Origin of the sequence: Vibrio sp. MEBiC08052, from assembly GCF_001506075.1 — a bacterium.
GTDB lineage: Bacteria > Pseudomonadota > Gammaproteobacteria > Enterobacterales > Vibrionaceae > Vibrio.
Genome location: NZ_KQ947475.1, coordinates 2,792,302 through 2,907,644 on the forward strand (window position 1 = coordinate 2,792,302; position 115,343 = coordinate 2,907,644).

The 115,343-nt window shown below is 45.3% G+C and carries 104 protein-coding genes and 1 pseudogene (2 of these 105 only partly in view); 50 read left to right on the forward strand and 55 right to left on the reverse strand.

Translation table 11 applies throughout. From position 1 onward, the window contains the following. Both VRK_RS12180 and VRK_RS12185 read left to right on the forward strand, forming a co-directional pair. On the forward strand, window positions 1-9 hold the final stretch of the coding sequence (locus VRK_RS12180; protein WP_157371905.1) for a hypothetical protein. Its footprint begins 1,341 nt before the window's first position; the window shows 9 of its 1,350 coding nt (coding positions 1,342-1,350); its start codon lies off the left edge, out of view; its stop codon occupies window positions 7-9. 35 nt (window positions 10-44) lie between these two features. Beyond that, complete coding sequence (locus VRK_RS12185) at window positions 45-638, forward strand: hypothetical protein (protein WP_059121615.1); 594 nt, start codon at window positions 45-47, stop codon at window positions 636-638. 235 nt (window positions 639-873) lie between these two features. On the opposite strand, the gene VRK_RS12190 is transcribed toward VRK_RS12185, so the two are convergent. Together VRK_RS12190 and VRK_RS12195 are read right to left on the reverse strand one after the other, a co-directional pair. Then, window positions 874-2,688: an RICIN domain-containing protein gene (locus VRK_RS12190; protein WP_197413098.1), complete on the reverse strand. Its 1,815-nt coding sequence runs from the start codon at window positions 2,686-2,688 to the stop codon at window positions 874-876. A gap of 759 nt (window positions 2,689-3,447) precedes the next feature. Then, complete coding sequence (locus tag VRK_RS12195) at window positions 3,448-3,795, reverse strand: hypothetical protein (protein ID WP_059121616.1); 348 nt, start codon at window positions 3,793-3,795, stop codon at window positions 3,448-3,450. A gap of 321 nt (window positions 3,796-4,116) precedes the next feature. Here VRK_RS12195 and VRK_RS12200 point away from each other — a divergent pair, with 321 nt between their 5' ends. Beyond that, window positions 4,117-4,350 carry a DUF2789 domain-containing protein gene (locus tag VRK_RS12200; RefSeq protein WP_059121617.1) on the forward strand — a complete coding sequence of 78 codons (234 nt, stop codon included), beginning with the start codon at window positions 4,117-4,119 and terminating at the stop codon, window positions 4,348-4,350. 159 nt (window positions 4,351-4,509) lie between these two features. Here VRK_RS12200 and VRK_RS12205 read toward each other — a convergent pair whose 3' ends face one another. Next, the gene (locus VRK_RS12205) at window positions 4,510-4,848 is read right to left on the reverse strand and encodes a hypothetical protein (protein WP_059121618.1); all 339 of its coding nucleotides are present in this window, start codon (window positions 4,846-4,848) and stop codon (window positions 4,510-4,512) included. 412 nt (window positions 4,849-5,260) lie between these two features. On the opposite strand from VRK_RS12205, the gene VRK_RS12210 reads away from it, so the two are divergent. After that, on the forward strand, window positions 5,261-5,905 hold the full coding sequence (locus VRK_RS12210) for a DsbA family protein (protein WP_197413099.1): 645 nt from the start codon (window positions 5,261-5,263) through the stop codon (window positions 5,903-5,905). Window positions 5,906-6,006: 101 nt separating this feature from the next. After that, the gene (locus VRK_RS21435) at window positions 6,007-6,237 is read left to right on the forward strand and encodes a hypothetical protein (RefSeq protein WP_231735766.1); all 231 of its coding nucleotides are present in this window, start codon (window positions 6,007-6,009) and stop codon (window positions 6,235-6,237) included. A gap of 234 nt (window positions 6,238-6,471) precedes the next feature. Here VRK_RS21435 and VRK_RS12220 read toward each other — a convergent pair whose 3' ends face one another. Both VRK_RS12220 and VRK_RS12225 read right to left on the reverse strand, forming a co-directional pair. Further along, window positions 6,472-6,780, reverse strand: a complete 309-nt coding sequence (locus VRK_RS12220) for a hypothetical protein (protein WP_059121620.1) — start codon at window positions 6,778-6,780, stop codon at window positions 6,472-6,474. A 192-nt stretch (window positions 6,781-6,972) separates the two neighbouring features. Beyond that, window positions 6,973-8,940 carry an LTA synthase family protein gene (locus VRK_RS12225; RefSeq protein ID WP_157371906.1) on the reverse strand — a complete coding sequence of 656 codons (1,968 nt, stop codon included), beginning with the start codon at window positions 8,938-8,940 and terminating at the stop codon, window positions 6,973-6,975. Between the two features lie 488 nt (window positions 8,941-9,428). Here VRK_RS12225 and VRK_RS12230 point away from each other — a divergent pair, with 488 nt between their 5' ends. After that, window positions 9,429-11,186, forward strand: a complete 1,758-nt coding sequence (locus VRK_RS12230) for a lysophospholipid acyltransferase family protein (RefSeq protein WP_059121622.1) — start codon at window positions 9,429-9,431, stop codon at window positions 11,184-11,186. Between the two features lie 19 nt (window positions 11,187-11,205). Here the strand turns inward: VRK_RS12230 and VRK_RS12235 are convergent, their stop codons facing one another. The 4 genes from VRK_RS12235 to VRK_RS12250 all read right to left on the reverse strand — a co-directional run bounded on the left by VRK_RS12235 (window position 11,206) and on the right by VRK_RS12250 (window position 13,460). Beyond that, window positions 11,206-11,688, reverse strand: a complete 483-nt coding sequence (locus VRK_RS12235) for a hypothetical protein (protein ID WP_059121623.1) — start codon at window positions 11,686-11,688, stop codon at window positions 11,206-11,208. 20 nt (window positions 11,689-11,708) lie between these two features. Next, complete coding sequence (locus VRK_RS12240; protein ID WP_059121624.1) at window positions 11,709-11,951, reverse strand: hypothetical protein; 243 nt, start codon at window positions 11,949-11,951, stop codon at window positions 11,709-11,711. Window positions 11,952-12,069: 118 nt separating this feature from the next. Beyond that, window positions 12,070-12,774, reverse strand: coding sequence for a DUF2589 domain-containing protein (locus VRK_RS12245; RefSeq protein WP_197413100.1), 705 nt, complete (start codon window positions 12,772-12,774; stop codon window positions 12,070-12,072). A 68-nt stretch (window positions 12,775-12,842) separates the two neighbouring features. Further along, window positions 12,843-13,460, reverse strand: coding sequence for a DUF2589 domain-containing protein (locus VRK_RS12250; RefSeq protein WP_059121625.1), 618 nt, complete (start codon window positions 13,458-13,460; stop codon window positions 12,843-12,845). A gap of 230 nt (window positions 13,461-13,690) precedes the next feature. Between VRK_RS12250 and VRK_RS12255 the strand changes: the two genes are divergently transcribed. The 7 genes from VRK_RS12255 to VRK_RS12285 all read left to right on the forward strand — a co-directional run bounded on the left by VRK_RS12255 (window position 13,691) and on the right by VRK_RS12285 (window position 25,914). Beyond that, the gene (locus tag VRK_RS12255; RefSeq protein ID WP_059121626.1) at window positions 13,691-14,794 is read left to right on the forward strand and encodes a hypothetical protein; all 1,104 of its coding nucleotides are present in this window, start codon (window positions 13,691-13,693) and stop codon (window positions 14,792-14,794) included. A 99-nt stretch (window positions 14,795-14,893) separates the two neighbouring features. Continuing rightward, complete coding sequence (locus VRK_RS12260) at window positions 14,894-15,799, forward strand: N-acetylmuramidase family protein (protein ID WP_059121627.1); 906 nt, start codon at window positions 14,894-14,896, stop codon at window positions 15,797-15,799. 130 nt (window positions 15,800-15,929) lie between these two features. Then, window positions 15,930-16,694 (forward strand): lamin tail domain-containing protein, encoded by a 765-nt coding sequence (locus VRK_RS12265; protein ID WP_059121628.1) that lies wholly within the window; start codon window positions 15,930-15,932, stop codon window positions 16,692-16,694. 58 nt (window positions 16,695-16,752) lie between these two features. Further along, complete coding sequence (locus tag VRK_RS12270) at window positions 16,753-17,799, forward strand: hypothetical protein (RefSeq protein WP_059121629.1); 1,047 nt, start codon at window positions 16,753-16,755, stop codon at window positions 17,797-17,799. 633 nt (window positions 17,800-18,432) lie between these two features. Next, window positions 18,433-21,660 (forward strand): non-ribosomal peptide synthetase, encoded by a 3,228-nt coding sequence (locus VRK_RS12275; RefSeq protein ID WP_059121630.1) that lies wholly within the window; start codon window positions 18,433-18,435, stop codon window positions 21,658-21,660. Between the two features lies 1 nt (window position 21,661). After that, window positions 21,662-24,778 carry a beta-ketoacyl synthase N-terminal-like domain-containing protein gene (locus VRK_RS12280; RefSeq protein ID WP_059121631.1) on the forward strand — a complete coding sequence of 1,039 codons (3,117 nt, stop codon included), beginning with the start codon at window positions 21,662-21,664 and terminating at the stop codon, window positions 24,776-24,778. Between the two features lie 11 nt (window positions 24,779-24,789). Then, window positions 24,790-25,914, forward strand: coding sequence for an alpha/beta hydrolase family protein (locus tag VRK_RS12285; RefSeq protein WP_059121632.1), 1,125 nt, complete (start codon window positions 24,790-24,792; stop codon window positions 25,912-25,914). Between the two features lie 424 nt (window positions 25,915-26,338). Here the strand turns inward: VRK_RS12285 and VRK_RS12290 are convergent, their stop codons facing one another. Beyond that, window positions 26,339-26,719, reverse strand: coding sequence for a hypothetical protein (locus VRK_RS12290; RefSeq protein ID WP_059121633.1), 381 nt, complete (start codon window positions 26,717-26,719; stop codon window positions 26,339-26,341). Between the two features lie 151 nt (window positions 26,720-26,870). Here VRK_RS12290 and VRK_RS12295 point away from each other — a divergent pair, with 151 nt between their 5' ends. The 5 genes from VRK_RS12295 (at window position 26,871) to VRK_RS12315 (ending at window position 30,706) form a co-directional block, all read left to right on the forward strand. Further along, window positions 26,871-27,305, forward strand: a complete 435-nt coding sequence (locus VRK_RS12295) for a hypothetical protein (protein ID WP_059121634.1) — start codon at window positions 26,871-26,873, stop codon at window positions 27,303-27,305. 87 nt (window positions 27,306-27,392) lie between these two features. Then, complete coding sequence (locus VRK_RS12300; protein ID WP_059121635.1) at window positions 27,393-27,692, forward strand: hypothetical protein; 300 nt, start codon at window positions 27,393-27,395, stop codon at window positions 27,690-27,692. Between the two features lie 56 nt (window positions 27,693-27,748). Beyond that, window positions 27,749-29,272: a hypothetical protein gene (locus VRK_RS21440; protein WP_231735767.1), complete on the forward strand. Its 1,524-nt coding sequence runs from the start codon at window positions 27,749-27,751 to the stop codon at window positions 29,270-29,272. 14 nt (window positions 29,273-29,286) lie between these two features. Next, window positions 29,287-30,258, forward strand: coding sequence for a hypothetical protein (locus VRK_RS12310; protein ID WP_059121636.1), 972 nt, complete (start codon window positions 29,287-29,289; stop codon window positions 30,256-30,258). Window positions 30,259-30,322: 64 nt separating this feature from the next. Continuing rightward, a complete protein-coding gene (locus VRK_RS12315; protein WP_157371907.1) occupies window positions 30,323-30,706 on the forward strand; it encodes a hypothetical protein in 384 nt (127 codons plus the stop codon). Between the two features lie 177 nt (window positions 30,707-30,883). Here the strand turns inward: VRK_RS12315 and VRK_RS12320 are convergent, their stop codons facing one another. From VRK_RS12320 to VRK_RS12330, 3 genes are all read right to left on the reverse strand, one after another. Beyond that, window positions 30,884-31,531, reverse strand: coding sequence for a MarC family protein (locus VRK_RS12320; RefSeq protein WP_059122759.1), 648 nt, complete (start codon window positions 31,529-31,531; stop codon window positions 30,884-30,886). Window positions 31,532-31,767: 236 nt separating this feature from the next. Continuing rightward, complete coding sequence (locus VRK_RS12325) at window positions 31,768-32,415, reverse strand: HD domain-containing protein (RefSeq protein ID WP_082671375.1); 648 nt, start codon at window positions 32,413-32,415, stop codon at window positions 31,768-31,770. Then, window positions 32,412-33,560 carry an NAD(P)-dependent oxidoreductase gene (locus VRK_RS12330; RefSeq protein WP_059121639.1) on the reverse strand — a complete coding sequence of 383 codons (1,149 nt, stop codon included), beginning with the start codon at window positions 33,558-33,560 and terminating at the stop codon, window positions 32,412-32,414. Before VRK_RS12330 ends, VRK_RS12325 begins: the two co-directional genes overlap by 4 nt. Before the next feature lie 352 nt (window positions 33,561-33,912). On the opposite strand from VRK_RS12330, the gene VRK_RS12335 reads away from it, so the two are divergent. Continuing rightward, a complete protein-coding gene (locus tag VRK_RS12335) occupies window positions 33,913-34,518 on the forward strand; it encodes a hypothetical protein (RefSeq protein ID WP_059121640.1) in 606 nt (201 codons plus the stop codon). A gap of 40 nt (window positions 34,519-34,558) precedes the next feature. On the opposite strand, the gene VRK_RS12340 is transcribed toward VRK_RS12335, so the two are convergent. The 11 genes from VRK_RS12340 to VRK_RS12390 all read right to left on the reverse strand — a co-directional run bounded on the left by VRK_RS12340 (window position 34,559) and on the right by VRK_RS12390 (window position 39,106). Continuing rightward, a complete protein-coding gene (locus VRK_RS12340; protein ID WP_059121641.1) occupies window positions 34,559-34,825 on the reverse strand; it encodes a hypothetical protein in 267 nt (88 codons plus the stop codon). Window positions 34,826-34,892: 67 nt separating this feature from the next. After that, the gene (locus VRK_RS12345) at window positions 34,893-35,132 is read right to left on the reverse strand and encodes a RebB family R body protein (RefSeq protein ID WP_231735768.1); all 240 of its coding nucleotides are present in this window, start codon (window positions 35,130-35,132) and stop codon (window positions 34,893-34,895) included. Window positions 35,133-35,187: 55 nt separating this feature from the next. Continuing rightward, entirely contained in the window at window positions 35,188-35,454 is a 267-nt protein-coding gene (locus tag VRK_RS12350; RefSeq protein ID WP_059121642.1) for a RebB family R body protein, read from the reverse strand. Between the two features lie 11 nt (window positions 35,455-35,465). Beyond that, complete coding sequence (locus tag VRK_RS12355) at window positions 35,466-35,726, reverse strand: hypothetical protein (protein WP_059121643.1); 261 nt, start codon at window positions 35,724-35,726, stop codon at window positions 35,466-35,468. Then, complete coding sequence (locus VRK_RS12360) at window positions 35,723-36,157, reverse strand: RebB family R body protein (protein ID WP_231735769.1); 435 nt, start codon at window positions 36,155-36,157, stop codon at window positions 35,723-35,725. Before VRK_RS12360 ends, VRK_RS12355 begins: the two co-directional genes overlap by 4 nt. Window positions 36,158-36,298: 141 nt before the next feature. After that, a complete protein-coding gene (locus VRK_RS12365) occupies window positions 36,299-36,592 on the reverse strand; it encodes a RebB family R body protein (RefSeq protein ID WP_059121644.1) in 294 nt (97 codons plus the stop codon). 59 nt (window positions 36,593-36,651) lie between these two features. Beyond that, window positions 36,652-36,912: a RebB family R body protein gene (locus VRK_RS12370; RefSeq protein ID WP_021019359.1), complete on the reverse strand. Its 261-nt coding sequence runs from the start codon at window positions 36,910-36,912 to the stop codon at window positions 36,652-36,654. 90 nt (window positions 36,913-37,002) lie between these two features. Further along, window positions 37,003-37,263 (reverse strand): RebB family R body protein, encoded by a 261-nt coding sequence (locus VRK_RS12375; RefSeq protein WP_021019358.1) that lies wholly within the window; start codon window positions 37,261-37,263, stop codon window positions 37,003-37,005. A 23-nt stretch (window positions 37,264-37,286) separates the two neighbouring features. Beyond that, window positions 37,287-37,556, reverse strand: a complete 270-nt coding sequence (locus tag VRK_RS12380; protein WP_059121645.1) for a RebB family R body protein — start codon at window positions 37,554-37,556, stop codon at window positions 37,287-37,289. A gap of 51 nt (window positions 37,557-37,607) precedes the next feature. Then, window positions 37,608-37,814 (reverse strand): RebB family R body protein, encoded by a 207-nt coding sequence (locus VRK_RS12385; protein WP_021019356.1) that lies wholly within the window; start codon window positions 37,812-37,814, stop codon window positions 37,608-37,610. 113 nt (window positions 37,815-37,927) lie between these two features. Then, window positions 37,928-39,106: an AraC family transcriptional regulator gene (locus tag VRK_RS12390; RefSeq protein ID WP_059121646.1), complete on the reverse strand. Its 1,179-nt coding sequence runs from the start codon at window positions 39,104-39,106 to the stop codon at window positions 37,928-37,930. Between the two features lie 482 nt (window positions 39,107-39,588). Between VRK_RS12390 and VRK_RS12400 the strand changes: the two genes are divergently transcribed. The 8 genes from VRK_RS12400 (at window position 39,589) to VRK_RS12435 (ending at window position 49,430) form a co-directional block, all read left to right on the forward strand. Further along, window positions 39,589-41,103, forward strand: a complete 1,515-nt coding sequence (locus tag VRK_RS12400; RefSeq protein ID WP_059121648.1) for a catalase KatE1 — start codon at window positions 39,589-39,591, stop codon at window positions 41,101-41,103. Window positions 41,104-41,264: 161 nt separating this feature from the next. Further along, window positions 41,265-41,747, forward strand: a complete 483-nt coding sequence (locus VRK_RS12405) for an ankyrin repeat domain-containing protein (protein ID WP_059121649.1) — start codon at window positions 41,265-41,267, stop codon at window positions 41,745-41,747. A gap of 332 nt (window positions 41,748-42,079) precedes the next feature. Continuing rightward, on the forward strand, window positions 42,080-43,288 hold the full coding sequence (manD, locus tag VRK_RS12410) for a D-mannonate dehydratase ManD (protein ID WP_059121650.1): 1,209 nt from the start codon (window positions 42,080-42,082) through the stop codon (window positions 43,286-43,288). 23 nt (window positions 43,289-43,311) lie between these two features. Then, window positions 43,312-44,004 carry a FadR/GntR family transcriptional regulator gene (locus VRK_RS12415; RefSeq protein WP_077336499.1) on the forward strand — a complete coding sequence of 231 codons (693 nt, stop codon included), beginning with the start codon at window positions 43,312-43,314 and terminating at the stop codon, window positions 44,002-44,004. An 84-nt stretch (window positions 44,005-44,088) separates the two neighbouring features. After that, window positions 44,089-45,063, forward strand: coding sequence for a TRAP transporter substrate-binding protein (locus VRK_RS12420; protein ID WP_059121652.1), 975 nt, complete (start codon window positions 44,089-44,091; stop codon window positions 45,061-45,063). A gap of 65 nt (window positions 45,064-45,128) precedes the next feature. Next, window positions 45,129-45,641: a TRAP transporter small permease gene (locus VRK_RS12425; RefSeq protein ID WP_059121653.1), complete on the forward strand. Its 513-nt coding sequence runs from the start codon at window positions 45,129-45,131 to the stop codon at window positions 45,639-45,641. Next, entirely contained in the window at window positions 45,614-46,927 is a 1,314-nt protein-coding gene (locus VRK_RS12430; protein WP_059121654.1) for a TRAP transporter large permease, read from the forward strand. Before VRK_RS12425 ends, VRK_RS12430 begins: the two co-directional genes overlap by 28 nt. 10 nt (window positions 46,928-46,937) lie before the next feature. Beyond that, complete coding sequence (locus VRK_RS12435) at window positions 46,938-49,430, forward strand: glycoside hydrolase family 31 protein (RefSeq protein WP_059121655.1); 2,493 nt, start codon at window positions 46,938-46,940, stop codon at window positions 49,428-49,430. A 275-nt stretch (window positions 49,431-49,705) separates the two neighbouring features. Here VRK_RS12435 and VRK_RS12440 read toward each other — a convergent pair whose 3' ends face one another. Together VRK_RS12440 and VRK_RS12445 are read right to left on the reverse strand one after the other, a co-directional pair. After that, a complete protein-coding gene (locus tag VRK_RS12440; protein ID WP_059121656.1) occupies window positions 49,706-51,133 on the reverse strand; it encodes a PTS transporter subunit EIIC in 1,428 nt (475 codons plus the stop codon). Window positions 51,134-51,620: 487 nt separating this feature from the next. Next, on the reverse strand, window positions 51,621-52,562 hold the full coding sequence (locus tag VRK_RS12445; protein WP_197413101.1) for a bifunctional helix-turn-helix transcriptional regulator/GNAT family N-acetyltransferase: 942 nt from the start codon (window positions 52,560-52,562) through the stop codon (window positions 51,621-51,623). Between the two features lie 277 nt (window positions 52,563-52,839). Here VRK_RS12445 and VRK_RS12450 point away from each other — a divergent pair, with 277 nt between their 5' ends. Continuing rightward, window positions 52,840-53,700 carry an SMP-30/gluconolactonase/LRE family protein gene (locus VRK_RS12450; protein ID WP_059121657.1) on the forward strand — a complete coding sequence of 287 codons (861 nt, stop codon included), beginning with the start codon at window positions 52,840-52,842 and terminating at the stop codon, window positions 53,698-53,700. Window positions 53,701-53,986: 286 nt separating this feature from the next. On the opposite strand, the gene VRK_RS12455 is transcribed toward VRK_RS12450, so the two are convergent. Then, a complete protein-coding gene (locus VRK_RS12455; RefSeq protein WP_059121658.1) occupies window positions 53,987-54,751 on the reverse strand; it encodes a DeoR/GlpR family DNA-binding transcription regulator in 765 nt (254 codons plus the stop codon). Between the two features lie 98 nt (window positions 54,752-54,849). Between VRK_RS12455 and VRK_RS12460 the strand changes: the two genes are divergently transcribed. The 5 genes from VRK_RS12460 (at window position 54,850) to VRK_RS12480 (ending at window position 59,324) form a co-directional block, all read left to right on the forward strand. Beyond that, the gene (locus VRK_RS12460; protein WP_059121659.1) at window positions 54,850-55,506 is read left to right on the forward strand and encodes an SLOG cluster 4 domain-containing protein; all 657 of its coding nucleotides are present in this window, start codon (window positions 54,850-54,852) and stop codon (window positions 55,504-55,506) included. Window positions 55,507-55,586: 80 nt separating this feature from the next. Then, on the forward strand, window positions 55,587-56,363 hold the full coding sequence (locus VRK_RS12465) for an ABC transporter permease (protein ID WP_059121660.1): 777 nt from the start codon (window positions 55,587-55,589) through the stop codon (window positions 56,361-56,363). Then, a complete protein-coding gene (locus tag VRK_RS12470) occupies window positions 56,363-57,394 on the forward strand; it encodes an ABC transporter ATP-binding protein (RefSeq protein WP_059121661.1) in 1,032 nt (343 codons plus the stop codon). The genes VRK_RS12465 and VRK_RS12470 overlap by 1 nt, the downstream gene beginning before the upstream one ends. Next, a complete protein-coding gene (locus tag VRK_RS12475) occupies window positions 57,394-58,473 on the forward strand; it encodes an extracellular solute-binding protein (protein ID WP_059121662.1) in 1,080 nt (359 codons plus the stop codon). The genes VRK_RS12470 and VRK_RS12475 overlap by 1 nt, the downstream gene beginning before the upstream one ends. A gap of 20 nt (window positions 58,474-58,493) precedes the next feature. Then, window positions 58,494-59,324, forward strand: coding sequence for an ABC transporter permease (locus tag VRK_RS12480; protein ID WP_059121663.1), 831 nt, complete (start codon window positions 58,494-58,496; stop codon window positions 59,322-59,324). A 90-nt stretch (window positions 59,325-59,414) separates the two neighbouring features. Here the strand turns inward: VRK_RS12480 and VRK_RS12485 are convergent, their stop codons facing one another. The 6 genes from VRK_RS12485 to VRK_RS12510 all read right to left on the reverse strand — a co-directional run bounded on the left by VRK_RS12485 (window position 59,415) and on the right by VRK_RS12510 (window position 67,880). Further along, on the reverse strand, window positions 59,415-60,434 hold the full coding sequence (locus tag VRK_RS12485) for an alpha/beta hydrolase family protein (RefSeq protein ID WP_059121664.1): 1,020 nt from the start codon (window positions 60,432-60,434) through the stop codon (window positions 59,415-59,417). A 223-nt stretch (window positions 60,435-60,657) separates the two neighbouring features. Next, the gene (locus VRK_RS12490) at window positions 60,658-61,077 is read right to left on the reverse strand and encodes a very short patch repair endonuclease (RefSeq protein ID WP_059121665.1); all 420 of its coding nucleotides are present in this window, start codon (window positions 61,075-61,077) and stop codon (window positions 60,658-60,660) included. Next, complete coding sequence (locus tag VRK_RS12495) at window positions 61,074-62,798, reverse strand: response regulator receiver domain (RefSeq protein WP_157371908.1); 1,725 nt, start codon at window positions 62,796-62,798, stop codon at window positions 61,074-61,076. The genes VRK_RS12490 and VRK_RS12495 overlap by 4 nt, the downstream gene beginning before the upstream one ends. Window positions 62,799-62,802: 4 nt before the next feature. Beyond that, window positions 62,803-65,691 carry an ATP-binding protein gene (locus tag VRK_RS12500; protein WP_059121667.1) on the reverse strand — a complete coding sequence of 963 codons (2,889 nt, stop codon included), beginning with the start codon at window positions 65,689-65,691 and terminating at the stop codon, window positions 62,803-62,805. After that, entirely contained in the window at window positions 65,666-66,739 is a 1,074-nt protein-coding gene (locus VRK_RS12505) for a DNA cytosine methyltransferase (RefSeq protein WP_059121668.1), read from the reverse strand. The genes VRK_RS12500 and VRK_RS12505 overlap by 26 nt, the downstream gene beginning before the upstream one ends. Before the next feature lie 97 nt (window positions 66,740-66,836). Beyond that, window positions 66,837-67,880, reverse strand: coding sequence for a HEPN domain-containing protein (locus VRK_RS12510; protein WP_157371909.1), 1,044 nt, complete (start codon window positions 67,878-67,880; stop codon window positions 66,837-66,839). Window positions 67,881-68,020: 140 nt separating this feature from the next. On the opposite strand from VRK_RS12510, the gene tssD reads away from it, so the two are divergent. Further along, window positions 68,021-68,428, forward strand: coding sequence for a type VI secretion system tube protein TssD (gene tssD / locus VRK_RS12515; protein ID WP_059121670.1), 408 nt, complete (start codon window positions 68,021-68,023; stop codon window positions 68,426-68,428). Further along, window positions 68,429-68,686 (forward strand): hypothetical protein, encoded by a 258-nt coding sequence (locus VRK_RS12520; RefSeq protein ID WP_059121671.1) that lies wholly within the window; start codon window positions 68,429-68,431, stop codon window positions 68,684-68,686. 122 nt (window positions 68,687-68,808) lie between these two features. Here VRK_RS12520 and glmS read toward each other — a convergent pair whose 3' ends face one another. Beyond that, window positions 68,809-70,641, reverse strand: coding sequence for a glutamine--fructose-6-phosphate transaminase (isomerizing) (glmS, locus tag VRK_RS12525; RefSeq protein ID WP_059121672.1), 1,833 nt, complete (start codon window positions 70,639-70,641; stop codon window positions 68,809-68,811). A gap of 82 nt (window positions 70,642-70,723) precedes the next feature. Next, a complete protein-coding gene (locus VRK_RS12530; protein ID WP_059121673.1) occupies window positions 70,724-71,494 on the reverse strand; it encodes a DeoR/GlpR family DNA-binding transcription regulator in 771 nt (256 codons plus the stop codon). Between the two features lie 439 nt (window positions 71,495-71,933). Here VRK_RS12530 and pykF point away from each other — a divergent pair, with 439 nt between their 5' ends. After that, window positions 71,934-73,346, forward strand: coding sequence for a pyruvate kinase PykF (gene pykF, locus VRK_RS12535; protein ID WP_059121674.1), 1,413 nt, complete (start codon window positions 71,934-71,936; stop codon window positions 73,344-73,346). 415 nt (window positions 73,347-73,761) lie between these two features. On the opposite strand, the gene VRK_RS12540 is transcribed toward pykF, so the two are convergent. The 7 genes from VRK_RS12540 to tal all read right to left on the reverse strand — a co-directional run bounded on the left by VRK_RS12540 (window position 73,762) and on the right by tal (window position 82,659). After that, entirely contained in the window at window positions 73,762-74,442 is a 681-nt protein-coding gene (locus VRK_RS12540; RefSeq protein ID WP_059121675.1) for an oxidative stress defense protein, read from the reverse strand. Window positions 74,443-74,791: 349 nt separating this feature from the next. Further along, window positions 74,792-75,667, reverse strand: coding sequence for a small-conductance mechanosensitive channel MscS (mscS, locus tag VRK_RS12545; RefSeq protein WP_059121676.1), 876 nt, complete (start codon window positions 75,665-75,667; stop codon window positions 74,792-74,794). Between the two features lie 149 nt (window positions 75,668-75,816). Further along, window positions 75,817-76,893, reverse strand: coding sequence for a class II fructose-bisphosphate aldolase (fbaA, locus tag VRK_RS12550; protein WP_059121677.1), 1,077 nt, complete (start codon window positions 76,891-76,893; stop codon window positions 75,817-75,819). 179 nt (window positions 76,894-77,072) lie between these two features. Then, window positions 77,073-78,236 carry a phosphoglycerate kinase gene (locus tag VRK_RS12555; RefSeq protein ID WP_059121678.1) on the reverse strand — a complete coding sequence of 388 codons (1,164 nt, stop codon included), beginning with the start codon at window positions 78,234-78,236 and terminating at the stop codon, window positions 77,073-77,075. A gap of 153 nt (window positions 78,237-78,389) precedes the next feature. After that, window positions 78,390-79,415 (reverse strand): erythrose-4-phosphate dehydrogenase, encoded by a 1,026-nt coding sequence (epd, locus tag VRK_RS12560; protein WP_059121679.1) that lies wholly within the window; start codon window positions 79,413-79,415, stop codon window positions 78,390-78,392. A 220-nt stretch (window positions 79,416-79,635) separates the two neighbouring features. Continuing rightward, window positions 79,636-81,627 carry a transketolase gene (gene tkt / locus VRK_RS12570; RefSeq protein WP_059121681.1) on the reverse strand — a complete coding sequence of 664 codons (1,992 nt, stop codon included), beginning with the start codon at window positions 81,625-81,627 and terminating at the stop codon, window positions 79,636-79,638. Between the two features lie 81 nt (window positions 81,628-81,708). Further along, window positions 81,709-82,659: a transaldolase gene (gene tal / locus VRK_RS12575; RefSeq protein ID WP_059121682.1), complete on the reverse strand. Its 951-nt coding sequence runs from the start codon at window positions 82,657-82,659 to the stop codon at window positions 81,709-81,711. Between the two features lie 434 nt (window positions 82,660-83,093). On the opposite strand from tal, the gene VRK_RS12585 reads away from it, so the two are divergent. Next, entirely contained in the window at window positions 83,094-84,083 is a 990-nt protein-coding gene (locus VRK_RS12585) for a sugar-binding transcriptional regulator (RefSeq protein WP_059121684.1), read from the forward strand. A gap of 201 nt (window positions 84,084-84,284) precedes the next feature. Here VRK_RS12585 and VRK_RS12590 read toward each other — a convergent pair whose 3' ends face one another. From VRK_RS12590 to moeA, 3 genes are all read right to left on the reverse strand, one after another. Continuing rightward, window positions 84,285-85,121 (reverse strand): sulfurtransferase, encoded by an 837-nt coding sequence (locus VRK_RS12590; RefSeq protein WP_059121685.1) that lies wholly within the window; start codon window positions 85,119-85,121, stop codon window positions 84,285-84,287. Between the two features lie 84 nt (window positions 85,122-85,205). Next, window positions 85,206-85,976 (reverse strand): molybdopterin-synthase adenylyltransferase MoeB, encoded by a 771-nt coding sequence (gene moeB, locus VRK_RS12595; protein WP_059121686.1) that lies wholly within the window; start codon window positions 85,974-85,976, stop codon window positions 85,206-85,208. An 11-nt stretch (window positions 85,977-85,987) separates the two neighbouring features. Then, window positions 85,988-87,223, reverse strand: coding sequence for a molybdopterin molybdotransferase MoeA (moeA, locus tag VRK_RS12600; protein WP_059121687.1), 1,236 nt, complete (start codon window positions 87,221-87,223; stop codon window positions 85,988-85,990). Between the two features lie 259 nt (window positions 87,224-87,482). Here moeA and folE point away from each other — a divergent pair, with 259 nt between their 5' ends. After that, window positions 87,483-88,139 (forward strand): GTP cyclohydrolase I FolE, encoded by a 657-nt coding sequence (folE, locus tag VRK_RS12605; RefSeq protein ID WP_059121688.1) that lies wholly within the window; start codon window positions 87,483-87,485, stop codon window positions 88,137-88,139. A 147-nt stretch (window positions 88,140-88,286) separates the two neighbouring features. Here the strand turns inward: folE and VRK_RS12610 are convergent, their stop codons facing one another. The 5 genes from VRK_RS12610 to VRK_RS12630 all read right to left on the reverse strand — a co-directional run bounded on the left by VRK_RS12610 (window position 88,287) and on the right by VRK_RS12630 (window position 95,494). Further along, entirely contained in the window at window positions 88,287-90,905 is a 2,619-nt protein-coding gene (locus VRK_RS12610) for a pectinesterase family protein (RefSeq protein WP_059121689.1), read from the reverse strand. Between the two features lie 239 nt (window positions 90,906-91,144). Continuing rightward, the gene (eutC, locus tag VRK_RS12615; protein WP_059121690.1) at window positions 91,145-92,014 is read right to left on the reverse strand and encodes an ethanolamine ammonia-lyase subunit EutC; all 870 of its coding nucleotides are present in this window, start codon (window positions 92,012-92,014) and stop codon (window positions 91,145-91,147) included. After that, window positions 92,011-93,414 (reverse strand): ethanolamine ammonia-lyase subunit EutB, encoded by a 1,404-nt coding sequence (locus tag VRK_RS12620; RefSeq protein WP_059121691.1) that lies wholly within the window; start codon window positions 93,412-93,414, stop codon window positions 92,011-92,013. Before VRK_RS12620 ends, eutC begins: the two co-directional genes overlap by 4 nt. A 405-nt stretch (window positions 93,415-93,819) precedes the next feature. Next, complete coding sequence (gene elbB, locus VRK_RS12625) at window positions 93,820-94,470, reverse strand: isoprenoid biosynthesis glyoxalase ElbB (RefSeq protein WP_059121692.1); 651 nt, start codon at window positions 94,468-94,470, stop codon at window positions 93,820-93,822. Between the two features lie 82 nt (window positions 94,471-94,552). After that, window positions 94,553-95,494, reverse strand: a complete 942-nt coding sequence (locus tag VRK_RS12630; RefSeq protein WP_059121693.1) for a LysR family transcriptional regulator — start codon at window positions 95,492-95,494, stop codon at window positions 94,553-94,555. Window positions 95,495-95,631: 137 nt separating this feature from the next. Between VRK_RS12630 and yjjG the strand changes: the two genes are divergently transcribed. Then, window positions 95,632-96,306, forward strand: a complete 675-nt coding sequence (gene yjjG / locus VRK_RS12635; RefSeq protein ID WP_059121694.1) for a pyrimidine 5'-nucleotidase — start codon at window positions 95,632-95,634, stop codon at window positions 96,304-96,306. A gap of 133 nt (window positions 96,307-96,439) precedes the next feature. Then, window positions 96,440-97,141 carry a GntR family transcriptional regulator gene (locus tag VRK_RS12640; protein WP_059121695.1) on the forward strand — a complete coding sequence of 234 codons (702 nt, stop codon included), beginning with the start codon at window positions 96,440-96,442 and terminating at the stop codon, window positions 97,139-97,141. A gap of 117 nt (window positions 97,142-97,258) precedes the next feature. On the opposite strand, the gene VRK_RS12645 is transcribed toward VRK_RS12640, so the two are convergent. After that, the gene (locus VRK_RS12645) at window positions 97,259-97,969 is read right to left on the reverse strand and encodes a hypothetical protein (protein WP_059121696.1); all 711 of its coding nucleotides are present in this window, start codon (window positions 97,967-97,969) and stop codon (window positions 97,259-97,261) included. A gap of 284 nt (window positions 97,970-98,253) precedes the next feature. On the opposite strand from VRK_RS12645, the gene VRK_RS12650 reads away from it, so the two are divergent. From VRK_RS12650 to VRK_RS12670, 5 genes are read left to right on the forward strand one after another with little or no spacing between them, the layout of a single operon-like run. Next, window positions 98,254-98,778: an NUDIX hydrolase gene (locus VRK_RS12650; protein WP_059121697.1), complete on the forward strand. Its 525-nt coding sequence runs from the start codon at window positions 98,254-98,256 to the stop codon at window positions 98,776-98,778. 13 nt (window positions 98,779-98,791) lie between these two features. After that, complete coding sequence (locus VRK_RS12655; RefSeq protein WP_059121698.1) at window positions 98,792-100,612, forward strand: extracellular solute-binding protein; 1,821 nt, start codon at window positions 98,792-98,794, stop codon at window positions 100,610-100,612. Window positions 100,613-100,620: 8 nt separating this feature from the next. Beyond that, complete coding sequence (locus VRK_RS12660) at window positions 100,621-101,706, forward strand: microcin C ABC transporter permease YejB (RefSeq protein WP_059121699.1); 1,086 nt, start codon at window positions 100,621-100,623, stop codon at window positions 101,704-101,706. Then, complete coding sequence (locus VRK_RS12665) at window positions 101,707-102,750, forward strand: ABC transporter permease (RefSeq protein WP_059121700.1); 1,044 nt, start codon at window positions 101,707-101,709, stop codon at window positions 102,748-102,750. After that, on the forward strand, window positions 102,747-104,357 hold the full coding sequence (locus VRK_RS12670; protein ID WP_059121701.1) for an ABC transporter ATP-binding protein: 1,611 nt from the start codon (window positions 102,747-102,749) through the stop codon (window positions 104,355-104,357). The genes VRK_RS12665 and VRK_RS12670 overlap by 4 nt, the downstream gene beginning before the upstream one ends. A 168-nt stretch (window positions 104,358-104,525) precedes the next feature. Here VRK_RS12670 and VRK_RS12675 read toward each other — a convergent pair whose 3' ends face one another. Together VRK_RS12675 and VRK_RS12680 are read right to left on the reverse strand one after the other, a co-directional pair. Next, window positions 104,526-105,962, reverse strand: a complete 1,437-nt coding sequence (locus tag VRK_RS12675) for a glyceraldehyde-3-phosphate dehydrogenase (protein ID WP_059121702.1) — start codon at window positions 105,960-105,962, stop codon at window positions 104,526-104,528. A 301-nt stretch (window positions 105,963-106,263) separates the two neighbouring features. After that, window positions 106,264-106,899: a hypothetical protein gene (locus VRK_RS12680; RefSeq protein WP_059121703.1), complete on the reverse strand. Its 636-nt coding sequence runs from the start codon at window positions 106,897-106,899 to the stop codon at window positions 106,264-106,266. A gap of 396 nt (window positions 106,900-107,295) precedes the next feature. On the opposite strand from VRK_RS12680, the gene VRK_RS12685 reads away from it, so the two are divergent. Both VRK_RS12685 and VRK_RS12690 read left to right on the forward strand, forming a co-directional pair. Next, window positions 107,296-107,838, forward strand: coding sequence for a cytochrome b (locus tag VRK_RS12685; protein ID WP_059121704.1), 543 nt, complete (start codon window positions 107,296-107,298; stop codon window positions 107,836-107,838). After that, complete coding sequence (locus VRK_RS12690) at window positions 107,835-108,404, forward strand: YceI family protein (RefSeq protein WP_059121705.1); 570 nt, start codon at window positions 107,835-107,837, stop codon at window positions 108,402-108,404. Before VRK_RS12685 ends, VRK_RS12690 begins: the two co-directional genes overlap by 4 nt. A 124-nt stretch (window positions 108,405-108,528) precedes the next feature. Here the strand turns inward: VRK_RS12690 and focA are convergent. Next, window positions 108,529-109,422: pseudogene (focA, locus tag VRK_RS12695) on the reverse strand (formate transporter FocA); the annotation flags it as partial. Between the two features lie 165 nt (window positions 109,423-109,587). On the opposite strand from focA, the gene VRK_RS12700 reads away from it, so the two are divergent. Beyond that, entirely contained in the window at window positions 109,588-110,493 is a 906-nt protein-coding gene (locus VRK_RS12700; protein ID WP_059121706.1) for a LysR substrate-binding domain-containing protein, read from the forward strand. Between the two features lie 34 nt (window positions 110,494-110,527). On the opposite strand, the gene VRK_RS12705 is transcribed toward VRK_RS12700, so the two are convergent. Continuing rightward, entirely contained in the window at window positions 110,528-112,162 is a 1,635-nt protein-coding gene (locus tag VRK_RS12705; protein WP_059121707.1) for an ATP-dependent endonuclease, read from the reverse strand. A 190-nt stretch (window positions 112,163-112,352) separates the two neighbouring features. On the opposite strand from VRK_RS12705, the gene VRK_RS12710 reads away from it, so the two are divergent. Together VRK_RS12710 and VRK_RS12715 are read left to right on the forward strand one after the other, a co-directional pair. Further along, window positions 112,353-114,086, forward strand: a complete 1,734-nt coding sequence (locus VRK_RS12710) for a bifunctional metallophosphatase/5'-nucleotidase (RefSeq protein ID WP_059121708.1) — start codon at window positions 112,353-112,355, stop codon at window positions 114,084-114,086. A gap of 583 nt (window positions 114,087-114,669) precedes the next feature. Beyond that, window positions 114,670-115,343, forward strand: the 5' portion of a protein-coding gene (locus tag VRK_RS12715; RefSeq protein ID WP_059121709.1) for an OmpA family protein. The gene runs 589 nt beyond the window's last position; only the first 674 of its 1,263 coding nucleotides appear in the window; its start codon is at window positions 114,670-114,672; the stop codon falls past the right edge of the window.

The window sequence follows — 115,343 nt, forward strand, 5'->3', positions numbered from 1 at the left end:
TTTGGCTAATTTGAGCGATATTATTGAACTAGGAGTTATCCATTATGAAAAGAACAGAAAATGGTCAAGTAGTCGATTATACCAGCTTTAGTTATACAGAAATGGAAGCTTTGGCTCATGAACTGCGCAGTGATAAAATCAAGCTTATCGAGCAAAATGCTTCGCCTAAAACTTATGAGTTTACTGAACTGGAACTAACGGATGTACATCAGCGCCTTAAAACCTTGGAAGTGGTTGAAAATATAGTACTAGTAAAAGAAGGTTATACTACAAGAGTAAAGAGCACTCAAATCATTCGTTACCCGGGTATTGACTCTTGCTTAGCTGTAACTATCACGTTAAGTAGTGGTGATAAGGTCGGCGGGCATTTTGTTATGACCGAACCTGGAACTTCTCCTTATACCGGGCCAGAAATGATCAACAGAATGAAGGATCTAGTAGGACAAGACACTGTTTCTGCCATCACTTTTAATTACAAGCCTCCATTGGGGTGGGATAAAGACTACAAAAATATGTTAGATGTGAAATTCGACTGGGATGACCAGAATCTGAATGAGTCTGTTATCGATGCACTCAAAACCAGTTTCAATTGCCATAATGTTCAATCGACAGCAGTTGGTGGTGACGTAAACAAATAATGAATAGCAGAGACAGGCGGCACCACATAAATTGTGTTATTTATATACATCCTTTCAACTATACTTGATGCCTGTGTATAGAGAAATTAAGCAGATCTTGATATTTAATTTCTATTTATAGCAAAATCATTGATATCTTCCTGCTATAAACACACGTCCCAAACTATCTTTCGGATATGAAAAAAGGCCGGAAATCCGGCCCTTACACATACCCGAGTACAATATTGAGTGCGGCTTATTTGGATTCAAACGAACCTAAATCAGGTGCCTTGCCATTGTAATTGAGGCCGACATCTGTACCGGCATCAATCAGTTCACTTCCCGATTTCAAATGGAAGAACTGAACAACGGGTAAACTACCATCACTTTGGCGCTCAGCCAGTAAATCATCGATGTTAATGCTTGCGAAGTCAGACGATGAAAACGAAAGACCATCCTGCCAGCTATTATTGGTGATGTTGGTTGAACCAGCGCCAAACTTATCCCGGTTATCACCATCTAAAGAAATGCTGTTTTTGATGGTCAGATTCTTCAGTTGACGTGAGCTGCCATCGCCTAAACCAAAGTTACGGTTATTGTCATAAGCAATTGCATTGTAAATCGTGACAGTGCCTCGGTTACTATTTTGGTCGTAACCATCCGCAGTATTCCCCGCAGAGATCGTATTAATATAAACACCGTTGTGTGCTAAATCTTTACCATCACTTCCGCCGGTTTTAAAACCGTTACCATCCCCGGCACCTTTCACACCATTTTTCTGATAACCATTTCGAATCATCCAGGTGTATTCCAGCGTTGTGGTCACTGAGCTGCCGTTATCACGCAGGTAACCATCAAAACCGTCATCCAAATTGTTCCATGCCCGGCAACCGTAGAAGTAGTTTCCGCTTCCCACGGTTAGCTTGGCAGCAAACCCATCGGCATTTTCAAGCGTTGAATCGGCATTGTAGTAAGAATCAGAGTTCTTGATGAAGTTGTAAGCAGCCCCACTACTGATTTGCAGCCCCGTATCTGAGTTCTCATAAAACTTCATGAACTCGATCGTATTATGCGAACCTGTCAGGTACATCCCATTGTCACCTGCCTTTTTGATATCGAAGCCATATAAGTGCCAATAGTCTCCACTCAGTTGGAAGCCACGGTTGGTACTTTTCTCTGACATAGCAGAGAAATCAAACACCGGGCGTTTATCGCCGGGATAAGCACTCAATACAATCGCTTTCGATGCCGTACCACTACGTTTAATCTTGATGGTCTCTGAGGCATAGTATGTACCGCTCCGCATATAGATGACATCTCCGGCTTTTGCGTCGTCGATCGCAGCAAGCAGTCCCGCCAGTGTAGAAACGACCGAGGCATCAGAATCAACATGTTTGATAAAAGAGGGATAGCCATTCGTTAACGGCTCACGATTCGCTCCCGCAAGTTGAGCAGCAACCGCTGTCGGTGCAGCTGAAGAACTTGAAATATCCGCAGATGAAGTACGACCAGAACCGGAAGATCCACACGTTCTTGTTACAGGCTCAAGCCACCAGCGTTGAGAGCTAATACCGGCATCTTGGTTTTGATAAATATCAGAACCTTCCGTTGACCCGGCAACGGTCAGCAACAATGCCGAATTCGCATTGATGATCTTATAAGTTCCCTGATAAGTACCTGATGTCACCTGAACCAGTTGCCACTCCTGACTTGACGAATTGCTGTAGGGATTCTGTCGAACAGTCGCACCATTACTTTTTGAACCGCCTTCTACAGTGACCGCATACGAGGTATTGGAAGCCTGAATCGCCCAATAACCATTACTTTGCTGATTCAGTATAAATCGTTGAGAATCACTCCCCGTATTTTTTTGGGCTGCGATATTCGCTTTTTTGGCAGTGGATTCCGCGGCGACTAACATGTCAGCACCAGAATTGACAATTTTATACACAATGCCATCTACGGGTTGATCCGTGCAGTAATCTGCCGCATAAATCGGCCCACTGAGCATGACAGAGCCCATCACACCGGCAAGCAAAATATGCCTATTTTTAACATTATAAACCTTCACAGTTATGGTTCCTTCTATGTTCACACATGATGTAAAGCTTTCGGTATATCCATCGATAACGACGACAGAAACCGTCTGTCACTGATGCCGACTGATATATAAAAATTATTGTTTATCAAAATAAGAAGTGTATAAGAAATGGACAGAAAAACAACAAAATGAAACATCGTTTTATTTTTAATTCAAATAAACACAGTAAGCATCACATATTTTTATATCTATATACTATTGAAATAACTGTAATGTTTATTTTTGCGCAGAACCTCTCATTTTTATGAAATAATTCAAGATGAGCTAGTCAATTTAATATCCGCTAGATGATTAATTAAAGCACCAATCGATCCATTATAGAATTCTCTATATTCATCACCTTTGCCGCTTCTGTGACCGAGTTGTTTTCTTAAGAACAAATTGAGTTGCTTCTAGCCAAAACTTGGTAGTGAATATGCTTTGTCATCATGCCATCTGTAATATTATGAGATATATCTCAACTGCTCTATTCAAATGACCAAATAACTATGCTATTACAATAGATAATCATTTCGTAAAATAAAAAATGGGAATTTTATTGTAGAAATAGAATAACCTTATAAACACCAACATTAATTCCACTCAATTAATCAAGAATAGAGTCATATATTTAGGGTACAAAAATAAAGATTGAAACTGGGAAATATATTATAGAAAATGTGGCTAATATTTATTAGCCACTACATAGAATGTAATTTTCAGAAAAAACTGTCCAATTCGATACTAAAGTTAATTGTTAATAAATGCTGCTGTTATTTTACATACATTATCTACTTTAGGTAGTGAATCATCAACTTCTATGCTTACTTTTTTACCAGCCATAAAGGCAGCAAGCATTGCTGATAATAAGTGAGTATCTTCAGCTTTAATATCTGCGGCATCATTTCTACATGCAGTCCCACCCCAAGCTCCTTTAGTAAAAAAGTAGACTCTGGTCAATCCATTATACTCTGGGTTGGAAATCCTTGAAGTGGATGAAGGATGCCACTGCAATATTGTAAGTTCATTTCTCTGTCCAACTTTAGCGGCTGCAGAAAATGAAAGTAATAAAATTGAAATAAACACTATTTTTTTCATAAAACCCCTCAATCATTCAATATAATAATACGATTCAGTAGAGATTACCTCTATAAATTTAGAAAGACAATAATTAATACCAACCTAATTAATTCATGTATAAGAACAATTACAAATAACATAGTTAAAAGTAATTATACATTAAATGAAATGCATCTGATTTTTATCAAAAATAAACTTCTTTATAAATATATCCGCCCCCTTCACTTTAGTTAGCTCACTCAGGGCTCATACACAACCACGTCAAATTAAGACCAACACTTTCCTGAACAGCGTATATACTTCAAGTAAGTGAACACAGCGAAGGAGGCAAGGCAGACCATGGAAATATCTCAACATGACGTAACGGATCTATTCGAACAGCTTGGTCTAGGGAGTTCACCGGAAGAAATTAAATATTTTGTGAATAACCATCGACATACACAAGATTCGACACCAATCCATGAAGCGAGCTTTTGGACAGCTTCCCAATCGGCTTTTTTGAAACAGGCTATAGAGGAAGATGCCAATTGGGTAGAATTAGTCGATCAGCTCGATGTGATGCTGCGAGACTAACTGATTCAATCATGTATTCTTTTATACTTAAATGTACAGTCAGTGCTATTTACTTGAATGTTCCTACCAATACCCCGACAACTTTAAGGTAATAGTGACGCTCATTTATGCCGGCGCCCAAAGAACCAAGAAAGTGGTCGGGGTGATAAACTGATATGACTACATTCCACCTCGGCAGTAGGTCACCCAAACCTCATTACTGCCACAACCGCTATCAACGACACAATCGAGACCTTTCTTTTGTACTTGCATTGAAAGCAACCATGAATAGAATTCTTTAAAATGCTGTTTACTCATATCTAATCTAAAATATTGTGGTCTAACACCTGCGCATCGTCCTTGATTGGTACCATTTAGATAGAATCGACCATCAGTCCCCATATGAATATAATTTGGCACACCTAAACTAATCCATCCACTACCATTTCCTTGTGCGTCTAAAGCGAATGCATTCACATGTACCATAAGACAGAGAAAGGAAATCAAAATCTTTTTCATAAATACTCCATATATAGTTTTAACGTTGGCGTCTGGATTTCAATAAGCCTTTTAAAAGATAAAAATATTTTTCGACCAAACTTTACCTAGACACTCCCAAATAAAATGACCACATTTTATATGCGCAATGTTTATATCACACAAGTGCACATTGAACATCATAAGTTGTACTCAAACATATTTTTACGACTGCTCGCATTCATCTGTTTTCGGGAAGAAGTTAACATCACTATATAATCACAGCGGCGGTTGCACTTTTCATCACGACAGCCCAAGCTGAAACAGTTCTCTTGAACTTCGAGGCTGATTATGCAGATACAATGTGTTTCAATATCAACAGTGCCGGATTCTTATATCAAAATAAAAGTCGCCACAGACAAAACGAAGTGTAGTAAAGCATTATTGGAGATGAATGATGAATGAAATAACGTTAGGTGAACGCTCAGTCGTTTACGTCACGGATATCTACTGTGGCTGGTGTTGGGGCTTCTCTGAACGCATGAAAGAATTTGAAGCCGCGAACCGCCATCGCGTCAATTTTACAGTTATCAGTGGCGGTTTATTTACCGGAGAAAGAGCAACGGCTATTTCCAACTATCCACATATCTCTCAGGCCAATGAACAAATTACGATGCTTACCGGTGCAAATTTTGGTGCCCCGTATCAGCAACTTTTAAAAGAAGGCAGTCATATGCTGAATTCGCTTGATGCAGCAGTTGCTCTGGCCACCTTACGCGATCAAGCCCCGGAGCGTTCAATATTGTGGACCCACGCGCTACAATCTGCATTTTATGAGCAAGGTCTTGACCTCTCCGACCACAACACGATCGCTGCAATAGCCTTAGCGCACGGACTTGATGCGGATGCTGTACGCACAAACCTAATCAATGGAAAAGCAATCAAGATAGCCAAGCAAGATTTCGCAATAGCCCATCAACTTGGGGTTGCATCATATCCGACCCTGCTTTTTATTGATGGCAGCAATATATATCAACTTCCTGCAACGGGGACACCATTCGATATTCTGAACCAAAAATTAGATGCACTGTTAACATAAAATATTGAGGAAAGCGACCATCATTCAGTGGACCCCATGGTCGCTTTATTATTCTAGAACTTGTTCTTGGTCCCGCGATTTGCAAAAACCATGAGCGAAACATGAAAAAACTTTTAATCAGCTTTATCTTACTTGTCACACTTTCTGGTTGTGCAGCGATGTTTAACGGCACAAGTCAACAAGTATCGATCCGTAGTAAAAACCCAGCAGCTAAGATCTATGTGAATGACGCATATCTTGGCGATGGTAATGTCATTACAGTATTCAAAAAAATCAAAACTATACAATTCGCGTTGAAGAAGATAATTGCAACTCAGTCACGATTCCTGTAACGAAGTCATTTGATCCAACCACGTTACGTTGTTGCGCGTATTTATCGACTTTGGCCTTGTTTCCATACTTGTCGTAGATGACACTGGCGCATGGCAAAAATTTGATCAAACAAGCGGCATCGTAGATGCAAATTGTTCAAAATAAAAAATTTCAGGCAGCACTATGCTGCTTTTTTACACCTTTATATCACACTCTTTTTCACGATCCGACAGGCCGATTGATCATCCTCTCGATTACGGCCAAGCCCGTTTTTTACCACCATTGGCTTTAATCAGCTCAATCGCTTTCTTCGACTTATCTTCAATCGAACGCAGACTACGGGTAACGTTCTCCTGAAACTCAGCTTTGTTTTGGCCCGGTAGTTCAGGCGGTGTGGATGCTGCAGATTGTAATTGGTGGATCATTTGAACCAATTGCTTATTCTGAGCTTCCAGCGATTTCACTTTCGCGGTCAGCTCTCGGAGCATGGAATTCTGCTCTTGAATTCGAGATTCTATATTATTGAAAGACTGGAGTATTTGTCCGATATTTTGCTCTGTCATCAATCTGTCCGATTCAACCTACATGCCTAAAGTGTAGGTCAAACTGAATGACTTATTGAAACAATCTGCATGATTGCCACGATGATCATCGAAATCCCCGCTCAACGCTATTCGCCAATCATGGCGACCAATCTATCCACGCTGAACCGTTTGTTGAAACGGGGGCATCGTTTGAGCCCCCGCGACAATCAGCTAGTGCTGAGATTCATGATAATCATCTTGCGCCTGATAATAATTATCCTGAAAGGCCAGACTTCCCCACATGGCGTAAGCGTGCGCTCTCTCGACGATCGACTCGGCCACCGGATGATCGGATAACGTATCGTGTTGCGGATCATACTGATACGTGGTAATCCCCTGCTCGGGACGAATCACCACGACTTGATTATCAGCGGTCATCCAACCAAAGTTCTTATCCCGTTGCATCAACGCCCGCTGCTTATCGACTGGTACCGTTTTGGTCATATCATTGCCGACCATCGGATTGATACTACTGATCCCGGCCAGAGATAATAGCGTCGGTGGCAGGTCGATCTGGCTGACCAAACGATCATCGAGTCGGTGTTCAATGCCACCACCAAAGATGATCGCAGGGATTTTAAAGTGACCAATCGGTACCGGTAAATTACCGCTGGTACGGGCATCATGGTCAGCAACAGCGACAAAGATCGTGTCATTCCAGTACGAAGACTGCTTCGCCTGCTTCACAAATTGGCCCAAAGCATAATCAGCATATTTGACTGCATTTTCCTGGGTATTTTTCGGCTGGTTATACAGTTCGAACGGTCGATCCGGAAACTCATACGGTGTGTGATTGGATGAGGAGAAAACTAAACTAAAGAAAGGCTTATCCTGCGCATCCAGTTGAGTAAACTGTTCATCCGCTTTTTTGTACAAGTCGCTATCGGAAGCGCCCCATGATCCAACAAATTCTGGAGACTTAAAGGTTGGAAAATCCTGCATATCAACAAAGCCATTACCAAGGAAAAAGCTTTTCATATTGTCAAAATGGCTCTCTCCACCGTAAATGAACTGTGTATGATAACCCCGTTTTTTCAGAAGGTCGGCAAGCGTGAAAAAGTTGGTCTGACTTTTACCCAGTTTCACGACCGCACGTGCCGGTGTCGGTGTAAACCCAGTCGTCACGGCTTCGATCCCACGGACAGAACGGGTTCCCGTGGCGTACATGCGGGTAAAAGCCCAGCCTTCATCGATTAAGTGATCGATATTAGGAGAAGCATTAATTCCCCCGAGACGGCTGACAAATTGCGCACCATGACTCTCTAATAGCAAAATCACAATATTCTTTGGCTTACCCTGATACTGGGCCTGATGACTGGCTAATGTCGGTCTGTCACCCGGCACAAAATCTTGCGGTGCAACATTCATTGAAGCTTTCACTTCTTCGATAATTTTGTCTTTGGCCATTTTCGGATAAAACTGAAATGCACTCGCTTCAGAGCCCATCTGTTTGGCAGCAAAGATCACCGAATAAGAAGAGTTTAGGGCAAAATCATTCATCAATGGATCACTGGAAAAAGCCACCATAGCCGGATTCATCGGACGATGCTCAAAGCTCGACCGGGCTCCCATCAAGCCCAACGCAACCACGCCGACAGCAATCACCGGACGCCAGTACCAGCGAGGGAAAGAAAGACCCGTTACCAATTTTTTCGACCAGCGCCAGCCGATAAAAATCGTCAACACCGACGTAATCAGACCAATCAGCAGCTCCAGTTTATAGCCGCTCCAAAGCATCCCAAAAACTTCTTTCGGATAGATCAGATACTCAACAAATAATCGATTCGGACGAAGATCATACTCTTGAATAAACGGAACGGTTGCCACCTCCATATACACAACCAACCATAATCCGGCAGTCAGCCAGATGCGGAGAATCACATGCCAGCAGCGTCCAATCAGATGATCCCCTGAAAACAGAGCAGAAAGAAGTGCAGGTAAGATCAACAAATAACAGATCGATGACACATCAACCCGTAAACCTCCCAAGAAAATATTTCCCCATCCTTGGGCATCATTCACGCGTTCAATCTGCCATAACGACAAACCCAAACGGGAAATCGTAAAAAGAAGAATAAAAACAATCGCGGCGCTAACAATCGGATATAACGGCCCCAACAAGACTTTTACTTTATACAATGTCAATTCCCTCAAAGATATACTGATGCTCCCCTCTGACAAAAATGACCATCAAGAATCATTTCAAGCTCAGAATCCAACACCTTGTTGTCGTTCGACCAACAAATCTGAAATAAATTCAGATAACTCACATATATAAAACCAAATTTACATCTATTTCAGAGACAAAACCGGTCAAACGCTGCTTATCACAACATTCATTGAACTTGCAGATAATCCCTAAATATAGAAAAGCTTGGACAAAATACAAAGGCATAGTCTACATGTGTGATCGATTTTCGCAGTAGCATCACACTGACATTCACCCATGATTTTGATCTCATCATGGGTGATACACAGCAACAGTTCAAATTAACAGGCATTCATCATGTTGCAACAATAGAGTCATCAGAGCGTCACCCGCATGACACGAAAGCCTCATAAAACTGAAGCGCATCTGCAACAAAACCACCCTAGCATGGGGATCATAATCATGATTCGAGGTTGATATGCTAGCGAACAGTCCTTTTAAGCTACCCAAAAAGACGCCATTCGGTGTCGGAGAACATATTGCGGAATGGGCAACAGGCTTAACGAAATTAGATAAGTTTTATGCGCAACGTCCGGCAAACTGTGATACCCAGACCTTTTTAAGATTCACTTTGGAAATTTTAGGTATCGATTATCGGGTGATTAAAGGGGACTTCAATCATATTCCAGCTTCCGGCCCTACCGTTGTGGTCGCCAACCATCCGCTCGGATGTGTTGAAGGCGTCATTTTGGCTGAAATGCTGTTACAAATTCGTTCCGATGTACAGATTCTCGCCAATCACTATCTGAAAACGGTTCCCGAGTTAGATTCGCTGTTTATCGGGGTTGATGTCTTCAACACCAACCAGGCACAACAGGCAAATCTGAAGGCAATGCGCGCAGCACATCGTCATCTGGAACAGGGCGGCTTAATGCTGATTTTCCCTGCCGGAGAAGTGTCTCACCTGGTCGATATCAAACAACAACGGCTACAGGATAAAGCGTGGAGCACGTCTGTCAGCCGCTTAATTAAAAAACACCACGCAACGTCAGTACCTATCTTTATTAACGGGCAAAACTCCAAGCGTTTCTATATGGCAGGCAAAATTCACCCGCTATTGAGAACGCTGATGCTCGGACGGGAACTCCTCAATAAAAAATCCCGCGCTATCGAGATCGCTATCGGTCAGCCGATTCAGTATAAAGAAATCACACCACTGAATGATGAGCAGTTAGTCCATTATCTGCGCTTTAATACCTATCTGCTCAATCCGGCGACCCAAAAACAACGCAATAAGCAAGATGGAGATCTCACCCTCCCCCCTGTCGCACCTCGTTTACCGCTTGATGATCTGAAAAGTGATCTGGCTCGGTTATCCGCTGAAGAACATATATTGCAATACAATGAATTTGATGTGTATTGCGCCAAAGCAGCATCCATTCCATGCATCATGCACGAAATTGGTCGCGTTCGGGAGATCAATTTCCGTCAGGTTGGTGAAGGAACGGGGCTGGCGCTGGATATTGATAAATTCGATCGTCATTACTTCCACTTGTTTATCTGGGATCGGGAAGCCGATGAACTAGTCGGTGCCTATCGCTTAGGTCTGGTTGATCAACTGATGGCGGAACATGGTCTGGCCGGGCTCTATTCCAGTACCCTGTTCAACTACGATCCTCAGTTTATCCATCAAATGGGTAAATCAATAGAGATGGGCCGCTCCGTTGTCGCGCAATCTTATCAGAAGAGCATGGCATCACTGCTACTCCTCTGGAAAGGGATTGCCACATTCGTGACCCGTCATCCACAGTATACTCACCTGTTTGGTCCGGTCAGTATCAGTAATGAATATAGTGATGATGCCCGTCAATTACTGGCACAAACCATGACTTTAAATTACTACGATCCTGAGCAGGCGCAATTAGTCAAACCCACCAATCCACTGCCGACCCACAAATACCACGACTGGAATATTCATCTGCTCAGTGCACTGGCGGACTTACAACTTCTGTCCAAAGTCATTGCCCGAATTGATGAAGGGAAAGGTGTACCGGTGCTATTGCGTCAATATTTAGGACTGAACGGCAAATTTGCCTGCTTCAATGTTGATCCGGATTTTAATGATTCGCTGGACGGCCTGATTGTGGTTGATCTCCGCCAGGTTTCAGAAAAAACCTTAACCCGCTATATGGGCAGCGCTCCGACCAAAGCTTATCTGGCATATCATGCGGTATAAAATGCAATGCTCCCCAGAGTCAATCTGTCTCTGGGGATGGCACTGTGGGCAGGATGTCATCACTCTCGATAGAGATACTGTGCCCCGATGACTCCGAAAACTGTAGTGATATTTTGACCGGTGTATTATTCGACCACCAGCGTGATTTTTTGGATAACGTCACCTGCGGCATAACCTCTGTGGTGTTGTGTCGGTCGCTTTGTTCAAGGTAGGCATTCAACTCAAGCGACAAGCTCTCAACTTTGAAAAAACGACACGGACACAACATGTATAACGGTATCCATTGAACCTGATAACGAATCCCTTCATCAGTGATACAGGGCATTTTTATCCCGACAGGCTTGGCTGTCATCATCGCCTCATCATCAACGGAAAAATAATCCTGAAGCGGTGAAAACTTTTCATCTTCCGTACGTGCTTTGGCCCGGAGAATATCTCGCATCAACCATTCAGCCAGTGCACCGGAAGAATGGGACTTCACCTTCACAGACTTTATCTTCATCGCTCACACCTTGATCCCGGTTAGCCACGATTGAGTTTCGGCCGCTCACCTTCAGCTTTCAGCCCATTGGTCACTATTTGATACTGACGATACTTATCCAACCCCTGACGATAAACAGGATAACTACTGACTGACAGCGCCACCGAGCTATGACAAACCGGACACGAAAAATGCGCACCGGATAACAGCAGTTCAGGCTCAATGTAAATGATACTTTTCTTACCGTTTTCAAGGCAAGTCGGACAAGGCAATTGCGTATTCATGGAAGCACCTCTGTTCAGATAAATAGAGAAATAGAGAAATAGAGAAATAATCAACGTAGAAAAAGGGCCAGCCCCAGGGCATAGACTAGAAGGCTGGCCAAGTGAGGTTGCGTCATCACTACTGTGATGATTCTCCGTTTTGGGTGATCATAATCGGTGCAATATTGTCGGTATAAGCCTTAATGATCACGCCCACGCCTTCAGGCAACGGCAATTGACCGGCATGAACCTTGACGTCATAACTCGCTTTATTACTCTTTTCATACTTTTCCGTATTGCTGTTGCTCTTTTCAGAAGATTTCGACACGCTGCCACTCACGCTGGCTGAGAAAGGGCCATAGCCAATCTTGGCTTCAAAACTGCCCTGAGCACTCATATTCTCTTTTTCTTGCTGACTTTGTTCATTTGCGAAGCTGGATTTCACCTCCATATTGAATTCAATGCTGACGTCATCGACTGCCAGTGCATTGAGAGGTAACAGTGTCAGTAGCGGAATCGAAATCGATGATTCGGCGGTATCCGTACTGACGGTCGATTTCCCTTCATCCTTGCCTTTGGTCGTGGTAATGATCGGGCGTTTAAGTTTGAGCTCCACCATCACCGGCTGATATTCAGAACGTGAATTGTCGTCCTTATCACCACCGTCCCCCTTAACGGCCTGCTTACTGAAACAGCTATCGAGCATGAACTTTACCTGCGTCATTGCCATTTTATTGTTCGCCTCAGCCGCGGCCATCAATGGCCCGCCGATCAGATCTCCCATCGGGAGACCACTAAATTGTTGTGCCATTGAGACCAGACCCGGCCCTGAAGTGACTGCCATAAAGACTCCTTATCTGTATATAAAGTAAACGTCTGCGCTTTAGTCATCACAGACATGGTTCCCGCAGATTAACCCGGAACTTGTGCCCGCAACGCCCTTTCATAACCATCAACGATATATTTCAGCCCGTCCGGGGTCTCCATCGCCGCGATTTTTACTTCCAGCTTCGCTTTACCGCCATGGCCCTGATTGGCCCCTTCTTCTGCCATCTCTTTTGCTTTGAGGGTTCGTTTAGGAAATGAAACTTGCAGCGCATCACCATTAACACTGAGCTCCAATTCGGTAGAGAAACTCATTTCCTGCAGTTCAACCTGAGATAATGGGATCAGGGTGATCAACGGGACGTTAACTGTCTGTACACTCGGCCCGTTGCGAGTCACCGTCGGATACTGCATCGCCACCATTTTCGGTTTAAGAATCGGAATGTCGCTCCCATATTCACCATGCATAAACCGCTTCGGTACGTCATCTGACGGAGGTGGATTTTTGCCGGTACGTTTCGGTGTTTTGCCCTCAACTTTAGCATCGGAACGACCGACATCTGCCATATGTGTGATGTCTTCATCATCTTCATCCGCCGGTTCAAAAAAACGCTCCAGCAAATCGAGATTTTTTTGGATCAGCGCCTCTCCGGCTGAAGCCGTCGCCACATGAATCGAATGGACAAACTCTTCTAAGTTGATCATGCATCTCAGTTCCGTTAGTTCACATGGACTCAGTATTGTTGACCGCTCCCAAAAGTTATCGGCTTAATGCAGGGACTTTCAGGTCAAATCAATGCATGGTTGCCCTCTCAAATTCAGTGGTGAGCGATTCAGTGATCGTGAGTTATTTCACCGTCAAAAAAACGATTTTCGCCAAGCCTTTACATCGCTAATACGATGTGATCAATCAAGCGATTGAGGGGAAAGTGCCAATGAAACCATTACTGGAAAAATTAAAAGCAAAGAGTCGGCCGATCCTGTTAGGACTGGCAGGTATCGCATCAGCATCGGTGATCCCGGTCTGGCAAATTTATTTTGTCGAAACCTCAGATGTCACACTCGAAATCACCGGTATTCAACGGATCGAATCGGATCATCTCAAAACTACACTCGACACCGATGAACTCAAGTTGCTTGAACCTTATATTCCTGAACACCTGCGCTATGAATACAATCCTCAAGGACAAAAGGGCGATAAAATCGACTACCCCGAATTCACCGTATCCACCTTGATCAATGCGTATGATGCAGCCCGTCAGGATCTGAAAAATATTGCAGAAACCCGCGCCAAGCTGGAACAATACATTGCGACCATCAATGCCTACCTAGACCCGAAAGATCACGAACACCAGCTCAGTGAATTTAGGGTCGGCGAGATGAAACAGTGGACACTCAGCAATTATATGGACGACTCAGAAGCCCACTACTACGAAAAACAAGTGCTCACCATCACCCGCAACTATGCCGAATTGAAATTTACCGGTAAACAGACGCCCCAGTTTAACCTGCCGGCGCTGAAGTTTTTGCTGTCCGATGTGAGAGATGATCTCAGCGAAGTCATCGAACAAAATAATCACCGGCTGGAACAGCTACGGGATAATATCCGGGGTATCGAGGCCCAACTCAACAAATTAAAAGCCGAAAAATATCACCAATATAGTTATTTCACCCTCGACGTTGTAGCCGGTAATGTTGGCCGGGTCAGTACGTCACTCCGTCCTGTGGCCTTAATGCGGGTACAAATCAGTGACAATAATTATGTCGATGTGCGTTTATTGATGGAGGATTATCAGAATAACGCGGAGCTGCCGCCGGCATCGACCAAAGTCCTCCATTATCGCTCCGCTGAATTAAATCATCTGCCCAATGATGATCGCACGCTGGTGAATACGTTTTGGGGCAGTACCGGTCTTGCCAGAATACTGACGCTCGATACCAGCGAACATATTTACGCCTCAAACACCATCGCTTTTGCCGATAATCAAAACCAGAAAGTGATGGTCGATAAGCTGAAAAAAGCCGCTGGATATTTTTAAACGGATTCCCCCGAATCCTTCCCCGCTTTCCCCAATATTTCAGCAGTGTTGTCCATTACTGTGACCTTGTATTCATCCATATTATACAAGGAGCGAACCATGCAAGAGCTGGAACTGACGGCATCAGTCGGCAACGGTGCAGACAATACCCCGGAAGATGTGTTGAATATCCAGAAAGCGCTGAATCGAATTGCCGGTAAAATCGGTCTTTCAACGCCGTTAGCCGAAGACGGACAAATTATTGATGCCCACGATCAATCCCCGACCTGTCAGGCCATCGGGCTGTTACAGACCACCCTGTTAGGCTATCGCCACCCCGATAACCGTATCGACTGTGGCGGTAAAAGTGAACAAGCACTCAAACAGGCACTCCTGCCGACTCCGGCTTATATCCCCGATCTGGCGCTACCGGAATCAGCCCCCCAAAGAGGACTCAGCGAACAGGATTATCAGGATGCCGGCGCAACCCTCTCATGTGAGGTAGCCGCGATCAAAGCCGTCTCGGATGTCGAATCCGCCGGCAGTGGATTCTTTGCATCCGGTGCACCTTGCCTATTGTTTGAAGCACATCAGTTCTCCAAATACAGTGACCATCGCTTTGATGACTCCCATCCGAATATTTCTTCTCAAAAATGGAATCGCTCACTGTATACAGGTGGCGAAAAAGAGTATGAGCGATTGCAACAAGCCCTGACGCTGGACCGGGAAGCCGCTTTGAAATCCGCGTCTTACGGTCGCTATCAGATCATGGGGTTCAACCATCAAAGTGCCGGTTATGATGATGTCGAAAGTTTTGTCCGGGATATGTTTTTGGCAGAACGCCATCATCTGATGGCCTTTGTCCATTTTATTCAGTCTAATTCGAAACTGCTCAGTGCTATTCAATCTCTCGACTGGGCAACCTTTGCCCGTTACTACAACGGTCCGGGTTATGCTGAAAACCACTACGATGAAAAGTTACAACAGGCTTATGAACATCATCAAAGAAATAATGCAGCACAGTGATATTCTCTCTGAATATCTGGATATCACCGCATATCAGTCGATATGAATAAACCATCGGTGATAGATTCGCCATATTCCGGCAAAAGCGACCCGCTTGCCATCACGGACCGAACAACAAAGGAGAACACCCGTGTCATCAGATATCATTTTGAAAACACAGCAGCTCAGTCAAGAGATTGCGTCAACCTACCCTTTGGACGCAATGAAGATGGACGCCTTCTGGGCAGCACTGAACGATTTACAAGTGAAGTTTTATCTCCAGATCACCGGGCTGGATTTTCTCGGGGAGCCCGATGGAGATGAGTCCATCACCATCACCAACCGGGGCCATGTCATTTGCGATATCAGTCAGTGGCAGATCAATGCCGGAAGCCCTCATCAAGACTATATTTTCCCCGAGGACACCCTGCTCCGGGGCGGTGAGTCTGTCACGGTTTATACCCGGCCCGGTGCCCGACATAGTTTTAATTCAAACCGCTCGATCTGGAACAATAATGGTGATACAGCCACGCTGTTCAATCAGAGCGGTGAAGTCATCTCAACCTGGCTTTACGGGAAAGCGGCTCATATGCATGTGCCGATATCTAACGTGCACTATAAAGGCGATGAATTCAGAACTGAGGGTGACGAATATGTTGAATTAACTAACATCTCCGAGCATCGTATTGATATCACCGGGTGGCAGCTTACCTCAGAGAGCAATACGCACAGCTTTACCTTCCCGTCGGGTGCGATTATTGAACCCTCGGGGACGGTCCGGGTTTATACCAATCGTCCCCCCAGTGCTGCCAATGAATATAGTGCCAATAGCCCGAAAGCGATCTGGAACAATCGCGGAGGGATGTGCGTGCTGTCCGATTATCTTGGATATGAGATAGCTTTTTTTGCGTATTAATCATGCAAAAACCATCATTCAGCAGCATCGTTACAGACACAGATGAGTGATCATCAATATGGTTATTCGCGCATTCAGTCGTCGCTCCCCCGGGAGCGCGGCTGCAGAACCGCCATCGAGTTCTGATAAAACAGTACCAACGTCTGCCCTGCTCGAGACACAAACGCTGATCAACGACGGCATTCGACTGTTACATTATGTTGCCCGTTCGGGGAACTTGAATGTTGATCCGGAAATCGCAGCTGGCATTATCAACGCGCAAAGCAACCTGCACAGCCGCAATTGGGGGGAAGAAGATGAAGGCCGCTTATTAAGTTGCTATGACAAACTCGCCAGTCAGGTCTGGCCGGTGACCGTCGAAAGTATTAAAGCCGTTGTCCCCAATGCCGTCAACGGACAAATCGAGTCCCCTCGCGCCAATCGCACCATTATCTGGTATCGCCGTTATACCGTCTTTACTCTGATCATTCTACTCAGCGTCCAGATCTATTACCTGTTCGGTTACGGACTAACCCAAACCCTGTTGCAGTATACCCATTTGCCCCTGTCATCAACTCCGGTCACGCAAGAGCAACCAGCGACTTCTTCGCCTCAAAAAGCTGAGCTCTACGAAAATCATCTCCGCGCCAGTTATCAGTTGTTACAATATTGGAACCAAGTCTGGATGCTCGGCAATGATTTTCAACTGGCACCGGCCGATCAGCAGATCCCGCCCGGTCAGGAAGAACGGACCATCCACTTTGCCACCCATTTGATTGCAGCCCAGTCCGTACTCCAAATGTTACAAAACTATATCCTGCCCTTAATGTACGGTTTGTTGGGTGCCTTTATTTTTGTCCTGCGTAGCCTGTTACAACAAATCAGAACCCTGACCTATACCGCGAGTCGTGAAATCGGCTATCGTCTGCGACTGACTCTCGGCTGTCTGGCCGGGATGATCACCGGTTGGCTGCTCAAACCAGAAATGGGCACCATGACGCTTTCGCCAATGGCTCTGGCCTTTATTGCCGGCTACAGCATTGAAGTGCTCTTCAGTGCTCTCGATATGATCATCGACAATATTCGTAAGAAAACACCGGAAACCAAAGATTCAACCCCGCCTTAGTCTGCATCATCTGCCTATTTTTCTGATGCGATAAAACAATGATGTTCCCCTTTAATCATGTAACAGAATAAAACACCTCATAAAAACATCATATGGACTAAATTCCACATTAAAAACCAATTTAAATGACAGAATCAGATTATCTATCGAGATATAGCGATAAATTTGCAAATGATAAAGGCCCGTCTAGACTTAGACTCGCCTAAATGTAACAAAATATTTCTTGACTTCTAAATAGAAATGTATAGTTTATCAAACTGATTGAAATGAAACTAGGTGCATTAACATATTACTCATTTAACAACTACCTTCATCCTTATTTTGGTGTTCATCCAATGATGAAGATATGTACACCTTTATGAATCGAATACGACATATTTATATTATTTTTTTATATTATTAATACCCATATGTAGGTACGTATTATTAATATATATACGTATTAATATGTCTTCGTATAGTTAATTTTAATTAAATAAATTAAATTCACGAGAGTTAGTGTAAAAATAAGCCATACCCAATTGTAATAGTCGTTCATATCAAATTGATAAATACATTTGTATATAAAAATATCATTGATAAATTATTGCAATTGAATATATAAAACAATTAGATTTACAGGAATTCGTCAGTATGAATAGTACCGAAGGCTACGTCGTTTCGTGCGCCCAAGAAGCCATGTGGTTTGTGGATGGGTTTAATTCAACCAGTCGGGAGAATGAACTCAGGGTCGCATTTAAACTTGAAAAACAAACAAATATAAAAGACTTGTGTCAAAAATTGATTGATATCATCAATCAGAATGATGAATTAAGAAGTCATTTTAGACCCAGTGATACTGAATTATTAAAATATATTTCCCCATATTTTAATATTGATGACATCATCAAATATCATCAAGAAATGAATGAAGACGAATTCATTCATAATGTATTATTAGAAAAATTTGACTTAAAATCAGATCACTGTTTAATCAAAATTCACCTCAACCAAAATACAGAAAAACATCTCATTGTCATTAGAGTACATCATATTATTTCTGACTTTCATCTTATTGAAACTATCATTAAGCAGCTATTTGAAAGCAACTCTCAGCCTTCATTCCCGACACGGGCTCTCAGCGAATTACAATCCGAATATATTGATAGTCAGGAATATCGGGATGATATTCATTTTTGGTCGGAACAATTAAAACAGAAAAAGACCACACTTGAATTATTACCGAATACACCACCTCAAAATGAATTTAATGGCAGTATTTGTAAGACCCGAATCAAAGGCAAGCTATATTCGAATATTAGGCAATACTGCGACCACGCCAGTATCAGCCCTGCACGGTTGCTCAGTCAGATATTTGCCATGACGTTATATCGTTTGAGCGGGCAAGCCGAGTTTTGCATGGGTTTATCCGTCAGTATGCGGAAAAATTATCCGGACGTCGGTTTGGGTTACGCAGTGAATGTACTGCCAATCCCATACGATTTTTCTCCGGAACAGACTGTCAACGACACGCTCTTAACTGGTAATGAGATCATTTTGAACGCACTGCGTCATAGCCGGCTTCCCTTGAAGCGGATCGTTGAAGCCTGCGCACCGGAGCGATCAATCAGCGCCAACCCGCTGTTTAATGTGTGCTTCAATTTCCAAACGCTCTCGCAACCTTATCAGGGCAGTCTGTCCTCTTTACTTTACGGTTCTCAAGGGCAATCCATCACCGTCGATCAGACGACACTTGAGCCCTTCAACATCGATCAAATTGATTGCCAGTTTGATTTACTGATGGTGGCGGAAGAAACCACTGACGGATTTGACGTTTTTCTCCTCCATAAAGATAACGTAATCAGTCATGCAACCGCTGAAGGTATTTTGGCGAACTTTGTCCATTTTTCCGACGTCTGTCTGCAACAACCGGAACGCGCACTCTCCGAATTTAGTTTCACCACGAACAAAGCACAACGCCCGTTGACAACCCAACCCGGCACCACCAATCGCACACTGGTTGACTGGCTGAATGAAACCGCGGCAAAGTATCCAAATCATCTGGCGATTCGCTACAACGACACCCAACTCACCTATCAATCATTATTCCGTCTGGCCGACAATTTGGCCCACCAGTTGATCGGATATGGCGTGAAGCGTGGTGACAAAATCCCGCTGTGCTTCAATCCCGGACCCGACATGATTGTCGCGCTCCTTGCCGTACTGAAATGCGGTGCCTGTTATGTGCCGATTAACCCCGCGTATCCCGATAGTCGCGTTGGTGATATTTTATCCGATATTCAGGCCGTCAACGGCTTGGTGGAAGAGAGCCTTACCGCAAGATTTGAGCCATTGCTGGAACGGGTCATCGTACCCGATCTCGATGCTCTGGCACAGCAAACACCGACCGGCTCACTGATGTCATACTTACCGGACGGTGAAGATCTGGCCTATATCATTTATACCTCCGGTTCGACAGGTAAACCCAAAGGTGTCCAGATTTGCCACCGCAATGTCGTCCGCCTGTTTACCACCAGCGACGATAGCTTCCATTTTTCTGACGCGGATGTCTGGACGCTTTACCACTCATTTGCTTTTGATTTCTCGGTTTGGGAGATCTTTGGTGCTCTGCTCTACGGTGGTCGTCTCGTGATTGTGCCTTATCTGATCTCGCGCAGCCCTGAAGAGTTCTCGCAGCTGGTCGAACAAGAACAAGTGACCGTCCTCAATCAGACACCGACCGCCTTTTCCCGCTTCAGTGAAAGTTGTATTCGCAATCAACTCTCACTGCATCAGCTACGGGTGGTCGTGTTCGGTGGCGAAGCCCTCAATCTGGCGAGCTTATTACCGTGGTATAACACCTACGGAGAACGCGTCAGACTGATCAACATGTACGGTATTACGGAAACAACAGTTCATGTCACCTATCGTCAGTTAACCCAACAAGACTGCCTTGAAGACCGGGGGAGCCTGATCGGAATGCCCCTGAATGATTTGGGTGTCGTCGTGATGGATACATTCGGCCACCCGTTACCGATTGGCTGGCCGGGAGAAATGTATGTCGCAGGTGAAGGATTAGCCAAAGGGTATTTCAACCGTCCCGAACTCACGGCAGAAAAATTCATCGAAAAAACACTGGGTGGGGGAACGCTGCGTTTGTATCGCTCCGGAGATCTGGCCCGCTTTATCAGTGATCAAGAAATTGACTATCTCGGTCGCATCGACCATCAGGTCAAAATACGTGGATTCCGGATTGAGCTTGGTGACATTCAGGCCAAACTATCGCGAATTGAGGCGGTTTCTCACGCATTTGTGACCACCCAAAAAACCGACAATGACACCATTCTCATCGCTTACTTATTGGTGAACGCACCGGTTAGCTACGAACAGATTATTCAGGAGATCGCAGCTGATCTACCGGAATATATGATTCCGCAACAATTTTATCTCACCGATGAAATTCCACTGACCGTCAATAACAAAGTCGATATGAAGCGGTTGCATGACATATCAACCCAATTATTACCGACCGTCCGAAATAAGATCGCTGAGTCAGAAACCGAAGTCACCATTTTGTCGATTTGGCAGAAAATTCTCGGCCTCGATGAAATCGATCTGGAAAGCGACTTCTTCACCATGGGAGGGAACTCCAGCTCTATCTTGAAAGTTTATCAGCAACTGAACCAACACTACCCCAGTCAGCTATTGGTCACTGACTTATTTAAATACAGGAATATCCGCAGCTTATCTCGATTTTTATCAGATAAAACCACAACTGCGCCCGACAAAAAGACCGATTCGCAAAAAACGGCAAGAGCGCAGAAAAGAATCAATCAATTAAAAACCAGAAGACAACGTCAACCCCAATTAAATGGTGCATAAGATGGAAAAGAATGGCATAGAGGTAGCAATCATCGGGATTGCGGGCAAATACCCACAGGCTGATAATATTCAAGACTTTTTTGATAATCTCAAACACGGCAAAGAGTGTTTAACCACATTCACCGATGAAGAGTTGCAAGAAAGTGACCCTTGGTACAGTCAGGACGCAAACTACGTCAAACGGGCTGGTATCATCAATAACGCAACCGCATTTGATAATAAGTTTTTTAATATCTCGAACCGGGACGCGCTATTAACTGACCCACAACAGCGGATCTTTTTACAAACCGCGTGGCACGCATTGGAAGATGCAGGGTGTGACCCATTCACCTATCAGGGTGACATTGCACTGTATGGCGGCAGCAGTTCAAATACGTATCTGTCTCACCATATTTTTAATTCAGATTATCGCCATGAAATCAATCAATACCCAGTCGTCCTCGGCAATGAAAAAGATTTTCTCTGCACGCGGGTCTCACACGCACTGAACCTTCGTGGTCCGGCCATGACCGTTCAAACCGGATGCTCAACCTCACTGGTGGCTGTCCATATGGCCTGCCAGAGTCTGCTCAACGGTGAGTGTGATATCGCCATGGCGGGAGGCATTACCATTCGATTCCCCGTCAAAGCCGGTTATAAATATCTCGATGGCGGCATCTTGTCGCCTGACGGTCACTGCCGTCCGTTTGATCAAGACGCCTGCGGTACCGTCGTCAGTGATGGCTGTGGGATTGTTGTTCTGAAATTACTTGAAGACGCATTACGCGACCGCGACCAGATCTACTGTGTGATCAAAGGATCAGCAATCAATAACGATGGTCAGGATAAAATGGGCTTCACCTCCCCCAGCATTTCCGGACAGTCCCGAGTGATTGAAGATGCGCTGAGTCTATCCGGCCTCGATGCCAGTCAGATCAGTTATGTGGAGACCCATGGCACCGGCACCAAACTGGGTGACCCGATTGAAATCAATGCTCTCAGAGACGTTTATACCGGCCATCAAGGCCAGAAAGTCAAACTGGGCTCCGTCAAAGCCAATATCGGTCATACCGATACGGCTTCAGGGATTACCGGATTGATCAAAGTCGCCCTGATGATGAAACATCATATCTTGCTGCCTCAGATTCACTTTAATCAACCGAATCCACTGCTTGAACTCGACAACAGTCCGTTGGAAATCAACACGCAACTGGCCGACTGGCATGATGACGCAGCCATACGCTATGCGGCAGTCAGCTCTTTCGGACTAGGTGGCACCAATGCACATATGATTGTGGAGTCGGGTGATATCTATCAGCAACCTTCGCAACATGTATCAACCAAACCACAACACATCTTACTGTCCGGCCGGACAGGACAAGATTTGATTCGTAACAGTCAGCAAATCGTAGCGGCGGCTCAGTATTACACCGATCAAGATTTGGCAGATGTTGCCTATACGCTGGCAGCCGGAAGACATCACTTCCCTCATCGCTATTGGATTGAAGCCGCAAACATTGCAGAGGTACGCCATAACCTCGCCGCACTCACCGAAAGTACCGTTCATCAACCTACCGGAATTTGTCGGATTAAAATTTACCAAACTCAGGAGTTGACCTTATCGGAAACTTTCATTAACAGTGCCGATTATTTTAGCTTCGCTGAACTGTCGGAAAAACACCGTTTTCTGGCGGAATTATGCGAACAAATGGTTGTTGAGCCATTAGAAGTTGAAATGATCTACACCAATGAACTGATCGATAAAGTAATGATTCATGCCTACAACGCAGAAAGCAAAAAAGTGGCGGAGACCGACTGCGAAATTTCCTACCTGAGCAACAACGGTGTGTTCAATATGCTCTGCTGGTTGTGGCAACAGGGGCTGACCATCCGTTGGGAAAAACTTTATGCAACTCAGTCAGTCCGGAAAGTATCACTGCCGGGTTATGCGTTTGATCAGACCGTGTTTGAAATTGAACCGACTTATGGTCGCAACGCGCTCACCGACCAACCGGATACGGAGCAGCCAGCCTCTGACGACTCAGCCATCACAGTGGAAAGTATCCAAGATAAAATCCGGCAACTCTGGTTCGATGACTTGGGCGAAGCGATCCCTTGCGCAGCAACCACCGACATTTATGAGTTATGCGGTGACTCATTTACCGCGTTACAGATGAATGTTGAGCTGGAAGACTTCTATGAAATCTCGTTGTCGAACAAGACATTCATTGAAAACAATACCGTGAATAAACTCTCTGAGGTGATTTATAACCTCAAACATACCGGTGAACACTCTACCTTTGATGAGCACATTGTCTGCTTCAATGACCAAGGAGATCTCGCCCCGGTCTTCCTGATTCACCCGGCAGGCGGCACCGTGATGGGCTGTAAAGAATTGGCACGTCGGCTGCCGGAAGGTCACCCAGTTTATGGGATTCAGTACCCCTTCCGCGATGAAGGCAATGACATCGTGTCCATGTGTGATTTAGCTCGCCACTATAACGAAAAAATCACCGCACTTTACCCCGGCGGCAATCTGATCCTTGCCGGTCACTCATTCGGAGGCAATGCCGCGCTGGAAATGGCACTTCAGTTTGAACAAACGGGCAGAACCATCGAGCAAGTGATCATGTTTGACAGCCACCCGCCGCAAGCATACTTCTCAAATACGGTATTCAGCGAACAGCAGTTTTTGGATTCGTTCCCTGTCATCTGTGGCATGTTCTTTAACACCAAAGAACCGCTCAATGATATGAAAAGTGACACGCTTGAAGACGTGGTCGATTACCTCAAACAGAAAGGCTGGGTACCTTGGGGATTCAGTACCGAAGAATTCAAACTGTACTACGAACTATGGCGCAGCAATCACAATACCTTAAGAACGCATATGCCATCCGAAAAACTGAAAGCAGATTTAATCTTCTTCAAAGCGGAAGTGTTCCAACCCCAAGAGATACTCGATGTGCTGAACATCTCGCTGGTTGAAGGTACCGAAATCGCCCAGTGGCAATGTTTTGCTCAATCCATGATCAAAGAGTTCGTGGTTCCCGGAACCCATTACACCATGCTGGACAAAGAAAACGTCGATGTCATTGCCGACATCCTGCATGAATTGCTCACCGTAACCGTCGCAGCCTAGGAGAAATTATAATGACTCAACCACGCCCATTACCAAAAGGACAAACACCGGCCAGATTAAACGCCCGGGGGATTGATTTTTCTGACTACCAAAAAATTGACTACCGCGTCAATCGCAAAGGCGAAGACTGCGTCGAAGTCTGCCGCTCACTGGCAAATCATCTCGATGAAGTCGCCCGCGAAAAATTGGCCGCCGGACATCAGCTCAGCGCCTGTCAACTCTCGTATAAAGCAGCGGCTTTATACCGGATCTCCCATTACGGGATTCTGGAGTTTGATGACGAAAAGGCGGAGTTATATCAAAAAGAGTTGGAAATTTTTTCCCGCGCCCTGTCACTCGATACTCGCTTTAGCGCAGAAAGAACCGAAATCCCCTACCAACAAGGGAAACTGGTCGGCTGGCTGATGAAACCTTTAAATTGCAGTGATGATGTCCCGGTCGTGATTGCGACCGGTGGTATTACCGGCTTTAAAGAAGAAGTTCATTATGTGATTACCCATTTTCTTGAACGGGGAATCGCGGTCTTGAATATCGACGGTCCGGGGCAGGGAGAAACATTCTATCATTATGGCATCGGTGTTGAACCGGAATCAGAACTGGCACATGAGGTGATGATTGACTACCTGATTGACCGGGCTGATGTGGGCAACGATATTGCTTTATATGGTTTATGTATGGGCGGATTACTGGTGGCCAGAACCGCAGCGGCATATCGGGATAAGATCAAAGCGATTGTCTGTATGGGCGGCGGCTACGAGCTGACGAGCAGTGTCAAAGAACACCCTCAGTTTGAAGCTGTATTTGCCTATCGCGGTAAAGTGGCAATCGACGATATCTATCCATTTGTCGAACGTTTCTCGATGGATACGCTATCGACCAAGGTTGACTGCCCGCTCTTGATTATTCACAACCGTCCGGACTTTTTAATTCCGTCGTCGAACGTCAAGCGCATTTATGAAGAGGCAACCACCAGCGATAAGCAGCAAGTATACTTTAAAGGTGCGGAACACAACGCGCATAATGCCAATGCAGAGGCTTGCGCCTTGGCTGCCGACTGGCTGGCCGAGCGATTACTCAATCGCCAAGAAGCCAACGCACCAACACAGACCAAACAGGCCGATTTGGTAACTGGATAACCGCCGGAAAACAGCATGAGCCTTGCATTCGCAAGGCTCATTTTCAGACATCGCTGATATGCAATTGCACAGTGCCACATAGGCTGACAAATCTTATCATCACTACGATCAAATTGTGCTATATTTTAAGCATTCAATTGCATAAAACTCTAATTTAAATCCTGAGTAAAATTCATCTATTTTCCTTTAGGGCGTGTTGATCATGATATGGGTATTTTTACCGCTGATGATTGTACTTTTCCGCTGGAAGTCATTTGAGATATCACACTGGGGCTTTACGGCTTACTATGTGTTGTATGCCTTCATCCTCACTTATTTTTATCACCACCCCTTCTCACCTTATCTCGGCAGTTTCTATCTGGGTATTCCGGCTATTTGTTATGTCTCTTTTCTGTTCCCCAATTTGCAGAACTATTATCCGGAGTCAGCCGTCAGAATGCTCAGTATCATGGGGCTCTCGATCACTTTTGTAACTTTGCTCTACAGCCTGCTCACCAACGGGATCTGGCGATAAATCATGCTGCGCTGAAGCATGGACATCGACATTCTGTGCGAGTCCGGATGTCGCCTGTTCAATTTGTTTCGGGATCTGTTGAATAAAGGTTTTGATCAACTCCTGAATCAATTTATCCGACTCATCTTTCACCCGATCAAGAGTCGCCAGTTTCAGTCGGAACAAATGAATGGACGACTTAACCTTCGCCATCTGCGCCAACTGCTCCGGATTTAATTTCTGCTGCTGTTTCGGTGGCTTCGGTTTGAACGCTTTTTCTACCTGCTGCAAAAGCTTACTCGTATCGGTCATAGAAGACTCTCTTCAACACAGCCTACGATTCATTTTAGCTTTTCCTCCCCGCAAACTATCGGTGAAACAACGGATATATTCACTCATTTCACCGGGTATTTCGGCGCAGAAATAACATAATCAAACCACATTGTTTATCAGGAAAGATCCTATGTTCAAAATACCTTCACGTTGGCTTTTCACGCTGCTCCTCTTGCTATCGGGATGCTCAGTTCAACTCGTTGCTGAATTTGATCCGCAAACCCTGAATCAACTTCAACAAATTAATAACCAAATCGACCGGCTGTATCTGCAGATGTCGGCTCTGCCGGCAACGCAGCGTCAGTATCAGCAATTTCAGCCTCAATATTTAGATATTGATGTCACGATTCGGGGATTCGTCCGGCTTCAGGAGTGGCGGCAAATGAATGAAGAAACCTACAAACAAGCGCAAATTCTGGCCAAACTCTGGCAACAGGACATGCGGCAACACCAGAAAAGCGGTCATCTCTCTGATTTTCTGCTCAAACGTCACCGCGCGCAGTATCAGCAGTTGATCAACACCATCGCACAGGGTGAGTTAGCGAAAAAAGCTGCACATCCCTGAGACTCACGCATACTCATCACTAACTGTCATTGACCACTAACGTTCATTGATTGCTAACCATCATGTACCACAAACAAAGGAGTCGCTATGCCCTTTTCTATAGATACCGTCATCGATCAGATTACAGCGCAATTCAGGCAGTCCCCCTTACAATCGACTATCGAAAACGCACTCAAGACGAGCCTGGCCCAAAAGCAGGAAGAGTTTGAGGCACTAGAGACCGCACTGCACAATGGTGACCTGACGCAAGAAGAGTTTCAAATCGAAATCGAACGTGAAAAAGCACTCCTGACCGCAGAGATGGAAACCCTGCAAATCATGGCCAAAGCCGAGGTCCAAAAAGTGGTGAATCAGGTATTTCAGGCTATTACCAGCCAGTTGAAATAACCCCGAAACAGTAATCTTCACAAGTACGAACAGGCAGCACAGGTACGGGAGGAAAGATGATGAAACGCGTTCGAATCACACGCATTATTTGGGTTCCGTCCGGTTATCACATCGTCCGCCGTACCGCGAGTCGTGCGTCGAAACAGCGCTCACTCGCAAAGACCCCGGCCACTCAAAACATGGTGTCACAGCCGCCGCTGGCGACGGAAGCCATGGCGCGACCAGCGAACGCTACGGTACAACAGCCAGAGCCGGATGCAACGCTTGTTACGTCCCCCGAAGCGCAAGCCACACCGGATGATCTTGCAAAAGCGGAGGTATCTCACTCAGCATCATCCAATCCGGAGTCGAGTGCGATTGCCTCATTTCCCGAACAATGTAATCCCTATCAGAACTTTTTACAGAATTTACCCCACTATTTGAATGATATGCCGACAGAAGTATTCGTGACGCATTCATCCACGGAGCCGACTCATTCATCACCCAAAATATCGCGTTTACCTGCGAATACCGTCCCCATCGCCCCGCCGCTCGTTCCTCACTTGATCGAGCGCCCGAGAGCCCCTCGTATCTCTCCGTCATCCGAGGCAGAGAATCATTCAAACGATGATCATGAGGATGACGATGAAGCGCATCATCCTTTTATCGAACATGCTTGGCTCATCCCGCATCTACGCCAACTGACCGGCATCCGTCATGTGTTGCAGGCATCAGCGGTTTTCAATCCGGCATCATTACCAACGACAGCCCGAACGTCATCAACACCCACAACTTCATCAGAAAACAGTCATTACTCATTCATTCAGCCAAGTTTATCCCCGCCTGAATCTTTAGGATCACCTTGTCATGACTCAACTTGGAGAAAGAGAATGAGACAATTGCTATTTCGCTTATGTGAAGCCTCTGATGGCCGTCACTTTGCTTTCCTCACTGATCAGCCGGACGTTGAGGACTTATTCGACAACGGCTACAAAGTTGCCTATAAAAACCGCGACAGAGCAACCGGTGACGGTATGCTGGCGCGCTGGAGAAAAGCCTACTCCGTCAAATCGGCAAGTTATCAGCAGCTGCCAGAGCAAGACGGTTTGCCGGACGGGGTTCAAAACGCCTTCGACACGATGATCCGCAACTTAATTCCCGGTGTCGATATTTTCTTCTGTGACTATAACTTAGCCATTGAAGCCGATTTGCCCATCTGTAATCACATGATGGAACAATACCGCTCGACCGACTTTGTGCTTTTTTCCTGCGAAGAATTGATCGGCAATGATCCCACCACACAACCTTACATGGTTTCTTATGCCGCACCGCGTTATCAGAATGGCGGTAATACCAGCAGCCAGCATCGAATTTATTGCAAAACCGACGCTTTTGCTTTTTGTCAGTCAATTCATGCCATTGTGGTTCAACAAGAAAAAGATGCCCTGAGCGGTGGACATATTCGCACTGAAGTCGATACATACATCGGTGAGCCGCCCGTCGAAGCCGCTGTTGCCGAGCAAGTCATCAATCGATTTGTCGAAGCACTGCCGCAATACAACAGTTCAGTCAAAGCGCTGAAGGCGCCGCAGACAGAATAAGTTCTGGAGGTGGTATGAAAGCAGAACGACTGTATTATGCGGCCTTGAGTGCCGCATTAATGGCAAAGGCTGAACCGGCACTCGCCCAACAACTGGCCTACCAACTCGCTTATCTCACAGCCAATCCGAAGCTGCTGGGATATCCGACGACCACGCCATCAAATGATTCAGCACCTGAGAAACGGCCAGTCAACGATACAACCCTGACGCAGCAAGCAAGCGATTCGGTCTCGTCCTCGCTACAGTCTCATCAGTTACAGACTCACCAAGGACAGGCACATCAAGCATTTACTCCGCAGGATCAGCACTTACGGCAATCTCCGCAGCGCTGGCCGATTAATCCGCTCAACCACGTCGATTGGCTCGGTGGCGGTCGTCTGAATGAACGTTGGCTCAAACAGCAGAAGTTTGCTACAGGCAGACAACCGCGCACAACCACGCACTCAACCGCACCCTCGTTTCAACGTGTCCCAGTCCCAGCGTCTCCCGCGGATGAGGAACGAATTTTCAATCGCATCAATGATGCCATCATGCGGGCATTGGTCCACTCGGATCCCGATGCGCAGCGTAAATTTGCCGTCGCGCTATTTGCCTGCCTTCGTCATTACCGCTGGCCTGCGCCTGAGGCTGAACGAGAAATCTATTGGCTGATCATGCATTCAGTCCGCTGCTACCGATACGGCACCCGGCTGCAATGGGGCAAGGCGTTTGCCACCGGTATCGAGGCCAGACAGCAGCGCAATCCAATGTATCGGATCGTGTCAGAGTTCCTCAATCACCCGCAGCCAGAACGCGCGCAAATCGCGCTCAAACAAGTGATGATGCAACTGAAACAACTGCCCCCGATTCTTCAGGCACAATGTTTAGAGCTCGGCATTGTTTATCGGGATCCCCATACTCTGGCAACCGACAAGTGTTCTGTTTTGTATGATGTCCTCAATCCGCCGGCACTGGATAAGGCGGTGACGTGGTTTTGGAATGAATGAGTCATTGGCGGTTTTTATATTTCACGTCAAACTTGGGAACCGGTGGCTGGGAAGGACAAAACTTGTGATGCAGGTGTTTGGTGCGCAATCACTTTCCTCGGTTTCATCAACATCACCGACTGCGCCCCAGGTACTTTTTCATGGCCGAAAAAGTACCCCAAAATGCCTGAGGTTTGGGTTCAGCGCACCGAATCAGGGGCGGATTGATTCGCATCCTGCTCAGGCAATCCTGAAAAATCCATCCGGGATTTTTCACCCTGAGAGCATCGATCAATTTGGCTTCGCTTTAAAAATGTTTCACTGCTCGCAAATCAACTCCCCAACTAAGAAAACCATTCCGGGAGAATGGTTAGGCTTTTCCGGGCAGGACGCCCGTAAAAGCCGGTTCTGGACAACGTGCGACGCCGTCAAACACAAAAAGATTTTCTGGTTCGTCTTTCATCTCTGAAAGATGAACTGGCGCACTGAACGCCAATGCCTCTGAAATCGAAAAAACCAATTGTGCGTCAAATCGAGAAGCCGGTGGCTGGATTGCTCCGAGAAAGACAGACGGTTTCTAAGCTGCCTACGCGGCAGCGAATTATGCGACATCCCTCTAAACGAAAAGCAAAAATAATACCAAGCATTAGCTCCCTATATTCGAAGTCTGGAAAAGTATATACGCATCATGAACACCTTGTATGAACATTTGAGCAGCGATAATTGTGAGAATCAGGCCCATCAATCTTGTTGTAATACTAATTCCCGCTTCTCCTATTTTTTCAACTAATTTGGCACCATACAAAAAGCACACGAAAGTAATCAGGCACAGTAAAGCAAATGAAATTATCGTGATAATAATATGCAGTATTTGTCCGGATGCTGAGTAGTTCATCGCGGTAGCAATGGTACCCGGACCAGCCAGAATCGGCAGAGCCAAAGGCGAAATTGCAATATCTCTGTCGTCGTCATCTGCTGTGGTATCTGAGTGAGAGTGAAGCTTGGACGCGCTACCATGTAACATATTATAACCGACGATAAAGACTAAAATGCCACCAGAAAGTCTTAATGCAGGCAAGGTAATCCCAAAGACTTCGAAAATACCTTTTCCCAGCAGACAGAATGCGGTGATGATAATAAAGGCGGTGATCAGGGCTTTAATGGTCGTATTTTTTCGCTGTTGCTGATTTTGGTTAGCAGTCAGGCCGATAAATACGGCGGTATTCGCAATAGGATTCATCATGGCAAAAAATCCCATAAAAACCGTAATCGCCATGGTCGTGATATCGTGCATCATAAGGAGGAGCCAGCTTTATCTGATTGAGTAAGAATTAGTTATCATGTTTTATGGCGACGTGTCTATCAATCCATCAACTTTGTAGCGAGATATATCGCTAACACATCACCATATTTTGGAGCCGAAGGCTGGGGAAAACAAACTGTGTATCTGCTGTTTGGGACGCTCAGGCTTCATCAATTCCAGCAATATGATACCTACATCCAAGTTGCTTTTGCTCGTCGTCACATCTCCTAAATAGCCATCTCCTCATACAGGTGAGTCAAAAAATCTTGCATAAACAACACTCGTGCTCTCGCAATTTCTTTTGCCGCCTCGGTATTCAGTTTTTGCTCCAACTTCAAAAGCTTCTTGTAAAAATGATCGACGATGTAATTTTTATCATCAAGAGGTCGTTGATGGACGGTCGGATTTGGCTCTGATGGGTGACTAATTGAAGAGGCAAATTTCCCACCGACAATAAAACATCTGGCAATGCCAATCGCACCTAAAGCGTCTAGCCTATCAGCATCTTGTAAAATTTGAGCTTCTATAGACATTGCTTCAATCTGGCTAGAATAACTGTGAGCTTGTATGACATGTTTCAACTGATTGACTTTTTCTTCCTGAAAGTCTGGAATCTCACGTATCAATTGACTTGCATATTCTGCTGCATGACGCGAAGCATCTTTATTTTCGTCACTGTTTTTAGGATAACTGATGACATCATGTAAATAGGCTGCCGTTATCAAAACGTCCATATCAACATTCTGATAGAAGCGGCTCAGATATTTACAATTTTTAACCACCCGATTTACATGCATCATATCATGAGAAGGATCTGATTTTTTCATTGACTGAGCAGCTATCGACTCTAACTTAATTTCTAGTTCATTATTCACAAAAACGTCTCCAAATATATATCTGATAATAAAATCTCATCTTTACCTTCAAGCTCATTAATTACATTTAGGTTATAATCCTTATCTACTATTCTTTGAGCCGCACATAAAATAGCCCCTTGAACCATATGCGCAAAATAACCTATTTCTCCACCATCAATAAAGTTCACAGCATTACCTTTATTACAAAAATAAATATTTCTATTTTCATTACTAGAAAAGAAGGCCCCATTGACTAATCTGAATTTATCAAAATCTATATCAAACTCATCATCAGATGATGTAACTGAGAAAAAATAGCACCGATTTAAAAACAATGAAAAATCAGACTCAGATATTGATTTATTACCTGTTGCAGAAAAAATAACATTAAACCGACCAAATTCATCTCTATCTTTTATGATATTTAAATTCAAACATGATGCATGAACCAACCTTCGTGAATCCTTATCATATACAGTCACAGAATATCCATACTTTTGTAAACTTTGTGCAATACTCCGCCCTATTTTACCAAACCCTATGACAAGTATTTTCTTTCCATTAAATGTTTTTCCTAAAGTCCTCAATTGCTTTTCTGCTGAAAATAAAATGGCTAAACCCACCCACCAATCTTCAGTCTCTTTAGGAAAACTCCTCGCAATAGAGAACAATGGGATATTTACATTTAACAAGTCCTTACTTTCATATTTTTGCTGACCATTTTCTGTATCTTCTATAATACCAATTACATTATCAACTTCTAAATCGTCATCAAATATAGAAGAAAAATACCCACCAATATCAAGTAGTATACATTTTTCACCGTCAGTAAAATTATCTATTTTAGATAGAGTCTTACTCTTAGTAGAAAAATCATTCCGTTCTAATATTTCAAAATTATATTCATTTTCTTCTAAATAACTAATGATAGATTCATCTACAGAATTTGGTTTTACCAATACCTTCTGTAATAAATTATATTTAGATAATATAGAAACATATGGGATTAGACTTTTAATAGCATGACATACAATAATTAAGTTATTATTTTTAAAATTTAACTCATGAATAAGTTTCAAAAAGAAGTTTTCTTCTAAAGATAGAGGGTATAAATATCTATTATTAATGGGGCTGCTAGTCAATAGACTATGAGTTTCCTTCATATTTATATTTTTCCTTTATGATCAAATTTTTCTAGCCATAAAACTTACCAAGAAAACATAATTTGCAACTTGATTCATATCATTTTTCTTTTACATTCCCAAAATACCTTTGAGTATACAAATATTCTCATTTATCACTTACTCGCGTTTAATCACAATAAATAATCTAACAAAACTTCTTACAACGCATCCTACAGACTAAGCGTTAAAGATACCCATGCTCCTACATAGTCAAACAGTTGAGAGGATCTGAAGAACTCAGAAAAAACACCGAGATCCGCCCTCCTCAATCACTTACAGTTCCCCTGTACACCACAACATCACTGATCAATCCATCATGTAAGGAGCACCGATGAATGCCCAACAACTGCTCGGATTCTTTGCCGAACACTATGATTTTCAGCGTGCCAATCAGTATCTTGCCGATCCCGAAATCCGCGCCTTCGCCAAATCCTGGCTGACGGTCGAACTGGGGCAAACGCTGCTACAACACACGTCGGATGCCCGGCTTGCCTATACACCACGCTATGCTGACCATGAAAGTTACCTCCATTACCGGGAAAAGGACGATCAGATTGACATTTGCAATAAACGGGCAGCGTCTTACGCTGATTTCAGCATCGGACAGGCACAGAAATCCGTCTGGTATGAAGTTTTTTTCATCCATGAGCAACAGTTTCGCCTTGCCCGGGAACGGCAGAAAATGCACATGAATATGGCGCGTGTGACGGCTTTTCAGCGCTATCTGCAAGGGGATCAGGTCTGTTTACTCAGTGTGTTGTGGGGCGCTTTTGATACCCGGGATGCAGCATTGCTGGCTGAATTTGATCACCCGTTACGCTGTACCTATGCCTTAGATTCGCTGCGTCAGGGGAGCGGTCAGATTTCGCGGCTATGTCAGATTGATAAGCAAGCCAAACCGAGACTGATTCTGGCGGCCTATATGCCGAAGTCATGAGTGAGACCAATGCGCATCGACTGAAATAATGTGTGCGGCTTCAATCAAATTTCTTCGCGACTTCTGCCGCTTTATTCCCCAATTCAGAAAAATTAGCGGTGCCTTTTTCCATAATTTGCTGGGCTTGTTCAATCACTTTGATATATTTTTCGTCGCCGGTGGCTAACAACTGTGACAGGGCCACCCCAATGGCCGTGGTACTGATGGTATTGAGGTTCCGGAGATTATCGACAGCATCCTGAACGGCAATTGCCGTTGACTGTGCAACGGACTGTTGGGCCTTTTCAGTGGTTGATCCTTTCGACATGGTTCCTCATCAAAGCATCGCGCTGAATTCAGATAGCGTGTCAAACTGCGACGTCATTCGTCATCGCCTAGCCTTGCTGTAAGATCAGGGCGCACGCGGTGGATGTTGCAGCATTACTGACAGCTTGCATCCCCTGTTGAATCGTGACTGCATTTTGCATATGCAGGCCCATGGTATCGGACATAGCTGATTCCGTCAGTTGATTGATCATCTCATCGACCTGCTCCAGATCGGTATTTTCCTGCTTTGCCATGATACATTCTCCGCGGATGAAATCGTCTTCGCCGGTTGAAGGGGGATTCGCCATTCACAGCGCTTGAATTGAATGGCTTTGCCCCTTGTCTGATGGCCAATCCCATCCATTAATCTTTTTCGACAATATCTTCAGCAGCCCGGCCTAAAACCGCCGTGCCGATAGCCGTTAGGGCGTTGATCCCCTGCACCGTTGCAGATTGCATCGTGATTCCGGCCTGTTGCTGTGCCGATGTGGCATTATGGTTGAGATTCGACATCGCCAGACTCATTGCAGTATAGAGATTACCCATCGCATTGGCTGGGGAACTCGCCAGTACCTGCGTATTGGTCTGAGTGATTGCATCTGTAATTTGTTCATTCACTTTTTTAGACATAATTTCCTCGTTTATGCGTGCTGCTCAGGCAATACCTGCTGAAGTTGCTGATTGATTTTTTGCATTTCCTGCTCGATCTGGGTGTGAACGTCTTCAAACATCTGGTTCACTTCCTGATGAACCTTTTGAATATTTTCGTCCATCTCCAATGACTTAAATTGATCCTGATTCTGGCGGACCATGTGCCGAATCTCTTGCATCTGGTTTTCCGTCGCTTGCTGAATCTGATTTAGCCGCTGCTCGATATTGGTAGACGATGGTTGCTCACTCATTCTTCTGTTTCCTCCGGCTGTTGTTTATTCCGTTTTAAAAACCTGAATAAGTTAAATCGCTTGGGTTGTTTGGTATCCACTGTCACCGAGTCTGAGTCATTCGCATCCGGAGACAAACGATCTGATCCATCGACAAAAATAGCGGGCTCTGCATTCGAATCTTTTCGGGAAGATGCCGGCATAACCGAGGTCTGCGTTTGCAGCAGCCGGGCACAAGCATTGGTCACCGACGCTGCGGTTGTCATTTGTGACTGTTGCTGGCTGGTGATTGCGTTATACATCGACAGCCCTAATGTATCTGCCAATGTGGTTTCTAACAGGCTGGTCGGCTGGGCCGTATAGGCCTGCAAAGTATTAAAATGTTCAATCGTCTGCTGTGGCAACTCTTGCCGCGATTCGTTTTCATAGCGGGGATTCTGCTCTTGCATCATCGTCACTCCTTGATTGTTGCTGATGATCCTGATTTCCGCTGCTGCCGATCAAAGATCATCGTGTGGATTGGATCAGGATCACTCACTCATCTCTTGTTTTCACTGCGCCTCAATACGGGCTCGTCGTATCGGACGCTGCGATTATTTGTCAGAGTCGTACAGCACTGTGGCAATTTTTTCCCCGACGACGCCAAAGTTATCCGCACCACTGGTCACGACTTTTTGGGCCTGTTCAATGATATGGGCATACTTTAAATCACCGGTTTCTAACATCTGACTCAGTGCGGTACCAATAGCCGTGGTACTAAGCGTATTGAGGTTACGCAGATTGTCTGTCGCATCCGATAATGCCAGTGCAGTCGATTGAGCAACCGACTGAAATGCAGCGTTAAATGCACTTTGATCCGGCTCAGGAGGACGTAAGGTATCTTTCATCTTATGCTCCTTTTAAGACCCTTTACCGGACGAGCCGGTAAAGGGAATGAAAGCACTGATTAATCTTTCTCAATAATGCCTTCGGCGCTACGGCCAACCACCGAACCGCCGATGGACATTAAGGAGTTGACGCCCTGCACGGTGGCGGCCTGCATCGTAATTTGCGCTTGCTGCTGGGCAGCAGTCGCATTGTGAGCAGCCGTGCCGAGGGCCTGACCGGTTGACATCAGTAAGTTACCCATTGCCATAGCTGGCGTTTCACCGACGACTTTTGTATTGACTTGTGTGACCGAGTCTGTCACCTGTTCATTCACTGGCATTGTGATTTCCTTTTACGAGTTAATTAATGAAATGGTGTCCTGCTCACGCCACTTCGGATGTCAGACAGGACGCGTTAACACAAACTGGTGTTAACCTTTTTCAATGATGCCTTCAGCACCCCGTCCGATGACGGAAGAACCAATGGCCATCAAAGAGTTGACCCCCTGCACGGTGGCAGCTTGCATGGTGATTTGTGCCTGTTGCTGTGCCGCTGTCGCATTGTGCGCTGCATTACTTAATGCATGGCTGGTTGACATCAGCAAGTTGCCCATTGCCATCGCGGGAGTTTCCCCGACAACTTTTGTATTCACCTGCGTTACTGAATCGGTGATTTGTTCATTCACTGGCATAATATTCTCCTACATTCACTGAATTAGCTTTTCTTACTAGGTTCTAGAATCAGCTCAACACTCCGGCCAACAATTGCGCTGCCGGTACTGAGCAGTGAATTGACTCCCTGTACTGTCGAGGTCTGGTGGACCAAAGTTGCCTGCTGGTTCGCACTCACACTGCTGTGCGCGGTCAGTCCCATGGCATGGCTGGTGGAAATCAGCAGATTCCCAATCGCTGCTGCCGGTGTACTGCCAACGGCTTCCGTGTTGACTTGGGTTACAGAATCGGTAACCGCATCATTTACTGGCATAGATATGCTCCTCTTAGTCATGAAAGATGACGATTCATCTTTCAAAGCCGGTCAGGATGACGAACTTTTCAGTGCAATGGCGTAAATCAGGCTCGAACTCAGAGCTGTGTTGGTTACGACTATTGTCTGTATCTGCTGCTGAACCTGAGTTGCATTTTCTGCGGCCCGGCCAAGCGAGGCTGCAACCAGATTCAATTGCGTGTTTCGTGAAACCTTGGGTGTCAATTCACTTAACAACTTCTGAACATCAATTTCCATCTTCCGGCTTCCTGACGCCATCCTGTGACTGAGTTTCATATTAGAAGTAACTCAATTGGATAACTTGGCTTAACGGATGAATAATCACGACTTATCCGGCAATAAAGCGGTGACTAATGGGCAACGAAATAGTCGTGTTCCCGACGTTGAACTTGCCGATACTCTCTTGGCGTACAACCGGCATAGCGCTTGAACATTTTTTCAAAATGACTGAGGTCGCCAAACCCGGCACTCATGCAAACATCGGTAATCTTGATCAATGGGTTGGTCATAATCAGACGTTGTGCTTCACGGATACGAAGCTGACACAACATTGTTTTGAATGAACTGCCCAGATGTTCCCGGAACAAGTATGATAAATGAGAGGCACTGGTATAACTGGCTGCGGCAATTTGGCTCAGCGAGATCTCTTCGTGGAAGTGCTCACTTAAAAACAGTAATGCTTTGGATAATGCAGGATGCATATTTGTCCATAATGTTTGATCATGTCGGAGTAAATGCTCGATCAAATCCACTTTAGGGGTTACTTTTTGGCAAAGATCTAAGCGCACCAAATCATCGGCAGTGATTTCGGTTTGCTCCAATGAAGTAATTAACAATAATATATTTTGCAACTGGCTAATATTGCCGGGCCACTCATATTTTTTCAGTTGTTCCAGTGCATTATCAGAAAATAAAATAGAGCGATTAAATCGACTCAAAATGAATTGAATGTGCTGTTCGATGTCTTGTTTTCTTTCTCGAAGTGGCGGCAAATGAAAATTAAACTGAGGCACTGATGAACCTAATATTTTTGCAATAAACTGTTGTTCCGAAGGTAAGCTACAAAAAGGTTCTGAACAGGAGACGATTAGGCGGATTTTATTTTTCCTTAATGCTTCCTGAAATGAATCCTGCGTTAATAAGAAAATCAATTCGTCTTTGAATGATGGTTCTAATTTATCGACCTCTTCCAGATAAATGGAGCCCTTCCCGACTTGCTCAATACAATGACACAGATAGTCTCGATATGTTTGAGCATTATGAAGATTCGCCGGAACACAGATGAACGGCTCTCGGGAGCGAGAGCTGTGATAGTGAATATTACATGCCACATCTTTCTTTTCACAACCCGGCTCACCCGAAATGAATACTGGGAAATCGACTTCTGAGGCAAAGCGAATTTGTTGTGTAATCCGCTTCATCAAATTCGAATCACCAAGAATAGGATAGAAAAGATCTTTACTGTGATTGAAAGCCTCAGAGTCACGCGACGCAGATGAATCGTATAAGTAGTTTGTCTTGTTTATCATTGTTTAATTCCTTTTATTTACCATTGACGCCAACGTTTTATGCTAAACGGGACAATTTGGTTAATATTGGAATTTACAATGATCTTTACGGTCTAAATGATGTTGATAATGTTTATATACATCACGGTTTTTCGCTATTTATTATCAGGAATAATATTTAAATATATTAGTATTTTTATCAAAATAATGATCGGTGTTTCATCATTTATCCCACTCACCATTAAAGATAAAATTATCAATTTTATCTTTCCGAACGTATCCCGATTTTCAAGTCAACGCTACAACATTCCCTTTATGATATTGAGTGAAAAGTAATGTTGCTTTTGATGTAACAAATGCAATAACACCTCGAATACATCATATTTTTAATCGCTTTTTCCTATCAGATTAATCGTTAATATTCGTTTTATTCATAAACTTTCATAAGTGTATACTCGGTCTTGGGCAGAAAAGGGCTTTTGTCATACATGAAGGAAATCATCATGCGAACGTCAAAAGGCTTTTTAATCATAACAATAGGACTGGGATTGACACTAACAAGTCAGGCTCAGACGCTAACCCGGGACAATGGTGCTCCGGTTGGTGATAATCAAAATTCTCTGACAGCAGGCAGCAGAGGCAGTGTATTACTGCAAGATGTTCACCTGATCCAAAAATTACAACGCTTTGCCAGAGAGCGTATTCCCGAGCGTGTGGTTCACGCCCGTGGTACAGGGGCTCATGGTGAGTTTGTCTCCAGTGGTGATTTCAGTGCGCTGACAACCGCTGCACCATTTACCGCAGCCGGTAAAAAGACACCGGTGTTTGTCCGTTTTTCGACGGTTATCCATCCGAAAGGCTCACCAGAGACACTCCGGGATCCGCGCGGATTTGCGACTAAATTTTATACCGATCAAGGCAACTGGGATCTGGTCGGCAATAACTTACCCATTTTCTTTATTCGCGATGCGATCAAATTTGCCGATATGGTCCATTCTCTGAAACCGTCTCCGATCACCAATGTTCAGGATCCCAACCGTTTCTTTGACTTCTTTAGCCATGAGCCGGGATCGACCAATATGTTGACTTGGGTTTATTCCAATCTGGGCACACCGGCAAGCTATCGTATGATGGATGGGTTTGGGGTTCATGCTTATAAGTGGATTAATGCGCAAGGCGATGTGAAATACATTAAGTTTCACTGGAAAAGCCAACAGGGCATCAAAGGGCTGCGTCCTCAGGAAGTGGTTGAGGTTCAGGGAAAGGATTTCAATCATCTGACCAATGATCTGTATCAGCAGATCAATGCCGGTCATTATCCGAAGTGGGATTTGTATGTCCAGACCCTCACGCCTGAAGCGCTGTTCAAGCTCGACTATAACGGACTGGATGCCACTAAAGAGTGGCTTGGCGTGCCGGAAACCAAAGTCGGAACCATGACGCTGAACCGCGTGCCGGATAACTTCTTTCAGGAAACCGAACAAGCCGCTTTTGCGCCTTCGAACCTCATTCCGGGAATTGAACCGTCTGAAGATCGACTTTTACAAGGTCGCCTGTTCGCCTATGCCGATACACAGCTCTATCGCGTTGGTGCAAACGTCGCACAACTACCGATCAACCGACCACTCGTTCAGGTTCGCAACCATAATCAAGATGGTGCCACGAATATCGGTCAAACTGACTTAGATGTGAACTACGAACCGAGCTCAAAACTCAATTGGTCTGAAGATACGCAATATCGTGCGCTAAATACCAAACTCAACGGCACGCTTCAGCAAGCCCCAATCAGTCAGCCACGTAATTTCTATCAGGCCGGCGTGTTTTATCGGAGCCTGAGTAATCAGGATCAGCAAGATCTGATTACCAATCTCGCAGCCGACCTCAGTAAGGTCAATGATCAGAACATCAAAAATACCATGCTGAGTTACTTCTACCGCGCCGATCAGGATTATGGCAAGCGGTTGACGCAAGCGGTGGATGCCAAACTCGCTGACGTGATCAAACTGACTCAGATGTAATTAATTTGGCTCACGAGACACCATAGCTCTTTTCTGCCCGAATAAGCAGCTGTCTCGTGAGCCATCCCCTGACAACATCATGGCATAAGTAGTTTGTCACACACAAAGTAGCCAAGATGCCCGAGCAATCATCCGATTTTGCATCACAAATGAGGTGAAAGATGAAACAACGATTCACGCTTTGTTTACTGTTGATACCCTGCTGGTGTTTTGCCGCTGGCTTGCAGACCACACCGCTACCCACGTCATCCCCACAGAGGACCACAACCGGCGATGAACTAATTCGTCTGTTTTTTGCTGCGGCACGAATTGGTGAAACCGAGGTGCTCAACACCTTTTTGGATGCGGGTTTTCCGATTAATCAGCGCAATCCGCAAAGCTATACCGCCCTGATGGTCGCCGCCTACAACGGGCAGCAAGCAGCAACAGCGCTATTACTGCAACGCGGTGCCAACGCATGTATTCAGGATAAACGGGGCAATACAGCGATTATGGGTGCCATCATCAAAGGTGAGTTTCAGATTGCCAGACAGCTTTACCAAGCAGACTGTGATCCCCATATCCGCAACCATGCCGGCCTGACACTGGAAGAATTCGCAAAGAAGTATACCCAAGGCGGTATCCCTGAAGTATTACATCAATAGAGCGCCTTCACCGGGTGCTTTCTGACCTCTCATTCTGCCTCACTTTTTCACGACAATTTCACGACAATGAACACCACCAAAATGGTTGCCAAATTAATATTATTCTGCAACCAAAAAAATACTGCATATCAATACAAATATTTAACATAGATCACAATAAGCAAATACGCCTCCTCCCCCACCAATATAAAAGCCATTATATATCAATGTATTATCAATAACCTTCATAAAATAAATCATCCACTCATCATGAAGAGTTGTTTTTTTAAGCACTTCATCACACTAATGGAAACCAATTAGTGAAAAAATGGCAACCATAATCGGGAGGAATCATGAAAATTGTCAGTGCGAAAGTATTTGTATGCAGTCCTAGTCGAAATTTTGTCACCCTAAAAATAGAAACAGAAGAAGGCATATATGGGATCGGTGATGCAACGCTGAATGGTCGTGAACTTGCTGTGGCAAGTTATCTTGAAGAGCATATTGTGCCCTTATTAATCGGTAAGGATGCCAGCCGCATTGAAGATATTTGGCAGTATTTATATCGGGGGGTCTATTGGCGCAGAGGTTCAATCACAATGACTGCAATTGCAGCAGTTGATGTCGCACTGTGGGATATCAAAGCGAAGAAAGCCAATATGCCTCTATACCAATTACTCGGAGGAAAAAGCCGTGACAGCGTTCGAGTTTACGCACACGCAAATGGAACCAACATCGACCATTTAATCGATGAAGTTCGCCAAGCCCAGCAACTCGGATATTCGGCAATCAGAATTCAATCCGGTATTCCGGGGATCAAAAAAACCTATGGCGTCACCGAAAAAGGGATCAAATACGAGCCCGCTAACGCATCGCTTCCCGAAGAACAGGTGTGGAGCACCACGAAATATATCAACCACATTGAAAATGTATTTGCTGCGATACGTGAAGAGTTCGGTTATGACCTTGATCTCCTGCATGACGTCCATCATCGACTCACGCCAAATGAAGCGGCGCAAGTCGGGAAAATACTTGAAAAATATCGACCATTCTGGCTGGAGGATATGGTCCCGGCCGAGAATCAGGATTCGTTCCGCCTTATTCGCTCACGAACAACGGCTCCACTTGCTGTGGGTGAGGTTTTTAACTCCATTTGGGACTGTAAAACACTGATAGAGAATCAACTCATTGATTATATACGAACAACGATAGTCCATGCCGGAGGGATAACCCATCTGCGTCGAATCGCAGATTTAGCATCTTTATATCACGTCCGGACTGGTTTTCATGGTGCCACGGATTTATCACCAATTACGATGGGCTGTGCACTTCATTTTGATACCTGGGTTCCGAACTTCGGCATTCAGGAACATATGCCCCACGAAGCGATCGTCAATGACGTATTTCCCAATGATTACCACTTTGACAATGGTTATATGCATTGTGGAGAGACCGCCGGTCATGGCGTTGATTTTAATGAACAACTGGCCACCCAATACCCGTATAAACCGGCATATTTACCAGTGAACCGACTGGAGGATGGTACACTGTGGAACTGGTAACCGGTCAAAAAGGCTTTTAAAAAATGAGTCCAGAAAAATCATATATGAAGGTGGTGAATTACCTCCTCAACCAAATTCAAAATGGTGTCTATGTTCAGGGAGACAGACTACCGGCAGAACGTAAACTTGTTGAAGAGCTCGGGGTTAGCAGAACGAATGTCCGTGAAGCGATGGTCGTTCTGGAAATACATGGTATCGCTGAAATCATTTCCGGTTCCGGCGTGATTCTTAAAAAAGATGATTTTACCGGTATCCATATCGGTTCATTAGCAGACAGTGTTTTATCGATCAGTGAAGTGCTTGAAACCAGAAAAGTGATTGAGCCCCAGATAGCAGCGCTTGCAGCCATACGAATCACTGAAGATGAACTCAACGAATTAGAAAATTATTTAATGTTGATGAAAAGTTCTCAATTTATTAGCGACAGAGAACTTCGTAAAGCGACCAGTATCGATGCGGATTGTCAATTTCATAACTGTATCGCCAGAGCTTGTCGAAATGCGATGTTATCGCAAATTCAAAAAGAAATTTTCTCAACCCATTTAAACAACGAAACACGTAAAAGAATGGATAAGCTGGCTTCAGAACCGGCAGCAGACGGTTATTGGATAGGAGACCATACAAGAATATTTGCAGCCATAAAGAATAAAGATCCACAGCAAGCAGAGCAGGCAGTGTTAAATCATATTAATAATGTCATTACTGCTCTTAGTTAATAACAAACATCAAGTTAATAACGAACATCAAGTTATTAAAAACATAAAGTTAACAATGAACATAACGTGAAAGGAAGCCAGACGATGATAAAAAGAACACTTTCCCTTACCCTACTTTCAACAGCACTCTTCTCCATCGCCTCTGTCGCAAACGCGTCCATTACATTAAAAGTTGCGGATAACCATTGGGCAACACACCCGACGGTCGTCGCAATGAAAGAGATGGGAAAAGCGCTGGAAAAGGAAACGCATGGCGAAGTTAAAATCCAAGTCTTTTCTGATTCGGTGCTCGGTACAGAAAAAGAAGCCATTGACCAAATGAAAATGGGGATTCTAGATATTGTCCGGGCGTCTCCGATAACATTAGAGTCTTATAATAAAACCTATGGTTTGCTGACGCTCCCCTATCTGTTTAATGACAGAGAAGATATGTATTCTGCCATGAATAAGATTAAAGATGAGCTGTACTTAGAAACCGAAAAAAACGGCTTCAGAGCTATTGCATGGAATGAAGCAGGCTCGCGCAGCTTTTATAACTCCAAACGCCCAATTTATACGCCTGAAGATTTAAAAGGTTTAAAAATTCGGGTGCCGAACAGTCGCTCTTTTATCGAAACGATCCAGCTGTTAGGCGCAACGCCAACGCCACTGCCTTTCGGTGAAATCTATACCGGTTTACAACAAGGCATCGTTGATGGCGCGGAAGGGGTTCATACTCTATTGACTGAAGCAAAACACGGTGAAGTAGCTAAATATTTTTCATTTGACGAACACTTTATGGTGCCTGATATGGTTGTTATATCTGACCGTTCTTGGAAGAAACTAACACCAGAACAACAACAGATCATGACAAGTCTTTCTGAAAAATATACCAAAAGAGTGGCAGAGCTTGAGCAAGAGAAGTCACAAAGACTATTAGATTTAGCGAAGACTGAACTCCATGTGAAATTCAATCAGGTCGATAAAAAACCATTTAAAGCACTGGTCGAACCGATGTATGTCAAAGCCAGAAAAAATCCAAGAATCGCCTATTACTTAAATAAAATCGAAAGTAAATAATTCATTCGATATCAGAAAGGTGGCATCAATCATGATGCCACCCATGATGAATGACAGGAAAATATATGAAGACTAGATTATTTATTGAAAAAGTAATCCGTTCTACATTATCGGTATTTCTTGTTTTATTAGTCGCCATAGCAACATGGCAAGTTGTCAGCCGGTATTTTTTAAACGACCCGGCACAATTCACTGATGAAGCCTTAAGATATATCATGATTTGGATGACTTTTATCGCGGCACCATATGCGTTTGGATTAACTGACAAACATATGTCTTTAAATATCATAAAAGACAAGTTTACCGGAAATAAAAGACGTACGATTGAAATATTAAATAGTCTTTTAGTCATTGGATTTATTATTTACATCATGATCTATGGCGGATGGAAATTAGTTAGCATTGGTATCGGTAGTTACAGTGATAGTATGCAAATCCCTCTATCCTATGTTTACAGTGTCATGCCAATATCCGGTATTTTATCCGTTTATTTCAAAATCTGTAATTTAAACGATGTATTAAAAAGTATATCTTCGGATAAGGAGGGCGAATGGACTTCACCATGCAAGTCGCGCTGATTATGTTGCCCGTATTTTTCTTATTGCTATTTATGGGCGTCCCAATATCGATCAGTATTGGGATCTCCTCTGCTTTATCGGCAATGGTCATTATCGAGCCAGAACAAATGGCCTTTCAGGGCGTACAAAAAATGTTCGGGGGCATCAATAGTTTCGGTATGTTGGCTGTTCCGTTTTTCATGCTGGCGGGCAACATCATGAATCGTGGCGGTATTGCCAAACGTCTCATCAATCTCGCATTACTGATGGGAGGCAGGCTCCCCGGCGCATTAGCCATGGCAAATGTTCAGGGAAATATGCTGTTCGGCACCTTATCGGGTTCGGCAATGGCGTGCTGTGCGGCTATCGGTGGCACCATGTCTCCGATTCAAAAGGAGAAAGGATACGATAAAGGCTTTTCTACCGCTGTCAATATTGCTTCCGCACCGACGGGGTTACTGATACCACCGAGCGGGATGTTAGTTCTATTTTCACTGATATCAGGCGGTACATCTGTTGCGGCACTATTTATGGCAGGCTGGATTCCGGGGCTACTCTGGGGAATAGCCGTTATGTTAGTCGCATATTACTTTGCGAAACGCGACAATCTACCCGTTGAAAATAGCCCCGAAACCTTGTCACAAGTATTAAAAATCATCGCAGATGCCGTCCCGTCATTATTTCTGATTGTCATTGTTATCGGCGGGATTGTCGGTGGTGCATTTACAGCAACTGAAGGGGCTGCGATTGCCGTCGTCTATAGCTTAATACTGGCGCTGGTGTATAAAACTTTAACCAGAAAAGTCTTAATTGATGTTGTCATGGACACCGCCTTGATGACGGGAATTATATTATTTCTCATTGCGGCCTCGTCCATTATGTCATGGGTGATGGCTTTCTCTCAGATTCCTCAAATGATCAGTGACTTGCTGCTCTCAATTACCGATAACAAAATTATCCTCCTCTTGGTGATCAATATTGTATTACTCATCGTCGGGGTCTTTATGGATGCGACACCGGCAGTCTTAATCTTTACACCGATTTTAATGCCGATTTGTGTCAACCAATTCGGTATGGATCCGGTTCACTTCGGGCTGATGATTATTTTTAACCTCGGTATCGGTTCAATCACCCCTCCGGTTGGATCAGTGTTATTCGTCGGGTGTGCCGTCGGTGATGTGTCGATCGAAAGAGCAACACCATATTTAGTCCCCATGTTTTTTGCAATTTTAGTCGTACTCGCAATGGTGACCTATATACCCGCAGTATCGATGTTTATTCCTGAATTATTCGGCCTGGTGAAGTAAAGGATTTAAAATGAAAACGACCAATAAATTACTATCCTTATCAAAAGAACATAATTATTTCCTGATAAAAACGGAAGGAAGTGATATTCGGCTATATTTTTTAACCGAGGATATTTTTCGTCTCCGTGCCGATTTTTCCGGTGAGTTTAAAGAAGCATCTTATATTTTAACCAAAACCGCATGGGAAGATCAGCTTGATCATGTTTTAGGCGAAGAGAGAGAACGGATCGCTGGTATCGATGTCAATATTGATGAGCAAGAGAATCAATATATTCTATCGACTTCAACAATGCATATTACATTACAAAAAGACGTGTTCAGTTTGATGATCACTGATGTGAACGGTCACAAAATTCATGCTGATCTGGCAGGCCGCAATATACAACAAGATCATCTCGGCCGCGTTTATCACTATACGGAATTAAACAACGATAACTTCTACGGCTTTGGGGAATCCACCGGTGCATTGAATAAGAGATATCATCGAATCTCACTAAGCCCAAAAGATGCGATTGGCCACAACCATTCACCGCAAACGACGAATTTATACAAACATATCCCGTTCTACGTGAAAGTTGACGGGGATACCGGATATGCAAGCGGCCTGTTCTACCATAATACTTTCGAATCAGAGTTTTTCATGGGATGTGAACGCTCAGGTTACTGGAAAGAGTATAACTACTTTAAAGCCGATGGCGGTGATATCGACTACTTCTTTATCAATGGCCCGAGCCTGAAAGAGGTGATTGATCGCTACACATACTTAACCGGCCGCCCGATCTTAACCCCCAAATACAGCCTCGGATATATCGCTTCAACGATGTACTACGCTGAATTAGATCAAGACTGTGATGAAGGACACTTCTCATTTTTAGAACAAGGTTTAGATGAAGGGATTCCGACCAGCGCATTCCAACTCGCTTCGGGTTATACCGCTGCCGCGGATCGGCGTCGTTTTGTGTTTACCTGGAACCATAAAAGATTTCCCGATCCAAAACGCTTCTTTGAAACCTTAAATGATAAGGGATGCCCGGCTTTTCCCAATACCAAACCGGGCATTCTGTTAGATCATCCGCTATATCAGGATTTTGCCGCGGTGAACGGCTTCATCATGGATGCAGAGGGAAAACAGCCCTATGTCGATAACTGGTGGGGCGGATTAGGCTCTTTTGTTGATTTTACCAACCCGAAAGCCCGTGAAATCTGGAAAAAACACGCCAAAGAACAGTTGATCGACCATGGCGCTTTAATGCTCTGGAACGATAACTGTGAATATGAAATCAATGACCGGATGGCACAATGCGACTTTGATGGTATCGGTGGCGTTGCCGCTCATTTGAAAGCCGTTCAGCCGACCGTCATGGCAAAAGCGGTACAAGAAGTATTGAGTGAAAGCCGCCCTTCTGTTCGTCCGTTTGTCTTAAGCCGCTCCGGCTCTGCCGGTATCCAGCGCTATGCTCAGACATGGGCAGGTGATAATAAATCCCGTTGGGAAGATATTGATTACGGCTTCCAGTGTATCCTTGGGATGGGCATGTCCGGTGCCGGGAATCATGGGGTTGATATCGGTGGTTTTACCCGGGAAAAACCAGAACAAGAGCTGCTGATGCGCTGGGCGCAGGCTGGTATTTTCTACCCGCGTTTCTGCGTCAATTCTGCCAGCACCGATAATACCGTGACTGAACTTTGGATGTATAACGATGTAACCCCTCAAATCCGTCGGGCACTACAAATACGTCTCTCCCTGATACCGTATATTTACACCATGTTCCATAAGCATAGTCAGACCGGCGAACCGGTTCTCAGACCGCTCATGTTCGATTTTCAATCGGATCCCAATACCTATGGTATTGCAGATCAAGCCATGTTCGGTGACAGTATTCTCGTTGCACCGATTATGAAAAAAGGCATGACAGAACGTCACATCTACCTGCCTGCCGGTTGTAATTGGTATGACTGGTATACCCATGAACGTTATGCCGGTGGGCAATGGATTACCATTGCGGTTGATGAAGAGACGATCCCGATGTATCTGAAAGAAGGCGGCTTAGTTACATGGACCCGCGACATTCAGAACCCGATGAAAGATCATACCAAAGTTTTGCATCTCAGCCTCGCGCCACAGACCTCTCAGCATATCTATTATGATGATGACGGATTAACGAACGATTATAAACAGGGCCGGTATTATCAACTCGATATCAATGTTGAATATGACTCCGTTTGTGAAATAGCCGTTACTCCTGAAGGCGATTATCCCACCGCCATTGAACACTTTGAATGGCAAGTCATCAATGTTGAAAAAGGGGCTTATTGGTGTTCGTTAGATAATGAAGTTATCCCTCAATTCATGAACCGAAAGCAGTTTGAGAAAGCAGAATTTGGGTGGCTTTATGAGAACTCAGATAGCACGGTCAGAATCAAATATCCCAATAATTATCAGCCGAGATTACTCAAAGTCAGTTTTGAAAAGTTTGATTTAGTCGGATGTGGTGAAGACTAACTCCGCTGCTCAAACGAGACCGTTGATAATTCTGTATCAGGCCGACAGGCCTGATTTACCGGTAGCCCAATGCATAAAATAGGATTGAGGCAAATGCACTCAATCCCATCTCCAAATGATGACATTGCCGCCAAGAGAGTGCTCACAGTCAACAACGTTACAACGTCATAAAAAGGTGAGTCATGCTTTGTGATATTTCAGGCACTTCAATCACGCCATCCATCACATTGAATCGAAAAACACAAATTCATTTTGCCAGACTCACCTCTCTCCTCCTATTTTGCAACCGATGCCGGAACTGGATTAGCAGATTTCGCGTCACGGGGTTCACCGAAGAAGAAAGTCAGTGTCGCAGCAATGGCAATACCGACCACTGAACCCACAATGGCAGCCCAGACGGATGCGTCCACGCCTGTCGAGGGAATATATTGTGGAAACGCCAGAATACTGGGCAGTGCAAATGAGAAGACTTTAGTCTGATACAGACCAATAATCCCACCGCCAAGCGCGCCACCGACACAACCGAAGATAAACGGACGCTTACGCGGTAAAGTCACTCCATAGATCGCCGGTTCAGTAATGCCGAACAATCCGGTAGTAAATGCAGAACTTGCCAACGCTCTGGTTTTCGGATCCCGAGATCTGAGGAAAACACCTAATGCTGCACCGGCTTGTGCCAGTACCGCAGCCAGACAAAGTGGCCCAATGGTATCAGCGCCAAACACACTTAGGTTGTTGATCATAATGGGTACGAAGCCCCAATGCAGGCCAAAAATTACGAACACTTGCCAGAAAGCACCGATCACCACCCCGGCAATCATTGGGCTGGCGCTGTAAATGAATTCGAATCCACTCGCCAGTAGATGACTGACCCAAGTTGCAGCCGGACCGATGAGCAAGAAGGTCAGCGGCGTGGTAATCATAATACACAACAGGGGGGTAAACAGATTCGTGACAGCACTGGGCATGTACTTTTTCAAGAATTTCTCTAGCTTACAACTCACAAACGCTGCAAAAATAATCGGCATGACCGAAGAAGCATAATTCATGAATGTAACCGGAATACCGAGAAATTCGATGCCGGCGGCATCGGGTAATTGCTGAGCTTGAAAAGCTGCAATCATCGACGGATGGACTAACGCACCGCCAATCGCCATCGTCACATATGGATTACCACCGAATTTCACCCCGGAGGTATACCCGAGAGCGATGGGGAAAAAGAAGAACAGCGCATCACTGGCTGCATTGAAAATCTGGTAAGTTCCGCTACTTGTCGTCAGGACCTGCGTCGCAACCCCCAGAGCCAGCAAACCTTTCAGGATCCCCGAAGCCGCCATAATGCCCAGTAGCGGTGTAAAGATACCGGAAACAATATCAATAAACGTACTCAGGATACCCTGTTTTTCTTTTCCTGCCGCTTCTGCCTTCTCTGGATTCTCACTTGGCAAAACCCCGCCATGTTTCAAAAAAGACTGGATCGCGCTGAACACATCACCGACATGATTGCCAATCACCACTTGAAATTGTCCGCCGCTTTCCACCACAGCAATCACTGCCGGATTCTCTTGCAACGGCTCCCGTTTCGCAGCCGACATATCAAGCAACTTGAATCTCAGCCGAGTCGCACAGTGGACCAGACTATCAATATTCGCAGCCCCGCCTACAGCCTCAACTATCTCGGCAGCAAGTTTTTCATAAGCCATAAAGTAAGCCTCACATTATTTATCATTCACATACCGGAGAGCAAAAAAAAACCTGAAAGAGTATGTTCACATTTCAATGAACGACCCTTTCAGGTTTTGCCCGCTTTTCACGGTAACAATCCTAAAATTCAAAAACCGATAATAAAAAAACCTGACCACCCGAAGTTACTTGAAAGAGATCTCTCACTTCGTTTGTGTCAGGTTTTGCCTGCATGAGATACAGTAACAATCCGATATAAACACGTTTTACCTTCTCTGATTCAATCAAACAATCAAGAACTATTGCGATTGTGATATGGATCAGGTAATTGATTTAAGTCTCAGAAACCAGTTACATGAGACTGTTCGTGTGACGCTGAAGTAATCTGCAACATCATCTAACTCATTTCACCGACCGATGCATTAATCAGCTCAAGGCATTTGCTCGCCGAAACCACATCTTCAACACATTTTCCCGATCAAGTCGTAACTGTTTTGCATGTACAAATTAAGGGCGAGCCCTCATAAAGCGTTCCTCTTTCATTGTTTTCCCCCATTGCTCACCAATATATTGTTCGACACGTGAAAAACCATATTTCTCGTAGAGATGGTGCGCAGCTTCCAGCCCTTCAACGGTGTACAGATGCGTTTCATCAAAACCCGATGCATCCACGAATGCTAAAGCAGCCGTCAGAAGTTGATGGCCGACACCGGTTCCTCTGGCTTTGTCATCAACAATAAACCAGCGTAAGTGGGCTTTCCCCGGACCTAAATCTTCTCCGTCAATGGCAATTGAACCCACAATCTCTTCGCCCAGTTTGGCAACCCATATTTCATTGTGAGCATGATCTAAACGGCCACAAAACTCCGCAAGCCCGCTTGCGACCGCAGATTCAAATGGCTGCCCAAAGCCAGTTTCTCTTGAATAATAAGTGCTATGCATTGCCGTTATTTGGGCGATCAGGCCATGACAATACCCCGTGGATATTTTCATTTCAGGGCGATGATTGGCTACACTCAATCGGCCGGATAAAGCATCCGCATACAACTGAAGCCCATCGATAATGGTCTTTTCTTGCTGCCGATTAAGATGTTTGAGTGCTTCGATGACCTGATGTTGTGCAAACGCATGTATGGCTGCGACCCGTTTTTGTCCAACCGGAGTGAGTCTCAGTTGTTTACTTCTGGCATCATGCGAATGGAGTTCCTCTTGAATATCCCCGGCGGCCATTAGCTTGCGTAACATCCGACTGACAGATGATTTTTCTAATTGAAGACAATCACTTAAATAACGCGCAGTGACACACTCACCATTTTCGATCTCCATTAAAGCATGCACGGCAGAAGGCGATAAATCTGTGCCAGCAAATGGCCCGCCCATAAATCCGAGCTGTCGAACCAGCTGTCGTGATGATGCACGAATCGCATCGATATCTGAATTTGAAATCATACTCGCCCCATTTAGTTGTATAGTACAACAATATGGTCAATAAATAGATATGTCAACTCGTTGCAACAAAAACACGATTCAAACGGCTTCTGTTTTGCGCAAGGAGACCATATTATGGTGCTTGAACAGCAACTCAATGCGTCAAACGCGTTATGACTGTCAGTTGCTGAACGATAAACCGAAGACCTTGCCAATCTTTTTCGGGGTTTCTGCACAAGACACTCAGCAAGCCTGACGTTAAAGGATCAACGCTGACTTTTATTCAAAGGAAATTTACATGTTTACAATTGCAGCCGATGTCAAGAATGCGCTGGGAGAATGCCCGCTCTGGTGCGAGAACACGCGCAGCCTGTACTGGACAGATATAAAAGGCAGCGAACTGCTTGCCATGCAAGTGGATAATCATGTTGTCAGGCGCTGGCCGTTACCGGAAAAACTCGGCTCGTTTGCACTCACCGACCAGGCTGACGTTTTGCTGATGGGCATGGTCTCCCAGCTCGGCTTTTATCATCTGAATACCGGGACATTTAACCCGGTGGTAGCATCACCGGGGGCGCCGGGAACCCGAATCAACGATGGCCGTTGTGACCGTGCCGGCAACTTTGTTTTTGGTACCATAGATGAAGGGAGTCCCGTTCAGCCGGTGGGAAAATTTCACCGACTGAATGCCGACACTCTGGAAGTCGAAACACTGGCACTCCCTGAAGTGTTCATCCCTAATAGTATCTGCTTCAGCCCGGATGGCGGAACCATGTACTACACAGATTCAAAACTGGGTCGGATTTTCTGTTGCGATTATCCTTCGCTCAAAAATCAGCGTGTTTTCGCGGAGACAGAGGGCTCAGAAGAACCGGATGGTTCATGTGTAGACGCCCAGGGTTACGTATGGAATGCAAAATGGGGCGGAAGCCGGGTTGTCCGTTACCGTCCCGATGGCACAGTTGACTTCATCCTGACCTCCCCTGCCGTTCAGACAACCTGCCCGGTTCTCGGTGGAGAGAATTTCGCGACCTTGTACTGCACCAGCGCACGAGTGGGACTCTCAACACCTTCTGAATATGACGGCGCATTGTTAAAAGCAGTGTCAGCGGTTTCCCCCGGTTTGCCGGAAAGCCGTTTTGCAGTCAAATTGCGATAGGAAATAACACAATACGAGGTAACTGATTGCTTGAACATGAAAACAAATGGAATCAAAAGACGCATGGGGTCATGCTCACAAGATGAATTTCCGAAGTGAGCTTTCAACAGGGAAAGAGGGAAAGCCGGTGAGAGGTTAAGTCACAACATCCCGACGGCTTCTACTCACGAAACCATCACTCACCGAACCATGCGACGATCATCATCGGAGCGGGAAAAAATGATGGATTCGTGAGGTCTTGTGGCCGAAAACATCGAGAGAACGGCCTTCCGGACAGCACGATGATTCAGTCCCCGGCAACGACTAATTCCGTGCCAGCCTTTTTAAACAACGCTTGATAATCAGGCTCTGGCCAGATATCCGTAATACAAAGATCAAATTCAGAAAGATTAGCGACTTTTAAAGCACCACGTTTACGAAATTTTGATGAATCAAGCAACAAAATACTGCGTGTTGCGGATGACATCATGGCCTTTTTCACAGCGACCTTCTCCATATCGAAATCTAATATATTCCCCAATGAATCCAGACCGGAAGCACAAATCAACGCACAGTCTGCGAAATAACTTCTAATTTCATCGCAGGTTTTCGCGCCTGTCAGAGAGCCATCAGCACCTCGCAAAGTGCCGCCGGTCACAATCACATTATGTTCACTCCCATGCGCTGCAAAAATCATGGCCGCAGATAAGTTATGAGTCATAATCTGTCTCCCGGGCAACAGCGCCATCGCCGATGCCACCCGGTCACAAGTTGTGCCCGTATCAATAAAACAGCTCTCCGTCGGTTCCAGACATGCTAACGCTGCTTTAGCAATGACCGATTTAGCGTCCGTCATCATTTCAGATTTAAATCGATACCCCAACCGCACGTCGGTATCCGCCTCAGTAACCCCGCCATGAAAACGCTGCAAGAGATTTTCATCACACAATTTTTTCAGATCGCGCCGAATGGTGGGCTGCGAACAGTCCAGCTTTTTGGCTAAAAACTCGATCGAGGCATACCCCTGCTGACGAACAATTTCTAATAATTTCTGGTGTCGGACTTGGGACAAGTGATGATCTCCAAATTGTCATAATGAACATTTATGCTCAAATCTACCAAAATTCACTCCCTTTGTGATTTATTCTGCTTAAGAGTCATAAAAAATTCATGAATACATTGTTTTCACTCGAAATAAAAACCAACCGTCTTTACTGTAATGGTAAAGCGACACTGATTCGTCTTATCGATGCTGATAGCGCATTCGCCCTTGCGCTTAAAGACTGTCTGAGTCAGCAAGAGGTCCTAAAACTCATCCGCGACTTTCCCAATGAAGTTCAGATACCCCCGGTCGGTGTGATTGGCCCCAAAGAGGCGACAGACGCTCAATATCAATGCGCACAGACCCTTGGGCATATGCTTGCCAGTCTTGGCTTTTGTGTCATTTGCGGCGGACGAAACGGTTCAATGGAAGCCGTTTGTAAAGGCGTCTATCAGGCAGGTGGGAAATCGATCGCTCTGCTTCCCGGAGATAATTGGCTGGAAGCGAACCCTTACGTGACCATCCCAGTCGTCACCAATATGGGGCCAACCAGAAACTCATTAATCGCTCAGACAGCTTTTGCCCTGATTGCGGTTGGCGGCGGTTACGGCACTCTGACGGAAATGGCCTATGGCCTGCATTACGATAAAGCGGTATTTGCCACCTGCGACGCACCTCAAATTAAAGGCGCCCGATACGACACAGATCTTGAGACCATTGTGACCAATATATGCAACATCTTATTTGGTGACCTGTCATTCAATGAACCCGCGATCGCGTCATAAACAAACCTTAAACAATACGTAATCAAAATGTCATCGCACAGCATCATGATCACAAACAATCAAATTGAACGATTGTTGTCATGAAAAAGATTACGTCTATTTACATTATTTATTTGTTGCTACCGATTCTCCTTTTGGCAGTCGGCTCCTTTGGACAAAGTTGGGTCAATACCCTGCTGCCAAACGGATTTACCTTCGACTGGTATATTCAGATATTGCAGTCAACCGCTTATCGTAATGCGTTATTGATGAGCCTGCAGGTCTGTATCGCCGTCTGTCTGGTCAATTTATTGGTGGTAACACCGGTGGTGTACTTACTCCAGTTAACGGATAGTTTGCGATTAAATAAGCTCTCTCGCATGTCAGCACTCATGCCGATAGCGGTTCCAGAACTGGTGATAGGTTTTGGTTTCATCCTTGCTTTCACCTCAGATGCGCTGCCTTGGCTAGGCACCACGTGGGTCCTGATTCTTGGCCACTGGGTACTGACATTCCCTTATTTTTTCTTCAGCCTGTCGGCGGATATTGAGAAGTCACCACTCAAAAGTCTGGATCGAGTCGCGCAGTCTTTCGGCGCATCATCTATCCGGCGTTTTGTCACCGTCTTTTTGCCTTTGGCATCGCAATCACTACTGACCGGCCTTTTGACGGTAGCAGCGATTTCATTGGGTGAATTTCAACTCAGCAACCTCATCGCCGGATTTATGAACCGGACTTACCCCACCTTGTTACTGCAGGCTTTCTATGGCGCGACAGGGCTTGCTTGTGCCGCCACGATGATTTTACTGGTGCTGGCAATAGCCATGTCACTACTCTCCAGTCTTCCTCACTGGTCAGATGCAAGGAGTCACAGCTAATGATTGAATTTCGCTCGGTCTCTTATACTTATCCCGGCAGTGATGTCGGTGTACATGATATTTCGTTATCGGTTAACAATGGTGAATTACTGGCTATCCTTGGTAAAAGTGGCTGTGGAAAAACCACGTTACTCAAACTTCTGGCCGGATTTGAACAGCCAAATTCCGGACAAGTTATCATTCATCACCAAGATCAATCGGGCATTCCGTGTTCGCAACGCCGTCTTGGCATTGTATTTCAGGACTATGCACTCTTTCCGCATTACAACGTCTTAAAGAATGTCATGTATCCGCTCAAAATCAATAAAACGGCCAATGCCCGAGAGAAAGCAATGGCGATGATCGAGCTGGTTGGTCTTGGGGGGACGGAAAACCGAATGCCTCACCAGCTTTCCGGAGGACAAAAACAACGTGTGGCACTGGCTCGCGCTTTGGTTTTTGAACCGCAAGCCTTGCTACTGGATGAACCCCTGTCGGCACTTGATGCTTCCCTCCGTCAGGAAATGCGCGAAGAAATTGTCAAAATCCAAAAAACACTCAATATCACGACCTTTTTGATTACGCATGATCAGGAAGAAGCCATGAGCATGGCCGATCAGGTTGCGGTGATGGAAAATGGTCAAATTCAGCAATGTGGTCAGCCGTTGACGATTTATCACCGCCCCAATTCCGTCGCAGTTGCTCGCTTTGTCGGTAAAGCCAATATTCTATCCGGCACAACAGCACAAAACGGCCTGATCAAAACTTCGTTGGGTGATCTTCGCTTACCACAAACAGATTTGATGGCAGATCAGTCCGTTCAGTTAGTGATCCGACCGGAACAAATTATTGCGGCACCGGATATAACAGCACCCAACCAATTTGCTGTAGAGGCGATCGAACAACAGCAATTTCTCGGCCATACCATGGCTTACCGACTACGCGTCAGTGGTCAACCTCTTGATGTATATACCCCTTATTTAACGACACCCTTAACCCGAATCGCCATTCCTGCCGAATCGGTTCATGTGATTGAAAACGGAGACTTTTGATGAAATCTTTCAAGACTACGCTCGCGGCAACCATACTGGCACTATTACCAGTGTGCAGCAGTATGGCTCAAGCACTAAAGAGCCCGGAATTGTACCCGGGGGAACAAGCTCAATACGACAAAGCCACCAAAGAAGGCATGGTGATTTCATTTGATACCGGCCCGACTTGGGCGAACTGGGGCTCGATGTTTAAAGCATTCAAAAAGCGCTATCCGGGGATGGAAATTGTTTACAATGATTTAGGGTCGGCAGCAACGGTTGTTGCGCTGGAGAAATCTAAACATCGCCCTCAAGCCGATACTGCATACTACTTTGGCGCGTCAGCGATTGATGCGAGTAAGCGAAATCTTCTGAGTGGATTCAAACCCGTTAACTTCAATAAAATTCCTCAGGTTTTTAAAGATCCGGATGGCAAATGGTTCACCATTCATACTTTAAATGTGGCGTTTCTGGTGAATAAAAAACTGGTTAAACACGTGCCGACCTCTTGGGCCGACTTACAGAAATCCGAATACAAGAACAGCATCGTATATCAAGATCCCCGAACGACTGGTCAGGGGCAAGTTGTTGTTTTAGCAGCGAATGACGCTCAAGGCGGTGATATGTCCAATGTTGCTCCTGGCGCGAAGTACTTCGGCCATTTAAAAACCATGGGTAATACTTTGCGAGTGGTAGGAACCACACCATACGCACAGTTCGTTAAAGGTGAAATTCCGATTTGGATTGGTTATGAAAACGATGGCCTGAAAGCAATGATGAAAGATGGTATGGGCGAGAACGTCGCAGTCATCATTCCCAAAGAGGCCTCGCTTGCCGCACCATACGCCATCTCAATGGTAAAAAATGGTCCTAACCCTGAATCAGCAAAATTATGGCTGAATTTTGTGATGTCTGAAAAGGGACAATCAATTTTTGCTGAGGGATTTGTTCGCCCGGTACTGACAGAGATGCCCCTGCCAAAATCAGTGCAAGATAAGTTAGTGAGAGCGCCCCAGATTCACCCTCTGGACCTTGAAGCCGCAGCTAAAATCAAACCACAACTTGATAAGCTGTGGGCGAAAGCTGTCCTCACTCACTAATCATAACTAAGGATAAAACTGTGAAACTTGTAAAATGGGTTCGTTGGCTCACCGTCACTCCCGGATTGCTTGGTTACGGCCTGTTTTTCATTTTTCCTGTGATGTTAGTCTTTTCTGAGGCGCTTTCCGCGCCTCTCGAAACCTTCAATCGCATGATTTCTGATAGCTACCTCGTGGGAAGTATCCAAGGGAGTCTCTTACTTGCACTAACTACATCAGCAGGATCTCTCACCGTTGCCTTGTGTATCGCCCGATTTTTAAGCCAGTGCCACCCTGTCGTCCGACAGTGGTTAAGCGTGGGTATCGCTCTCCCATTAGTCTTTAGCGGGTTGATCGTCGCCTATGGTTTTATTCTCACTTTCGGAAGAGCTGGTTTTGTAACGCAATTACTCGGGCATGTCGGTGTCCCGGAATCCGTGTTCGGTAATCTGATTTTTACGCCCTTTGGTCTGGGGCTGGCATATTGCTACTACCTGATCCCCAGAGCCGTATTTATTTTGCTCCCCGTCATGTTAAATTTTGACTGGCAGCAAATTAAGGTTTCCGAAAGTTTCGGTGCTTCAAAATGGCAAAGCTACCGTTACATATTTATCCCTCAGCTTTACCCGGCGATGATCACTTCACTATGTGTCATGGTCTCGGTTGCACTCGGAGCATATGGTACGGCATTAGCGCTGTCCGGCACCCAACTGAATATATTACCTCTCACGCTTTACAGTAAAATATCTGATGGCGGGACCGATTTCCCGGTCGTAGGCATGTTATCTATCGTTTTGGTCGCCCTGTGTATTGCGTTTACTTATCTGGCAGAATGGTTTAAACGTCGCTATGAATTCACAGGCTCGTCATAGTTCAATATAAATCAAATCGTTAAAAATCCATTTACTCTATTGTTTGAATGACGATATGGTTTGAATCACAACGGCTCCTGTGAATTGGTACTAATTCAGGCATTGCTGATCTTTAATCCAATGAGCCATTATATTGAAAGCATTGGGTGAATATGAGTAACGACCTAATAACACAAACAGGTATTCCTTCCATACAGGCCATTGAGATGACAATTGATAGTCAAAAAGTTCGCTACGGAGAAGACCGTGAGTGGCGTTAGGTAACTGTTTTATACATCGAGATACATCACGGGGAAGCAGTCTGTGCCAAACGTCAACCGTCTCAGTGTGATCGACATTTCTGTCCTGTTCTCCCATCAGCAACAAGGTAGCAGTATGCATCTCAGATATATCTTTCCTTGAATCAGACTGTGAATTACGTCGTTCAAAATCTGCTCTGGTACAAATGGAGGCACAAGGTTCGCTAGCCTTTGCGATGCTGAATTGTTCGTTAAATTCCAGTTCAGCTCTTTTCTGAGCTTCTCTTATAGCGTCAACAGAGTAATGCTCTAGTTTAAGTCGTTCTCCGGTGTAGTAAATGCTTTGGCTTCGCCAGTTGATTGCGGCACCGACAAGAACAGCAAAATCAGTTTTGGTTAACTGACTAGCCTTAGGGACAACCCAACCCGCCTGAGAAAAACCAAGATACCCTCCACGACTATTTCTCAGTTCAGGCAGTTCTCTAAGTTGTTTCATCGCTGTGGCTGCCTCAACCGAACGATCGAACATAGTCTGAGCGAACCAATTGCCTGAGCTAAGGCCAACGCCCGGCTTATCCCAAGAATAAACAGCAATACCATTTGATACGAGAAAACGAACCAATGGGATATAACCTCCGTTTGACCAGCGATCCTGAGGTCCATCTCCGTGAATTAAGACAACAAATGGAGGGGAAACAACATGAGGAGGAAGGATCAGTGTTCCACTTAAAACGTCACTGCCATGAGTAAAAGATAACGTTCTCTGAGTGCCAGTGTTTTCTAATCCAAAATTCAAAAAACGGAACACCATGAAAAGAAAGATTAAAACCACCAACAATAAAAGAGATTTTTGCCACTTATATTTAATCATCAGATTCCTCGACCTCTTTTCATCTCATTGCACTCACTCAAACCTGAAATATACATCAGGACACGAAGCTGCCTCTCATTTTATTTTGATCTGTAACGTCTATGGAATAGGCAGTAATTGTGCTGAGCATGACCTCCTTGAAAACTCTAATGATGGATGCAACTAATTAGGGGATGTTACAGTACCGTTTTCGATTAAACGAGACCAGAAATAAAGATTTATACTAAGTCCGCTCTCTAATAGGTAATACTTGAGAAAGAATACCCAACAGTATTTCTTCACTTTTAGCTTGGCATTCCCATACGACCAATACATGCCATCCGAGATTCTCCAACTCATCTCGTACCGCTTCATCTCTCATTGTGTTTTGCCGAAACTTTTCAACCCAGAAATCACGATTCGTTTTGGGGATAGTCGCCTTCTTGCAGCCGGGATGCTGATGCCAAAAACAACCATGCACAAAAATCACCGTATTATATTTTTTCAGCACGATATCAGGAGAACCCGGTAGCTTTTTGTCATTCAGTCGATAACGAAAACCGTGTCCGAAGAGAAACTTCCTGACGATCAGCTCTATATCGGTCCCTTTAGATTTGACCGAAGCCATCATTTTGCTTCGCTGATCGTCAGTCTCGGTTTTCATGAGTCGGTCTTCGTATCTCCGGATGAAATACCTTTCAAATTGGCAAAGTTGATACCGACCCGATTGGCAAAACTATAAGTATGATTGGCGATACGTTGCGTGTAATTTTCTTTTTGCGTACACACATATCGAAACGACAACTTTCTACCTGATATGTTTACCGGGATTTCCCCCTCCGTATTAATCTTGTCTTTAGGAATATAAATAGTAAACGGTCGTGCTCTCCATTCTATATTGATTAGATTTCCATCAAGATCCCGAATAAAGGAGTGATAATCGGTATCTCCGGCTTGTAATCCCTTGGTCAGAGAACGTTTATTAGCCGACTCAATAAACATATAATTATCACGGATCTTATCCGGCCTCAAACAATCACAGTGAGCCGTAATACATAGATAGAATTTATCTCCACCTTTGAGAATATCTCCGAAATGTAATCGGTCGGAACATTCCGGTTTCAGTCGTAATATAGAATATTTCTTATTCAGAAATGCCAAATCCGATTCCAACGCTTTTCCCTGATTTTGGGCATGACTGGCTAAAGAATTATCGATGTTTTTAATTTTTTTGTACTCATTGAGAACATTCAACATTTCAGGCCGGAAACTATCCCAGTTTCCTGATAAGGCCGAACGCCAAAACTCTTTGAGAAATGCCTCGAATTCCTGATCATCGCCGGGATTTAAAGAGACTGAACGCTGATGCCAGAAGAAAGCATCATCTTTGACTTGATTCAGTTCTTTCCCCAAAGATTTGGCGTTATCCCGATAAAAATTCCGGTATTCAAGAGATAACAAAGACATAAAATTATTCGGTCGGTCATGGACGATTTCGGCAATTTTTCCAAATAGGTCATCCGCAGAAACGGCAGCCTCTTTCTGGACATCTTTCGATTTGTGCAAAACCATGACCACGGTCGAATCGACCAAAAGACAATGTATATTGTTCTGCGTTTCAAAAATATCCACATCAATCTTTTCAGGTAGAACAGTGCTTAACTCTCCTTTCCCGACAATATTCAGCCCAAGTAGAAGATCACATAGCTCTAAAGAAAAAATTTCTCTAGATGCTGTCTTCAGTGCTCGAAATAAATCCCTTCCAAGATCGTCTTGCTTTTGATGGATTGCACGCTTAATTTCTTTATGAAGCAGCTCCTGTTTAGACTTATGCTTATGAGCATCAAATGCTTTATCAGAAAGGCCAATGAGCCAGCTTAGTTCCTCTTCACCAAAGTAATAATCTTGTCCCAACAACTCATCTACTTTCTCTGTAAAAGTATCCTTCAGCTCTTCAATATTACCTTGTTCTTCAGCCAGTGGATTACAGAAATAAGCAATCAATTTATCTTCAACATCGCTCAAACTACCGGCATTAGTATAGATACAAACGAAAGGCAATGTATCGGTTTGAATTGCATCATGAAGTATTTTCAATGCGGGTTCATACTTCGGGACTTCGGTAGATAATTCCCAGTCCAAAACCAGCAAATCTTTCGTCTTCAAATTTTTCTTCTGCTGCTCCTGCCAATATTCAATCCCTTGAAAACGACCGATATCCAGTGCACAGTTTTTGTTTTGAAATGCCCGATAGAGGTCACGAGTCGTGTCTATGTCCGAATTTTCATGTGGCTCAGTAAAGGGTTCAACGAATTCGTCATCAATACAATAAGCCGCATTAATCGTATTTGTTATAATTTCTTTTGCGACCTGAGAAAATTGCACCATTCTACATTCCTTCCAGTTCTTCGATGACGAAACAAGCCCCTTTCAGCTCGTTATATTTTCTGTCGTTGGATGCCGTAATTTGAAAGCCAATCGAGTGGAGGTTCGTCCTAGCCAGATACAAACCGATTCCCCGACCTCCCGGTGTACGGGTAAAGAAGAGTTTGAAAATCTCTTCCAGATAAAAATCATCTATCGGCTGGCCGTTGTTCTGTACCAAGACTTTGCCGTCTTTCACTTTAATCCGGATCGTCCGATCTGCGACGGATTTCAGCCAGTACATCGCATTATTGATCAAATTGATAAAAACGGGTTTCAGAACCGAATCAAAAGTAAAGAACTGATGATTTTCAAAAGATGAATCACAAATAAACGTGATGTTATTTTCCTTAAACCGTTTTTCGAAAAAACGGCCGAGATATTCACACAGCTCTTTTCCGTTGATTTCACTACGTGAGCGCCGCGTCGTCCGATAGAGAGGAGCCAACAATTGATGATTGGTTTCCAGATGCTCAAAAGCGGAGCGCAACTGTTTGAAACCATACTCGTATTCATCGTTATTTTCGACCAGCGGTTTCAGCGTCTGTAGCCCGTTCCCGATTTCGGCATACAACACGTTAAACTGGTGATCGATAATCTCGATCGCCATGCCCAACTGAGACAGTTCATGCATCGCTTCGACTTTTTCTTCTATCTGCTCATACTGTTCTTTGTACCAGAGGATCAAAGCATCATCATCGACATCGACATCCAGCCCTTCCAGATGAGTCACCAACGGCAAATAACGCTCTTCCTGCTCTTGATAAAATGAGTCCGAAGTCTTTTCCAGTTCTTTCAGCAACAACGAATAATGCTGCCGTTCCTTACCGATCGCCCGTTCCAGCTTACTTCTCTCAATATCGAATCGTCCGGGCACCTGAACCAGATCCAAATCGACGGTTTCAACGATGGGTTGCAATGAATTCAGGATTCGACGCCGGAAGGTTTGTAGTTGCCGTACCAATGATGAACGAAGCGATTTGGCTTTCTCTTCATACTCTTTTTCGAGGGTCTCAATCGAAAAACTGGCCCGAAGCTGTTCCGCAACGCTTTCACATTCTGCAATCATCTGACCGGCCGCTTCAAATTTGGCACAGTATTCAATATATTTTTTCTGAAGAGATGCATCTATGTTAACTCTTCTAGGTTTCACCAATTTAAGTTTTCTTAAACTTTCTTTGACTTCATCTAATTCTTGAAGCAGATCTTCCACCTGATGGATTTCAATACTATCTTTGGCCGACTGATCCAATAGCCCTTGTTTTATTACATCGCTGCTAAGTTCAATATGATTCAACGGTTCTGCATTATCCCGAATATCTCGTTTAAAACCGGTCAGTGTAATATTGCTCTTTCTTTTTTCCTGCTGAAGTAATCGTTTATTCTTTTTCTCAACATCCGAGAATTGACGTTCTCGGGATGTTGGCTCTTCATCTTTAGGGGTAAAACGAAAGAAACGGACAGCAACATCAATAAAAAACTCAATTAAATCCCGTTGCAATTCATGATAGGCCTTATTTGCAACAAATCCTTCCCGACCAGCTTTATCAATGAGTTTCGGATTTTGTTCCCGGGATATTTCAATATAGCCCATCATTCGGCGGTGGCTGAAATGATAATAACCAGCACTCCTTGTACGTCTCTCCTCAAATTTAAGCCAGTCATATTCCAATCTTCCATATGGAAGTACCCGAAAACCATCTCGATAAATATAAAGCCCACTGAAAAATTTCAGCTTTCTATTTAAAATATCGTATTTTTCTCTCGCAAGTTTTGAAGACTTACTAAGACCTTCTACCCACCCCAATTCTATTTTTAATGGTCCATAAGGTGTCAGCCCTGGTTCTCTATTTGGCTTGAAGAAAAACTCATAGTTTTCATTATAGATTTGTACACTTCCTTTGAATTCACCTTCATCATTAAATTCACCTTTGAGCCAGTGATCACCATGATACATATCATGTGACGTAAAAAAGCGGGCTCTACCAACCAAATCATACATACCGGTTTCATGATGAATACGAAATGACGTTACAATTGGTTGTTCGTCTTTAAACGCATTTGTCATTCCATTTAAAGAAGTTCGTAGATAATTTACCTCTTCACTCGCTTTTGTAGCTTCTAATTCATCCGCCTTAATTATTGTAAGACCAGAATGAGGATTAAATGCGACAAAAAAAGTTCCGTGCTCTTCCGGTTCAACAAAACGCTCTTGTATTTCTTTATCAAGAAACTGCGGCAGTCGTTTATTATCCAAGTCATGACGAATTTGCTCAGCCAATTCATGATGCTCGGACCAATCGCCGGAAGAGAGATTCGGTAAAAACAGTTCGGTTAAAATTTCAAGATGCCGGTTAATGGTTTGCGATGTATCGAGAGGAATAATCGGGATATCGAAATCTTCGATATAAAGGTTATAGTTTTCCAGAATACGCCAGTCCACATAAACCAGATAAGCAGGGCCGTTTTGTTTCTTGGTGATCATCAGAATCGGCGAGCCGAGATAGGCAATCGACAGACGGCCGATCCCTTTTTCACCCAACGGCACTCTCGGCGGTTTACCCAAGCGTTCTTCTTCGGTCAACGGTAACGAGCCTCGCGTCTTCGAATCCGTTCCGAGAACGATCCATTTGTTCTCCAGCTCATCTTTCGACATGCCGAAACCGTCATCGGACAGCGTGAGTATCGGTTCTTGGACATCTTTATAACCGACCTGATACAAGTCACAAGAAACCTGATCAGCATAGGCATCATAGCCATTTTTCCATAACTCGGAGATCGCCGTGGGTAAATCAGCTATCTGTCCTTTACCCAAGTGATCAACCGCCCTAGCCTTGGTGCGGAACTTCGCCATATTCATCCCTTATTCGGTATTGATTATAATGTGCGATAAAATATTCGCCGAATACTTGCGCCATCCGGACGGGAACGGCATTGCCGATCTGCTTGGCTTGTGCATTCAAGGAACCGGTAAAGATAAAGTCATCGGGAAACGTCTGGATTGCAGCCGCTTCGCGGACACTGATGGCCCGATGCTGCTCGGGATGACCGAATCGACCATTGGACAGGCTGATACAACGAGTCGTCAGACCAGTCGCAACATTTTCCCACCGCATCCGTCCGTATACATCAGAGTGACCGTTATAATCTCTATGGCACTCAAGTTGTAAGTGTGCCGGCCAGTTTTCTCTTCCTTGTTCAGGAGGTGTGTGAGCCAATCTCAATAAATTCAGTTCACTTAATCTTGCGGCTCTGTGATTCGGAATCGTCGGATGCTCACCTCCGGCAGCAATCGCGGGAAAACGAGCGATAGTGTCCCGAACGGTGACATACCTACGATTCGTATTTTCCCCGTGCGTCGCCGCAGGAATCGACACTTCGTCCAACCGACTACCGATAAGCACCCAACGTCTCCGGCGCTGCGGAACGCCGTAATCCTGAGCGGCGATAATCGCGGAATCGGTAAAATATGCCATATCACCGAGCGTTTTCTGAAAGCCTTCCAATGGATTCACTTTCGTACTGGTCCGGATTCCGGGAACATTTTCCAGAAAGATATATTCCGGCTGATACCGTTCGACGAAACGCTGAAATTCGGCCAGCAACATCACACGATTGTCATTCTCAGGCCTGACCGTATTCTGTTTTGAAAACGGCTGGCAAGGCGCACAACCACAGAAAAGTTTAGGACCACGGATAGACTCGACTTTGTCGGCAATATTTTCTTCTGCGACTCCCCGGATATCACCTTCCAGAAAAGTCACCTGAGGGAAATTGAGCCGAAAAGTATTGGCGGCATCGGCATCAAAATCCAATGCCAGCGTAAGCTCCAGTCCTGCTTGTTGGAACCCCCGGCTGGTACCGCCACATCCTGAGAAAAAATCAAAAACTCTTATCGGCATTTATTTATTTCACTAATTTAAACCTTAACGGATTATTTTAAGCCAACAACTAGCGCATGAAAAGAAAACAAACCTCACAACCGCCACACATTGAAAATTAAGATAGCTGCGTATCCGGCAACATCACCGCCCGGCATACCGTCTCCGTCAGTGCCTTCAATTTTTCCACTTCCATCAATAAATAGGCCAGTTCTTCCTTGGTGATCTCGTAATGTTCGGAATAGCGGGCCTCAATGTAGGCGCGTTGCAATCGCTGAAAACAGCGGCGATGAAATTTGTTCTCCATCGGGAAGATATCGGCAAAGGCAATATCCTGCTGCGCACAAAGAGAACGGAGTTTTTTCAGACTATGGGTTTTCGGCAGGTAATTGGTACTCACGAGTAAGGTACAGGCAAATAGATGTTCGGTTGACTGATGGAGTAGAAAAGCTGCTTTTTTCAACCAGCGACGTTCAATCCCATCCTGAGCAAAAACAATAAACTGTTCCGCACTTTCCATCCATTGCCCATAATGCTTCTGCGCAATGGTTCGGTATTCTTCCGCCGTGAGGTTTCCCGGCATCACCAGCTCTTTCGGGGTACCGCTGAACAGTTCAATCCCTTCTTCGCGGATATCCTGAAAGAAATAATGACCCCGTTGCAGAAACTGATTGACCTCATCCAGCGTATGCACGATCAATCCGAGCGGTGCGGAGGTCACTTTACGCTCGATCTGCTCTTCGGCCTGCGACCAGATGATATGCTCTTCCAGCAAATCGGCATGATTGACAATCACCAGTATATCGTAATCACTCACATACCCATTGACGGGATCATCCACCCACGTTCCTTTGGCATGGCTGCCGAACAAAATAATTTTATGAATCCGAAACGATGATTTTCGCGTTTGTTTACCCTGTAGAAAATCGTCCAGCGTATCGCGCAGAATGGTCGAAATCATCTGGAGTTCGTGCTGTTTGAATTCAGGGAGATGATCGAGTGATGTTTTCATGGCAACGGTATGGGTTGATTTGATTCGTAAACTGACATTGCTTTCAGTGTGACGGCTGGCCGGATAAATGTCTATTGCTAAGATGTGAAGTGCATCGAGGATAAAAGAAAATGAGTGGATGATGGCGTGATCCAGTGTTTTCGCACTCAAACACGAATCACCAATCCAAGTCAATCGGCTCAACTGAACACAAATCAGACAGACCGGGCAAATTTTTACCCCGTGATTTTATCAGGTATAGTGCAACCTTTATTGTATGTGCAAAAGGGCATAAGAAGGAATTATCACCAATGGCACACACTGCCTACCTGACTCTCAGAGGAGCAAAACAAGGACTAATTTCAGGCGGATGCAACACCAAAGACTCGATGGGGAACCGCTATCAGGAAAATCATACCGACCAGATCACGGTACTGGCCTGTCACTTTTCAGTGAGAAAAGAACCGCATCAACATGGTTTGTCCCGCGATTCTGTCCACATTACCAAGCATATCGACAAGGCGACGCCACTTTTGGCAACCGCATTTGCCAGACAGGAATTCCTTTATGATGATAACTTTTCGAGTGAACCTTGGAAACAAATCGCAGATAAGATCATCAACCTCGCATTTCCTGATAAAAAACCGATACAGATATTGCTGGACTATAGGGATGAATCTAAAAATCGTGTTCCGACAAAAATTTTTGAGGAGTTCTAAATGAAGAAAATATTTTGGGGCTGTTCTTTGTCTTTTTCGCTTTTGGGATTCTTATTGAGCTGTCTTGACGATATTGTGAGATCAGACATGCCCATCGCATATCCAACCATCCATGACTACTTGTCGATAACACCAAGCTTCAGAGCTGTTCCTTATTCGGTCATCGGTTTTGTTTTCGGTAGTTTAATATTTCTCTTGTTTGTTCTTTTAAAGAAGCTAATTCAACAACGTACACAGTGGTCAACTGACCTGTTTTAAGAATAAAAACCAACAAAAATGGCAGCAACCACATCGATTACCGCCATTTTAGTATGATACTTTAATACTTAGTATGAAACTTTAATACTCTCCTACACAACAATATTTCCGGCACCTAATCCTTACTCAACAGTAACCGCTTTTGCTAAGTTACGTGGCTGATCGACGTCTGTGCCTTTGATTAACGCGACGTGATAAGACAGCAGCTGCATGGGGACGGTGTAGAATATCGGAGCCGTGATTTCGTGGACGTGCGGCATCTTGATGATCTTCATCCCCTCACTGTCTTCAAAACCGGCTTTCTCATCAGCGAAAACATAGAGCAAGCCGCCACGGGCCCGGACTTCTTCTACGTTGGATTTCAGTTTTTCCAGTAGGTCATTGTTCGGTGCAATCACAACGACAGGCATATCTGCATCGATCAATGCCAGCGGGCCATGTTTTAGCTCTCCGGCCGCATAAGCTTCGGCATGAATGTAAGAAATTTCTTTGAGTTTCAATGCGGCTTCCATAGCAATCGGATAATACTCGCCACGACCTAAGAAAAGGGTGTGGTTCTTATCTGCAAAATCTTCCGCCAGTGCTTCAATTGCCTTATCAAAGGCTAAAGCACTTTCGATCTGAACGGGTAATTCATGGATCGCTTGCACGATGTCGGCTTCTTTTTCAGCATCGATATTGCCTTTCTGACGGCCTAAGCCGACCACCAACATCAGCATCGCGGCCAACTGAGTGGTAAATGCTTTGGTGGATGCCACACCGATTTCTGTGCCGGCACGGGTCATAAATGCAAAATCGGATTCACGTACCAGAGAGGAACCGGACACATTACAAATCGTCATCGCGGCCATATAGCCTTTTTCTTTTGCGATGCGTAAGGCTGCCAGTGTATCCGCGGTTTCTCCAGACTGAGATAAGGTAATCAGCAGGCTGTTGGGGCGAACCACAAATTTACGGTATCTGAACTCGGAGGCGATTTCGACATCACAACTGACACCAGCCAATGACTCAAACCAGTATCGGGCTGCCATACCAGAGTTATATGATGTCCCGCACGCAATGATCTGAACGTGTTCAACTTTACTCAAAATCTCTTTCGCATGAGTGCCAATACTGTCGATAATCACCGAGTTGTGCGTTACCCGACCTTCCATTGTTTGTTTCAGTGCGTTCGGCTGTTCAAAAATTTCTTTTTGCATAAAGTGACGATATTGACCTTTATCGCCGGCATCATGTTCCGCATTCGATTCGATGATCTCACGTTCAACCTGATTGCCTTGTTCATCAAAAACGGTCACACTTCTGCGGGTAATCTCGGCGACATCCCCTTCTTCAAGGTACATAAAGCGACGCGTCACACTTAATAAAGCCAGTTGGTCCGAAGCCAGAAAGTTTTCACCGACCCCAAATCCAATCACAATCGGGCTACCTGAACGTGCCACAACCAAACGGCTGGGATCACGACTATCAAGCACAACCGTGCCATATGCCCCTTCGAGCTGCTTGGCGGTTTTCTGCAGGGCTTCAACCAGTGATTCACTTTGGCGCAATTCCCATTCAACTAAGTGAGCAATGACTTCTGTATCAGTCTGAGACTCAAAGACGTAGCCTCGGCTTTGGAGTAGTTCTCGCAGGACCTCATGGTTTTCAATAATCCCATTGTGTACAACAGCAATATCACCGGAAACATGAGGATGGGCATTGATTTCAGACGGTTCGCCATGCGTCGCCCAGCGAGTATGTGCAATACCCGTCCCCCCAATCACATTGGCATCACTGACGGCATCGGCCAGCGCCTGCACTTTGCCAAGGCGGCGAATCCGGGTGCAATGGTTTTGCTCATCAACAATTGCAACCCCTGCCGAATCATAACCCCGGTATTCCAGACGACGTAGCCCTTCAACTAAGATTTCTGCAATATCACGCTGTGCCACAGCACCAACAATTCCACACATAATTCATAACTCCACTTAAATTTCAATATGTTCTGCTCCGACAAAAAAGCGCTTAAGTCCGCGCCATTCTCATCCGAACCATTTAATTCACTTTAGTTTGAATCACTCTCACCTGATTGGCTTCGATCATAGCCACTTGCTCATCCGTAATATTGCTATCGGTCACTAGCACATCAATTTGATCCCAGCCCAACTCAAGGTTCGGAATTTTGCGGCCAATCTTGTCTGATTCAGCCATTACCACAACTTCACGAGAAACTTCAGCCATCACACGACTGAGCCCTGTCAGCTCATTGAATGTGGTCGTCCCCCGTGACAAATCAATCCCGTCACATCCGATGAATAACTGATCAAAATCGTAAGAACGTAACACCGACTCGGCAACCTGCCCCTGAAATGATTCAGAGTGCGGATCCCAAGTTCCTCCCGTCATTAATAATGTTGGTTCGTTTTCCAACTCATGCAGGGCATTGGCAATTTGAAGCGTGTTCGTCATCACAACTAAGCCACGCTTTTCATTTAATTGCGGGATCAACGCTGTGGTTGTACCTCCGCTATCGATGACGATACGGTGATGATCACGAATCAATTTTGCGGCTTCCCGAGCGAGAAATATCTTTTGAATCGAAACATTTTTATCAAATTCATCTGCGACAACTTCTTTCGGCAGAGAAATCGCACCGCCATAACGTCTGAGCAACAGACCATTTTTTTCTAAAGAGGATAGGTCCTTGCGAATCGTGACTTCTGAAGTATGAAATCGTTCAGAAAGCAGTTCGACACTCACCTCTCCCATTTGATTGACGAGTTGAACAATTTCATGACGCCTGACTTGTGTGTTTCGTTTCAGCATAAATTAAAAAGCAATTAAGTTTCGATATGAAACATATAATAATCAATTCGAAATATTCCTGTCTATTTATTTCGATAATAAAAATTAATCTTTCATGCTAAAACATTGTTCTAAGACAATTCTTAGACCGTGATATTCCATTCATTCGGTGTTAGAATTCCGCTCGGTAAAAGTAAGAAAATTACAAAATTGAATGTAAACTTACTGAAAAACCACCTCGTAACGGCTAAAACATAAGAGCCTTGCGTGGTTTTTACGCAAAACAAGCGGTTATATGTAGTTATAAAATGACCGTTTTGTTGAAAGAGTTTCAGCTTTAAAGTGTATTTGACAGAGAGAAGCAATCCGGCACTTCAAGAGAAAAAGACAAGGGCCACTGACTGCACTTTACGGCACTCATTATCTTTCAAATTGATACAATTATCGGAGAGTATTTTCCATGAAGAAGACCAAAATCGTTTGTACGATTGGCCCTAAAACTGAATCCGTAGAGAAACTAACAGAACTTGTCAACGCTGGCATGAATGTCATGCGTCTCAACTTCTCTCACGGTGACTACGAAGAGCATGGAACTCGTATTGTGAACTTTCGTCAGGTGATGAAAAACCTTGGCAAGACATTGGCAATTTTGCTGGATACCAAAGGACCGGAAATCCGCACAACGAAGCTAGAAAATGGTGAAGATGTCGATCTCGTCGCAGGACAAACATTTACCTTTACGACAGATACAACCGTCATCGGTAACCAAGAACGAGTTGCTGTAACTTACTCAGGTTTCGCACAAGATTTAAGTATTGGTAATACCATTCTGGTCGATGATGGCCTGCTTGAAATGAAAGTGCTCGAAAAAACAGAAACTGAAGTGACCTGCCAGGTTCTCAACAATGGTGCTTTAGGCGAAAACAAAGGGGTTAACTTACCCGGAGTTTCAGTCAAACTGCCAGCACTGTCAGACAAAGATAAATCTGACCTGAAATTCGGTTGTGAACAAGGCGTTGACTTTGTTGCTGCTTCATTCATCCGTAAAGCAGACGATGTGCGTGAAATTCGTGAGTTCCTTGCAGCGCATGGCGGTCAAGATATTCAGATCATTTCTAAAATTGAAAACCAAGAAGGTGTTGATAATTTCGATGAAATTCTCGAACTTTCTGACGGTATCATGGTTGCGCGTGGAGATCTGGGGGTTGAAATCCCGGCAGAAGAAGTCATTTTTGCTCAGAAAATGATGATCGAAAAATGTAACCGAGCCAGAAAAGTGGTCATTACTGCAACTCAAATGCTCGATTCTATGATTAAAAATCCACGTCCGACTCGTGCAGAAGCTGGTGACGTTGCAAACGCAATCATGGATGGTACTGATGCTGTGATGCTGTCCGGTGAAACGGCAAAAGGTAAATACCCGGTAGAAGCTGTACGCATGATGGCTCAAATCGCTGCTCGTACAGACAGTGCTCAAAAAGCCGAGCTGAGTACTCGACTCGACAGCCCTCGTCTGAGAATTACAGAAGCCGTGTGTAAAGGTGCGGTTGATACAGCTGAAAAACTGGCTGCACCACTAATCGTTGTTGCAACTGAAGGTGGTAAATCAGCGCGTTCTGTCAGAAAATACTTCCCGACAGCACACATCATCGCTTTGACTACCAACCAGAAAACTGCGGCACAATTAGTCTTAACGAGAGGTGTAACGCCAATCGTTGTTGAATCAATTGCTAGCACAGATGACTTCTATATCTCAGGTAAAAAATTGGCTCTGGAAACAGAACTGGGTCGCAAAGGAGATATCGTAGTGATGGTTTCCGGTGCATTAGTCGCTTCAGGAACAACCAACACTGCATCGGTTCATGTACTGTAATTGAGCTGTTCATGTTCCGTTCAGAAAAGCGGTAAACAAACGGGGCGCAGAAGCGCCCCGTTTTCTTTGACTTTCGTCGAACTTACCAACCGAAAAATTCTTTATTATGTGTATTCAACAGTAATACCATCGGTAAAAAATACAGTGCACTCAATTTTATACCGAGGATCACTAAGGAACCGATTGTTAATCTCACCAGAAAATGATTCAACATACTACTTAGCCTCATTTGCCCAGTATTTTGATTTCCTTATAATATTTCTTTTACTTCTCTTTAGATGGGTAAAATTGTTGTTCCGGTCAACGCTGGGGCGATCATTCAATAAGGCTGGTAGTATACCAACTTTGAGAGATTGCTCAATATTCAACCAATATTAAACTTTCGTCTAAGAGCGACTGATGCAGACCAACCGGATTAGTTCAATCGATATAACACATCAACACTGTCGCTGATCACAATCGTCTTATCCTGATAATCCTGTAAACCTTCTTTCTCATTCATGGAAACAGCACGCATCATCATCGGCTTGTCTTGCTGGGAATGGTAATCAACTTGCCATACAGGGCCAAGTGTCCGTTTAAATCCTTTCGCAATCGAAAGGGCTTTTGTTGATGCATCTTGAATCGCTTTATCTCGCGCCTGAGCCTGATATCTCTGATGATCTTTCACTTGAAGCGTAATGCGATCAATCCGGTTAATACCAGACTCCAGCGCTGCATCTAAAAATTCATTCAGCTTATCCAACTGTTCAACGGACACAGTGACACGCCGACTCGCCCGGTAGCCAACGAGTTCAGGCTTGCCTTCGTCAGGATAATGATACTGGGGAGCAAGCGATAAATTAGAACTGGAAATTTGTTCAGCTTTGGCACCCAACGCCTGTAACTGTTCTGAGAATTGGCGAACAACCGTATCGACACTCTCTTTCGCCTGTTCGGCATTCAGCGTCGATTGCTCAACCTGAACAGAAAAGACAGCTCGGTCAGGTACCACTGTTACTTCACCAAATCCGGTTACAGATATATGTGGGAAATTCACTTCCGCTGCATAACCGTGTAGACAAAACATCATTAAACTCAGAATCATCAACCGCATAATCTTCACTCCCACATAAACATATTAAGGGTTATCCCCAAATCGTAGAATTCATACGCTGAATCCTTATTTTGAAGTCACTTAGGTATTCAATCATAGGATAATTTGATTGTAATTAGATCTGATTGTGACAAAAATAACAAAACGCTAACGACAGGCTTAAATAGCAACACACCGTTCCAATTGTTGGATATATTGTGTCCCTGTTACTTTGCATAAATCAATACACCACACCATCAGCAACCGCTTACTGCCGGAAAAAAGTAATGCTGAGTACGTCACGTCGATAACACATTTCAGCCATAAAAAAGCGGTGTATGACGACACCGCTTTGCTCAAGAAAGTCTGATTAATCTACTTGATCCACCTTATTTAAATGAACACTCATTTGTGGGAATGGAATTTCAATACCATTTTCGTCAAGCGCTTCCTTAATATTCATCATTAAATCGAAATAGACCGGCCAATAATCTGCGGTTTTTACCCAAGGACGAACAACAAAGTTCACAGATGAATCCGCTAATGTATGGACACCAATGGTAATATCCGGCTCTTTCAAAATACGCTCATCACGTTCAACCGTCTCACGAAGAATTCGTTTCGTTTTCTGCAAATCAGCGGAATAGGAAACCCCAATCATGAGGTCAATTCTCCGCGTCGCATGACGTGAATAGTTAGTGATCGCCCCACCGATAACAGAAGAGTTCGGGACAACAACCATTTTATTATCCGGTGTTTTCAAAATCGTTTGAAAGATTTGAATACTTTCAACAGAGCCGGCTACACCAGCCACTTCTACATAGTCGCCGGATTTAAACGGGCGAAATGCAACAATCAAGATACCGGCAGCAAAGTTTGACAGAGAGCCCTGTAGCGCCAAACCGACAGCTAAACCTGCCGCACCAATCACCGCTACAACCGATGCGGTTTGTACCCCGATACGCCCTAATGCAGCAATCAGAACGATGACAAATAATAAATAGCGTACCAAACCGTGAATAAATTCAACAACGGCCGGATCCATATTTTTTTTGCGTAAGACCTTAGCAACACTACCAGCAACGATTTTGACGAAAATGTTACCAAAGAACAGAATCAGAATCGCTGCGATAATATTCACACCATACTGTAATAAGATATCCGAGTTATTTTCTAACCAGCCATTCACCTGAGATAAGCTATCAGACAAAGGTATTGCGTCATTCATGAGTGATTCTCCAGCCATTTACTTTCCCTCTTTTATCATAAAACTGATTATTTTCTACGATATCAACTATCAAACAAGTCATACCAACGCCACACTGATTATATCAGTTATAAAAAAACCCGCTCATCAGAACGGGTTTTCTAACAATAATTTGATATGAATTCAAATTATAGCACGTCAATTGCATTCAAATCTGCAAATGCTTTTTCAAGGCGTTTCACCATCGATGCCTGACCGGCACGCAACCAAACTCGTGGATCATAGTATTTCTTATTCGGTGCATCTTCACCGGTTGGGTTACCGATTTGGCCTTGCAGATAATCATGGTTATCCGCTTCATACTGACGGATACCATCCCATGTTGCCCACTGGGTATCAGTATCGATGTTCATTTTGATAACACCGTAGCTGATTGATTCTTGGATTTCAGCTTCGCTGGAACCAGAACCGCCATGGAATACGAAGTTCAGAGAATTTTCAGGCAGAGCGAATTTCTCGGAAACATACGCCTGAGAATCACGTAGAATCGTAGGTGTGAGTACAACGTTACCGGGTTTGTAAACACCGTGGACGTTACCGAAAGAAGCCGCGATTGTGAAACGGTGGCTGACTGCATTCAGTTTTTCGTATGCATAAGCAACATCTTCAGGAGAAGTGTACAGCTCAGAAGAGTCCATATCTGAGTTATCAACGCCATCTTCTTCACCACCGGTACAACCCAATTCGATTTCAAGCGTCATGTCCATTTTAGCCATGCGCGCTAAATACTTCTCACAAATCTCGATGTTTTCTTCCAGAGTTTCTTCTGACAGATCAATCATGTGAGAAGAGAACAGTGGCTTACCAGTTTCAGCAAAGAATTTTTCACCGGCATCAAGCAGACCGTCGATCCATGGCAGTAGTTTCTTCGCAGCATGGTCAGTATGCAGAATGACCGGAACGCCATAAGCTTCAGCAACAGTATGGACATATTTCGCACCAGCAATCGCCCCCAGAATCTGCGTTTGCTGACCTTCAAGTTTCAGACCTTTACCGGCAAAGAAGCCAGCGCCACCGTTAGAGAACTGAACAATAACAGGAGACTTAACTTTTGCAGCTGCTTCAAGTACCGCATTCACAGAATCAGTACCAACACAGTTGACTGCTGGTAGTGCGAATTTATTTTCTTTCGCTACTTGAAAGACTTTCTGAACATCATCGCCAGAAATGACTCCTGGTTTTACAAAATCGAAGACCTTAGACATGGATTTGATCCTATTTTCTGTCGTTTAAAATAAAACAATTCAATAAACTTTTTTACAAACGTATGCTGTAAATGTTTACCTGTAATGGCAATTATTCTAGCAAATAACCATCGCTCTTGCACAATCGCCGTCGGAGGCAAACGGAAAGCGGGAGTCTTGTACTCTCCCGCTTCATATCATTACGCTTTTGCGCGAGCTTCCAGCATTTCCACAGCGGGTAGTGTCTTTCCTTCAACAAATTCAAGGAATGCACCACCACCGGTAGAGATATATGATACATCAGCTTTAATACCGAATTTATCGATTGCAGCAAGCGTATCACCACCACCAGCAACAGAGAACCCTTCTGAATCAGCGATCGCTTGAGAGATACCTCGAGTACCCGCTTCAAAGTTCTTGAATTCGAATACACCGACAGGGCCATTCCAAAGAATTGTTTTTGCTTCTTGCAGAATTTTTGCCAGTGCTGCTGTTGAGTCAGGCCCTAAGTCGAAAATCATATCATCATCTTGAACTTCAGAAACATCTTTGATTTCTGCTTCTGCATTTTCGTCAAATGCTTTGGCACAAGCGACATCGGTTGCAACCGGAATTGCACACTCTTCCATTAATTTTTTCGCAGTATCAACAAGGTCAGCTTCATAAAGTGACTTACCAACATTATGGCCAGCGGCTGCAATAAAGGTATTCGCAATACCACCACCAACAACCAATTGGTCAGCTATTTTTGACAAAGACTCAAGTACTGTCAGTTTGGTAGAAACTTTTGAACCACCAACAATCGCAACCATCGGACGAGCTGGGTTGTCCATTGCTTTACCCAAAGCATCCAGTTCATTTGCCAGCAAAGGACCGGCACACGCAATCGGTGCGTGCATGCCCACACCGTGAGTCGATGCCTGCGCACGGTGAGCCGTACCAAAAGCATCCATCACAAATACATCACACAACGCGGCATACTGTTTAGACAAGGCTTCATCATTCTTTTTCTCGCCTTTGTTAAAGCGAACGTTCTCAAGCACAACTAACTCACCGGCATTGAGTGCTAAGCCATTCAGATAATCTTTGGCTAATTTCACTTCACAATCCAGTGCATCTTGTAAGTAGTTTACAACCGGTTGAAGTGAGAATTCCTCTGCATATTCACCTTCAGTCGGACGACCGAGGTGAGATGTCACCATGACTTTTGCGCCAGCCGCAAGACAGTGTTTAATCGTTGGCAATGATGCCAAGATCCGTGCATCTGATGTTACTTTGCCATCTTTTACCGGCACATTCAGATCGGCACGAATAAATACGCGTTTACCTGCTAAATCCAGGTCGGTCATCTTGATTACAGACATGGTTGTCCCCTCAAATTGCAATATTGGAAAATATTTTGACAGTCCCGCAACCCTGCCGAACCATCGTTTATCTTGATATTGTATTCACCCGTAGAAGACCATCTTATTTATTTCGCTCTAAAAAATAAATACATCTTCGTTCTCAATAAACTTCTACTGTAGTGAATCCATTGCCAAAGCCGTATCCAACATACGGTTTGCAAAGCCCCATTCGTTATCACACCAGACCAGCATTTTTACCAGACGTCCGTTACTAACTCTTGTTTGTGACCCATCAACGATGGCGCTATGCGCATCATGATTAAAATCGGTCGAAACAAGTGGAGCTTCAGTATAGTCAACAATGCCCCGTAATGTACACTGAGAAGCATCAATTATGGTTTGATTTACGTCATTAACTTTAACATTTGTATTAATTGTGACACTTAAGTCCATCGCAGTAACATTGACCGTCGGCACCCGCACGGAAATCGCCTCAAACTTATTTAAAAACTTGGGAAAAATTCGTTCGATCCCTTTATGTAACTTGGTGTCTACCGGAATAATCGACTGACTGGCCGCTCGGGTTCTACGCAGATCATGATGATAAGCATCAATTACCGGTTGGTCGTTCATCGCGGAATGAATGGTGGTGATAGTGCCGGAATCAATGCCAAAGTTGTCATCCAACACCTTAATAATCGGCACAATACAGTTGGTTGTGCAGGAGCCGTTAGAAACAATGCGATGCTCGGCCTTCAACGAATCGTGGTTAACCCCGTAGATAATGGTGTTATCTAAGTTATGACCACCGGGGTGTGAAAAAAGGACCTGCCGTGCCCCGGCTTCCAAATGGGCAAGACCATCATCCCGACTGCCGAATACACCGGTACAATCGAGCACAATATCGATGTCCAGATCACACCAAGGCAGGAGTTTTGGTTCAGACAAATGAAGAATCCGGATCGCATCAGAGCGACCATCATCATGGTTGATATATAAATGTTCTTGATCATAGCGAATCTTTTTGAAAAATCGACCATGGCTCGAGTCATACTGGAGGAGATGCGCCATTGCATCAGGTTGAGCCAGTTCATTGACGGCCACCACTTCAATTTGCTGATTTTTGCCACTTTCATAGACAGCCCGCAAAATATTCCGGCCAATCCGGCCAAAACCATTGATGGCGATTCTTAGCATTTTTCTCTCACCTTTTATGCTTATTCTTCATTTCAATTAGAGCGATGATAGTAACGGATAGTATAAAAAAATAACATTGGTTATCCCTTTCTATAACAGCATGATGCCAAATACAGACAGACTTGCTGACCACAAGCACCATGACAGACCAATCATCCAACGAAAAAATGCCGGACCAATGGTCCGGCATTCAATAGATGCTCAGTCACCGCGTTGATCTTTACCCTAAAGACAGCGCAACTTCGACAACATTCTCGACGGTAAAGCCGAACAACTTGAACAGTTCATCCGCCGGTGCCGACTCACCAAAGCTGGTCATGCCGACAATCCGGCCATTGAGACCAACATACTTGTACCAGTAATCTGCAATACCCGCTTCAATCGCAACACGTGCAGTCACCGCAGCAGGCAGTACCGCTTCACGGTAAGCCGCATCCTGACGGTCAAATGCGTCGGTCGATGGCATTGAAACCACACGGACCTGCTTGCCTTTTGCTGTCAGCTCCGCTGCCGCCTGAACAGCCAGACCAACTTCAGAGCCGGTCGCAATCAGAATCAAATCCGGTGTGCCCTGACAATCTTTGAGGATGTAGCCGCCTTTGGCGATATTTGCCACCTGAGTCGCATCTCGCTCTTGCTGTGCCAGATTCTGACGCGAGAAAATCAGCGCAGTCGGTGCATCTTTGCGTTCAATCGCCAGTTTCCACGCCACTGCTGATTCAACCTGGTCACAAGGACGCCAGGTGCTCATATTCGGCGTCAGACGCAACGAAGCAATTTGTTCAACCGGCTGGTGGGTCGGGCCATCTTCACCCAGACCAATTGAATCGTGGGTGTAGACCTGGATGTTCTGTACTTTCATCAGAGCAGCCATCCGCATCGCATTGCGCGCGTATTCCATAAACATCAGGAAAGTCGCCCCGTAAGGAATGAAACCGCCATGCAGCGCAATCCCGTTGATGATGGCCGTCATGCCGAATTCACGCACACCGTAATGGATATAGTTACCGGACGCATCATCTGCGGTCAGAGATTTCGAGCCAGACCACATGGTCAGGTTGGACGGGGCTAAGTCAGCCGAGCCGCCCATAAACTCAGGGAGTAACTTGCCGAATGCTTCCAGTGCATTTTGAGACGCTTTACGCGATGCAATCGTTGCCGGATTGGCTTGCAGCTCAGCAATGATTTGGCTGGCCTGGGTTTCCCAGTCGGCTGGCAATTCACCATTGACCCGACGCTTGAATTCAGCCGCCAGCTCAGGGTAAGCCGCCTGATAGGCTGCAAACTTCTCATTCCATGCCGCTTCTTTGGCAGCACCGGATTCTTTCGCATCCCACTGCGCATAAATGTCAGCCGGAATTTCAAACGGACCGTATTCCCAACCGAGTTGCTCGCGGGTCGCTTTGATTTCATCTGCGCCCAGCGGGGCACCGTGGCAATCATGCGAGCCGGATTTGTTCGGTGAGCCAAAACCAATCACCGTTTTGGTACAAATCAGCGTCGGACGTGAAGTTTCTGCTTTCGCCGCTTCAATCGCTGCTTCAATCGCTGCAGAATCGTGGCCGTCTACCGCCGGAATCACATGCCAGCCATACGCTTCAAACCGTTTTGCCGTGTCATCGGTGAACCAGCCGTCTACATGACCGTCAATCGAAATACCGTTGTCATCCCAGAACGCAATCAGCTTACCCAGCCCCAATGTGCCGGCCAGAGAGCAAGCTTCATGAGAAATCCCTTCCATCAGACAGCCATCGCCGAGGAAAGCATAGGTGTGGTGGTCAACAATCGCATGTTGGTCCCGGTTAAACTGCGCCGCGAGCGCTTTTTCAGCAATCGCCATACCGACCGCATTGGTGATGCCTTGCCCCAATGGCCCGGTGGTGGTCTCAATCCCCGGTGCATAGCCGTACTCCGGATGGCCCGGTGTTTTGGAATGCAGCTGACGGAAATTCTTCAGGTCATCAATCGACAGGTCATAGCCGGTCAGATGCAACAGCGAATAAATCAGCATCGAGCCGTGGCCGTTAGAGAGCACGAAACGGTCGCGGTCAGCCCAATTCGGGTTTTGTGGGTTGTGGTTCAGGTGAGAGCGCCACAGCACTTCAGCGATATCCGCCATCCCCATCGGGGCGCCGGGGTGACCTGAATTGGCTTGTTGAACACCATCCATACTTAAAGCACGGATCGCATTTGCGAGATGTTTACGGTTCATAATTTTTTCCAACAAGATTAAATGAAGATTAAAAGCGGTATAAATAGAAAGAGGACTGTTGGTTCAGTCCTCTCAAATATCTTAAAGCTGTTTGCTGATCATCGCTTCCAGTTTGCCTTGGTCAATCGCGAAGTTGCGAATCCCTTCAGCCAGTTTCTCAACCGCCATCGCATCCTGATTGTGTTCCCACAGGAATTCAGCGTGAGTCATTGGTTGCGGACGTTCCTGAATACGAGTCGTCGGTGTGAGTTTGACATCGACTTGGCTTTCGGTTTCTTCCAGTGTCTGGAGTAACTGTGGGCTGATGGTCAGACGGTCACAGCCAGCGAGTTCGAGAATTTCACCGGTATTACGGAAGCTGGCACCCATCACGACAGTGTTATAACCATGTTCTTTGTAGTAGTTGTAGATCTTTGTAACAGAGAGAACACCCGGATCTTCATTCGCTGCAAAATCGTGGCCTTCTTTCACTTTGTACCAATCCATGATACGGCCGACGAATGGTGAAATCAGGTAAGCACCGGCTTCTGCACAAGCTCGGGCTTGCGCAAAAGAGAACAACAAGGTTAGGTTACAGTTGATGCCCTCTTTTTCGAGCACTTCAGCGGCACGAATCCCTTCCCATGTGGAAGCGACTTTAATCAAAATGCGGTCATTGCTGATCCCTGCATCATTATACAGGCCGATGAGCTTGCGAGCTTTTTCAATCGTTTTTTCGGTATCGTAAGACAGGCGTGCATCGACTTCAGTCGAGATACGGCCGGGGATACTTTTCAGGATCTCTTTACCAATCGTCACGGCCAGCATGTCGCTGGTATCTTCAAGCTGTTGTGCTTTGTCATCACTTTTAGACTTGGCATAAGCGACTGCCTGATCGATAAATGCTGCATACTCAGGAATCTGGGCGGCTTTTAGAATCAACGATGGGTTCGTTGTTGCATCTTGGGGCTGATATTTTTTGATGGCATCAATCTCGCCGGTATCAGCAACGACAGTAGTATATTTGCGAAGTTGTTCTAGTTGATTGCTCATATTCCGATCATCCTCTTTTAGGCCAAAAGCACAGCTGAGAGATAAACATGGCATTATGAGGCTGCCTGTCTCAAGAGCTGGCTTGATAAATCTTCAACATTTGTATCATTGTTCTGAACATATGATCAAATGTTGAGTAAATGATGAATCCATATTTATCTGATCGATTGAGAAAGTCAACGGCTATCATAAATTTCTTCCGGGTAGCACCGATATTCAGAAAATGCAGTGAGTTTTTTCTGTTCTCCGACCGCTGTTTTCTCAAATGAGCATCATTTTTAAGTTAAAAATATGGTCGTTCCTTATGAGCATTTGTTTTACTGGTGAACATTTGGTATATAGGTAAACATTGATCATGATGATATCGCCGTCACTTAAATTGTTCTGAGTGGGTAAATCATCACTGCTGTGAGCCAGATGTATTGGAGGTATATATGACGGGATTGCAAGAGATATCCGTCGAGGATTCGGATCTACTGACAGAGATTTCGGTTGCCTATTATCAGGATGGAGCAACTCAGGAAGAGATATCCAAGAAATATGCGATCTCCAGAGCCAAAGTCGGGCGGATGCTGAAACAAGCCCGGGATGAGGGCATTGTTGAAATTACGGTGAAGTATCATCCGGTATTCAGTGCCAAAGTCGAACAGCGATTGATTGAGCGGTTTGGGATTAAGCGCGCCCTCATTGCATTGGATCAGCCGAACGAGGCTCAACAACGCCAGCAAATTGCCGGACTGGTTTCCAATTACTTATCCAGTTCGCTCAAAAATGGTCAGGTAATCGCCGTGGGTCAGGGGAGGAATGTCTCTGCTGTCGCCCACCATGTCGGGGTGATTTCACCCAAAGACGTCAAATTTGTTTGCAGTATCGGTGGGATTCACCCACGGGGCGGTATGTTTAACGCAGACCATATTTGCCGCCAGTTGGCGAAAAAATATGGTGGCACATCGGAGACGCTCTATGCACCGGCATATGCAGTGAACCGGGCGCAGAAACTGGCATTTATGGAGAATGATACCATTAAGCAAACGCTGGATTTAGCCAGAAAAGCGGATGTTGCACTGGTCGGTATTGGTGATATGAGTGAAAACAGTTATATGGTGGATTTGGGCTGGTTTACCCCGCAGGAAGTGGTTCAGTCTCGTTTGGAGCAGGGGGTAGTCGGTGATTTCGCCGGATATGACTTTTTTGATATTCATGGACAGATAGCCAAAACAGTGATGAGTGATCGAATCATTGGATTAAGTATTGAAGAATTCAGACCGATTGCTGAGGTGATTGCCATCGCCGCAGAAAATAGTAAACCTTTGGCGCTATTAGGGGCTTTGCGAACCGGTGCCATTGATGTGATTGCGACCAGTGTTTCTAACGCGCTGACCATTCTCAACCTTGATGAGCAAATGAGCTTTAAATCCGAATGATCACCGAGCAACATTGTGCTTCAAGCGGTGCGACTTATCGCGCCATGCTTGAAGCCTGAGTGCCTGTCATCGTTACCATTTATCCCTTATCAGTCCAGCCCGGTATATATAGCCGATGGGATGGATTCAGAAACAGTGAGTCGAGACAGCGCACGGTGATGGCATGTCAGTTTTCGCTCATTCGCCATCCGCTGCTCTTTTTTAGGATTCATCTGTTGCAATGGGATGCTGCGATGCTCCCCATTCGGTCCATGAGCCATCATAAACTTTCAGATTCTGATAACCGCAGATATAAGCTGCCAGCAGCACAATACAGGCTGTCACGCCGGAGCCACAGCTGAAAATATACTCTTCAGCGTCGTGAGGCAGCGTTTCTTGCAATACAGTGCGCAGTGCTTCCGGCGATTTCAGTGTGTGTCCGTCAATGAGACATGTGAACGGCACACAGATCGAATAAGGAATATGACCGCTACGGATACCGGCTCTGGGTTCGGCAACTGTTCCCGAAAAACGTGCCCGAGAGCGGGCATCAATTGTCAGGCTGTTTTGCTGCATGATTTGCCCGAGTACATACTCGGCATTTACAAAAAAACCGGGGGTGAGCGTTCCGGAAAAATTACCGGGTTCTGAGGGCATCTGAAAGCTTGTTGCAAGCGGATGACCTTGGCGTTTCCATTCGGCCAGACCACCGTTGAGAATATAAACGTGTTCATGTCCCATTGCCTTGAGCATCCACCACGCCCGGGGAGATGCCATTGTTCCGCTGTTATCGTAGACGACGATCAGCGAGTCCTGATTGAGTCCGATTTGGCGGGCACATTGATTGAAACGACTCTCGCTCGGCATCATATGTGGCAGGTGATTATCCGGATCGCAAAATACCTTATCGTAATCAAAGCGCCGTGCTTCGGGAATGTTATGCACGGTATCTTTCTCAGTTTCTGAGGGGATTTGAAAGGCAATACTGCTATCTAAGATGACCAGTTTCGGGTCAGAGAGGTGTTCCGATAGCCATTGCGGTGAGACAAGTGGTGACATGGTTGATATTCCTTCTATTTGAACAGTAATCGCTTCATCCGGGAGCATTTGCATATAAAAAGTGACATCGTCACTTAAATCGTATCAATCAGCTGTACTGCAACAGACCGGGCAGTTCTCTCGCCGGGGGAGTTTCATGGCTTGCCATGACAGCGTCATCGCATCTAATAACAGCACTTTGCCTCGCAGCGGCTGACCATAATTCGCCAAAACTTTGAGTGTTTCCAGTGCTTGCATCGCACCAATCACCCCGACGACTGGCGCGAGTACGCCATTTTCGACACAAGTCGGCGCGTGATTGCCAAATAATGTACTGAAGCATTGATAACAAGGTTCATCGGTTTGATAAGTGAAGACACTTAAGAAACCTTCCATACGGATTGCCGCACCGGAGATGAGCGGTGTCTTGGTTTGAAAACAGAGTTGATTGAGCTGATTACGGGTGGCGATATTGTCACTGGCATCCAGTACGGCATCATGATGTGCCATCAGTGCCAATAGCGAAGGTTCGTCGAGCCGTCGGGCAATCGTTTCAATCTGAAGATAAGGATTCAATTGGCGCAGCGAATCTGCCGCAGAATCGACTTTTAGCCGTCCGATATCCTGATCGGTATGTAAAATTTGTCGCTGGAGATTGGATAGTTCCACCACATCATCATCGACCAGTGTGATGTTGCCAACGCCAGCACTGGCAAGATATTGACTGGCTGCACACCCCAGACCGCCGGCACCGATGATCAGCACCCGCCCCTGTTTGAGCGCTTCTTGTCCCTCAAAATCAAACTGTTTTAAGATAATCTGGCGGTTGTAGCGCAGATGCTCGTCATCACTGAGCAACTCGTCATGCGTCGTCATTTTGTTTCTCTCTAATATAACGCTGGATTAAACGGTTCGATGGTGACGGTTTCACCGGCTTCAACTGAGCCACGTTGCTGTTCGAGAACGATGAAACAGTTGGCGGTACTCATTGCACGGAATGCTCCGGAACTTTGATTCCCCGCATTATCGACGACGATTTGCCCATTCTTGACGCTGAAAATCCCGCGTTGATAATCGGTCCGGCCGGGGGATTTTTTAAATGAAACCTTGCTGACTGCTTGCATTTGCGCTGGCGCCCGCCATTGGGTATGGCCTGCGAGTTTGGCGAGCATCGGCTGAACTAAAACATATAAAGTTACCACCGCAGAAACCGGATTCCCGGGGAGTCCGCAAAATAGCGAATGATTCAGTTTACCGAAAGCAAAGGGTTTACCCGGCTTAATGGCGATTTTCCAGAAATTGATTTTACCGAGCGATTCGAGAATGGTTTTGGTGTAGTCGGCTTCTCCGACACTTACGCCGCCCGATGTAATGACAACATCCGCAAGCGACTGGGCTTGTTGGAATGTTTCAGTAAGTTGCGTTTGATTATCGGGAATGATCCCTAAGTCGATCACATCACAACCGAAATTTTCGAGAATAGGGCGAATGGCATAACGATTACTGTCGTAGATCTGTCCTGCGTCGAGCTTTTCACCCACAGGTTTAAGTTCATCCCCGGTTGAGAAAATCGCAACTTTAGGTTTGCGCAACACCAGTACCTGACTAATCCCCAATGATGCCAGTAGTGGTAAATCCCGGACGGTCAGACGGCTGCCGGCAGGGAGCACAACCTCATTCTGTTTGAGGTCATCACCTTGAGGACGAATATTGGCCTGCGCTTTCACCTGAGAGGTGAGGAAGTGAATCCCTTCTGGGGTTGCTTCGGTTTTCTCCTGCATAATCACGGCATCACAACCGGTGGGGACGGGAGCGCCAGTCATGATTCGAATGCAGGTCTTTTCCGGCCATTCGCCACTAAAAGGCTGCCCGGCAAATGCTTTTCCCGCCAGCGGGAGCGTGTCTGTTGTGGTGAGGTCTTGAGTCCGGACTGCATAGCCGTCCATTGCTGAATTATCAAAAGGGGGGACATCAATCGGAGAGCGGACATCTTCGGCGAGCACATGACCTAATGCCGTTTCGAGGGGAAGTTTTTGACTGATTTTTAGCGGAGAAACATCAGCCAGCATGGTTTGAATCGCATCTTCAATCGGGAGAAGTCCTTGGGTATCACAGCATCCCATATCTATTATCCTAATTCGCGTTATATAATTTTGAGGGGTTACTTTAGCATGAATCGTTTCATACCGAGTGTGCTTTCATGAATATTTTAATGCAATGTATTGCACTTTTTAATGCGGCAGGTCTACGGATGAATTCATCAATTATTATGTGATGAGACGGTTCTGATTTCCTGCCTTAAATTGTGGATGTAATTATGACAAATTCCGAGTATCCTTGTCAGCCATCCGGAGGAAGGGTTGAATCAAGAGAGGTTATGTCATGTCAGGTCTGAGCGAGTCTGCTTTGCTGGTCAAAAATGCACTCGAACATCGTGGTTTAGAAACGCCGATGCGTTTGAATCCGATTGGACGAGAAGAGAAGAAAGAAAAAATAGAATATCACATGCGTGAGATTCTCAATCTGCTCGGACTGGATTTAACTGACGATAGCCTTGAAGAGACCCCGCATCGTATTGCCAAAATGTATGTGGATGAAGTGTTCTCCGGCCTGGATTATCAAAATTTTCCGAAGATCACCCTGATTGAAAATAAAATGAAAGTCAGTGAGATGGTTCGGGTTAAAGACATTACCGTGACCAGTACCTGCGAACATCATTTGGTCACTATTGACGGAAAAGCAGCGGTTGCCTACATTCCCCGAGGCAAAATTATCGGTTTATCGAAAATTAACCGGATTGTTCGTTTCTTTTCCCAGCGCCCACAGGTGCAAGAACGAATGACCCAGCAGATTCTGGTGGCATTACAAGTGCTGTTAGAAACAGATGATGTCGCGGTGACGATTGATGCGACCCACTATTGTGTTAAAGCCCGTGGCGTGATGGATGCAACCAGTGAAACGACGACGACCGCACTGGGGGGATTGTTCAAGTCGAATCCGGCAACCCGGTCCGAATTTCTTCATGGTCTCTTAGGTTAAATACCGAGCAATTCAAACCAGAAGATTGAAGAACAAATTCAAAGAGAAAACCGAGTGGTTCACACTCGGTTTTTTTATGGGTGTTGCAAATACTTTAGTCATACAACACTTTAGTCATGCAAACAATTGAATCAGAAAGTGCCTGAATCAGAAATTGTCATGCGACAGACGGGGAAGTTGTCGCGCGAGATGATGCAGTGATGGATTGTGGTGGATGGCCTGAATCACCAGTCGGGCAATCCGTTGTGCGCCCTGCTGTTGAAAATGGGTGGTGTCCGGTTTTGCGAGTGAACCGGTCTTATCGGCGTAGTATGGATATTGTACCGGATCAACAGCAAGCCAAATATTTTTCCATTCGTCACCGCTGGTCTGGTTGACCATATCAATCACCATTGCCTGTAGATCGATCAGCGGTACATGATTGAGACGTGCCGTGTCTTCAATGGTTTGGGTATAGTTTCCGACATATTGATAGCCGTTATCTGCATTTTGTGCCGTAATATGCTGCTGTGGCGTGATTGGTGTGCCATTACCGCCATGAATGCTTTTCGCACGGGGAACCGGGGTAATCAACACCGGATGCATATGATGACGACGCGCAAAATTTAGGTATCTTTCGAGCGAGTGCTGAAAGGAGTCGTGCCATGCCCAAAATGGGTACTGAGGATTACCCCAGCCATCGTTCGGATAGGTACATAAGTTTGCCACATCAACAGTACCTCGTCCCGCTTTGGCACCGTTGCATTTCTCATCATTGTGTCCAAATTGAATCAGCAGGAAGTCATGAGGCCGGACAAGTGGCTCGATCTGGCTGAGCCAGCGGCCATTGATGAAATCTTTTGAACTTCGCCCCGAGCGAGCGGCATTGACGACTTGTAACCGACGACCATTGGATACCATGTCCGCAAATGCCTGCCCCCATCCCATACGCGGATAAACGTCATTGTCGTAGTTGGAGACGGTTGAATCGCCGACCAGAAAGATCCGGCGTTTGGCTGACTGGATCAACTGTTTGGTGTCGGCAAGCTGTTCACCGGTAATTTGGTATCCTGCGACCGTATTTGCGGCAAGGATCGAATGAAATGACAGGTCGGTCAGGTAGGTTTTGGCTGTTAATCCAGTTTTAGTGTCATAGCCGCGATTATGGATAACCTGACTGGCAAGTTTACGAATGACCGGCTCATAGAGATCCGAATAACTGACGGGATTCCACGATTGCTGAGCATCGATGCCATATGCTTCGGCAACAGACTGGAAGGCCGTTGTGAAATTTTGCTGTGCTTGTTGTAGTACCGCTGCCGAAAAGGCCGGTAGCTTATCCATTTCATTGAGTAATGCCGGACCGTTAATCCCTTCATGCGCAGCAAGTACGGAGACAATCAGATCACTGAACGGATTGACGTTACCGATGGTCGTGCCGTTATTATTGATGTCACTGATCAAAGCGCTGGCACAGACTGACTGGTAAGTGTCTCTGTGCAGACAGGAAGAGCCACTTTGATCATCAACTGCGACCAGAACCGGTGGGGTCATACCTGCAATTGATGCTTGGTAATATCCGGCGGAATCGGTCAAAGTGGTCGCTGTCTGACCGCTGCTGCCTTTCAGACGAACCTTGGCAGGGAAAGTCATCCGCGAATGAATTACCTGACCCTTGAGCATACTTTGTGGGCCGAGAGAAACATCGGGTTGCCAGCCGTCCAAAATATGACTGCGGGTATACTGTGTCGCATCGGCATCACTCAGTTGTCGTCTCGCTGTATCGGAAGCATCGGCTGTGCCGGCTCCGGTATTCTGATATTCCCAAAAGCGACTGTCTTCAGGGTAGAACCAAATAACATTGCCATGGATGTCTTTACCGCTCATTTTATCCCAGCCAAAAATATGATCATCCACATCACAATTGATGAAAGCCGTATGACCGATGGCATTCGGATCGGCATAACGACCATCCTCGAATGTCCGGGTCGGATGCCAAGGGCGTCCGAGACCATAACTCGCAGCCGGAACCGCAGCTTCTTTGGATAACTGACAATCTTTAAATACCAGGCCGAAAGGAGAGTTGATGTTCGTGCTGGGGGCGGTCAGATAACCTTGGGTGTTACCCGGCGTCACATCATCACGATACCGGGCGATCAACTGACTGTTTTCAAACAGAGCCGTGCCTTCACCGAAGATAAAATCGACGGTGCCAGTAATCACGGAGTTATCAACATAGGTATGTGGCGCGCGCAGATAGACCGTATCTTGGTAGCTCACCAGCCGGACATCTTTGAACTGTGAGCGATCCGCTTTGGTGGAAACCAATAGCGCAACGGCCTGTGTCCCACGAATCTTCGTCGGATCATCATCACTTTTGGCCTGATTGGCCGGAAAATCAAACCCGTTTTCGATGGTCAGAGAACGGGCGGTGAAATTGGCAGCATTAATGTACACAGTACGGCTGCCGGATGTGCCGTATTTCTTGCCATTTTTATCCAATGTGCCATTGGCGGTTGTGGCAGTAATGATCGTCTGATCGCGATTTTCACCGATGAGCATAATATGAGGACGAGAGACATTGAGTTTTTCGTGATAGATCCCATTGGTGACATAGATGACGTACGGTTTTCCATCATCCGGAGCACTGTTAATGGCCTGCTGGATTGAAGTAAAGTCCGCAGAACCATCTAATGCGACTTTAGTGTCATAGAGTGGGGCTGCGATGGCAGAAGAAAGACAGAGGAGGGAGGTGAGCCCTAAACCTGTCGTGGTCAGGTGATTCATACAGAGGTTCCTTCTGTTATTGGGTAAAATAAAATTTATTTATTTTTATTTTGAAATGGTGTTTTATTTTATAATATTCAGAACAGATTAACTGTGATCAAATGAATACGCAAGCCACGGATGAGTAATAGAATGGTCAATATGTGAACGGGAATACATTGATAAATGAAATATCCGGATAAACGGAGGGCATACCTTTCTGATCACTCAGAAAGGCAATAAGACGTTGATGAAGTGGATTATTTTTGCATATTGACCAGACAGAATGTTGGTGCAGTTCCGGCTTGCAGGGCGTTATCCTCTGAGCGATCTTTGAGTCCGACACCGGTCTGATGCAGACGCCGGGATTCTGTAAGCAAGTAGAAACATTTGTGGGCGGCTTGTTGATAGTCCAGCCCTTCCGGTCTCACATTTGAAATGCAGTTACGCAGAGAATCTTCCGTGCCCCGGTGTGGATGCCATGTCAGATAAAGCCCCATGCTATCCGGAGAGCTGAGTCCGGGGCGTTCTCCAATCAATACCAGAACTTCTTTGGCATTCAATGCTGCACCGACATCATCACCGACAGCAACACGCCCCTGTTCAACAATACACAGTGGTGCGATACGCCAGTTGTGGTGCGGATCATGATGCAATTGATCAAGTAAATGTGTCAGAAATGGCGCAGCGTGATGGGTGATTGCATAGGAGGACAGGCCGTCAGCAATCACAATCGCGAGATCAAATTCTGTTTCGGGTTGCTGATATTGCTGCAACTGATAAACAGAAGCTTCATTCAGACAGCGCCCATAATCCGGACGTTGTAGGTATTCCATTCGGTGCTGTGCCTGACTATGGAGTTCAAAGGCGGGCAGATAGGGCGAGAACAGCGGATTTGCCTCAAACTGGTGGCATAAGTCTGAAACGTCTAAAGGGACATGCACCGCATCGATGGCTTGGGCGTGAGATAACTGAAACTGGAGTAATGCTTGGGTTGGAATACTGGTCCCTGCACGGCCAATTCCAATTCGGGCATGAGTAAACTGGCGTAATTTCTCCCAAGGATCGTGATGAACATAGGCTTCTCCGGAATCGTCTGAAGGATGTCGCGAAAGGTGGCGGGGATTCATGAAACCTCCTGAATGAGCTGAAGTGGCCGGGCAAATGACGGGGGTAAGGTATCGCACAACTGGGTATGGTTATCGGACGGTGCGATCTGCATTTTTTTCAGCCATGCATCGAATTCCGGTGCCGGCCGTAAACTGAGCACCTGACGGGCATATAACGCATCATGAAAAGAGGTGGTCTGATAATTGAGCATGATATCGTCAGAGCCGGGGATCCCCATGATGAAGGAACACTCGGCAACGCCTAACAGCGTGAGCAGATTGTCCATATCATTCTGATCTGCGTCTGCATGATTGGTATAGCAAATGTCGCATCCCATCGGCAGCCCGAGCAGTTTGCCACAGAAATGATCCTCAAGACCGGCACGGGTAATCTGCTTGCCGTCGAACAGATATTCAGGGCCGATAAAGCCAACCACAGTATTGACCAGCAGTGGATCAAACTTTCTCGCCACTGCATAAGCGCGCGCTTCACAGGTCTGTTGGTCGATACCATGATGCCCGTTGGCGGACAACGCACTGCCTTGACCGGTTTCAAAATACATCACATTGTGGCCGACCGTGCCTCGTTTGAGGCTCAGGGCTGCATCATGGGCTTCAGCGAGTAGATTGAGGTTGATGCCGAAGCCTTGGTTGGTCAATTCAGTTCCCCCAATCGATTGGAACACCAAATCGACCGGTGCGCCTAGTTCAATTGCCTCAAGCGTATTCGTGACATGCGTCAGGACACAGGATTGGGTGGGAATTTCATAATGCTGAATGACATCATCCATTAAATGCATCAGTTTCATGGCTTGTTTGACATTGTCGGTTGCCGGATTGATACCAATAACCGCATCACCATTACCGTACATCAAGCCGTCGAAGATGGATGCGGCAATGCCGTTCATATCGTCGGTAGGGTGATTCGGTTGCAAACGGGTCGATAAATGGCCGCTCAGACCGATAGTGTTGCGAAATTGTGTGATTACATGACATTTTTTGGCGACTAGTATCAGATCCTGATTACGCATGATTTTACTGACGGCCGCTGCCATTTCGGGGGTTACGCCGGCTCGGATCCGAGCCAGTTCGACAGCAGTGGTTGTTTCTTGCAGTAGCCAGTTGCGAAAATCACCGACAGTCAGATGAGCAATTGTCGTGAAGGCTGCGGCATCGTGTTCATCGATGATTAATCGTGTGATTTCATCTTGCTCATACGGGATCAGGGCTTCATTCAAAAAAACTTTTAATGGCAGGTCTGCCAGTACCATTTGGGCAACCACCCGTTCTTCCGCCGATTGGGCAGCCACACCAGCCAATTGATCACCTGAACGGAGTGGTGAAGCTTTGGCCATGACTTCAGCCAGACTGGCAAACTGGTAGAGATGTGTCCCAAGCTGATATCGATAATGGGTCGGCATAACATCCTCATCACTGGTTATTGTTATGGTTCAAAAATAGTCTGAGCAACGGTGTCTTACCAGACGGAACGTTTGATTGTTCTGAGTACCAAATGACTCTGATCACAAATGGACGATAGCGAAATTCATTCCAATTGTGCGGTTAAAAATAACAGGGATAAAAGTGTTTAAAATTCAGTAGATTAAAATGAATTTATGTCGGAGCGATAATGTTATTTGCGCGAATGGGGAGATGATTGCCCATTGCTGAATCATTGTATGATGGCTTTGCACCAGATAAGTGCGATACGTGCCGAGAGATAGGATATTGTATGGTTTGGTCGTCAACAGCAAAAAACGATCGGGGATGCCGATCGTTTTTCGGTTGCCTTATCGGATGATTGATAACCGATAATCCTCATAAACTTAAGCCAGTTCGACGAGTTTTTTGACCAGTTTATCGATACCCGAGGCGGCTTCTGAAATACTCCCGGCCAGCATATAGGCGGGGGTTGATAATACGTTGTAGCGTTCATCATAAACAATGTCGTCAACCGGACAATCGATGTGCTCACCGCCCAGTGCCTGAAATGCAGCGGCCATATCGGGATCATGGCCAAGTGTGCCGCGGACACCTGCTTCGTAAATCATTGGGATGATTGCCGGGGCAATGCACAGATAACCGGCGGGTTTTCCTGATTGGGCGAAAGCACGACATGCAGAAGCAACGTGGGTGTTAATACTACATTCTGCGCCATTGATAGCAAAATCAGTCAGATTTTTCGCGGCACCAAATCCTCCCGGTAATAGCAGGGCATCATATTCACCGGGATTGATGGTGGAGAGATCGGTAATCTGACCACGAGCGATGCGGGCAGACTCTGTCAGAACATTTCTTTTTTCTTCGGTGACATCACCGGTTTTGTGGTTGACGACGTGGTGTTGCTCAATATCGGGAGCAAAACAATGCCAGCTTGCACCTTGGCGCTCGATAGCAAGCAGTGCCAGAACACTTTCGTGGATCTCCGCTCCGTCGAAGACGCCGCAACCGCTTAAAATGACAGCTATCTTTTTCATGTTGTAATCCTTTCTGTTATTCAATTGTGTCGTGATTTGTGTATAAGCCTAGCATGATTTTTAACGTGCTGAGACTGTCGGTTCAATCTGTTTCAATACTTGATTCCAATAATGCCTGATCCCAATATGGCGTATCGATGCCGAATTTTGCTTGAATGAAGTCAATAAAAAGACGCACTTTATGCGGCAGATATTGTCTGTCCGGATAGACAGCATAGACTGCATGATTTGGTAGGTGATAGCGAGACATCACGGGGACCAGAAGCCCTGCGGTTACATCTTTTCCGATGATAAATGTCGGCAGTTGTGCAATTCCTAAGCCATCCAGCACTGCCCGACGAATCCCTTCGCTGTTATTCATGACTAAATTCCCTTTGGGAACAACCTTATATTCTTTGCCCCGCTGGTGGAATGTCCAAGCCTGACCGCCGCGAAAGTATGAATAGAGCAGGCAGTTATGATAACGGAGATCAGCAGGGTGTTCCGGTACTCCGAATTGAGCGATATACTCGGGAGATGCACACAGCACGGATTGGCAATCGGTGAGACGTTTGGCAATCATATTCGATACCGGTAAACGGCCAATTCTGATCGCGAGGTCGAATCCGCCCTGTAACAGATCCACCATTTGATCTTCAAGCTCTATTTCGATGTCGAGCTTTGGATACTGCTGCATAAATTCACTGATATAAGGGGCAATATGGCGAACGCCAAACGACATGGGTGTCGCTATTTTCAGCGTTCCCTGAGGTTCTCCCTGAAGTTCTAGTACTGAATCCAACCCCTGTTTTGCATAGGAAAGAGACTGAGATGCATAAAAATAGAGTCTTTCTCCGGCTTCAGTCAGATGAATTTTTCGCGTGGTACGATGAAATAACCGCACACCAAGAATCTCTTCGAGCTGGGTCAGACGTTTACTGACCGCTGACTTGGTAATATTGAGCTGGTTGGCTGCTGCGGAAAAGCTGCCCAATTCGACAACAGCAACGAAAATCGGTAATGAAGAAAATTTAGGGCTAATCATTGATGTTGACCTACAGGAAACAGTTAGTTTCTTTAGCGAGGGATTATAGCAAATTCAAAAACAGTATAAACTGATTGTACGCAAATGATCGACAGAGGCGTGGTGAAGGTGAGCAGTATGATACAAAAGGATAATTTATGAAATTTGACTGGATCTTATTTGACGCGGACGAGACTTTATTTCACTTTGATGCGTTTACTGGGTTGAAGAAAATGTTTTCCTCCCTTGGTGTGGACTTTACCCCTGAAGATTTCCAACAGTATCAAGTACAAAACCAGCAGTTGTGGCGCGATTATCAAGACGGAAAAGTTGATGCGGCAACACTGAAACATCAGCGTTTTACGATGTGGGCTGCACGGTTGGGCCTGACGACCGAAGCCTTGAATCTTAGCTTTTTTCAGGCCATGGCAGAAATCTCTACATTACTGCCCGGAGCCAGAGCTTTACTGGAGCAGCTACGCGGACAGGTTCAGCTCGGGATTATTACCAATGGTTTTATCGACTTACAATCCCATCGGCTGGAAAAGCATGGCTTGAGCGACTACTTTGCTCAAGTGACGGTTTCTGAGCAGGTCGGTGTCGCCAAGCCGGATCCGGCGATTTTTGCCTATACGCATCAACAGATCGGTTATCCCGAAAAAAGCCGAGTGCTGATGGTTGGTGATAATCCACTGGCAGATATACAGGGCGGCCACCAATATGGTTTTACCACGTGCTGGTTGAATGGTGCTCAGCAACCGATTCCCGACAATGTTGTTTGTCACTATGAAATCCAATCTTTAACCGAATTATCAGCGGTAATTTTTGCCTGAACATCACCGGAATACAGCCGGACATGATTTGATCGGTACTACAAAAAATATCTCATTGTATCTGTAGATAAAGCCCGTTAAATTGGGTGTATCGATTGGTTGTTGTGACAATGTCACTTTGAGTTGGTTATTTGTGCAATATATTAAAATTAAAGAAACCATTGCAGAACAGATAGAGCAGGGCATGTTGGCCGCCGGGCAGAAATTGCCTTCAGAGCGACAACTGGCAGAAACATTCGCCACCACCCGAGTGACGTTGCGTGAAGCTTTGTCGTTGCTGGAAACCGAAGGATTGATTTACCGGGAAGATCGCCGCGGCTGGTTTATAGCGCCACCACGTATCAACTTTCCCTTATCAACGGCTGAAGACTTTCTCGTCTTGGCCGAAAAACAGGAGCGTCAGGTAAGCTTGTCGGTTATCCGGGCAAAAAACACACTGGCGAATAAACAGGTGAGTGGCTGGCTGCAACTGGGTCCTTTTGCTGAAGTTTATGCAGTAGAAATGTTGCGTTACTTGGAGAAGCGTCCGGTTTGTCTGGTTCGTTACTGGGTTCATGCAGAGAAACATACAGCCATGAATTCTGATGCACCGGAAGAGCTGTTTGCATGGCTCCGGCAGCGAGAATCACTGCACAATATTAGTGTTAGTGACAGCGTCACTGTCGGTTGCCTGACTGGGGAAACTGCGGTGATGCTTCATGCAGCTCCGGGAACTCCGGCAGTTGTGATTGAAAGAAAAGTATATCGTGGTGAACACCCTGTTGCTGCGGAAATATCCATATGGCGGCATGATACTTTAACCGTGACCTCAAATGCTGCGCATTCGTCCCAATGAATAGGTTGCTGCCAATTGATTGGTGTGAATTGAATCGGTTGGCCTGTCGAGAAAAGTTTCGGGATGCTTCATTTGATATGAAACATCCCGACGCTCAGTTTGAATGATATGGTTTATTTAATGATAAATACCTTCATTGACATTGATTTGCTTACGCTGTTGCATCACGGCATAACGGATTTTCATGAACAGTTGCGTTGAGACTGCCGAATAACTGATTAGTGCATAGCAGAGTAACTCGGTACCTTCCTCGACAATGTTTTTCACATTGCGAACATAGTCATCTTGCATCACCATATGCCAGAAACTTCCCATCCCAAAGAGTCGGGAAAACGAGATCAAGATGATGACACTACAGACCAATAAACGCATATTGGGGACGCTAAGAATTTCAGCCATCTCATGGAGAACCTGATTTTTTCCTTTCCATGCATAAGCCAAAGCACCGATCGTGACGAAGACTGCAGGGTAAACCCAGAAACCATGCCATATATAATCAAACAGAAAGTCGAGTTCTCGGATAAATAAGACCATAAAGAAGCCGCTGATCAGGATAGCCGCATGGCGCAAGCTCTCGTGACCAGCCTTGATTCGATAAAACGCAACAACAGCAATACCCAAGAGAATCTGTTGGACATACTCGGTAACTGAAGTCTCACCAATATAGTGATCACCGTAAAGGTAGTCCAACCAGAGACATGCAACTGCCAGCAGGCTTGATCCGAGGACGCCCAATATCAACATACCGGTATCAATCCATATTTGTTTTGTTTTCTCGTGTTGTTCATGTTGAGCATGAATCGATGACGACGAGTGTTGATTTTTCATAGTAGTCACCTATTATTGATAATAGTTATAGATTTATATTATTAATCAAAGACATATTATATGTATTGTTCACTGACCGTGTGCTGCAGTGCAAAGTGAGAAAATATGTCTGATCAAACAGTAATCATCCCTGATTCATGGTATTTTGGTCCGGCTGCTTCGAGATATGGAACTCGAGGTACTGAAAATTTTGCATTTTATTTTTTGCTAACTTATTGTTTTTTATGACCAATGGTCATCAGCATTTACAATTGATTAGCAAGGACAGACAAGGAGAAGCCTTTATGAAACATCTGGCCACATCAGTCGATCCTGTGGTGCAAGCCCAGAAGGATTTTCAGACACAAGTTCGTTTGGCTAGTCGAGCGATTGTACTGAACAAGCAGAACGAAGTTTTAGCACTGTATACCGACCGTTTTGATGATTACAGCCTACCGGGAGGCGGGTTAAGAAAAGGTGAAGATCCGATTGTCGGCATGATTCGTGAGTTGCAAGAAGAGACCGGTGCCCGCAATGTGCACAATATCCAACCTTTAGGCATTTATGAAGAATTCCGGCCGCAAGGTACTGAAGTCGGTCAGGTTGTACATATGGTATCTTACTGTTATGCCTGCAAAGTCGATGATCAATTGAGAAAACCAACCCCGGAAGATTATGAGATCCAAAATGGTAGTCGCCCGGTTTGGCTCGATATTCATCAGGCAATTGCGCATAATGAACAGGCGTTGATGGATCCATCCCACCATGGGGAGAATCTGGAGCGGGAAACGTTTCTGCTCCGGTTGGCTGCAAAAGAATTATTGATTTAGGAAAAGTAATCATATGGGTAAAGTAAGACTGGCTATATTGAGTTGTGGCTTGATGATCTTCAGTATGGCCAGTTTTGGCAAAGTGATTGAGACGACCCGTTTGGTCGGGTATGGTCAGGCGAAATATCCTGAGAACTTTAGGCATTTTGATTATGTCAATCCGAATGCGCCGAAGTACGGTAAAGTCACTTATGGTCAAATCGGGACGTTCGATAATTTTAACCGCTATGCCTCACGGGGTGTTCCTGCGGTTGCCAGTGGAGAGCTATACGATAGCTTAATGTTTTCTCCCGATGATGAAATCGATACCTACTATCCGTTGATTGCAACCAAAATTCGTTATTCGGATGATTATCTCTGGCTTGAGGCTGACTTGAATCCCAAGGCGCGTTTCCATGACGGGATACCGATTACAGCTCATGATGTCGCATTTAGTTTTAACAAATTGAATACCGAAGGCGTGCCTCAATTCCGCGTTTATTATAAAGATGTCAAATCAGTAAAAGCCCTCAATGATCGAACCGTCCGGTTTGAAATGTCACAACCCAACCGGGAGAAGTTGTTCAGTATTGCTGAAACGCTTCCGATATTACCCGCGCATTTCTGGAAAGATAAGAACTTTGCCGAACCGCTTGCGACGCCGCCGATCGGCAGTGGTGCTTACAAAATCATCGATTACAAAATGGGACAAAGTGTGACTTACGGGTTGGTGGATGATTATTGGGCTCGTGATTTACCGGTGAATGTCGGGCGGAATAACTTTAAAGTGGTTCAGTACGATTATTATCGGGATGATACAGTTATGCTGGAGGCTTTCAAATCCGGTGAATTTGATTTTCGTCAGGAAACCAATGCCAAACAGTGGATGACTGCATATACCGGGGTGAATTTCGATAATGGTCATATTCTTAAAGAAGAAATTCCGCATCAGAAACCGGCACCGGCAAAAGGATTTGTTTTTAATACTACCCGGCCTGTGTTTCAAGACCGGCGTGTCAGAGAAGCGTTGACCTATGCACTGGATTTTCAGTGGATGAATCAACATATGTTCTATAACCAATATACGCGGACAAGAAGTTATTTCCAGAATACTGAGTTTGAAGCCAAAGGACTGCCGTCTGAGGCGGAGCTGAAGATTCTGAACCCGTTGAAAGCCGAGATCCCGCCCCGGGTATTTACCCAAGCCTACCAACCGCCGGTGACGGATGGTTCCGGACAAATTCGCAAGCAGATGCGTCAGGCTTTCAAGCTGTTTAAAGCTGCTGGATGGCAAATTAAAGATGGTGTCATGACTCATATGAAGAGTGGTCAGCCATTCAAATTTGAGTTGTTAATTTATAATCCGACCGATGAGCGTATTGCCATCCCGTTACAGAAAAATTTAAAACGGATGGGGATTATCATGAACATCCGTACCGTGGATACCACACAATATACCAAACGTCTCCGTGACAGAGATTTCGATATGATTTCCAGAGGGTACAGTGCGAACGCTTATCCTTCATCGGATCTAATGATCGTCTGGAATTCCGGTTTCATCAACTCAACGTACAATCAGGCGGGGGTCTCAGATCCGGCTGTTGATCAACTCACCGAAGCAATTGCCGCGAATCAGCATGATGCCCAAAAACTGGTCGCGCTGGGGCGTGCATTTGATCGAGTGTTGCAGTGGAATTTTTATATGATTCCTCAATGGTATGTCAGTACTTATCATGTTGCGATGTGGGATAAGTTTGAACGTCCGCAAGTGATGCCGAAATATTCGCTCGGTGTGGATAGCTGGTGGATTTCAGCGGCAAAAGAACAGGCGTTGGCAAGCGGTAAAAGCCATTAGAGGGAATTATGGCTGCATATATATTCCGTCGGTTATTGTTAGTGATCCCGACGTTGTGGGCAATTATCACCATTAACTTTTTTATTATCCAAATAGCCCCCGGTGGGCCCATTGAGCAGGCGATCGCGCAAATGCAGGGGCTCGGTTCAGGGGTGATGGAGCGGCTCGGTGGTGGTGGTCATGATGTATCCCTTTCAGACGAAAAAGCCGGACATTCAGGATATAAAGGCTCAAGAGGGCTCGATCCCGAAGTGGTTGCCGAAATTAGACGCCAGTTCGGTTTTGATAAGCCACTGCTGGAACGATATATCGAAATGCTCAAAAACTACGCCACGTTCAACTTTGGTCAAAGCCTGTTCAAAGGTGGCGATGTTATGACGCTGATCAAGGAGCGCTTACCGGTTTCGATCTCGTTGGGCTTGTGGAGTACCTTAATTATTTATCTCATTTCGATTCCGCTCGGGATCATGAAAGCGATCCGCCATGGTTCGCGCTTCGATGTTTGGTCGAGTGCGATGATTATTATCGGGTATGCGATTCCCGGTTTCCTGTTTGCGATTTTGCTGATTATTGTTTTTGCCAGTGGCAACTATTTCGACTGGTTTCCATTGCGGGGCTTGGTTTCAGACAATTTTGAACAATTGACGTGGTATCAACAGATTGGGGATTATTTCTGGCATCTGACATTGCCGATTTTAGCGATGGTGATCGGTGGATTTGCGACCTTGACGATGCTGACGAAGAACTCGTTCCTTGATGAGATTAATAAACAGTATGTGGTTACCGCCCGGGCGAAAGGGCTGGATGAGCGCAGTATTCTGTATCAGCATGTTTTTCGGAATGCAATGTTGATTATCATTGCCGGTTTTCCCAGTGCGTTCATCAGTATTTTTTTCACCGGTTCGATGTTGATTGAGGTGATGTTTTCGCTCAATGGGATTGGTTTGCTGGGGTTCGAATCGACTATACAGCGTGATTATCCGGTGGTATTCAGTTCTCTTTATATTATGACTTTGCTGGGGTTGATACTGGGGATTATTTCAGATTTGACCTATACATGGGTTGACCCGCGCATTGATTTTGAGGCTCGTTGAATGACGTTGATTAAGATGAATCCAATCAATGCGGAGCGTTGGCAACGTTTCAAAAAGAGCAGGCGGGGTTACTGGTCGCTGTGGATTTTCAGTCTCCTGTTTGTGATCAGCTTGTTTGCCGAACTGATTGCCAATGACAAGCCGCTTTTCATTTCCTATGACCATCACTGGTATTTCCCGATCATGTATGTCTACCCGGAAACACAGTTTGGTGGTGAATTTCCGACGGAAGCTGATTATACCGATCCTTACGTGGATGAATTGATTCGTGAGAAAGGGATGATTGTCTGGCCGTTGATTCGGTTTAGTTACGACACCATTAATTTTAATATTGACAGTGGCAGCGTACCGTCACCGCCGGATGCGGTTAACTGGCTCGGAACAGATGATAAGGGACGGGATGTTTTGGCCCGGATTATCTATGGCTTTCGGATTTCGGTCTTATTTGGGTTTGTCCTCACGCTGGTTTCTTCCGTGATTGGTGTCGGGGTCGGTGCGATTCAAGGATATTACGGGGGATGGATCGATCTGTTCGGCCAGCGTTTTATCGAAATTTGGTCCGGGATGCCAACGCTGTTTTTGCTCATCATTCTGTCGAGTTTTGTCGAGCCGAATTTCTGGTGGTTACTGGGGATTATGGTGCTGTTTAGCTGGATGAGTCTGGTTGGCGTGGTGCGGGCTGAATTTTTGCGCTGTCGTAATTTTGATTATGTCAGAGCCGCACAGGCGATGGGGGTCTCTGATCACCAGATTATGCGCCGCCATATGCTGCCGAATGCGATGGTGGCATCATTGACAATGATGCCATTTATTCTCTCCGGTTCGGTCACGACATTAACGTCACTGGATTTTCTTGGTTTCGGTCTGCCGGTGGGCTCACCATCACTCGGGGAATTGCTGGCGCAGGGGAAAGCGAATCTTCAGGCGCCTTGGTTAGGTATATCAGCCTTTGTGGTTTTATCGTTGATGCTGACTTTATTGGTGTTTATCGGTGAAGCCGTGCGCGATGCATTCGATCCACATCAGTACGGGAAACACGCATGAGTCAGGATGTATTGAGTGTAAAGAACCTGTCGATTGGTTTTCGTCGTCAAGATCGAGCCGAGCAAGAGCGTATCGAACAAGTGACGCATCAGGTCAGTTTCTCTATCCGTCAAGGGGAAACGCTCGCGTTGGTGGGTGAGAGTGGTTCCGGAAAATCGGTGACCGCCAATGCGATTCTCAAGTTATTGCCTGTTCATGCCGCACACTATTGTGCAGGTGAAATTCTTTTTGACGGGATCAACACGTTAACTTGTTCAGCCCGGCAATTACGCGGGATTCGCGGTGGCCGGATCGGGATGATTTTTCAAGAGCCGATGGTGTCACTGAATCCGCTCCACAAGGTTGGCAGACAGTTGGTGGAAACCCTGGCGATTCATCGGGGCGTTCGGACTCGCCAAGCGGAGACCATTGCGCTGAGCTGGTTAGAAAAAGTTGGCATTCGTGAGCCGGCAACGAAAATCAATGCTTATCCGCATGAACTCTCCGGCGGTGAGCGGCAGCGGGTGATGATTGCGATGGCATTGATCAATGAACCGGAGTTATTGATTGCCGACGAGCCGACCACGGCATTGGATGTTTCGGTTCAGGCTCAGATTCTTGATCTCTTGAAAGCGCTGCAACAAGAACTGGGGATGGCAATGCTGTTTATTACCCATGATCTGAGCATTGTCAGACGGATCGCCGATCGGGTTGCCGTGATGCAACAGGGACGTCTGGTCGAAACCGGTGAAACCCAGCAACTGTTTGCTGCACCTCAACATCCCTATACCCATCAGTTGATTCATGCCGAGCCGAGAGGAAAGCCGGTCACGGTGGCTGCCGATGCGCCGACTTTGCTTCAGGTTGAGCATCTGAAAGTCTGGTTTGCGATGACAGGCGGATTACTCAAGCGTACTGTCGGCTACGTCAAAGCGGTGACGGATGTGCAGTTTAATCTACGGGAAGGACACTCAATCGGCTTGGTCGGAGAGAGTGGCTCAGGCAAGTCAACGACCGGATTAGCGATTCTCAAGTTGCTGCATTCCGAAGGTTCGATTCGTTTTCGCGAAACTGAATTACAGTCACTGGATCGTCAAGGGATGTTGCCATTTCGTCATCAGATGCAGGTGGTATTTCAGGACCCATTCTCGGCACTCAACCCAAGAATGTCCGTCGCTCAGGTGATTGGTGAAGGATTGCGGGTTCATCAGTGCTTGAGTGATGCGGAGATCGACCGACAAATTTGCGCAGTGATGGCTGAAGTCGGGCTTGATCCACACAGTCGCTATCGTTATCCAAATGAGTTTTCCGGTGGTCAACGGCAGCGGATTGCGATCGCCCGGGCGCTAATCTTACAGCCCCGGTTTATTCTGTTGGATGAACCGACCTCTTCACTTGATCGGACGGTGCAGGCGCAGGTGTTGGATTTGCTGAAAATGTTGCAGCAAAAGCACGGTTTGACTTACCTATTTATCAGTCATGACCTGAATGTTGTGAAATCATTGTGTCATTACACTATTGTGATGCGTGAGGGGAAAATGATTGAACAGGGAGAGACCCAAACACTCTTTACCGATCCGCAACATGAATACACCCGGGAGCTGGTGGCATTATCTTCATTTTCATAAGAAGTGAATATCGTCTGAGTGAATGATGATCAAAAAAAAAGCCGCTTTGGTTAAGAAAGCGGCAAGCACTCAGGTGCATGATCGATGTCGTCAGTATATGCAGAAGAGATGTCGATAAACCGACGGCATCGTTCGATTATTATTGTTATGTTGTGGAGACGAAACCGGTTATTGGGTCGGATAGGTTTTGTAGCGAACTCCCATCATCTGTTCCATACAGTGAATCACCTGACCACTGTAGCCAAATTCATTGTCATACCAGATATACAGAACACAGCGAGAATCTTGAGCTATCGTTGCCGCCCCATCGATGACTCCGGCATAGCGTGAACCGACTAAATCGGTTGAAACAATTTCAGTGGATTCGGTGTAATCAATTTGTGGTGCCAGAGGTGAATTCAGTGCGATATCCCGCAGATAGTGATTCAGGGTTGCTTTGTCTGTATCGGTTGCCAGATTGAGGTTGGCAACTGCCATCGATACGTTTGGTGTCGGTACCCGGATCGCATTGCCAGTGAGTTTTCCGGCAAGTTCCGGCAGGGCTTTTGCCACAGCTTTGGCCGCGCCGGTTGAGGTCAGAACCATATTGAGTGAAGCACTTCGGCCACGTCGTTCGCCGCTATGAAAGTTATCAATCAAGTTCTGATCGTTGGTAAATGAATGAACGGTCTCGATGTGACCTGATAAAATCCCATATTGCTCATGAACAGCTTTTAATACCGGTGTAATAGCATTGGTTGTGCAGCTTGCGGCCGAAATGATGGTGTCATCAGGCAGAATCGTGAACTCATTAACCCCGAAAACAATATTCTTCATCTCACCTTTGCCCGGTGCTGTCAGGAGCACTTTGGCCGCGCCTTGACATTGCAGATGCTGACTTAACCCTTCTTGATCACGCCAAACCCCCGTATTGTCTACGATAAGGGCATCATCAATCCCATAGTCGGTATAGTCGATGTCTTGTGGCTGACTGGCGTAAATGACCTGAATATAATTGCCATTGGCAATGATGGCTTTACGCTCATGATCTACCGTGATACTGCCGTTGAACAGACCGTGAACTGAGTCACGACGGAGTAAACTGGCACGTTTCTCTAAATCACCGTCTTTTCCGCCGCGTACCACAATCGCCCGTAAACGTAACGGATAACCGGGGCCGCTTTTTTCGATTAGCAAGCGAGCCAGTAAACGGCCAATCCGACCGAAGCCATACAGCACAACATCTTTTGGCGCGGCTCTCGGGGTGTTATTCAAGGTATTGTGAAGCGTTGTTTGTAAATAATCCTTCAGGCCGGCTTCATCGTCGTGATGTTGCCAGTATCGATGGGCGAGTTGACCAATATCGATACGGCATGGGGCTAATTCTAACTGTACGAGTTGTTGTAAAATGGGGAGTGTTTGTTGTAAATCGAGGGGAGAACCAATATAGCGACGGGCAATCCGGTGCGTTTTAATGATTTCAATCGTTGCTGCGTTAATCAGCGTTTTTCCGAATAAAATAACTTCGACACCTCGGTTGCGATATAACTGTCCGATCAGGGGTGACATGGATTCTGCAATCGTTTGGCCAGCGTGCCAGTCGAGTAGATGTTTCTCTGGACTCATGATTCTGGGACCTTTTTATTGTTTACGTTGAGCTTAAGTTCATACCTGAGGTATGAATTCAGTCATCACCTTTATCAGCGATTTTCTGTTGCAGGCGGATGGCTGTTGTTATGAATTTTTATGGGAGGCGATTCTAATCTGAGTTGTTTTATTTTCCTAGTAAAAATAAAACGATATTTTTTACTGTAAATAGATAAGAATGTAGTTTTTTTAATGGTAAAGGAGCGACGAATATCAGACGGGAAAAGAGGCTTCAATTATCAATGAATTTGAAGTGATCCGTTTGGGACGAGTATCGACATCAGGCCCATTGTAAAACAGCGTATAGCTGAATGTATTTACGCACCAGTTGCTGATCTTTCGAGCGCCTGAGTGGGTGACCATACTTAATATAACAGGGCGAAACAGCATGACAGGTCTCTAAATGTTGACTTAATCGTGAGTCACTTTCATATAACGTGATGCCCTGAGCGTTGTACTCTGCGAGTTCGTCCGGTAACTGCCCCATCCACCAATAGAGTAATTCTCGGCTGGTGGTTTTACGCGAGATCCAGTGATCCGCCAGTAACAATAATAGGTCTGAAGGTTGAATTGCATAGGCATATTCTTCTTTCCAGAGGGCGATATCTTGAACTAGTTTTTCCCGACATGTCTTTCCGGCACTGACAAGATGATGCGTTAAGATCCACACGGTGCCTATTTCCGACGTCACCCGGAAATGATGGGGGAGTTCATGGTGTATATGGAGATCGATCGGCGTGTATTCACAAGAATGGCCGAATTCAATCAGTGTACGGGCTAGGCGTCTGGAGAATGCTTTGGCAAGGTGGTGTTCCGTCATTCCCTGATTATGAATCGTCGGATAGTGTTTTTCACATAACTTCAGGCAGTCAGATTGAAACTCATTGACACTTTGAATCAGGATATCCAATAACAAGACCAACACTCCCTGTGAGAACAAAATTCAGCGTAGCATATTTTATACTGAACTCGACTTTTTTTATTCTTTTCGGAGAGCTATTCGACTAAATATCTTGAGTTTTTGTGATGTTTTCAGCGCATTTTAAGCGGTCGACTTGGTTGTGAGAGTAACCGATAAAATGAGCTCGTTTATAATACATAATGTGAATTTAGTGCAAATAAACGCGTATAGTTCAAGAAATTAGAATAAGTTCGTCAATTTATTGAGGTGTTCGGTGAAATCGTTATAAGAAATACTCATTAAAGGAAGTGAGGATAGACCGATTTCTACTATAAATGCTATTGGAGCAACAATTGTTTTTAATTTTGTCAACAGTCGTTATGAGCAAATATACAGTCAGGAAGGGCCGATATGAGCACTGATGTTAAAAACTATAATCTTGTCGCTAGGAGCATACACTGGCTATCGGCAATTGTTATTGTGGGAATGTTTGCTGTTGGTATCTGGATGGTTGATCTGTCTTACTACAGCACTTGGTATCACGAAGCCCCCTTTTTACATAAATCTGTCGGGATACTTTTGGCACTTTTGACTATTTTCCGGGTTGTCTGGAAAGCTTCAACGGTATCACCAAAAGTGACAGGGTCCCGTTTTGAAACAATTGCATCGAAAGCGGTTCATCATACGATGTATCTTGATTTGTTCGTTATCTTTGTCTCCGGTTATCTGATTTCTACAGAAGATGGCCGAGGTATTGATGTGTTTAACTGGTTTACCATTCCCGGTGCCGGGGCGCTCTTTGAAGGGCAGGCTGATCTCGCTGGCGTTGTACACGAAATCGCGGCTTGGACATTGATCATTATGGTCGTTTTGCATGTCTTGGCAGCCCTACAACACCACTTTATTTCTAAAGATGATACATTACGAAAAATGATAGGAGCATCAAAATCATGAAAAAGGCATTACTAGCAACAGGGTTGGCATTAACGACAACACTATCTTTTGGTGCAACTGCTGCCGATTATGTTATCGACACAGAAGGTGGTCACGCATCGATTAACTTTACCGTGAGCCATCTGGGATATAGCTATATTCAGGGACGTTTTAATCGTTTTGACGGAACATTCTCTTATGATCCGAAGAATATTGCTGCATCAAAGGTTGAGGTTAAAGTCGATACAACGTCTCTGGACTCAAACCACGCTGAGCGAGATAAGCACCTTCGTGGCGGAGAATTTATTGACGCAGGTAAGTATTCAACAGCAACGTTTAAAAGTACCAGTATTGAGGACCAAGGTGATGGTGAATTTACCATCAATGGTGATCTGACGCTGCATGGGCAAACCAAGCCGATTAGTATCGATGCAGAACTCATTGGTGCCGGCCCGGATCCATGGGGAGGCGAACGTGCTGGTTTTGAAGGGACGACAACACTAAAGTTATCTGACTTTGGTATCAAAGCCATGGACATGGTTGAAACGGTTGATATGCAGCTTTATGTTGAAGGCATTAAACAATAAGCTGTATGTGATACGATAAATTAAAGCCTCTCATCTGGGAGGCTTTTTTGATTAACCATTCAATCTTCAATCATAGATTCGCGTCGGTGTTCAAAAACGCTTAGGCATCATTTTTAAGTGCGTCAATTTGCTCCATCGAGGCTGCTTTTTTCTGACTCGGGCGGCTGAATACCAACCAGTTGCCCAAACCGACAAGGAAAGCGCCACCGACAATGTTGCCAAGAGTCACAGGGATCAGATTGGCAAACACAAAGTGAGAAATCGTCAGGTCAGCATATTGACTGGCATCTGTACCGATAGCATGCCAGAAAGTATCCGGTGCGAATGTCTGAATCGCAATGCCTAATGGCACCATAAACATATTGGCAACACAGTGTTCAAAACCTGAAGAAACGAACAGACCAACGGGTAAAATCGTCATCATTGCTTTGGTTGCTGCATTTTTTGAACTGAATGTTAACCAAACTGCGAGACAGACCAACAGGTTACACAAAATACCGAGAGCAAAAGCTTGGATAAATGTGTGGTGGAGTTTGTGTTGGGCCGTATTCAGTGCATTGAGGCCCCATTGCCCGTGAGCGCTACCGTATAAACCGGCAGCCATCACTAACACTAACAGCAACATGGCACCCAAAAAGTTACCGATATAGACTTTGCCCCAGATTGTCAGCATCTGAGTGGTATTCACTTGTCGATTTGCCCGAGCGAGAATAGTGAGTACAGAACTGGTAAAAAGCTCTCCGCCACAAATTACAACCAGAATCAGACCCAGACTGAAAGCGATACCTCCGGCCAGTTTTGCCAAACCCCAGGGAATATCTGCAGAGCCTGTCGTGACTGTAATATAAAATACAAATGCAAGCCCGATAAAAAGGCCAGCCATCACCCCGAGTCCTAAAATCGTCCCTGTTGATTTCTTGGTTTTACTATTTGCGTAATGTTCTGCTTCAACCATCATTTCAGCAGGCGTTAAGTAATCGGTATTGTTCGCCATATGGGCTCTCCAGATATAACTCATAGCGTTTAAATTGTGTGCTACAGCACATTCCTGCGCGTAGAGTACCTAATTTTACACCATACGGTAAATTGGTAATTCTGAATATAACTATCAATTTGATTGATAGTTGCCGGAAGCCCCGTAAAATAAAGCTGGAGTGGATGCACAATAACGATAGGTAAATCGGTGAGATATACATTAAAACAGATCGCTGTCTTTGATGCGATTGCTGAATATGGCAGTGTTAGTCAGGCTGCGGATTACTTGTCACTGACACAATCTGCGACCAGCATGTCTTTGTCGCAACTGGAAAAAATTCTGGGACGCACATTATTCGAGCGGTTGGGTAAACAGATGCGACTGACGCACTGGGGAGAGTGGCTCCGACCGCGGGCAAGGCGTTTGCTGCAAGATGCCCGGCAGATCGAGACCGGTTTTTTTGATTTGCAGGGCATCAGCGGTGATCTGACGTTGTGCGCCAGTCAGACACCGGCTGAGCATCTGCTTCCGGAATTAATCAGTCTGTTGGATCATCGTTATCCCGATGTCCGGATCAAAGTGAGTGTCAAAAGCTCACATAATGTCATTGAAGATGTTCTGAATTACCGCAGTGATTTAGGTATTATCGAAGGCCGTTGTGATGACCATCGTCTAGGTCAGGAAATCTGGTGTAGTGATCAACTGACGATTGTTGCCGCCCCTGATCACCCGTATGCAAGCTTACCCTCTGTCAGTTTTGAGCAACTGGCGCAAGCACGATGGGTGTTACGAGAACCCGGTTCGGGGACCCGGATGGTGTTTGAAAGTGCCATTCACCCTTATGTTCCTCAGTTGGATGTCTGGCGTGAGTATGATTTTGTACCGCTGCTTTGCAGCCTGACGGCACATTCAGATTATTTGACCTGTTTGCCGTACCTTGAAGTGAAACCGTTAATCGAAAATAACCAGTTAGTCCCCTTAAATGTACCGGCATTAAAGATGGATCGGAGTTTGTCTTTTATCTGGCGTGCCGATGTCGGCGAACATCCATTAATCGACTGTATCAGGACAACCGGCTTGCACATGGTTGAAGGCCGGTCTCTTCTGCTATAGACGCTTAGTTCGCAAGCTAAGCGTCTATAACGCGTTAGGTATTACCATTTGCCATTGTGACAATACGTTTCAGCGTTTGTCTGAGTTCAGATGGAATACATACCACACCGCGTTGTTCACAATAAGAGACGATCGCGAGTGCTAAATCAGGTTTTGCATATTTCTTGAGTACCCGAGTGACCACTTTTTTGGCAGGAATCGGGTGGTCGTGTGGGATTCTAAGCATATCTTTAAAGAAAAATTCGAAGCCATGATTATATAGGAAGTGTTCGATATCGCGGTCCGGGAGTTCGGTCAGACGGTGTAATATCTGATCATGTCCCAGTTGTGTGTGAACTATTGCCGCATATTTCTTACCTGCTGAATCTCCGTCAGTGACCACATGCCAGTCGATCCCGAATGCTTTGGCAACTTTAATCAACGATTTAAGTCCGGATTGCGCAAATTCTATGATTTGTATCCCTTCAGCCATCAAATCATAACCACACTGGCGAGCCAGTTCACTAAACAGCCAGACCTCAGTCTCTCCTTCGACCAATAACCAGCAGCGGGCGAATAACGCACTGGAGCGATGGAAGCGAATATGGAAGCCGATACGACGTAGGTCGTCCTGAGATAATATTTTTTCCGGGACAGACATCGCCTTGGTTCGGTCTGTCATTCTGACCAGTCGCCTGATGGAATAGAGTGGCACGGCTGCAAGCAATTCACCACTGTTAGTGGTGAGAATTTTTTGCATCGGTAGCAATTGTAAAATCGTCCAGGCCCGTGCTAAATGAGTTGGGTGTAATCGGCCTTCCGGATCTTCGATGATGAGTATCGGTCTCGCACATCGGCGGAGATCGGTCGGGCCTTTGGCTTGTAGATATGCATTCAGCAAGCGCATCAACAGCAGACGACTCTGACGGTTTTTTGTCTCTTCAATATATTGAATGAAGGTTTTTTCTGATGTGGGAGAAGCATAAACCAGACTGTTTCTCTCAAACATCGGCTTCTTTTTACTCCGACTTTTGAATGAGAAATAGTGTTCAACCAGCGAATTCATCGCATTGAGGCTGCTTTTGATTTCCCCTTTGTTGACATGTCCCGGCGTTGCCAGCAAACGGCGGCAGGTATTGTCGATTCTTTTCTCTATTCTGGCATTCTTACTATGATTGTTGCCATTGGTTGACTCTTCGAAATGTCGAGAATCCCTGAGCCGGAGGACAGGATGGAGGCTGCTTAGCTCTTGGGCGAGTTTTTCTGAATGGTGCAGTTTGAGCGGCTCGCCATCCTGATCAAGAAAGTGATGGACGGTCGTGATGCGGTCATGTTCTCTGGTACCGCTGATCCGATAAATGATCCGGCTGAGTCCCCGGGGCGCAGGTTGCCAGATCGGCTTGAGTTTACGATATCGGCCGGATTTTGGCTCATTTTTCTCAGTTGTGACAAAACAGAGCACGATTTGCAGATGCTGGGTCTGTGGTTGAGAAACAGCGTAGTTAACATGAAAATCCTGCAGTGAAAAGTGATACAGACTACCGTCAGGTGGGAGGGCAATACTGAGTGCGTCCAGCAGTGAAGACTTTCCCCAAGTGTTTTCTCCGATTAAAGTGGTGAGCGCTTCTAAACTAAGCGATAAACGACGGATTCCTCGGAAGCCGGATATTTCGACTCGCTCTAAATGCATAGGCATCTTCCCAGAGAGATGGCACTTATTGTAAGTGTAAGAATAATATAAAAAGTCAGAAATACGAGTTACTTACATCACAGATGATGAATATCAGTGGGGGCAGTTGCTTTAGAGATTAAAAAAGTTTGAACTCTATTTCACAAATGGAGATGAATCTGTCATGCTTTTCTACCCATGATATGAAAAAATGCTTGAGTCTATGCATCACCAGCCACTGTCCATCACAATTGCACACTTGAACGACACTCACTCATACTTTGAGCCCTCATCATTGCAGCTTGAAATGACCGTGCATCAGGATGAGATTTCACCGTATGTCAGTGCGGGGGGATTCGCCCGAATTGCGACTCGCGTCAGTCAGTTGAAAGATGAAGCCCAAAATCATGACCGTCCTTTTTTATTCCTGCATGGCGGAGATTGTTTTCAGGGCACATTATATTTCTCCTTATTTAAAGGAGAGGCGAATGCCACTTTGCTCAATGCACTAGGGGTTGACGCGATGGTGTTGGGGAATCATGAGCTGGATTTGGGCAATGAACCTGTCGCTCGGTTTGTGCGCAATATCAATTTTCCGCTTTTAGCGGGCAACTGGGATCTGAGTCAGGAACGGCCGGACAAACCATATCGGTTGTCTGATCAAACTAATGTTTACCGCTATGATGTCCGGCAACAAACGGCTCAATGGCTGGTTCGTGAATATGAACAAGACGCTGTGGCTATCTTTGGGCTATCGCTGGAGCGGATGGATGATATCTCCAATCCGGATGCGGATACGCCGTTTGTGGCGGCACTGGATGTTGCGCGCCGGACCGTCAATGCGATTCAGAATAGTGGCATCAATAAAATTATTTTACTCAGCCACCTCGGGTATGACATAGACAAACAGCTTGCCGAGGCGGTGAGCGGCATCAGTTTGATTATTGGCGGACATAGCCATGTTTTACAAGGTGACTTTTCGGATATTGGACTGGGGGCTGCCGATCCGTACGGGATCAAAGTGGGAGAGACACATATTGTGCAAGCCGGATGCCACGCGCTGGCGCTGGGGCACTGTCACATTGATTTTGATGGGGCAGGCAAAGTGGTACGTTTTCAGGGCAAGAATGAGCTGTTAATTGGCCGGCGTCTGTTTGTTGATGCGGCAAGACAGTCTACTGGCAGCGATTGGCGGCACCAACATGCCTGCGATTATCTGGAACGACATCCGCTGGTGTATGTTTGCCGCAAAGATCCCCGCATTCAGGATATATTGAACCGAAATTACCTGCCGGTGGTGCGGCAACAGCAAACCAAAGCGGTGATTCACCTGACACAACCTTTATTTCATACCCGGATCCCCGGAGAAAATGGCGGCAGTGAAATCGCACCCTTGGTGGCCCGGTCATTTTATCATGCGATGCGTAAGCGTGAACATCCGGTTCAGTTTGCTGTGCATAATGCCGGGGGCGTACGTTGTTCTCTGTCGAGTGGGGTACTGACGGTTGCCGATATTGCCGGTCAATTATTGCCATTTGCCATTCCTATCGGTGTGTATTACGTCACAGGTGCGACTCTCCGACGTTTACTGACAGGTGCGATTGACAATGCGTTGGGTTATCGGGCAGAGAGTACCGGTACGGGAAGTTATCCTTATTGTTATGGTTTGGATTTCCAATATCAGGCCGACATGCCGGTAGAAGAACGGATTCAGGCTTTAATGATTTATCAAAACGGCCACTGGACATCTGTTGATGATTCAACGGTTTATTGCGGAACATCGTCTGCCTATACGATGAAAGGAAAAGAAGGTTATGAAGCCATTCTTGGCATGGTTCGGCCCGGTATTGTTTCGAATGTCTCAATGGCCGATGCTCTGATCGAGATGTTCGAAGATAAACCTGAATGGCTTGAAGCGTCTGTCGAAGCACAATTTATCCGTTAGCTTTCACCCAATACATGAGTCATTACCATGATGGCATTGTCTTTGCTTGTATGATGATGTTGAAATAACCTCATCGGTGAGGAGGGAATATGCGGCATAAAGATTGGTTTGATGCACTGGTGGTTGTCAGTTGGGTGAGTATCTGGTCGTTACTGGTTTATTTTCTACCCTATGCAGCTGTTTAAATCAGATGGTCATTCAAATGGATAAATTGTATCGGGCAGCTATTGAAATTGAAAAATGGCTGCTTTTCATATTGCTCTCTTCGCGTTGATGAATGAAGACCTGCTATTTTCCTGTCAGACCTTCACTCTCTTTAAAATTGCCTTTTCAAAAATTGGAATCGGCCTCTCATTTTGATTAGTATTCTGCAAAATCTCCGAAAAAAACATCCAGAAATAGTCAATATCGCATCAATTCTGCTTGCCTAAATAAGTGATCGCTTTAAGATCGGTTCGTTGTTTTTCATATCTTTGCTAGGTATATAATCATAATGACTACACAAAAAATAAGTGAATCTATCTCGATTATTTCTAAGGTTGGTTTTTTTCTTGGTGCAGTAATAATACTGATATATTGCTCAATGATTGGATTCTATCCTCAAGGTCTTACATTAGGCGATGGGGCATTCATTGGCTTCGTGTTTCTCTCGTTCGGATTCTTAGCCACATTATTTATCTTTTTGTTTTCGATCTCGTCTTTGTCATTGGTCAATGTGTTGATTTTTCTGTTTCGGTTACCGTCGTTTATTTTTAAAACGTTGTCGATGACCAAGAAAGAGAAACATCTGCGCGGCATGGTGTTTGGCGGGATGCTCAAAAACTTTATTAAAGATCATCATATCGGTTCGATCTCTTTCTTGGGATTGGTTTGGTTGATTCCGCTGATTTATATTCTTTGTCAGTATGCGACAGTCAGGGATTCAGACTGGTTTTCAACGCTCTTGATGTTTACACCACTGTTGTATTGTGGCATCGCCTGTAAGATGTATCTCAATCATAAAGAGAAGAATATTTTTAATAGTCTGGTGACGTTATTTATTTTATTGACACCTTTTATGGTGGTGCCCGGATTATTTAAACATACCTTATATACCGCGATGGAAAATATCGGTGTCAGGGACAGTCATGTGTCACTTTATATCGATAATCAGTATGTTCCGGTCGTGAATAATATCATCAATAAAAATGATCTGAGTGACTATCAAGTGACCAGTGTTGATGACAATTTCAGTAAAATTGATAATGTTGATGTCAT

Bases quoted from the DNA above. Each gene is read 5' to 3' on its own strand.
- VRK_RS12185 (WP_059121615.1), top strand. From the start codon at position 45: ATGAAAAGAACAGAAAATGGTCAAGTAGTCGATTATACCAGCTTTAGT.
- VRK_RS12195 (WP_059121616.1), bottom strand. From the start codon at position 3,795: ATGAAAAAAATAGTGTTTATTTCAATTTTATTACTTTCATTTTCTGCA.
- VRK_RS12200 (WP_059121617.1), top strand. From the start codon at position 4,117: ATGGAAATATCTCAACATGACGTAACGGATCTATTCGAACAGCTTGGT.
- VRK_RS12205 (WP_059121618.1), bottom strand. From the start codon at position 4,848: ATGAAAAAGATTTTGATTTCCTTTCTCTGTCTTATGGTACATGTGAAT.
- VRK_RS12210 (WP_197413099.1), top strand. From the start codon at position 5,261: ATGATGAATGAAATAACGTTAGGTGAACGCTCAGTCGTTTACGTCACG.
- VRK_RS21435 (WP_231735766.1), top strand. From the start codon at position 6,007: ATGAAAAAACTTTTAATCAGCTTTATCTTACTTGTCACACTTTCTGGT.
- VRK_RS12220 (WP_059121620.1), bottom strand. From the start codon at position 6,780: ATGACAGAGCAAAATATCGGACAAATACTCCAGTCTTTCAATAATATA.
- VRK_RS12230 (WP_059121622.1), top strand. From the start codon at position 9,429: ATGCTAGCGAACAGTCCTTTTAAGCTACCCAAAAAGACGCCATTCGGT.
- VRK_RS12235 (WP_059121623.1), bottom strand. From the start codon at position 11,688: ATGAAGATAAAGTCTGTGAAGGTGAAGTCCCATTCTTCCGGTGCACTG.
- VRK_RS12240 (WP_059121624.1), bottom strand. From the start codon at position 11,951: ATGAATACGCAATTGCCTTGTCCGACTTGCCTTGAAAACGGTAAGAAA.
- VRK_RS12245 (WP_197413100.1), bottom strand. From the start codon at position 12,774: ATGGCAGTCACTTCAGGGCCGGGTCTGGTCTCAATGGCACAACAATTT.
- VRK_RS12250 (WP_059121625.1), bottom strand. From the start codon at position 13,460: ATGATCAACTTAGAAGAGTTTGTCCATTCGATTCATGTGGCGACGGCT.
- VRK_RS12255 (WP_059121626.1), top strand. From the start codon at position 13,691: ATGAAACCATTACTGGAAAAATTAAAAGCAAAGAGTCGGCCGATCCTG.
- VRK_RS12260 (WP_059121627.1), top strand. From the start codon at position 14,894: ATGCAAGAGCTGGAACTGACGGCATCAGTCGGCAACGGTGCAGACAAT.
- VRK_RS12270 (WP_059121629.1), top strand. From the start codon at position 16,753: ATGGTTATTCGCGCATTCAGTCGTCGCTCCCCCGGGAGCGCGGCTGCA.
- VRK_RS12275 (WP_059121630.1), top strand. From the start codon at position 18,433: ATGAATAGTACCGAAGGCTACGTCGTTTCGTGCGCCCAAGAAGCCATG.
- VRK_RS12280 (WP_059121631.1), top strand. From the start codon at position 21,662: ATGGAAAAGAATGGCATAGAGGTAGCAATCATCGGGATTGCGGGCAAA.
- VRK_RS12285 (WP_059121632.1), top strand. From the start codon at position 24,790: ATGACTCAACCACGCCCATTACCAAAAGGACAAACACCGGCCAGATTA.
- VRK_RS12290 (WP_059121633.1), bottom strand. From the start codon at position 26,719: ATGACCGATACGAGTAAGCTTTTGCAGCAGGTAGAAAAAGCGTTCAAA.
- VRK_RS12295 (WP_059121634.1), top strand. From the start codon at position 26,871: ATGTTCAAAATACCTTCACGTTGGCTTTTCACGCTGCTCCTCTTGCTA.
- VRK_RS12300 (WP_059121635.1), top strand. From the start codon at position 27,393: ATGCCCTTTTCTATAGATACCGTCATCGATCAGATTACAGCGCAATTC.
- VRK_RS21440 (WP_231735767.1), top strand. From the start codon at position 27,749: ATGATGAAACGCGTTCGAATCACACGCATTATTTGGGTTCCGTCCGGT.
- VRK_RS12310 (WP_059121636.1), top strand. From the start codon at position 29,287: ATGAAAGCAGAACGACTGTATTATGCGGCCTTGAGTGCCGCATTAATG.
- VRK_RS12320 (WP_059122759.1), bottom strand. From the start codon at position 31,531: ATGCACGATATCACGACCATGGCGATTACGGTTTTTATGGGATTTTTT.
- VRK_RS12330 (WP_059121639.1), bottom strand. From the start codon at position 33,560: ATGAAGGAAACTCATAGTCTATTGACTAGCAGCCCCATTAATAATAGA.
- VRK_RS12335 (WP_059121640.1), top strand. From the start codon at position 33,913: ATGAATGCCCAACAACTGCTCGGATTCTTTGCCGAACACTATGATTTT.
- VRK_RS12340 (WP_059121641.1), bottom strand. From the start codon at position 34,825: ATGTCGAAAGGATCAACCACTGAAAAGGCCCAACAGTCCGTTGCACAG.
- VRK_RS12345 (WP_231735768.1), bottom strand. From the start codon at position 35,132: ATGGCGAATCCCCCTTCAACCGGCGAAGACGATTTCATCCGCGGAGAA.
- VRK_RS12350 (WP_059121642.1), bottom strand. From the start codon at position 35,454: ATGTCTAAAAAAGTGAATGAACAAATTACAGATGCAATCACTCAGACC.
- VRK_RS12355 (WP_059121643.1), bottom strand. From the start codon at position 35,726: ATGAGTGAGCAACCATCGTCTACCAATATCGAGCAGCGGCTAAATCAG.
- VRK_RS12360 (WP_231735769.1), bottom strand. From the start codon at position 36,157: ATGATGCAAGAGCAGAATCCCCGCTATGAAAACGAATCGCGGCAAGAG.
- VRK_RS12365 (WP_059121644.1), bottom strand. From the start codon at position 36,592: ATGAAAGATACCTTACGTCCTCCTGAGCCGGATCAAAGTGCATTTAAC.
- VRK_RS12370 (WP_021019359.1), bottom strand. From the start codon at position 36,912: ATGCCAGTGAATGAACAGGTGACAGACTCGGTCACACAAGTCAATACA.
- VRK_RS12375 (WP_021019358.1), bottom strand. From the start codon at position 37,263: ATGCCAGTGAATGAACAAATCACCGATTCAGTAACGCAGGTGAATACA.
- VRK_RS12380 (WP_059121645.1), bottom strand. From the start codon at position 37,556: ATGCCAGTAAATGATGCGGTTACCGATTCTGTAACCCAAGTCAACACG.
- VRK_RS12385 (WP_021019356.1), bottom strand. From the start codon at position 37,814: ATGGAAATTGATGTTCAGAAGTTGTTAAGTGAATTGACACCCAAGGTT.
- VRK_RS12390 (WP_059121646.1), bottom strand. From the start codon at position 39,106: ATGATAAACAAGACAAACTACTTATACGATTCATCTGCGTCGCGTGAC.
- VRK_RS12400 (WP_059121648.1), top strand. From the start codon at position 39,589: ATGCGAACGTCAAAAGGCTTTTTAATCATAACAATAGGACTGGGATTG.
- VRK_RS12405 (WP_059121649.1), top strand. From the start codon at position 41,265: ATGAAACAACGATTCACGCTTTGTTTACTGTTGATACCCTGCTGGTGT.
- manD (WP_059121650.1), top strand. From the start codon at position 42,080: ATGAAAATTGTCAGTGCGAAAGTATTTGTATGCAGTCCTAGTCGAAAT.
- VRK_RS12415 (WP_077336499.1), top strand. From the start codon at position 43,312: ATGAGTCCAGAAAAATCATATATGAAGGTGGTGAATTACCTCCTCAAC.
- VRK_RS12420 (WP_059121652.1), top strand. From the start codon at position 44,089: ATGATAAAAAGAACACTTTCCCTTACCCTACTTTCAACAGCACTCTTC.
- VRK_RS12425 (WP_059121653.1), top strand. From the start codon at position 45,129: ATGAAGACTAGATTATTTATTGAAAAAGTAATCCGTTCTACATTATCG.
- VRK_RS12430 (WP_059121654.1), top strand. From the start codon at position 45,614: ATGGACTTCACCATGCAAGTCGCGCTGATTATGTTGCCCGTATTTTTC.
- VRK_RS12435 (WP_059121655.1), top strand. From the start codon at position 46,938: ATGAAAACGACCAATAAATTACTATCCTTATCAAAAGAACATAATTAT.
- VRK_RS12440 (WP_059121656.1), bottom strand. From the start codon at position 51,133: ATGGCTTATGAAAAACTTGCTGCCGAGATAGTTGAGGCTGTAGGCGGG.
- VRK_RS12445 (WP_197413101.1), bottom strand. From the start codon at position 52,562: ATGATTTCAAATTCAGATATCGATGCGATTCGTGCATCATCACGACAG.
- VRK_RS12450 (WP_059121657.1), top strand. From the start codon at position 52,840: ATGTTTACAATTGCAGCCGATGTCAAGAATGCGCTGGGAGAATGCCCG.
- VRK_RS12460 (WP_059121659.1), top strand. From the start codon at position 54,850: ATGAATACATTGTTTTCACTCGAAATAAAAACCAACCGTCTTTACTGT.
- VRK_RS12465 (WP_059121660.1), top strand. From the start codon at position 55,587: ATGAAAAAGATTACGTCTATTTACATTATTTATTTGTTGCTACCGATT.
- VRK_RS12470 (WP_059121661.1), top strand. From the start codon at position 56,363: ATGATTGAATTTCGCTCGGTCTCTTATACTTATCCCGGCAGTGATGTC.
- VRK_RS12475 (WP_059121662.1), top strand. From the start codon at position 57,394: ATGAAATCTTTCAAGACTACGCTCGCGGCAACCATACTGGCACTATTA.
- VRK_RS12485 (WP_059121664.1), bottom strand. From the start codon at position 60,434: ATGATTAAATATAAGTGGCAAAAATCTCTTTTATTGTTGGTGGTTTTA.
- VRK_RS12490 (WP_059121665.1), bottom strand. From the start codon at position 61,077: ATGAAAACCGAGACTGACGATCAGCGAAGCAAAATGATGGCTTCGGTC.
- VRK_RS12500 (WP_059121667.1), bottom strand. From the start codon at position 65,691: ATGGCGAAGTTCCGCACCAAGGCTAGGGCGGTTGATCACTTGGGTAAA.
- VRK_RS12505 (WP_059121668.1), bottom strand. From the start codon at position 66,739: ATGCCGATAAGAGTTTTTGATTTTTTCTCAGGATGTGGCGGTACCAGC.
- tssD (WP_059121670.1), top strand. From the start codon at position 68,021: ATGGCACACACTGCCTACCTGACTCTCAGAGGAGCAAAACAAGGACTA.
- VRK_RS12520 (WP_059121671.1), top strand. From the start codon at position 68,429: ATGAAGAAAATATTTTGGGGCTGTTCTTTGTCTTTTTCGCTTTTGGGA.
- glmS (WP_059121672.1), bottom strand. From the start codon at position 70,641: ATGTGTGGAATTGTTGGTGCTGTGGCACAGCGTGATATTGCAGAAATC.
- VRK_RS12530 (WP_059121673.1), bottom strand. From the start codon at position 71,494: ATGCTGAAACGAAACACACAAGTCAGGCGTCATGAAATTGTTCAACTC.
- pykF (WP_059121674.1), top strand. From the start codon at position 71,934: ATGAAGAAGACCAAAATCGTTTGTACGATTGGCCCTAAAACTGAATCC.
- VRK_RS12540 (WP_059121675.1), bottom strand. From the start codon at position 74,442: ATGCGGTTGATGATTCTGAGTTTAATGATGTTTTGTCTACACGGTTAT.
- mscS (WP_059121676.1), bottom strand. From the start codon at position 75,667: ATGGCTGGAGAATCACTCATGAATGACGCAATACCTTTGTCTGATAGC.
- fbaA (WP_059121677.1), bottom strand. From the start codon at position 76,893: ATGTCTAAGGTCTTCGATTTTGTAAAACCAGGAGTCATTTCTGGCGAT.
- VRK_RS12555 (WP_059121678.1), bottom strand. From the start codon at position 78,236: ATGTCTGTAATCAAGATGACCGACCTGGATTTAGCAGGTAAACGCGTA.
- epd (WP_059121679.1), bottom strand. From the start codon at position 79,415: ATGCTAAGAATCGCCATCAATGGTTTTGGCCGGATTGGCCGGAATATT.
- tkt (WP_059121681.1), bottom strand. From the start codon at position 81,627: ATGAACCGTAAACATCTCGCAAATGCGATCCGTGCTTTAAGTATGGAT.
- tal (WP_059121682.1), bottom strand. From the start codon at position 82,659: ATGAGCAATCAACTAGAACAACTTCGCAAATATACTACTGTCGTTGCT.
- VRK_RS12585 (WP_059121684.1), top strand. From the start codon at position 83,094: ATGACGGGATTGCAAGAGATATCCGTCGAGGATTCGGATCTACTGACA.
- VRK_RS12590 (WP_059121685.1), bottom strand. From the start codon at position 85,121: ATGTCACCACTTGTCTCACCGCAATGGCTATCGGAACACCTCTCTGAC.
- moeB (WP_059121686.1), bottom strand. From the start codon at position 85,976: ATGACGACGCATGACGAGTTGCTCAGTGATGACGAGCATCTGCGCTAC.
- moeA (WP_059121687.1), bottom strand. From the start codon at position 87,223: ATGGGATGCTGTGATACCCAAGGACTTCTCCCGATTGAAGATGCGATT.
- folE (WP_059121688.1), top strand. From the start codon at position 87,483: ATGTCAGGTCTGAGCGAGTCTGCTTTGCTGGTCAAAAATGCACTCGAA.
- VRK_RS12610 (WP_059121689.1), bottom strand. From the start codon at position 90,905: ATGAATCACCTGACCACGACAGGTTTAGGGCTCACCTCCCTCCTCTGT.
- eutC (WP_059121690.1), bottom strand. From the start codon at position 92,014: ATGAATCCCCGCCACCTTTCGCGACATCCTTCAGACGATTCCGGAGAA.
- VRK_RS12620 (WP_059121691.1), bottom strand. From the start codon at position 93,414: ATGCCGACCCATTATCGATATCAGCTTGGGACACATCTCTACCAGTTT.
- elbB (WP_059121692.1), bottom strand. From the start codon at position 94,470: ATGAAAAAGATAGCTGTCATTTTAAGCGGTTGCGGCGTCTTCGACGGA.
- VRK_RS12630 (WP_059121693.1), bottom strand. From the start codon at position 95,494: ATGATTAGCCCTAAATTTTCTTCATTACCGATTTTCGTTGCTGTTGTC.
- yjjG (WP_059121694.1), top strand. From the start codon at position 95,632: ATGAAATTTGACTGGATCTTATTTGACGCGGACGAGACTTTATTTCAC.
- VRK_RS12645 (WP_059121696.1), bottom strand. From the start codon at position 97,969: ATGAAAAATCAACACTCGTCGTCATCGATTCATGCTCAACATGAACAA.
- VRK_RS12650 (WP_059121697.1), top strand. From the start codon at position 98,254: ATGAAACATCTGGCCACATCAGTCGATCCTGTGGTGCAAGCCCAGAAG.
- VRK_RS12655 (WP_059121698.1), top strand. From the start codon at position 98,792: ATGGGTAAAGTAAGACTGGCTATATTGAGTTGTGGCTTGATGATCTTC.
- VRK_RS12660 (WP_059121699.1), top strand. From the start codon at position 100,621: ATGGCTGCATATATATTCCGTCGGTTATTGTTAGTGATCCCGACGTTG.
- VRK_RS12665 (WP_059121700.1), top strand. From the start codon at position 101,707: ATGACGTTGATTAAGATGAATCCAATCAATGCGGAGCGTTGGCAACGT.
- VRK_RS12670 (WP_059121701.1), top strand. From the start codon at position 102,747: ATGAGTCAGGATGTATTGAGTGTAAAGAACCTGTCGATTGGTTTTCGT.
- VRK_RS12675 (WP_059121702.1), bottom strand. From the start codon at position 105,962: ATGAGTCCAGAGAAACATCTACTCGACTGGCACGCTGGCCAAACGATT.
- VRK_RS12685 (WP_059121704.1), top strand. From the start codon at position 107,296: ATGAGCACTGATGTTAAAAACTATAATCTTGTCGCTAGGAGCATACAC.
- VRK_RS12690 (WP_059121705.1), top strand. From the start codon at position 107,835: ATGAAAAAGGCATTACTAGCAACAGGGTTGGCATTAACGACAACACTA.
- VRK_RS12705 (WP_059121707.1), bottom strand. From the start codon at position 112,162: ATGCATTTAGAGCGAGTCGAAATATCCGGCTTCCGAGGAATCCGTCGT.
- VRK_RS12710 (WP_059121708.1), top strand. From the start codon at position 112,353: ATGCTTGAGTCTATGCATCACCAGCCACTGTCCATCACAATTGCACAC.